The organism is Sphaerisporangium fuscum (assembly GCF_018531465.1).
Lineage (GTDB): Bacteria > Actinomycetota > Actinomycetes > Streptosporangiales > Streptosporangiaceae > Sphaerisporangium > Sphaerisporangium fuscum.
Map to the genome: position 1 here is coordinate 1 of NZ_JAHDTF010000025.1, position 107,520 is coordinate 107,520.

The window sequence follows — 107,520 nt, forward strand, 5'->3', positions numbered from 1 at the left end:
GACGATAGACCTTCAGAATCCCCGAAGTCTCATCAACGTTCGCAGAAGCCGGAGCGCCAGCAGATACGCCCAGGTCCTGGGGCTAGAGAGACCAAGAAGCTCAGTTGAACTCAAGGGTTATTAGTTAGAGGGCTCAACCTGCCACGGCTGAATCGGGCCGAAGGCCGGCCACTCACCCAGCATCGGCGGCTCGAACTCCTGCACCGGACTCTGGACGACACGGCAGGCCCCGTCCGGTCACGAGCCGCGGCCTGCCTCATGCTGCTCTATGCCCAGCCCGCCAGCCGCATCGTCCGACTCACCCTTGATGACATCGTCCACGACTCCGACGGCCAGGTCCTCATTCGTCTGGGCGATCCACCGACACCGGTCCCCGGCCCCTTTGCCGAGCTTCTACTCCGAGCCAAAGCCGAGCGCACCAACATGAACACAGCTGCCAACGTCGATGCCCGCTGGCTCTTCCCCGGACGCCGAGCCGGCCAGCCCCTCCATCACCGCAGCCTTGCCGACCTGGTCCGCGACCTCGGCATCTCTGGCCAAGCCGCCCGCACCGCCGCCCTCCGGCAATTGGCCCTTCAAGCCCCTGCTCCCGTCATCGCGCGGGCCCTGGGCTTCCACGACAAGACCACCACTCGGCTCGCATCCGAAGCGGGCGGGATCTGGAGCCGCTACGCCCCAAACGATCACGCTCAGTGAATAGAAGCCAGAGACAGAAACACGAACTCAGATCACTCGATCAACGACTTTTACCAGTCTCGAAGGCCGCTACGTCGCCCGCTGACCCCGCCCAGGGTCCTGCTGTGACCGGGAACCTTCACCGGGTTGGTCGCGCCTAGCGGCTGCGGTTGGCGGGGACTTCGAAGATGAGTCCGAGGCCTTCCTCTTCGTCCCAATCTTCGCCGACCTGGACGAAGCCGAAGCCGGCGATCGTGGCCAGGGACGCCACATTATCGGGACTGATCGTCGCCCGTACGGTTTTGACCTCCGGTTCGGCCGCGGCCCGACGCAACAACTCGATCAGGATGGCTCGGCCATAGCCCTGGCGGCGGAAGTCAGGAGCGACGGCGTAGCCGATCTCCACCATGCCCGCCTCATCGGGCGGTCCGTGAAACCCGGCATGACCGATGACGACACCTTCAGGCCCGGTCACCGCCTGCCGCGCCATCCACCGCGCGTGACGGGGATCGGCGGCCATCTGGTCGATGCGAACCTGCCACAGCCACCGCGCTTTATCTGTCACGAAGTACTCAGTCAGCGCGACCCCAGCCGTGTCGCTGGCTGCGGGCAGATCCCCATCGATCAGAGCGGACATCGCAGCGCTCGACAACTCGACAAAGCGCACATGCTTCGAACTGGTGGGGAACGACGTCTGGCGATCGGCTTCATCTGTCACGTGCGGATGATCGCAAAAAGTCCGACAGACGCCCAGCGAATTTCGGAGAGTTCCTGCCAGAACTGCTCCGGCGCCGCCGGGGACGGCTCTTCGGGGAGGCGTCCGTAGCGGGCGACCTGCTCACCGGAGAGGAATTCGAAAGGCATGGCCGCGGACCGTAGGGCCTGCGAAGGAACAGCGACCGTCATCGAACCTATCTACCGCTGCTTTCTGCACTCAGACTCCTCGAAGGCCAGTACGGCCCGCCGAGCTCGCGGGAGAGCTACCGGAGGCACTGGCCCAGCTGCGTGCCGGCCCTGGTCTGGTACCCCGTGCCATCGAGGAGGTGCTGCGGTTCCTCCCCCCGATCGGTGGCACCGACCGGTTCAAATCGACGTGCTCGATCTGGCACTGGTCGGCTCGTAGCCGGGGGACGTTCAGCGTGCCGGGGAACCTATGCAGGCTCGGGTCGTTCCGGGTTCGGGACGAAGGCGGGTAGCGCGGCGAGGCTCTGGCGCACGGCCTCGCCCCCGTACTCGAACATCTGCCGCTCGTAGTCGCCGACCGCGCCGAGGAGGTCTTGGCGGCCCTCGGCGGCCTCGATCAGGCGGCGGCGCAGCAGGTCGGCATCGCGCAGGGCGGTGTTCGCGCCGTTGCCGCCGGTCGGGGATGTGGCGTGGATGGCGTCTCCGAGCAGCGTGACCGGACCGGGCGCCCAGCGCTCGCGGGGCTCGACCACCCGGATGGACAGCAGGGTGCTGTTGTCCGGGTCGGCCTGTTCGACGAGCGCCCGCAGGTCCGGATGCCAGCCCTCCATCCTGGACAGCACGGCCTCCTTCGCGGTCGGGCCGCCGAGCGAGCCGTTCGGTGGCAGGAGCATTGCCCAGCGCACGTAGTCGCGGACATCGGGGAGGGTCACCTCGGGTGCCAGCTCCTCGGCCGCCTGCTTCGGCGGGGTACGGAAACGCATAGCTCCGAGCATCAGGCTCACCCCCTCCCCGGCGATCTTCGAGCCGAAGGCCGGCGCCAGGCCGGCGAAGCGCTCGTTCAGCGGCGTACGGCCGATGGTTCACCCTCGGACTGATAATGGACAACCTCCCGCAGCCCCAGCCGACACCGGCATCCGACACCGCCGGATGAACGCCGTAGCCGGAGGCGCGTCTGTACTGGTGTGACTCGCGGTCGTGCACGAGTGACGTGCCTGCCTCGGTTGCGGCGGGTTCCTGGTGATACCTTCAGTGACGCCGTGCACCACTGCGAACCGAGGAGGTGAGACCGATCAACACTGTGACAGCTCGGGCCTCCCTCCCCCGCATGGCATAGGGAGTGCCCGCAAGGTACCCCGAAAGGCTTGAAACGCTATGCGCTTCGTCTCTGAGACGTCCTCCGACGGCGTCTGCGAACAACTTTTCTTCCTCGATGAGATTCCCGGCGTTCTGTGGACGCCGGAAGGTGCTGCCGGTACTCGTCCTCTCATCGTGATGGGACATGGCGGCGGTCAGCACAAGAAGGCCCCCGACATCCTGGGCCTTGCGCGCCGTTTCGTCACCGAGTGCGACTTTGCCGTGGTGGCGGTCGACGTGCCGGGCCATGGCGACCGACCTGTGGTCGAGGAGTACAACCGCATCGCGACCGAGAACCAGGCACGCGTGGAGGCCGGGCAAGAGCCGGCACCGCTCATCGCCGGATTCCAGGCGCTCGTGGCCCGCCAGACCGTTCCGGAATGGCAGGCGGTACTGAACGCGGTCCAGCAGCTCGAGCACGTCGGCGCCGGTCCGGTGGGCTACTGGGGAGTGTCGCTGGGATGCGGTCTCGGCGTTCCCTTCGTCGCCGCCGAACCCAGGGTCCGCGCCGCCGTGTTGGGCCTTGGCGGGGCCTTGGCGTCGGGCGCATACGCCGCGCTGATCACCGTCCCGGTGGAGTTCCTGGTGCAGTGGGACGATGAGCGCGTGCCGCGCGACCAGAGCCTGGCGCTGTTCGACGCCTTCGCCTCGGCCGACAAGACGCTCCACGCGAACCCTGGCAAACATGGTGACCTGCCCGTGTTCGAGCTGGACAGCACGCTCAGGTTCTTCCGCCGGCACCTCGCCTGACAGCGCCGTCTGCGGTCACCGACACGTCGATCGGCATCTCCTCCCTGGCGGGAAGCGACGCCCCTACCTGGGCCGCAGCGGTGCGCCTTGGTGGTGGGCTCCGTAGACGACGCCGACCAGGACGGCCGGTTCGTCGCGGTCGTTGCGCCAGCTGTGCATGACGCCGTTGACGATGAGCCAGTCGCCGGGGGTGAGCCGGACCTCGGCGTCCTCCAGGACGAACACCGACTCGCCGCTCAGTTGCATCAGGCAGTCGACGGAGGCGGTGGCGTGCATCGTCGAGGAGCCGGGGACGGTGCCGTAGATGCCGGGCGGGTTGGGGTCGTGGACGACGGGGTGGGTCGCAGCGGTGTGCTCGCGGGCGATTTCGGCCATGCGTACTCGGTCGGTGGTGTCGAACAGGTCGTCGGGGTTGAAGGCGGGGGGCAAGGTGAACACGGTGACATGGAAGCCACCGGGCAGGGGCAGCAGCGGCCCGGTGAACGGCGGGCGTTCCCCGTTGTCAGGAAAGGTCATGGGGCCGTCCGCGCCCCAGATGGACCACTTCTGCCCGAGGTCCGGGCTGGTGGGCTCGACGTGCTCGTCGCTGACGACGATCGCCTTGCCGGTGTGATCGTGTCCGGTGACCACGCGGCGGATCTGCTGGTGCACGGTCATTCCTCCTCGTCAATTGGGTTCGGGGGGGTCGCGCCGGTGGTGACGATGGCCAGCGCGCGGGCCATGAGCTCGGCGGGATCCGGTTCACCGTCCTGGTCCGCCCAGCGGACGAGAGCGGTGGTCACGGCGGCCAGGCAGGCGCCCGCGGCCACGTTCAGCCGGAACTCTTCCTCGGGGTCGGCCGGGTCGTCGCGCAGCGCTTGGACGAGCGCCTGCTGGGTGAGGAACTGGTTGTCCAGGTACCGGGCACGCAGCGCGGGTGTCGCCATGCCGAGTCGCAGCCGCGTCAGCAGCATGCGCCGGTCCTGCTCGGAGGTCTCGGCCATGCTCTCGACCAACGTGGCGGCGATGCGTCGCATGGGCCCTTCACTGGCCGGCCGCGCCCTGACCCGTTCGGTCAGGACCGGGTCGAACTCGTCGGTGAGGACGAGGTCCTCCTTGGTGGGGAAGTAGCGGAAGACGGTCATGGACGACACCTCTGCCGCCTGTGCCACGTCCGCGACGGTGGTGGCGTCGTAGCCGCGCTCGACGAACAGCGCCAGCGCGTGCTCCTGGATCGAGCGCCGCACGCCCGCCTTGCGCCGTTCACGGAGCCCGGGTTCTCGTTCGCTCACGATGTTAGAGGCTAACAGAAGTTAGTCTCTAACATCATGAATCGGCACTCCTTGTAGAGGTCGATCGCGACCGTGGACTCGGTTGGCGTGGAAGATGGTGCGGCGCCGGCGAGCTGCACGACCACGTCAAGCCTTTTCTGGAGAATCCCGCCCACATCGGGGACGAGGAGCAGGAGTCGACCTCAGCGGTCGGCCCTCTTCAGCTCAGCAGGAGATCGACGGCCACCCCCAGTCGTTCGCGGTATACCTCCCGTGATGCGACCTGATGCTTGAGGCCGATCGATGCGCTGATCATCGTCTGGGCGACAGGGGGAGCCGCCTCTCGTCCCGACTTGATGGCGATCGCGTCTGTGATCAGTTCCTCGAAACGTCGCCGCGGGGTCTCGATGATCTCGCCGAGGAGGTCGGGATTGTCCTCGATGACCACCGCGACATCGCTCGTCAGTGGGCCGATGTAGCGGCCCGCCCACTGATCGAACGCTTCGACGAGACGCTCCCGAAGGGGGCGGCAGGTGTCGGCCAGGATGTGTTCGACTGCTGTGATGTCGCGATTCAGGGCCTGGGTAACCGCGGCACGGAACAGAGTCTCCTTCGAGGAGAAGAGGAAGTAGAGCCCGGGCCGGGAGATGCGCGCCGCCCGCGCCACCTCCTCCATCGAGGTTTTCCTGTAACCGAATCGCGCGAACGTGACCATGGCGGAGTCCAGAACCATGGTCCGACGGTCGGTATCGGTGGCTGTCGAGGGCGGGTGACCAACCTCGGGGCTGCTCATGAAACGAGCATACGAGCGAGCGGCGCACTATACAAATCAAGTCTAGTATGTATAGTCGCCGCCATGGTCACTCGCAGACTCATCTCCACGCCCTTCACCTCCTCCAGCACTGCCGACGAGGTGCTGCGGGGCGTCGACCTCACCGGCGTCCGCGCGATCGTGACCGGAGCCTCCTCCGGAATCGGCACCGAGACCGCTCGGGCGTTGACCTGTGCCGGAGCGGAAGTGACGCTCGCTGTCCGGAACACGACCGCGGGTGACGCAGTGGCGGAGACGATCGCGAAGTCGGCCGGAGGGATCCGGCCTCGAGTCGTCCGGCTCGACCTCGCCGACCTGGCCACCGTCACGCGATTCGTCGACGCGTGGAACGGCCCGCTTCACCTGCTGATCAACAACGCGGGCGTGGTCACCGGCGGCCTCGAACGCACGCGTGAGGGCTGGGAGCTGCAATTCGCGACGAACCACCTCGGCCACTTTGCCCTGGCCACCGGCCTTCACGACGCCCTGGCCCTGGGAGCGATCGACCGCGACGGAGCACGGATAGTCTCGGTCAGTTCGACAGCGCACATGCGTTCCGGCATCGACTTCGACGACCTCCACTTCGAGCGTCGCAGCTACGACCCGCAGATCGCCTACGCCCAATCGAAGACGGCCAACTCTCTCTTCGCCGTCGAGGCGACCCGCCTCTGGGCCTCCGACGGCATCATCGCCAACGCGGTGAACCCCGGTGGTGTCGCGACGGGACTGCAGCGGAACTTCACAGCGCGGCAGAAGGCGTCGCTCGATGCGGCCGAAGCCGCCGGAATCTTCACCTACAAAACGGTCGAGCAGGGAGCCGCCACCGGCATCGTCGCGGCCGTCGCCCCGGAGTTCGCTCACTCCGGAGGCCACTACCTCGACGATTCACAAGAGGCTTACACCGTGCCGGACGACGCCGACCTCGCGCAGCACCCGCACGGCGTCAAGGAATGGGCCCTCGATCCCACTTCCGCCAAGCGCCTCTGGACGGCCTCGACCAACCTGCTCCGCCTCTGACCTCCCCCGCCTCCCACTGCGCGACGGCGGCCACGACGAGGCAGGGATGTGAAGCCGCGGGGCGGGGCTAGTTGGTTCCGGCGGTGAGTTCGCCGAAAAGCCTCATCCGCCGACGCACACCGGCTGACCGAGCGATGAGCGGCGCACACTGCACACTCAGCTGGCGGTCGCGCGCCCGTCCACCGACCGCGGCCGTCCAGTCGTAGACCTTGCAGGGGACGGCCGGAATTCGGCGCTACCGCAGTTGGTCGCGGCGGCGGGTCAGGTAGGCGGTCTCGGCGGTGTTGCCCGCCAGGTCGATGGCCTTGTCGTAGGCCGCGCGCGATTCCCGGCCGCGACCCAGCCGGCGCAGCAGGTCGGCGCGGGTGGCGTGGTAGGCGTGATAGCCGGCCAACCTGTCCTCGAGACGGTCGACGGCCGCCAGTGCCACCTCCGGGCCGTCGAGCTCGGCGAGCGCGATGGCCCGGTTGAGGGCGATGATCGGCGAGGGGTCGAGGCGGACCAGCTGGTCGTAGAGGGCGAGGACCTGTGACCAGTCGGTGTCGCGGATGTCGCGGGCGGAGGTGTGCACCGCGTTGACCGCGGCGAGGATCTGATAGCGCCCCGGAGCCACCCCGACCGCGGCAGCGGCCAGGCGTTCGCGTACCAGCCGATGGCCTTCGGCGATCAGTTCCGCGTCCCAGGCGCCGCGGTCCTGCTCGGCCAGGGGGACCAGTTCGCCGCCGGCCGAGATACGGGCGGGGCGGCGGGCCTCGATGAGCAGCATCAGCGCCAGCAGGCCGGCCACTTCTCCGTCCTGCGGCAGGAGCGCGCGGATCAGGCGGGTGAGCCGGATCGCCTCGGTGGTCAGGTCGTGTCGTACGGGATCGGTGTCGGGGCCGCTGGCCAGGTAGCCCTCGTTGAAGATGAGGAACAGGACGGCCAGGACGCCGGAGACGCGTGCCGGGAGGGCCTCGGCGGACGGCATCCGATAGGGAATGCCGGCCGCCTTGATCTTTGCCTTCGCGCGGGTGATGCGCTGCTCCATGGTGGTCCTCTGCACCAGGAAGGCACGGGCGATCTCGGGCACGGTCAGACCGCCGACCATGCGCAGAGTCAACGCCACGCGCGCTTCCACCGCCAGCGCCGGGTGACAGCAGGTGAAGATCAGCCGGAGTCGGTCGTCGTCGACGGCGCCCAGCGGCTCCGATGGGGTGTTGTCGTGCAGCATCTGAGCCTCCTTGTGCTTGTCGTCGCGCTTGTTCTCGCGCCGGATCCGGTCGATGGCCTTGCGGTTGGCGGTGGTGGTCAGCCACGCGCCCGGATTGGGCGGTACGCCGTCGGCCGGCCACCGCTCGACGGCGGTCGCGAACGCCTCGGCCGCTGCCTCCTCGGCGATGTCGAGGTCACCGAAGCGCCTGGTCAGGGAGGCGACCACCCGGGCCCACTCCTCATGGTGGGCCCGGGTGATCGCCTTGTCGATGTCGCTCACAGGAACGGCCGCACCTCGATCTTCCGATCGCAGACCTTCGACGCCTCGGCGGCGAGCTTGAGCGCCACATCCAGATCGGGGGCCTCCCACACCCAGACGCCGGCCAGGTACTCCTTCGACTCCACGAAAGGCCCGTCGCTGAACACCACCTGCTCGCCCCGGTTGTCGATGACCGTGGCCGCGTCGGTGTCCGCGAGTCCGCCCGAGAAAACCCAGTAGCCCTCGGCGATCAGTCGTTCGTTGAACGCGCTGATGGCAGGCCGCCTGTCCGTGCTGCCGGGATTGCTCTTGTCATCGATCACGGAAACCAGGTATCGCATTTGACGATCATCTCCTGTGGTGTCAAGACAGCGGGGTCGGTGGCAGGGACCTCAGGCCGTCACATACCGCGGGCGCCCGGCCGGCCGGTAGACCTGGGTCGTCACGCCCTTCGAGTCGACCCTCGACTCGACCAGGTCGAGCGCAAGATCCGGACCGGTCTCCGGGAACAGTCTCGCGCCCTGGCCGACGATCACCGGGAACACGAGCAGAATCATCTCGTCGACCAGGTCGTTCTCCAGCAGCCACCGGGTCAGGATGCCACTGCCGTGCACCTGCAGCTCACCCCCGGGCTTGGCCTTCAGCTCACTGATGGCCGCCGCGAGGTCACCGCGCAGAGCGGTCGTGTTCTTCCAGCGCGGCGCGGTGAGCGTGGTCGAGGCAACGTACTTGGGGGCCTCGTTGAAGGCCACGCCGATGGGATGCGTGGACATCTTCCAGGCGTCGGCGAAGAACTCGTAGGTGCGCCGGCCGAACAAGAACGCCTCGGCGCGCTGGACGGTCTGCGTGATGAACGCCCTGGTCTCGTCGTCGCCCTTCCCCCGGGCCCATCCGCCGCGCTCGAATCCGTTCTTGCGGTCCTCCTCTGACGCACCGCCGTTTCCCTGCATCACCCCATCGACGGTGACCTGAGTCATGGTCGTCAGCTTCATGATCGCGGTTCCTCCACCTCGGCGCCGCCCCTCGCGGGCGGCCTCACCCCTGCTACGAACACCACCGCCCCGATCCGACACCGCAGGCCGGATTTCTTCGAGAAACTTTCCGGGACGCCATCCGCCGGCGGCCAAGGGTGAGGCGCCGTCCGCTCCGTCGGTGCCGGCGGAGCGGACGGCCTGTTACTGCTGCTACTTCATCGGCAGGCAGGGCGGTGTCTGGAACGTCACGCCGTCCAGGAAGTTGCCGGCCGTAGGGCTGCCGCCGGCGGCCGAGACGGACTCGAAGGCGAATCGTGTGACGGTCTGGCCCGGCGGGACGACGTACACGCCGGTGTAGTGGCCCCAGGCGGTGTTGCCGTCGGTGATGTCCGGTGAGGAGGCTCCGGCAGGAGTTTGGGCCACGGTCGCGCCTGGTGCGCCGATGAGCACCCTCATCGTGTCGGTACCGAGGCGGCCTCGGTGGTACAGCGACCAGGTCATTGGGGTTCCCGGGACGGTGGGCAGGTCCTGGTAGAGCGTGGAGACCTGGTTGGCGTTGAGTTCGGCGAACTGCCGGCCGTCGGCGGACGGGCCCTCGCCCGCTCCGCTGCGCCAGAACTCCAGCTTGCGGTCGGTGGCGGTGGTGTGCCAGCCGACGCTCGGGTTGGTGGAGGCGTCGGGGATGTTCCAGTCGGCCGTGGCCACCGGAGGCGCCTCGAAGCTGCCGTTGATCAGGCTGACCGGTTTGTAGGCGCAGGTCACGGTGACGGTGACCGTGGCGGTGCTGGTCCCGCAGGCGGTGGTGACGGTGTAGGTGAAGGTGTCGGTGCCGCTGAGGCCCTTGGCGGGCGTGTAGATCACGTTGTCGCCGGAGATCGTCGCGGTGCCGTTGGCGGGCTGGGTGAGGTTGCTGATCACCGGTGCGGTCGCGGTGTCGTTGGCCAGGACGGGGATGGTGACGGCCGTGTCCTGCTGGGTGGTGGCGGTGTCGTCGACGGCCTTGGTGGGCGAGATGGACTGTCCGCTCACGATCTGGATCGGTGGGGCGGGGGTGTTGTTCCCGAGCTGGCCCGGCGCGGCGATGACGCTGCTGATCCCGGTCGGCCGGATGGTCATGCTGCGCCCGATGGTGCCTTGCCGGACCCGGAAGGTGATGACCTTCGCGGGCGGGTCGGTCTTGGTACCCGGTGAGGTGATCGTCAAGGTGGTGCCGTTGATGGTGCCGGCTCCCGACTGGCCGACGACATCGGCACCGGCCAGTAGCGACGCCAGATCCCACGTGGTGGTGTAGGTCCTGACCAGCAGCGGCCACTGGGCGGTGCGGTGCGTCAGCGTGAGGGTGAAGGTGCCACCCGGAGCGATCTGCCCGCCCCACAGCGACGGCGAGGTGACGACCGAGACCGACCCGCTGCCCAGCTGCATGCCAAGCGCGTTCTTCCAGTAGTAGCTGACCGGGTAGTTCGCCTGCCCCTGCCGGACACACGGCGTATAGGCGGCTTGGGCGGCGGCCGGCCGCACGCGGGTGGGGTGGGCCTCGGCGGCCCGCGCCGGCTGCGCCCCTGAGATGGTCAGCAGCGCCGGCAAGGCGCAGGTCAGCGCGGTGAGCACGGATCTGGGTGATAGCAAGACTGAACTCCACTCTGTCGTGAGGAGTGCCCTCGTAGATCGACTTCATGGCGACGCTACTCATCGCGATGTATCAACTTCGATCAGTGACTGATCACGTGATCTTCGTGTCGCGCTCCCGGCCCCGACGTGCGCGCCGCCGCGAGGCCTCCCCCGCCACGGACTTCACGGCACATATCCGTGCGCCCCAAGGCGATGCCACCAAGGGTCAGCTGTCACGGCTCCAGGTGGGCGAGGTCGAACCTGAGCCGCGGCCGCTCCATGTCTTTCGGTACGGCGACCTCCCACGCGCACGACACGCTCCTGCCGTGGCGTACGGCCCGCGCCGCCGCCAGCCGGACGTCGTCGGTGATGTGGTTCAGCGTGCCGAGCTCGTCGTCGCCCCACCGTCCCCAGTTCGACGGCGTGTCGAAGTACCCGAGCACGTCGTCCTGTGTGGGTATCGGTCGCCCTGCCGTCATCCTTTCTCGGCGGCGACGGCGGAGGCGGAGAGGAGCGTCGCAGCGCCGAGGCCGCCCCAGAGGGCGGCCGAGCCGTGGGAGGCGAGAGCGGTGATGACCGCCGGGGAGACGGCGAGGCCGAAGCCCGTGGAGAGCTGGAAGCGGGCGAGGGCGCGTCCCAGGAGATGGGCGGGGGCGAGGGCGGTGACGAGCGCGGTGGCGCTGCCGGCATAGATGATCTCGCCGATGGTGCAGACCACGGACACCGTGGCGACCGCCGGCGCACCCCAGCCGTGTCCCAGTGAGGTGGCCGCGAGGAAGCCGAGGTAGGAGGCGGCGAGTACCACGCCGGCGAGAGCCAGCACCGTCCGCCGGGAGAAGCGGGACATCAGGACGGTGACCGGAACCTGCAGGGTGACCACCAGCACAGTGTTCGCCACGAAGATGGCCGCCGGCCACACCGGGGATGCGTGCAACTGTGTCACCAGGACCAGCGGGAGCGCGATCTCGGGGACGTTGAGGCAGAAGACGTAGACCACGTTGGCAGCCAGCAGCGTGCGCATCCGAGGTGCGGGCCCGCCGGCCCTGTCCTTGGCCGGAGTGGCGGCCGGATGCGTGTGCAGGTGGACCGACCACGCCAAGGCCGCCGCAGCGAGATAGGCGAGCCCGGTGACGGCTGCCAGCGCCTGCAATGCCGTGGTGCCGCCTGCCAGGCATGCGGTGGCGAGGAGGGCGCCCGCGCCCAGGCCGGCGTTGCGCAGGGCGCGGCCTCCCGCGAGAGCGGCGTCACGTTCGCGGCCCTGGGCGACCGTGGCCACGAGGGCGGCATGGGCGGCCGGCCATGCCTGGTTGCCGATGCCGAGGAAGAGTGCCGCCGTCGCGAACAGCCAGACGTGCCCCGCCGGGGCGGCCAGCAGCAGCGCCACGCCCAGCACCCGCACCAGCATCGACGCCGCCACGACCGTGCTGCGTGCGCCCCGGTCCAGCCATCGGCCGACCGCGGGCATGCACACCAGACCCACGACGACGCCGACCGTCATGGCGACGCCGGTGACCGACGCGGACAGCCTCAGCACCGTCACCCCGTAGAGCAACAGAAAGGGCCGCAGCAGGCCGGTGCCGAGCGCGTCCACGGCCAGGGCGACGGCATAGCGGGGGCCTCCGGAGGCACGGACGAGGGCGCGCGGCTGGATCTTGGTGGTGGTCGCCATGGCGTCAACGATGCGTTCGGCCGCCGGGGCGGGCTGTGTCGGTTGACGGACACCGTCAACCGACGCGGTCGTCGGCCATCCGACCAGCGATGATGAGGGGATGACGTTGAGGATCGACATCGACGGCCTGCCGTCCGGGCGACTGCGGTTCGCCGCCTCCCCGCTGGCCGAGCTGACCGCGATGCTGCACGTGCTGGCCGAACCCGGGCACCACCCGCAGCTCGCCGGGTGGGCCGGGGACGTCTGGGCCGGGCTGCGGCCGGAGCTGGCCGAGCGGTTGCGGGAGGCGGAGTTCCTCTGGCGTTCCTCGCGAGCCGACTTCCTGGTCCCCGCTCGTCCTCGGCCGACCCTCGCCGAGGAGCTGGACGATGTAGACCGGATCGACGATGAAACCTATGTGACCGCCGCGCTCATCACCACGTGCGGCAGCAACCGGGTCCACTTCGCCGCGCCGTCGCCGCTCGCCGACGCGGCGGCGCGCGAGCGGGCCCTGGACCTGGCCCAGGCCCGCGGCGCGCTCCAAGAGGCCTTCGCGGAACGGCTGCTCGCGGACCCGGCCGCCGTGCGGGCGCGGGTGCGTCACACCCTCGAACAGTGCGCCGAGGCCTTCTTCGACGCCGCCTGGACGGGCGTCGCCGTGCGAATCGCCACCGACCTGCGCCTGAAGAACGATCTGCTGAAGCACCAGGGCATCGGGGCGGCGCTCGCGTCGGTCTCCGGCGCCGTCACCCTGGCGCCGGACGGCAACTGCATCATCGTGGACAAGCTGCAGGACAACGCGACCACCGCCCATGGCTCCGGGGTGACCTTCCTCCCCAGCGTCTTCGGCCGCCCGCACCTGGTGGTGGTCCACGCGCCGGGGTGGCAGCCGGTGGTGCAGTACCCGGTGGCCGAGGCGAGTCCATCGGAGCCGGTGTCGCTGGAAACGGTCACGCTACGGCTGGAGGCACTCGCGCATCCGGTACGACTGCGGCTGCTGCGCACCCTCGCCCGCGGCGCGCACACCACCGGTGAGCTGGCCCACGCCTGGGAACTTTCACCCCCGGAGGTTTCCCGCCACCTCGCTGTCCTGCGCCGCGCGGGCCTGCTCACGGCCCGGCGGCACGGTCGTTACGTCCGTCACACCCTCAATCTCCCCGATCTGACGGCGCTGGGCGCCGACCTGCTGACGGCCGTACTGCGCTGAGTAGCTTCGGTCCGCCGGAACGCGAGCGGCCGCCGCCTTCGCAACATCGTCCGACCGGGCAGGCCGCGCGAGCAGTACCGGCGCGACCGCCTGCTGCCCGCGGGCAGCCGGTCCGTCCCTGGCTGAGGGACGACCCCACGCGCCTGGGCGGCCGGAGTGGATGTCACCCTGGACATCACCGCCGATGTGCCGCACGTGGTCGTTCGCCGGCGTCCTGCGTCCTGCACGAGGCGGACGATGCGCTGGACCGCGTCCTCCCCGAGCCGGGCCCGTGATCTGGGACACTGCCTCCAGCGCCGCAGGACGCTACCGTGACCGCTTCGAGCGCCGTGACGGGCTCTGGCGGTTCGTGGAGCGCCACGTCCGAATCCACCTGGTCGGCGACGTCAGCCGCCACTTGCGCGCATAGCCTCCTCCCATCAGGCGTCGCGCGACGAACTCGACCGCTCGCGCCGGCGACACACAGGCCGAAAGCCATGACGGTGACGACACCGCTGAGTAAGACACCTGCGGCTACTGGCATTCTTGAGCACATGAGAAAGGCGCTGGCAGCGGAAGTGGCTGCCATCGAGAAACTGGTCCACGACGCCTACCGGCCGTGGGTGGAGATCACGGGCACGCGGCCGTTGCCGATGGAAGCCGACTACGATGCCCTGGTCGCCGCGGGGCACGTGCACGTCACCGATGGGCTTGACGGGATCATCGTGCTGATCCCGGAGGACGGCGCGCTGCTGGTCGACAACGTCGCCGTCCGCCCCGACCGGCATGGCCGGGGTATCGGGCGGAGCTTGATGGCCTTCGCCGAGCAGGAGGCCTCGCGGCTCGGGCTACCGGCTCTGCGCCTCTACACCAACGTCAAGATGGCCTCGAACATCGCCCTGTACGAGTCACTGGGCTACGTGGAGACCGGCCGCCAGGAACTGGAGGGCCGGTCCGCGGTGCTCATGCGCAAGGAACTGTCGCCCCAGAAACCTGATCCTCTCCTGTAGGTGGCCCGGAGACGGTTGTTCCTCACCGAATCTGGTCCGGCCTGCAAGAGGGATGTCCGGCGGCCGCCGCAGCCTGGCGAGGCGGCGGCCGTCTTACGCTCATCGGTGACCCACCGTCCTGAACCATCGAGCGGCACCGTGCACTGATCGGCGCGGTTTGATCGTCGCCGCGACGGCCACGGAGTGCTGTGGGCAGGGACGCTCACGGTGGTCCGAGTACATCGGGGCTGACCAGGGCGCGGGCGGCGGCGGCGAAATACTGCTCAGGGGCCGCGTCGGCGAGGCCGAGGAGGATGCCCTGGCTCAGGCCGATCATGAGCGCGCGCAGCGCTGTGGCCAGGCGTTGCGCCTGCCGTGGAGTGACGGCGGCCCCATCGTGGGATCTGCCGGACAGCAGCGCGATCAGGCGTTCCTCATGGGCCCGGACGGAGGCGGCGAATTTGGGCGCCAGTTCGGGGTCGCGTAGGGCCAGGTCCTGCAGGCTGATCTCGAACGACAGGCGGCGCAGCGCGTCGGGGTCGTCACACAGGCGATGGTAGTGGCGGGCGAAGACCTCCACCGCCTCGACGAGGCCCATGCCGGCGGGCACGGCCTGCTCGATGCCGTCGTAGTGCGGGCCGAGGTACTCCGAGACCAGGGCGATGAGCAGGCCGTTCTTGCTGCCGAACAGCGAATAGACGGCGCCGGTGGTCAGGTCGGCCTGCTCGGCGATCTCCTCCAACCTGGCCCGGTGACCGTCGCGGGCGACGATCCGGCGCGCGGCCTCCAGCAGTGCCCGCCGGTTCCGCTCCTTGCCCTCGGCCCTTGTCATTCTCATAGTTCTATTATTACAGTAATCTCGTTATGAACGTTGCGGAGTTCATGAGCGAGATGGCCGGCCACACGGCGTCCTATCGGTCGATGCGCTGCAGGCCGAGCTCGACGAGCTCGCCGAACGCTTCGACCTCTGGTACGGCCAGGCCGCGACCGACTCCCCCGGCCCGCCGATCGAGCTGCGCGAGCTGGTCGCCGTCCTGACGGCCGCCACGCACGCGGCCCCGAGCATCGTCACATGAAAGAAGAGCACATCATGGACATCAAGGCCCTGATCGCGGCCGAACGCCGGGACCTGGCGGAAATGCTGGAGGACCTGCCGCCCGCCGCCTGGGACGCGCCGACCTTGTGCGCCGGCTGGCGCGTCCGCGAAGTCGCCGCGCACATGTCCCTGGGATTCCGTTACCCGCTGCCCAAGATCCTGCTGGAGCTGGTGAAGGCACGGGGTGACGTCAACCGGATGGCCGACCGGCGTGCCCGCCAGGACGCAGCCACCATGCCCACAGCCGAACTGGTCAGCGCGATCCGGGACAACGCCCATCACCCCTGGAAGCCACCGGTCGGCGGCATCACCGCGGCGCTGGGCCACGACGTCGTCCACGGCCGGACATCACCGTCGCCCTCGGCATCCACCGCCGCGTCCCCGAAGATCGCCTCCGTCCCCTCCTGCAGCACATCGCTCCCCGGACGGCGAAGTTCTTCGGCGCGGACCTCGACGGCGTCCAGCTACGCGCCGACGACCTGGACTGGACCTTCGGCACCGGCGCCCCGCTGAGCGGGGCCGCTCAGGACCTACTCCTGGTCGCCTTCGGCCGCAAGCTGCCGCCGGGGCACCTGCGCGGGCAGGCGAGCGACCGGTACGTCGCCGCATGAACAATTCAGCCGATCAAAGCACGGCAGGCAAGCCCGCTCTAGGACTGGGTGGGCAGTGGCAGGCGAGCACGCAGTTCGGTCATGCCGGGGCCCGACAGACGTGTCAGGGCGGCACTTCGCCCATTCAGCAACAGGAGGATCGCCGCGATGGACCCTTCGACCCGCTGTCCTTGTCCCACGGACCAGGCACAGTCGGTGGCCGCGAACTCGAGTCCCTTCAACTCCTGACGGGCCTGAAAGGACCACCCCATGGTGAAGGGCCATTTCATGGTCCAGATCCGGGTTGCGGAGAAGGCCGCGGCCCGCACCGGCATCGGGCGGTCTCGTCCGAGGGGGATGGCGATGTCCTGCCCGTGGACGAGGATGTCCAAGAGCGGCTGCCCGCCGGGCGCCTTCCTGCGGGAGCCCACCATGCCCCGCAACAGGGCGCTGATCTGGCGCACGGGCAACTCGGCTTGCCGTACGGCGGTGTCGTGAAGCATGCGGTTGATGTCTCCCCGGGCCTTCAGCAGCTCACGCGCCGCCTGCGCGACACCCATATGGGCAAGGGTCAGGTGGGCGGCGACGTCGCGCACCCGCCAGCCCGAGCACAGGGATGCGGCCTCCCATTCCTGGTCGGAGAGGTCGTCAAGAAGGTCCGCGAGAGTGGACCGCTCGTGATCGATCGCCGGCCATATCTCATCCCGGTCCATCCCAGCCTCCTGCCGGCGCACCCGAAAACCAGTGTGGTCATTCAACTCTCCTGGTACGCCGGTCCTGCCTTCGGGGTTCCCGTCGCGATCGCGGAAGCCCGGCCCTGAACAGCGAGGTCCGCGCCATCGTGGCGGACAGGGCGGGATGCGCCGCGGATCCGGAACGCGGTCGGCGCCGCCTTCGGCGTGGTGGCGAAGGGCTGGGTGCAGGGGGCACAGGATTCCGGCCTGGACGGCCCGGCCGAGGTCGACAAGGCGCCGGCACATCTGGAGTCGGGCCTGGGCTTGTGAAGGGGTCTTCAACCGGAACCCGGGTCTGACGTGGTCGCGGCCCGGTCGAGGCGGTCGCGGACCTCGCGCAGCACCGGGACCAGCTCCGGCGGATCCAGCACCTCGAAGTCGAACCCTTTCACCGCCACGTGCACCGCCAGCTCACGCAGGGAGTTGGAGCCGGCCGTGAACAGGCAGGTGCGCGCGTCCACGGCCTCCAGCCGTCCAGCGCCGGGCGAGGTGCGCGGGGCCACCGCCTCCAGCGGGGCGTGGAAGAGGACGCGGGCCTGGTAGGTGTACGGCGCCGAGGTGATGGCGTGCGAGACGTAGGCGGCCGCGTCCTCCTCGGGCGGCATGCGCGGCGTGAAGCGCGCTCCCGGTGGCCCGAGCGGCTCCTCGATCCGGTCGACCCGGAAGGTACGCCAGTCGTCCTTGGCCACGTCCCACGCCACCAGGTACCACCGCCGCGGGGTGTGCACCAGCCGGTGCGGTTCGACCTCGCGCGCGGTGACGTCGTCGCGCCCCCGGTAGCGCAGCCGCAGCCGGCGCCGGTCGCGGCAGGCGGCGGCGATCGAGGCCAGCAGATCGGCGCTGACCTCCGGATCGGCCGCCCCGGGCAGCGCCACGGTCGCCGCGCGGAACGCCTCCACCCGGTGCCGCAGCCGGGATGGCAGGAGCTGCTGGAGCTTGGCCAGCGCCCGCACCGCCCCCTCCTCCAGTCCGGCGACGCTGCCCGTCGCGGCCGTACGCAGGCTGATCGCCACCGCCACGGCCTCCTCGTCGTCGAGCAGCAGCGGCGGCAACGCGGCCCCCACCCCGAGCCGGTACCCGCCGGTCACACCCGGAGTGGCGTCCACCGGATACCCCAGCTCGCGCAGCCGTTCGACGTCGCGCCGCACGGTGCGCAGGCCGACCTTCAGCCGGTCGGCGAGTTCGGCACCGGTCCAGTCCGTACGCGCCTCCAGGAGCGACAGCAGGCGCAGCAGCCGCGCGGAAGTTTCCAACATGGGCACCATTGTGGCCACGATTGGTGCCTGAACCTGACACCAATGGCCCATACCGTGATGGACATGACGAACGAGATCCAGCCCTACCGCGTCGATGTCCCGCAAGCCGACCTCGACGACCTGCACGAGCGGCTGCGCCGCACCCGCTGGGCCCCCGAGCTGCCCGGCACCGGATGGGAGCGCGGCGTGCCGACCGGCTACCTGCGGGAGCTCGCCACCTACTGGGCCGACGGCTTCGACTGGCAGGCCCAGGAGGCGGCGCTCAACGCGTACCCGCAGTTCACCACCACCGTGGACGGCACGCAGGTGCACTTCCTGCACGTGCGCTCCTCCGAGCCCGACGCCACGCCGCTCCTGCTGCTGCACGGCTGGCCCGGCTCGGTCGTCGAGTTCCTCGACCTCATCGGCCCGCTCACCGACCCCGTGGCCCACGGCGGCGAGGCCGCCGACGCCTTCCACCTGGTGATCCCGTCGCTGCCGGGGTACGGCTTCTCCGGCCCGCTGCCCGGCCCCGGCTGGACGGACGGCCGCACCGCCGCGGCGCTGGCGGAGCTGATGTCCAGACTCGGCTACGACCGGTACGGCGTGCAGGGTGGCGACGTCGGCGCGTTCATCGCTCCGCTGGTGGGACGCGCCGCGCCGGACAGTGTCATCGGCGTGCATGTCAACGGCCTGCTCACGTTCCCCAACGGCGATCCGGCGATCATGGGTTCGCTGAACGAGGCCGAGCGTGGGCGGCTGGCCGGGATGAAGGAATGGCAGGAGAAGCTGGGCGCGTACATGCAGGTCCAGGGCACGCGCCCGCAAACGGTCGCCGCCGCGCTGCACGACTCCCCCGCCGGCCAGCTCGCCTGGATCGTGGAGAAGTTCAAGGACTGGACGGACCCGTCCGCCAAGCTCCCCGAGGACGCGGTGGACCGGGACCGGATCCTGGCGGACGTGAGCATCTACTGGTTCACCGGCACCGCGGGCTCGGCGGCGCACACCTACTACGAGCGGTTCAACGACTTCAGCATGTGGGCGCCGAAGGAGCGCGGGACGGTGCCGACCGCGGTCGCGGTGTTCCCCACGGACTTCTCGATCCGCCCCCTGGCCGACCAGGCGCACAACGTGGTGCGCTGGTCGGAGTTCGAGCGGGGCGGTCACTTCGCGGCCCTGGAGACCCCCGACCTGATGATCGCCGACCTCCGGGTGTTCTTCCGGACCGTGGGCTGACCGAACGGCAGGGGCTGGGGTCACAGAGAGGGAAGGGACAGGCGGATGTCACCGTGCCGGTAGTGACATCCGCCTGTCGAGTCTGATTACTTAGAGTCGCTCTTTGCGACTTTCTGTAATCGATGTTTCGGGTTGGAGGACCATGACCGTCCCAATGCGGCGCATCCTGGCCGCCATCGCCCGCACCCGCCCCGAGCAGCCGCTGCCCAATTCGGCTGCCCCCCTCGCGCCCCGCACCTGCCAACCGACCGGTCACCCGCAACGAAAGGGACTCCCCGTGCGCATCAGGACCGCCGCCACCGCCGCACTCGCGCTCACCACCTGCCTGACCGGCACCCTCACGCTTGGACCGGCGGCCTCGGCCGCGCCTGCCCGCGACCAAGACGTCATCAACAAGACCAGCGGAGGCCGGCTGGCCCTGTACGGCGACAGCACCGCCGAGGGGGCGACCGCCATCACCCTGCGCGACCCCGCATGGAACTACCGCACCGAGGTGTGGGAGAGCGACTCCACCTGGCAGGCCGACGAGACCGGCACCTGGACCACCGTGCTGAAGAACCAGGCCGCCAACAAGTGCCTGCAGCCCGCGGCCGCCGCCCCCCAGCGCGGCACCACCATCATCGTCAAGACCTGCGACGGATCCGACCTGCAAAAGTGGATCCTGCAGGGCGAGAGGGTCGACGGGAAGTACACCGGCTGGTGGATCTGGCGACCGAAGGTCAACAAGAACCTGGCCATGAAGCTGAACAGGTACAACGACGGCAGCTGGGACACCCTGCACCTGGACACCGCCTACCCCAGCTCCGACCGCCTGTGGCGCATCGCCCCCAACGACGCGCCCTGGCACCTCTGAGACTCCCGCCCCCTTGGCGTGTGCGCACCGCCGTCCTCGTCGGCGAGATGCGCCCGGGCGAAGGCCAGCAGGTCGAGTGGGGTCATGCGTTCGGCCCTGGTGTGGGGAAGGATCGCCCCATGCGCCTGACTCGCACCCCCCTCGCCCTGCTCTTCACCCCGGCCATCGGGCTCGCCTCGCTCCTGACGCTCTTGGAGGTGAGCACTCCCGGCCTGTCCTACTGGGCACTGGCATTGGCGCTGTACTGGCTGGCCCTCGCCATCACCTGGGCGTGGATGCTGGGCCCGGGACCGGGCCGGCGGGGGTGGGCCCCCTGGATGTTCATCCCGCTCGCACTCGTGCTGGGCACCGTTGTGCTGGTCGAGACCGACGTCCCCTTTCACGCGCGCTTCGCTCTGTCGGAGCCGACACTGGAGCGCTACGCCCGGTCGGTGCGCGGTGACTATGTCAGCGATCGATGGTGGGGCCTCTACTGGGTGAACGACGTGGAGAAGATCCCAGGTGGCGCGAGGTTCATGGTCACCTCGACCACGATGAATTGGAAGAGGTACGGCTTCGCCTACATCCCTGATCGGGCACTGAGGCCAGAAGAGGGGAGGTACGACCACTTCACGGGCCCGTGGTACATCTGGAGCGAAGGACCCTGAACGAAACGGCCGCCAGGAACGGATGGAACCGCCATGGCCGGGGCGGATCACTCGCATCGCACGTTCGGCTGGGCTTCTGCTAGGCCTTTCGCACGTGTGCGTCCCTGGCCGGCGTCGTCACGGGGCTGCCGGGTCTCGCCATCCTCACTGATCGGAGTTCCCTGGTATCCGGCCAGTGGTCTTTGCCCTGCCCAGGCAATGACCACTGGCCGCGACCGAGCCGGCCGCCGAGGTCGTCGAGGAATCGTCCGCCTGCTGAGGTGCGGCGGGGGGCCGTCATTCGCCGGGGAAGACGACGTCCAGGCTGCGGCGGATCTCATCCAGGGAGCGCATGATCCGTAGTGTCTCGGCGAGCGGCATCAGGTCCGACTCCGAACGTCCGGCGGCGACGCACCGTGCCGCTTCGGCGGCCTCGTAACACAGTCCGCCCTCGCGCCGTTCGGGGACGAAGGTGTCCAGCAGTTCACCCTCGCGGCTGATCAGCCGGACCGTCGCGGGCGCGTAGAACTCGCCCTCGATCTCCAGGCGGGCCAGCGTTCCCGACACCGACGCCGTCGTCGGCGTGCGTGCGAACAGCGTGGTGTTCAGGACGCCGTGCGCCCCGGCCTCATTGGTGACGAGGATCGAGGCTTGTCCGTCGACGCCGGTGAACGCCTTGGTGCCGACGGCGGTCATCGACGCGAAGGGGCCGAGCACCATCGATGCGAACGACACCGGGTAGACGCCGAGGTCCAGAAGCGCACCGCCCGCCAGCTCGGGCGCGTACAGGCGGTGGGTCGCGTCCGGCACCATGAACTGACCGTGGTCGGCGGTGACCACTCGTACCTCACCGAGCAGGCGGGAGGCGAGCACCTGCCGGACGACGTCAACGTGGGGCAGGAACCGCGTCCACATCGCCTCCATGAGGAACACGCCCCGTTTGCCCGCGGCCTCGATCAGTTGCTCGGCCTCGTGGGCGTTGCGGGTGAAGGCCTTTTCGACGAGGACGTGCCGTCCGGCCTCGATCGCCTGCATCGCATGGGTGAAGTGGGCAGAGTGCGGTGATGCCACGTAGACGATGTCCACGCGGCTGTCGGCGAGAAGTTCGGCATAGCTGCCGTATGCCGCAGATATCCCGAACCGGTCGGCGAAGGCACGGGCCCGCTGCGCGTCGCGTGACCCTACGGCCACCACGCGCTGCCTGGTGTGCGTGTGCAGCGCGTCGGCGAAGGACGCGGCGATTCCGCCCGGCGCGATCACGCCCCAGTTCAAGCCGGGCGCGGCCTCGGGCGATGGCGTGCGCGGCGCGGGCAGCACCCCTGCGCGTGATCCGTCATGCTCGTGCCCGCCGGTCGGCAGGGGCTGCGACATAAGACTCCTATCGGGAACGAGATGGGCGCAGAACGCTCTTGCGGGCAGGCGCGGTCAGCGCCGGCTTTCGCCGTTCGCGTTTCGGAGTGCGGGCCGTGGGGGTGACGCTGCCCGGCCAGAATTCCTCACGCCACCTAAAGCGGACATAAGGGGCGCTTCGGGAGTCGCCACCTACCCACGGCCGCTTGTCAGCCCTACCAGAGCCTCAAGGGGAAGCTGCCAGGTCCGACGTTGCCGAGCGTGACGGTGTTCGCCGAGAGGTACTGGTCCAAGTACGGCGAGCGGTCACCTTGCGTCGGCACGTCCGACCTCGGCGCCTGCACGTCCAGGCCCAGCCGTGCGCCGGAGACCGTGATCGCGTGGCCGGAGGGCACGGCCAGCCAGCGGCCGGAGTCGATGGTCCCGATCTGGACCCCCAGCCGGTGCCCCCGTGCGAAGGTCCAGTCGGTCGACTTCAGGTCGAACGAGATCGGCCCTCCGCGCTCCAGCAGGGCGACGTTCTCGTCGAACATCGTCGCCGTGCCGTCCGGAGCGACGTCCCACAGGCGAACCATCACATTCCCGCTCGTACTCGCGTTGAGCCTGATCCTCGGCGTACCGGTGAGGCGGAGGTCCTGGGCCGCGGGCGTCGACCAGGTCCAGAAGCCGGTGTCGGCGGCGTCACCCCGCTTGGCCGCGTTCTTCTCGGTGCCGGACAGCGGTTCGAGCCGCGGCGCTCGCTCCATGTCCCAACCGCCACGACCGGCCGGGGAAGCGGCCGTCGGGGCACCGCCGTCGTCGACGTACCGCCCCGAGGAGAGCCGGGCGTCGTACGACGTCGTGGTCACCGGCCAGGTCCTCTGGGCGCGCCAGTGGCCGAGGCTGTCCTCGATGGCGTACGCCGGGTCGGTCACCGACGGTGCGATGCCGCGCAGGTACTGGTCGTAGAACCGCATCACCTCGTCGAACCAGCCGGCGCGACCCTGCAGCAGCCGGCCGTCGGCGTTGGTGTCGTTGCCCCGCACGTGCTCCCACTGGCCGAGCCAACCGCGTTCCCGGCCCCGATGGTTGCCGAGATACACCTCCATGTCCTCAGGCTTGGTGTTGGGCTCGATGAACCCCTGGGTCACCAGCAACGGAGTGCTGGTGCCGGCCGCGTGGGCGGCCAGGTCGCGGGCCCTCCAGTACGCGGAGTGCGGGTCGGGGTCGTTGTTGTTGCTGAGGTTGTCGCTCAGGCACTTCGGATGGCTCGTCTCGTACTCCGCGTTCGCCTTGTACCGGTCGCTGTCGTCAGCCATGGGAGGGATCGTCGCGATCGAGTTGTACGCCATCGGCGTGCCCGTGACATTGGGGCGCGGAACCTTGTTGCTGAACAAGTAGTTGTACATGTCCCAGACAGGCTCCTGCGCGACCACCGCCTTGAGGCTTGGCAGCTTGAGGTTGTTGCCCACCAACCCGGTGACGGCGTCGTAGGACTTGCCGTACATGCCGACCTTGCCGGTCGACCAGGGCTGGACCGCCGCCCACTCGATGGCGGCCCGGACGTCCGCCTGCTCGCCCGGGCCGACCCAGTCCAGGCATCCGGTGCTGCCGCCGAAGCCGCGCAGGTCGACCATTACGAACGTGTAGCCGCGCGCCATCAGGCCGGCGCCCTTGACGAAGTCCTGGAAGCGCGCCGACGGTCCGACCCGGTCCCACCCCTCGGAGCCGGTTTGCCCGGCGTGCGCGAAGTAGGGGCCCACCGAGACGATCACCGGTGTCCTGGCTTCGGGTGGCAGGTGAGCCGGGCGCAGGACGTCGGCGTGCAGCTCGACGCCGCTGCCGTCCGAGGACGGGAAGTACGCCTCCGTCCACGCGGCGCCCTCAGGTACCCGCGGGTTCTCCTCGTGCGTGACCGGGGCCCCGGACGCCGCTCCGGACCGGGCGGCCGCGGGCGATCCGCCGGCGGCGAGGGTGGTGATGGTGACCAGTAAACCGGCCGCCGCGGCGGCCGACGCCTTCCCGCGAATGTTCATGGACACTCCCGTGATCATTGGCTGCCATGGGAGAGTAACGATTTTCGCGAGAATTGTCGCTACTTGACCTTTTGCCGAAAATCGACCGAGGAAGAGATCGATCGACGATGAGAACCATGCACGCGATTGAGGATTTCCGTAAATCGGGATGACTCCGCCGCGCTATGAGCCTCCTCGGCTGCTCCGTCACCCTGCGGCATTCAAGCTGCCGGACAGCGGCGGCAGGAGTAGGACGGGTTCAGAGCCAGCCGGCGTCGCGGGAGATGCGGATGGCGTCGATGCGGTTGCGGGCGCCGACCTTGCTGATCGCGTTCGAAAGGTAGTTGCGTACGGTGGCCTGTGACAGCGAGAGATCGGTGGCGATCTGGGCGACGCGGATGCCGGTGGCGGCGGCGCGCAGGACCTCGGTCTCGCGAGGGGTGAGCGGGCTGCTGCCGGTTTCCAGGGCGGCGGCGACGAGTTCGGGGTCGATGACGCGTTCGCCGCGGGCTATGCGGCGGATGCCGTCGGTGAGGGTGTGGGCGGGGGCGTCCTTGACGATGAAGCCTCTGACGTGGACTTTCAGGGCGCGGAGGAGGTTGCCGGGCTGGCTGAGGCCGGTGAGGACGAGGGTGCGGCAGGCGGGGAGGTGGGCGGACAGTTGTCCGGCGGCGGAGAGGCCGTCCAGGCCGGGCATGTCGATGTCGAGGACGGCTACGTCGGGGTGGACGCGGAGGGCGGTGGCGAGGACCTCGTCGCCGCGTCCGATCTCGGCGACGACCTCCATGTCGTCCTCCAGCGACAGCAGGGCGACCAGGGCTGACCGGATCATGTGCATGTCCTCGGCGATCAGCACGCGGATCATGCGACCTCCTCGGGGACTTCCACCGACAGCGTGAACAGGCCGTCGTGGGCGGTGGTGACCCACGTGCCGGAGGCGGCACGGGTGCGCTCGGCCAGCCCGGAGAGCCCTGTGCCCGGCCGGATGAGGTGGGGTGGGTCGGCTGCTCCGGTGCGTCCGGGTGGTCCTGTGAATCTGGACGCCGAAGGAAGCCGGGCGCCGTCGTTGACGATCTCCAGTCGTACCGTGCCCTGCCGGCGGGTGACGGTGATGGTACAGGCGCGGGCGTCGCTGTGACGTAGCAGGTTGGTGGTGCCTTCGCGGATCGCCCAGGCCAGGGCGTTCCGGGCAGGTCCGGACAGGGCCGGCAGGTCGGCCACGTCCAGACGGGTGTCGACACCGGCGGCGCCGAGCAGGGCCGCGGCGCCGTCGATCTCGGTGCGCAGCGATACGAAGTGCTCATCGCGGGTGATCGCGCGGACGTCCCGCAGCGCGTCCCTGGCGACGCCGGTCAGGCTCTCGATCTCGGCGCGGGCGGCGGCGGTGTCTTTCGCGAGCAGGCGGAGGGCCAGGTCGCCCTTGAGGGAGATGGCCGACAGGCTCTGGCCGAGCAGGTCGTGCAGGTCGCGGGAGACGCGGATGCGTTCCTCGCCGACAGCGGTGACGGCCGGCTCGGTGCGGGTGGCCTCCAACTCGTTCAGCAGCCGGACCAGGCGGGCGCCGCCGACCAGCGTGCCGGCGTACAGGATGAGGACGAAGAGAGCGTACGCACCCAGAAGGAGGGCCTGGGGGATGGTGTGGGCGCCGTCGCGCACCATGGCGATCACCTCCTTCACCGGGTTGTGCAGGAGCTGCACGGTCGCCGCGATCAGCATCAGACGGCCGCGTAGCAGCATCACGATCGAGGCGAGGGCGAAGGCGGTGAAGGCTTGCCAGTTCGAGCCGAGCCACCACAGCGGGACGTTGGCGAGGATGGCGAGCGCCGCCAGGGTCCAGGGCCAGCCCGACGGGCGCTCGCCCCTGGCGGCGGCCAGGCCGTGTCGCAGGCTCAGGCACAGGACCAAGGCGAAGGCGACGGTGGCGGCGACCGGGTCGCCGACCGGGCCGTCCATGCCGAGGGTCGTGTAGACGGGGACCTGTACGGCCAGCAGGACGTGCAGGGCGATCAGCGGCCAGAGGGGGTGGCGCACGACCCACCGCGGCGCGATCGGCGGGGTCATGGGCGGAGCTCGGACGTGTGGATGTGGGGCTGCACGTCGATGGTTTCGGTCGTGTCGTCGGCGCGCACGTCCAGGCGCACGCCGCTGGTCAGGACGGTCGCCGTGATCGTGCAGGCGCTCACCCCGTCGGTGCGCAGCAGGCGGGTGACCGTCGCGCGCAGGGCCGCCCGAGGCTGCGGTGCGATCGTGTCCGGGATGCCCGTGCGGGGCAGCCGCAGGCGGGTCTCGATGCCGGCCGCGGAGAGCAGGGTGGCGGCCGTGTCGAGTTCGGCCCGAAGGGACGGCTGGCGGTAGCCGCGTACCCGCTGCCTGGCCTCGGCGAGTGCACGCCGGGAATCGTCGGCGAGCCCGGCCAGCTCCGCCACCAGATCATCCTGCTTGCCGAGCGGGCTCCTCAGCAGGTCGGCGGCGCGTGCGCCGCGGGCCGCGAGGGACTCCAGGGCAGTGCCGAGCGTACGGTGGAGGTCGTCGTCCATGCGGCGCCGCTCCTGCGCGACCGCCCGCTGGGCGAGCACCTCTCTGGTCGACTGCAGGCGGACGAGGGCGGCGGAGAGCCAGACGAGCAGGAGTACGGCCCCGCTGCCGCAGAGCGCCGAGAGGGTGAGCCACGGCGCGGCGTTCCATGGCAGGCCCAGCAGCAGGGAGGCGGGCGCCGCCGTGATCACCAGCGACAGATACGCGACGAATGCCCACGGGCCGGGAAGGACCAGGACGGCCGAAACGGCGAGGCTCGCGTAGGCGCGGGGCCACATGTTCCCGGCCAGTGGAGTGACGGCGAGGATGACGACGGCCATCGCCGCGAATGTCCAGTGGCCGAACAGGGGGCGGGTGGCGTGTCCCGCGTACCAGACGTGGCGCAGGTGCAGAGGCAGGTACACCACGGTCGCCGCGAGGCTCCACAGTCCGGTGCGGATGTCGTTGCCCAGATAGCTGAACGCCAGCGCGACCTGCAGCAAGGGCAGCAGGCCGCTGCAGGCGACCGCGCCGACCGGAGCCAGCCGGACGACGTGGCCGGATCGCCAGAATGCCGCCAGCCGAACCGCCCCCCGTCCCCGTGCCCTGGCTGACCAGGTTAGGCGACCCGCTCGAGCGGCGACCACCAGCGGCGGCCTGGCCGGGGAGAGTGGGAGGGTCATGGTCGGTTCAGCCGGTCAGCGTGTACGGCGGGAGCAGGTCGCGTGACCTGATGCTCCTTGGCCATGGCCTAGGAGTTCACCTCGCCGGTGCCGATCACGCGGCCGAGGTTGTCGAGCTCGTTGGCGCGGCCGGCGGCCAGCCGCTGGGTCCACTCCTCATCGTGCATCGCGTCCGCCGTCATCGTGACACGGACGCCGTCCTCGACGGTCTCGAGCTCGACCACGGTCAGGAAGTCGTACGGGGCCACGCCGGGGATGAAGTCGGCGAGCGAGGTGTAGGAGAGCCTGCCCGGCTCCGACACCTCGACGAACTTCTTGCGGGATTCCGTGCTCAGCGGCAGCCCGTGGCTCTCCATGAACGCGATCTGTTCCGGGGCCGTGGCGGTCATCGTGTAGATGAGGTCGCCGCCGGGCCGCAGGTCGAGCGTGCCGACCTCGACGGTGAAGCCGTCCGGCGACCACCAGGAGGCGATGCCCTCGGGCGTGGTCCACAACCGCCAGACGTGCTCGGCGGTGGTCGGGTAGGTACGCGTGATCCGCACGCCCTCGTGGGCCAGTGTCATGGTCTGCTCCTGTCAAGTGGGTGATGACCCCCTACCCTGCACCCCGGACCGCCCGGACAAACAGATACAGATGTCACTTAGCGCCCCGTGTATTTTGCACGGACGGGCAAGGAGAACGGCAGCGGTAGTCGGGAGGAAAGGGGCCGTAGGCGTTGGCCTTGGCGGCGCGGGCCCGGATGCCCGGTATGGCGGTGATCCAGCGCAGCAGCGGTGGTGGAGCGACGGGACGGCCGGTGTCGGGCGCGGCGGCCACGCGCCGTTCCGTGCGGACCTGCTGCGCCTGCACCCGGCGGATCGCCGGCTCACGCTCTCGGCGTCCGGCGGGTCGGAGTCGCGCCGGGGCAGGCGAAACGGGGTACGCCATCGGCGCCGTGGCTCGCCGGTATCGTCACGCGCTCGGGCGGCCCGGGAGTGACGCGGCGGTTCGTCGCAGGCGACCGCGCGATCAACGGACGCAGGCGAACCCCAGAAAGACGAACCCCCCGGACCCGTGGGTTCGAGGGGTTCGGACGTCCTGCAGAGCCTTCTCGGGGGTTGATGCTCCCAGCAGAGAGCGGCTGTCACACGGGAGTCCGTGTCACAGCCGCTCTGCCGCGCGTAGCGTGCCAGGAAGACGGGCGGAGCGCCGTATGTTCTTCAGGTCTTCTGCGTGAGCTTCGCGGGACGGATCGCCACATCATCGATCTGGAACGCGGGTCCGGCGGTGCTCGCGTTCCAGACGAAGGTCCAGTCGACGCGGGTCGTGCCCGCGGGCGCGGTGAACGTGCCGGCTGCTTCGGTCCAGGCGGTCTTCTGGGCCAGGGAGACGGCGTCGGTACGCAGCACCGTGCCGGACTCGTCACGCCACCGCACGTTCCACGTCACGGCGGGCATGGGCGCCACGGCCTCCCGGTACCACAGCGACACGTGGTAGCTCGTACCGGCGACCACACCGCTGTATCCGGGGAAGTTGTCAAGCGCCACCGCGCTGCCGAACGCCTGGGTGCTGGTCATCTGCAGCGAGCCTGTGCCACCGTGCGCGCCGCCGGTCTGGTGCGCCAGACCGGCCCCGTACCACGGGGCGTAGGGCGAGACCGACGAACCGGACTCGAAGTCCTGCTCGACGATCGCCGGCGGGACGGGCGTGCCGCCGTCGAACGTGCTGCCGGCGTCCTGGCCGTACTGGGGGCCGACCCACTGCCCGGGCAGGATGCGATTGCCCATGTCGGTGACCCTGAACTGCCACGGTCCTGTGTAGGTGTTGTCGTGCCAGGAGTTGTTCGACCCGTGGACGATCGACTGCTGGATCACGGCGCCCTTGTACGGGGACCAGTCCGGGTAGGTACCCCAGTTGGACAGCAGGGCCATGTGCCCGCAGTACTGCGTCGGGCAGCCCCCGTTGACGGCACTGGGGTCGAAGGCGAACGTGTTGTGGTGGATGTCGACGTTCTTCGTCCACCAGCGGCAGTTGGTGTAGAGCGGCTCGCTTGCGATGGCGGGAGCCGAGCACTGTGAGGTGTTGGTCGGTCCGACGATCAGCGTGCAGTCGCCGGTCGTCGAGGCCGGGCTGTTGCAGAACCGGTCGGCGTTCGCCCACGCGGTGATCCCGCCCCAGTTGTTCTCGAGCAGGTTGCCGGTGATCTCGATCTTGCTGGTCCGCGCTTTCAGGCGGGGCTCGCCATCCGCCTCGGACAGGTAGATCGCCGCTTCGGGGAACGGATCGCCCTTCGCCGCCCGCTCGGCACCGGAGGCCCAGGCGTTGCCGCGGATGGTGTTGTTCCGGATCACGGCGTTGTAGCTGATCTCGTAGAAGATCGCGAGCGAGTCGTTGCCCTCGATGAGGTTGTCCTCGATGAGGAAGTCGTTGTTGTTGGTGTCCGCCCAGACGCCCGGCCCGTGGTTGCCGTGGACCCAGTTGCCGGTCACGTCGGCACCGTTCACCGCCCAGAACTTCATGCCACCCGTACATCCGCACCCAGGGATCTGGTGCTCCCAGTCCTCGGTGTTGTTGCCGGTGAACTCGTTGTCCGCCACGACCAGGCCGGTGATGGTGTTGCCGGACTTGTACGCGTTCAGGCCGTACTGACCGTTGTCCTTGAAGCAGTTGCCGCGGATCTTGTTCGAGGCCCCGGCCATCAGCCCCGCGCCGGCGTTGTCGCGGATCGTGTTGTGCTCCACGACCCAGCCGTCGCCGGAGTCGTGGTTGACCACACCCTGATCGTGCGGCGCGACGAATCCGGTGATGGTCAGGTACCGGATCGTGACGCCGGTCGCCTGCTGGGTGAACGCGAACCGGTTCAGCCGCTGCCCGTCCAGTACCGCGCCGGGCGCGCCGATGAACGTCGCGCCGTTGCCGGGCATGATCTGGGCGTACTGGTCGGTGCCCAGCGTGTGTGTGCCGGTCTCGAAGTAGTACGTGGTGTTCGCCTGACGTAAGTTCACACCGCTGTTGTCGCCCGCGGGGACCACGACCGCGCCGGAGGGCGGTGTGGTCGGGCCGTTCAGCGACGAGCTGCCGCAGACCGCTGCCGTTGCCGCTGCCGTTGCCGTTGCCGTTGCCGTCGTCGAATCGGTTGCCCGATCGACCGCGTCGCCACTCGCAGGCGTCGCGCCGCCCATGACAACCGTGGCGAGGGCCACCAGCGCCACCGGCCAGGTTCTTCGCATTCCTGTTCTCCTTCAGGTTTTGACCAGCCTTGGGCGCACTCGACCGCCGACCCTCGCCGATGTAGCCAGGGGTCGCGCCTACCCTCAAGATCAAATGCTGAGAGAGTACTTCAGGGCCGATGCCGGCGTCCTGCTGATCAGGAACAGCGACAGACATCACGTCGTCGCGGGGTTCCGGCCACGGGGTGGCGATCGCGGCCTCGGCCGCCAGCCTCAGGACCTCGGCGGCGCTCGCGGGCGTGGCGGGCTTGAACGTCTGAACGGCGATCGCTCCTGCGGTCATCGCCGCGACCAGGCCGCTCGCCAGCATCACACGCCGCAGGCCCGCCCTTCGGGCCCGGGACCGCCGCTTCGTGCGGGCTTCGGCCAGGAGGGCGGTACGGGCGGGGGCGAGGCGGTCCACCGTGGGGTGCGCTTGTCGCGCAGTTCGGTCAGGTCGGTCAGCTCGTTCATGAGGTCTGCTCCGTCGTGGGATCGGTGCTGCCGAGGGCGTCGCGGACGATGGCCCGCGCGGTTGAGGCGGGAACGGACCGTTCCGATCGGGATGGGCAGGGCTGCACTGTCCGCGCTCGACCTCTGCGGGAGTGAGCGGCGACCTGACCAGGGCTGCGCTGCTACCGGGATAATATGGCCGGTATAGTTATTGGATGCGCGAGAAGGGCACCGCATGATCGAGATCCTGAGCCCCACCGAACTGGCCCGAGCAAGGGGCACAGGCGCCGTGGTCGCTGACATCTTGCAGACACTGAAGAGCCGTAGCACCGTCGGCACGAACCTCCTGGACATCGACCGGTGGGCCGAGGAGATGATCGTCGAGGCTGGAGCACAGTCCTGCTACTTCGACTACGAGCCGTCCTTCGGACGCGGGCCGTTCGGCCACTACATCTGCACGGCCGTCAACGACGCCGTGCTCCACGGACTGCCGTACGACTACACGCTTGCCGACGGCGATCTGCTGACACTCGACCTCGCCGTCTCCAAAGGCGGAGTCGCCGCGGACTCCGCCATCAGCTTCATCGTGGGCGAATCAAGGCCCCCGGAGAGCGTCGCGATGATCAGCGCAACCGAACGCGCGTTGAGCGCAGGGATAGCCGCTGCCGGACCCGGGGCTCGCGTCGGTGACATCTCCCATGCCATCGGCTCGGTCCTCACCGAGGCGGGGTACCCGATCAACATCGAGTTCGGAGGCCACGGCATCGGATCGACGATGCACCAGGACCCGCACGTGTCGAACACCGGACGGCCCGGCCGTGGGTACAAACTGCGCCCTGGGCTGCTGCTCGCGCTGGAGCCGTGGGTGATGGCGGACACCGACGAGCTCGTCACCGATGCCGACGGGTGGACGCTCCGAAGCGCGACAGGCTGCAGGACAGCGCACAGCGAGCACACGATCGCCATCACCCACGACGGCGCCGAAATCCTCACCTTGCCGAGCTCGGAGCGAGGATGAGCGCGTAGTCGGTGACGTCGAGAGGCTGCCCGCTCCGTTGGGGCCGCCGGTCCGGACGGACTGCGTCCAGGAGCCGGTGGGCGGCCGGTCATCGGTCGCGCCCCCTCTGCTTGGCCTTCTTGCCGCCCCAGCCGGCCAGCAGTGCTCCGGCGATGGCGGCCGCCGCGTGACATGCCAGCCACACCGCGAATCCGCCGGGCAACCATGCGAACAGCCCGGCGTTGCCGTGGTCGACCAGCAGCCGGATGGCACCTTGTGCTCCCAGCACCAGTAACACCAAGCCGATGATCTCCACGGTGACGTGCTTCATGTGCACTTCGTCTCCCATCGCCCCGTAGGGCCGTGACGGCAGGCGTGGCCACGCCCTCCACAGTTTGTGGTGCGATCGAACCATAACATCGACATTGGTACGATCGCACCACAAACGAGCCGCGAGGACGGATGGCATGCCGAGACAGGTGGACCACGACCAGCGCCGTCGCCAGATCGCAGAAGCCGTCTGGCGCCTGGCCACCCGTGGCGGGCTGGAAGACGTCACGTTGCGACAGGTCGCCGCCGAGGCCGAGGTCTCCGCCCGGCTGCTGCAGTACTACTTCGGCACCCGCGACCAGCTGCTGCTCGGCGCGCTGGAAATCCTCAACGACGACGCCGAGCGACGAGCCCGTGAACGCCTCACGACGCTCGGCGAAGCGCCGGGCACGCACGCACTCGTACGGGGAGTGTTGCTCGAACTGCTCCCGCTGGACGAGGAACGGCGTAACCGGCATCTGGTGTACGCCGCCTACTTCGTCCCCTTCCTGATCGACCCCGCCCTGGCCGAGGTCGCCCGGGACGCGCCGCATGCGCTGGAGAACCTCGTCGCGGATCTGATCACACAAGGCCAGGAGCTCGGCCAGGTGCCCCGCCACCTCGACGCCGCGGCCGAGGCCGCGTTCCTGGTCGCAGGCGCCGACGGGATCCAGACCACCGTCCTGCTCGGACAGCGGACCCCCGAAGAAGCCGTGGCCTTGATCGATCATCAACTGGCCCGCATCTTCCCGGCGACGGACCACGGCTGACACATGCCTTCAAGCCGAGCGTCGAGCAGGGTGTCATGAGAAGTGACGTGATCCCTGGCCGGTCCGGAGGTACGTGAGATATGGAGACGCCCGACTGTTGGAGCGTTCTGAGGCTCGTAAGCTATCGATCATGAGTGTTACCCTCAGCGACTCCGCACGGGAGATCCTCGACGCCCCCAACATCGGCATCCTCGCCACGCTCAACCCCGATGGCAGTCCTCAGACCTCGGTCGTCTGGGTCGGCACCGACGGTGACGACGTGGTCATCTCCTCCCAGGCCGGAAGGCGCAAGGTCCTGAACCTGCAGCGGGATCCGCGCGCCAGTCTCAGCGTGTTCGACCTTTCGGATCCCGAGCGATATGTCGAGGTCCGCGGGTTGGCGACGGTCACCGAGGACGAGGGAAGGCGACTGGCGGTGGAGCTGGCGGAGAAGTACGAAGGCGCCGGCGGCGGAGAAGAGTACCTCCGGCTCCCCCCGGAAAACGTGCGCGTGGAGATCCGGATCACGCCGCAACGCGTGCTGGGCTACTCGGCCTGACGGACCGAAGTCGAGTGACACTCCCTGTGCCCGGGCCTGGATGGGCACGAAAGGAACGCCGGCCCGCAGCCGCTCGCAAGCGGGCCGCTGAATGCTCCTCGGGCAGAGTTCGGGCCGTCATCGCGGCTTGGCCCGGAACGCCCGGCGGTAGGCGCCTGGCGTCGTGCCCACGGTGCTGAGGAAGCGCCTGCGCAGATTGGTGGCCGAGGACAGACCGACGCGGCGGGCGACGGCGTCCAATGAGAGGTCGGAGGACTCCAGCAGGTCCCGGGCCGTGGCGATCCGCTGGGCGAGCAGCCACTGCCCTGGGCTGGTGCCGAGCTGATCGGCGAACCGGCGGGCGAGGGTACGCGTCGAGAGGCCCGCGTGCGCGGCCATGCTCTCGATGGTCACCGGTTCGCCGAGTCTTTCGGTGATCCATTCCAGTAACGGCGCGAGCGTGTCGTCGATCTGTGCCGGATGCGGCGGCGTCGAGTACTGCAACTGCCCGCCTTCGCGGTGGGGCGGCATGACCATGGTCCGCGCGACATGCGCGGCGTACCGGGCGCCCTGGTCCTTGCGGACCAGGTGCATGCACAGGTCGAAACCGGCCCCGGCGCCGGCGCTGGTGGCCACGTCACCGTGATCCACGTACAGCACATCCGGGTCGACCTGGATGGCCGGGAAGCGCGCGGCGAGCTCGTCCGCCAGTGCCCAGTGGGTGGTCGCCCGCCGTCCGTCCAGCAGACCGGCGTGCGCCAGCGCGAAGGCGCCGGAGCAGATGCTGACCATCCGCGTTCCGCGGGAGTGCGCGCGGCGCAGCGCCTGGACGACCGCGGGTGAGGGTGGCCTCCCGGCCGGCAGCCAGCCCGGGATGATCAAGGTGTCCGCCCGGTCGAGTGCGTCCAGCCCATCGGGCACGAGCATGTCGTACCCGGCGTGGGTCGCGACCGGGCCAGGACATTCGGTGCACACGCTGAAGGCGTACCGCGTCGGGAGCTCTCGCCGCTCGATCCCGAACACCTGGGCCGCGCAGGCGAGCTCGAAGGTCGACTGCGGTGGGCGTACGAGTGCCACTACGCGGTGCATGGCAGGAAAGTACCGCATGATGTCATTCCTGACACTCGGCCGGATGGCGGCCGGCACGCCAGGCTGGCCTCATGACGACAGAACAGAACACGCCCGCCCAGGTGTGGCCCGTCGTCCAGGGAGGCCTGAGCGTGCCGCCGACCGGCTTGGGGGCCCTCTAGATGACCGAGAACGAAAAGACCTCCGGCGAGTACCCCTGGCGTGCACGGACTGCCGTTCTGGCGCTAGGAACCTTCGTGGTCGGAACCGACGGATTCATCATCGTCGGCCTCCTGCCCGAGATCCACGAGACGCTGAACGTCAGTACCGCTGCGGCCGGTCAGATGGTGAGCGTATTCGCCGTCGCCTACGCGCTCCTGGGCCCTGTCCTCGCCGCACTCACCGGCAGGTGGCCCAGGCGCCGAGTCCTCGTGACCGGAGTCACGCTGCTCGCGGCGGGAAACGCCGTGACCGCGTCGGCACACGCTTACGGGCTGGTCCTCGCCTCCCGCGTGCTGGCGGGTTCCGGCGCGGCGCTGTTCGTCGCCGGCGCCGTGGCCACGGCCGCGCACCTCGCCGGTGAACGACGCCGGGGCGGCTCCATCGCCATGGTGACCGCAGGGGCGACACTGTCGCTGGTGCTGGGTGCTCCGCTGGGCACGCTCATCGGCGGAGCGTGGGGGTGGCAGAAGGCGATATGGTTCGTCGCCGCGGTCGCCGGTGCCGTCGCGGTCGTCATCGCCGTCCTGCTGCCACCCATCACACTCGACCAAGGTGCGACATTGCGGCGGCGCGTCGCGCCGCTGACCGACCGACGGGTCCTGCGGATCCTGGTCGTCACCCTGCTGGCGTTCATCGGCATCTTTCTTCCCTTCACGTACATGAGCGTGGTCTTCGCGCCGGCCATCGGCGGTGGGCAAGCCCGGCTCGCGCTCCTGCTGCTGGTGTTCGGAGTCGCCGCCACGGCGGGAAACCTGACGGCCGGCTCACTGGCCGATCGGTACGGCCCGCGGCGCATCGTCATCGGCGCCACCATGGCCGTCGCCGCGGTGTTCGTGGTCATGGTCCCGATCCGGGAGAACTTCATTCTCGTGGTGATCGCCGAGGCGTTCAGCGGCGTGGCGTCGTACTCGGTCATCGGACCGCAGCAGCATCGGATCATGGCCTACGCGTCTCCCGAAGGCACATCGCTCGTCACATCGCTGAACACCTCTACCGGCTACCTCGGCAACTTCCTGGCCAGCGGCATCGGAGCGGTCATTCTCACCACCACCGGCTCCACGGTCCTCCTGCTGCCCGTCGCCGCGGCCTTCGCCGCGTTCGCGGCGTTCCTCGCCTGGTGGCTGTCACGGCCTGCCCGGGACCCCGGCCGCAAGGCGGCTCGGCTGCCAGGCGCAAGGCGGGCTGGGCGCGAACCGGCCCGACCAGGTGGGCGGGTCAGTCGGTGATCGCCTGGTAGAGCGTGGTCCAGAAGTCGTTGATGAGACGCATCGAATCCGGGGTGGACATCCCGACCTGGGTGAGCAGGATTCCGGTGAGCCGCTTGTCCGGGTCGGCGTAGACGGTGGTGCCGGTTCCGCCGTCCCAGCCGAACTGGCCGACGGAGGCGTAGTCGCCGCGGTGGGTGCGCACCGCCATCCCGAAGCCCCAGCCGCCCTGTAGCCCCTGGCCGGACGACATGTGGACGATGTTCCTGTACATGGCGTCCCGGGCGGCTTGCTGCTCCGGCGTGAGGCGGTTGGTCGTCATCAGCTCGACGGCGGGCCGGGACAGGATCCGCTCGCTGCCGTGCGTACCGCCGTTCAGCAGCATCCGGAAGTAGGCGTGGTAGTCGTCGACGGTGGAGACCAGCCCGCCGCCGCCGCCCTGGAAGGCCGGAGGCCGGCCGGCCCTTCCGCCTTCCGCCTCGTCCCACACGAGGAACTCTCCGGTCTGCGGGTCGGGCCCGTACAGGGGCGGCAGCCGGTCGATCTCGCCGGCGGGCACGTGGAAGCCGGTGTCCTTCATCCCCAGCGGATCGAGGACGCGTTCGCGCAGGAACGTCTCCAGCGGCCGGCCCGTGACCCTGGCGACGAGCACGCCCACCACCTCGTTGCTGAGGTCGTACTGCCACCGCTCTCCGGGCTGGTACGACAGCGGCAGCTCCCCGAGGCGGCGCATCCACTCGTCCGGGTCGGGCGCCGGTCCGGACGCCACGCTGTAGTCGGTCCGCTCGAAGGTCGCGGCCCTGATCGGGGAGTCCAGCAACGCGAAGTCCACTCCGAGCCCGAACGTGGAGGTCAGCAGGTCCCGTACGGTGATCGGCCGTCGTGCCGGCACGGTGTCCTCCAGCGGTCCGTCGGGCCGCTTCAGTACCCGGCGGCCGGCGAGTTCGGGCAGCCACGGATCCACCGGATCGTCCAGCCGCAGCCGGCACTCGTCGAGCAGGACCATCGCCGCCGCCATCGTGACCGGCTTGGACGTGGACGCCATCCGGAAGATCGTGTCCCGGCCCATCGGCGCGCCACCGTCATGACGCATCGTCCCGAGCGCCTCGACGTGCGTCTCCTCGTCCCGGCTGAACAGGGCGACGAGCCCGGGGATCTTCCCCGACTCGACATGCCGCGCCAGCACCTCACGCAACCTGCGCAGCCCTGCTTCGGAGAAGCCGCTGTTGCTGTTACCCACCATGAATGGTCATCCCTTTGAACGCGAGAGCAGGTGTTCGGCACAGCTCGAAAGCGCCACGGTGGCCCTGGTGGCCACCGGGCCCCTTCGAGGCGGCCATGCGGTGAGCCTGCACCCTGACCTAAGGTCAAGGTCAACTTCTGCCGCGACGAATGCGCGCTACCCTCGCCTCTGTGATTGCCCGCACCTCAGACCTCCCGGTGAGCGCGAAGGTCACCGGCGACCACGGCTCGAACCCGCGCGAGGGCTTCCGCGCCGTGAACGGCCCGGTCCGCGGGGCCGCGGCCGCCCACGGTCCGGAGGTGCGCTGAGCGATGGCAGACGGGCTCACGATCGGTCAGGCGGCGTCGTTCGTCGGCGTCACGATCAAGACCGTGCGGCACTATCACCGGCTCGGCCTGGTCGCCGAGCCGGAACGTGACGGTTCCGGCTACCGGCGTTACCGATCGGCCGACCTGCTCCGGCTGGTCCAGATCCGGACCCTGGCCGGGGCCGGCGTGCCGCTGGCCGAGATCGGTGACCTGCTCGACGCCGATCCCGAGCGGTTCGCCGCCGCCCTTGACGACGTCCATCGCCGGCTCACCGAACGCATCGAGGATTTGATCGCGCGCCGCGACACGCTGCAGCGGCTCGCCCACGGCGACCGGGTCCTGCTGTCCGACCGGGCCTGTGCGGTCTTGGACCGACTCGTCGACCTCGGTTTCGGCCCCGACTACGTGGCCGCTCAACGGGAGGCTCTGGTACTGACCCGGGCGCTGATTCCGGCGATCTTCGACAGCTTCCTGGCGCAGCTCGAACGTTCGCTCGACGACCCCGAGCTGGTCGAGCTGACCAGGCGCGGCCTGGATGCGAGGTCCTGGGATCCGGACGACCCGCGCATCGAGGAGCTGGCCTCCGCGCTGGCCGGCAAACTGCTGGCCGACCGTGCGGTGCTGGCGATGCCCGCCGGGTTCGGGAACCAGTCCGACGCCGCCGCCCGGTACGGACTGGTCAATCACCACCGAGAAGAGGAGCCGTCCATCGGCCGGCTGAACGCGCTGGTCGAGGCGAACCTGCGCGCGGCCGGCGTCCACGTCCCTCATCAGTGACGGCCGCCCACCAGGCGCCGACCTGGGGCAAGATCATGCACGGGTGCCGAGGACGTCCTCCTGGTTCAGGAGACGGAGCAGGCGGCGCATGCTCAGCGGAACGCCGGCCAGCCGGGCCGAGCGGTCGCGGCACAGGCCGATCAGCATGCGCAGGCCGGCGAGGTCGACGAACTCCAGCTGGGCGACGTCGACGGTCAGGACCCCCTCCCCCGCCCTGACCTGCGTCAGCGTCCGAGCGACCGGCGGGGTGTTGCCGGCGTCGAGCTCGCCGACCAGCCGGACCACGCCTCCCCGAGGGAGCGGGCTGTAGGTGATGCGGAGCGTGCGATCGAGATGGAGCACCGCCTCGATGAGACCGGCGTCCGGTGCGGGCTTGTCGTTGATCGTCACGGAGGCGCCCTCGGTTGTGGCCGGCTTCCGGCCGGCGTTGCCGACGGCCGGCGTGCCCAGGGATGATGAAGCGGCCCCGGAGGGGCGGTGCTGTGTGAGAGCCATGCGGTCCCCCTGGCTGTGTGGGCATCTAGGCACAAACCTGGGCATTTCAACCATACGCTGGAACAACGATACACGAAAGACCGTTCCTGTATAGTACTTCGTGTAGCGACGTCCGGCCATGTCCGTTTCTGGGGCATGTGTCTACTGATGCCGGGATCACGGGATAACGCGACGTGGCCGCTAAAAGCATCGACGAGCGTTCGTCCTCCTGGACGTTCCTGACCCACCACGCCCGCGTCCTGCTGGAGATCGCCCGCAACCCGCAGACGCGGCTGCGCGACATCGCCGCCGTCATCGGCATCACCGAGCGCGCGGTGCAGGGCATCGTGAGCGACCTGCACCAGGAGGGCTACCTTTCCCGATCCAAGATCGGCCGCCGCAACCGCTATACGATCAATCCTGATCGGGGCTTCCGCTACCCGACGGAGTCGAACGTGCCCATCGGCGTACTGCTGGACATCTTCACGCGCCACCAGCGAGCACGCGACACCGATCAGACGCCGGGATCGTAGACCGTGCTTCACCAGGAGCGAAGGACACGAATGCGAGGCGATCCGGTGCCGGGGCAGGCGGGAGCGCCGCGCGGCCGCTCTGCGGCGATTCCAGCGGCGGGGCTACCCCGGATGACCGGCGGCCGCCCGGACCGCCCCCGTGCGCGTCAGGCCGTGAGCACCCGCCACGGCCGGTCTCGTGCCTCCAGCGGGGATCCGTCGGCGACGCGAGCCGTCCGGCCCGCGGGTTCGAGCACGATCGTGGACAGCGTGGCCCAGCGCTCCCCGAACGGCAGGGTCATGTCCGGCACGCAGCACAGCGGCGGCTGGCCCGGGCCGGAGCAGAGGAAGCCGAGCAGTCCGGCCGCGTCCCGCGGTCGCGGGCCGCGTGCGAGGCGGGCGGCGATGAGGTCGTAACGCTCGCCGGAATCCGGCTGGTAGAGCTCGTTCTTCTCGCCCGCCCGGGGTTCCGGGGAGAGGAAGTGGTTGGTGCGGATGACGGTCCCGCCGACCGGCTCGACGACGAACACCCCGATCGGGGTGATGTCGGCGGTGACGGCCGTCTCCCGATCGAAAAGGGTGAACGAGCTCGACGCGCTGACGGACGCCGATCGCACGAGGTCGAGCGCCTCCCCCACCGACCCCGCCTCCTCCAGCACGGTGGCGGCGAGGAGGTGTACCGGAACCCCGCCGACGCCGTCCGCGCGGTGACCGAGGATGTTGAAGTGCAGCGCGAGCCCGGCGCTGTTGACGCCGACCTTGCCGAGGATGCCGTGCTCGGTGAGCCCGACCACGTCGTGCCGGCCACCGCGCACCTCGTGCGTGTGCCAGTACGGTGCGAGCTCGACGTGCCAGTCCCAGGTCTGCGCTCCGAAGGTACGCGGGCCGCTCCCGCCGGGTTCGAGGCGCCGGACGATGGTCGAGCACTCGCCGGGACGGCCCTGCCCGCTCTGCGCCAGGAGTTCGGTGCGCGCGTTGAGCGCGTAGACCTGCCAGGGGTCGATCCCGGCGCCCGCGGCGACGCCGTCCATCTCCTTCCGCAGGCGCGGGCGGAACGCGTCGATCACCTCCGCCGTACGGAGCGCGTCCTCGCGGACGCGCTCCTCGCTCAGCCCGGCCAGGCGGAAGAGCTCGATGTAGAGGCCGAGCCCGCCGGGGAGGGCGTCGCGGAGCCGTTCGCCGCGTTCCTCGCCACGGCCGAAGGGGTCGGACGCGCTGACGACGATGTGTGGCCTTTCGGGGTTCATCTCTTCCTTCGTTCGGGTTCAGCCGTGCCGCGGGGCGGTGAGCATCTGCTCCGGCCGCACCGGTGTGGTCCCGCGCTCCTCCACGGGACGGCGCAACTGCGCGCGCCGGGTCCGGTGCGGGCTCAGGCGAGTTCGCGGCGCATGGACGCGAGCACGGTCTCCTTCGCCCAGGACGCGTCGTGGCCCGGTATGCCGAGCAGGACGTCGTTGCTCAGGCCGTCCATGAGTCGGCAGTGCCTGGCCGCGAAGTCCTCGGCCGCCTCCGCGTCGAGGTCCGACAGCCCGCGCACGATGGCGGCCAGTTCGGCGGCCCAGGAGCGGAAGAAGCCGTCGAGCCGGAGCAGCGTCTCCTCGTCCTCGGGCGGCCGGGCGACGACCTGCGCCCACAGCCGCCAGCGCACGTCCTGTGGTCCTTGTGGCAGGTAGAGCTCGACCAGGCGGTCCAGCGCCGCGTGGGGGTCCAGGCGAGCCAGCTCGGCCCGGCGGCGCTCGTCGAGGTCGGCCTCGCTCATGAGCAGTGTGGAGACGAGGATGCGATCGCGGCTGCCGAAGTAGTAGAGCACGTGGCTCGTGCTCATCCCGGCCCGGTCGGCGATGTCCTTGATCCGTAACCGGGTGAAGCCGACCTCCTCGATCGCCAGCAGGACGGCCTTGAGCACGTGCGCCCGCATGTCGGGGCGCTCCAGGGTGATCTTCGACTCCCGCACCATGCGCCTCACCGTAGTGCCTTTCGTCCTGATTCGCGGTCAAATATAGACCTGTGCTCAAACTTTGAGTACGGTTCAAACCCTGTCGGCTCCGATGCCCGGCGGGCCCGTGGTCCCGTGTCTTCGTGATGCCGCGCCGCTCCCCGACCCGATCCGGAGGAAGAGTGAGACTGACGCCCACTGAGCGGGATCGGCTGCTGTTGTTCACGGCGGCCGAGCTGGCCCGTTCCCGGCGGGCCAGGGGCCTGCGGCTCAACGTGCCCGAAGCCACGGCACTGATCGCGGACACCGTCTGCGAGGCCGCCCGCGGAGGCGCCCGGCTCGCCGAGGCGATCGAGGCGGGCCGCGGCGTGCTGGGCCCGGACGACGTGCTGCCCGGCGTGCCGGACGTCCTGACCGAGATCCAGGTCGAGGCGGTGTACGACGACGGCTCCCGGCTGGCGGTGGTCACCGACCCGTTCGGCGGCGGCTCCCTGGGCCCCGACGCCCCGGGCGCCCTCCTCGCGGCCGACCACCCGGAGGAGGCACCCGAGACCGTCCAGGTCGAGGTCGTCAACACCGCGTCCGTGCCGATCAGCGTGACCTCGCACTTCCACTTCTTCGAGGTCAACCCGCGGCTGCGCTTCGACCGCGCCCTCGCCTACGGCCGCCGCCTGGCCGTACCCGCGGGCTCGACGATCCGGTTCGAGCCCGGCGTCACCCGTGAGGTGCCGCTCGTCGCGATCGGGGGCGGGCGGGTGGCCATCGGATTCGCCGGGCTGGTGGACGGGCCGCTGGACGCGCCCGGCGCGTTCGAGACGGCGATCGAGCGGGCCCGCGAGTGCGGATATCTGGGGGCGTGATGAGTACGTACGGCTACCGCGAGGGCGACCGGCTACGGCTCGGCGACTCGGGCCTGGTGGTGGAGGTCGAGCACGACTCGCAGAAGCGGGGCGAGGAGTTCCTGGCCGGGTTCGGCAAGACCGCCAGGGACGGCCTGCACCTGAAGGCCGCCTCGGTACGGGAGACCTGCGACCTGGTGATCAGCAACGTCCTGATCCTGGACCCGGTCCTGGGGGTGCGCAGCGCCTCGATCGGCGTCCGCGAGGGACGGATCCACGCGATCGGCCGCGCCGGCAACCCCGACACGCTGGACGGCGTCGAGGTCGTGGTGGGCACCGGGACCACGATCGTGTCCGGCGAGGGCCTCATCGCGACCGCCGGGGCGATCGACACGCACGTGCACCTGCTGTCGCCGCGGATCATGGAGGCGTCGCTGGCCTCCGGCGTGACGACGATCATCGGGCAGGAGTTCGGCCCCGTTTGGGGGGTCGGGGTGAACTCGCCGTGGGCGCTGCGGCACGCGTTCAACGCCTTCGACGCCTGGCCGGTCAACATCGGCTTCCTGGCCCGCGGCTCCTCCTCCCACCCCGCGCCCCTGGTCGAGGCGCTGGTCGAGGGCGGCGCCTCGGGTTTCAAGGTGCACGAGGACATGGGCGCCCACACCCGCGCCCTGGACACCGCCCTGTCCGTCGCCGAGGAGTACGACGTGCAGGTGGCCCTGCACACCGACGGGCTCAACGAGTGCCTGTCGGTGGAGGACACCCTGGCCGTGCTGTCCGGCAGGACGATCCACGCCTTCCACATCGAAGGCTGCGGAGGAGGGCACGTGCCGAACGTCCTCAAGCTGGCCGGAGTGCCCAACGTGATCGGCTCGTCCACCAACCCGACGCTGCCGTTCGGCCGGGACGCCATCGCCGAGCACCACGGGATGATCGTCTCGGTGCACGGCCTCAAGCCCGGCCTGCCCGGCGACGCCGCGCTCGCCCGCGACCGGATCAGGGCGGGGACCATGGGCGCCGAGGACGTGCTGCACGACCTGGGCGTCATCGGCATCACCTCCTCCGACGCGCAGGGCATGGGCCGGGCCGGCGAGACCGTCAGGCGCACCTTCGCCATGGCCGGGAAGATGAAGGCCGAACGGGGCGCCCCCGGACGGCACGACAACGAGCGAGTCCTGCGCTACCTGGCCAAGCTCACCGTCAACCCCGCCATCGCGCACGGCCTGTCCCACGAGGTCGGCACGCTGGAGGTGGGCAAGCTCGCCGACATCGTCCTGTGGCAACCGGCCTATTTCGGCGCCAAGCCACAACTCGTGCTGAAGGCGGGCTTCCCCGCCTACGGCGTGACCGGCGACCCGAACGCCTCCACCGACACCTGCGAGCCGCTCGTGCTCGGCCCGCAGTTCGGCGCGCACGGCGCGACCGCCGCCGACCTGTCGGTCGCCTTCGTGGCGCAGGCCGCCGCGTCCGGCGACCACCTGCCCACCCGCAGGCGCCGGGTCGGCGTACGCGGCACCCGCGGCATCGGTCCCGCCTCCATGGTCCGCAACAGCCGCCTCGGGCACGTGGACGTCGACCGGCAGGGCCGCGTCTCGCTCGACGGCGAGCGGGTCGAGTCCGGACCGTCCGACTTCGTCTCGCTGAACCGTCTCTACTTCCTCTGAGGAGCGATCCCCTTGTTCATGCCGCCGGAGTGGCACCCGCACAGCCGCACCTGGATGTCGTGGCCGATCGGCTATGCGCTGCAGCGGGCGGAGGCGTCGTACCGGGCCTGGTCGTCGGTCGCCAACACCATCGTCCGGTACGAGCCCGTCACGATGCTGGTCGACCCCTCGGAGCGGGAGTCGGCGGCCAGATGGCTCGACCCGCGCGTCGAGGTGGCCGAGCAGCCGCTCGACGACTGCTGGATGCGCGACAACGGGCCCACCTTCGTGTTCGACGGCGGGCGGCTCACCGGGGTCGACTGGACCTTCAACGGCTGGGGGTGGGCCCCGCACGAGAAGGACGACCTGGTCGCCTCATCCGTCCTCGACCGGGTGGGCGTTCCCGGCCATCGCACCGCGATGGTCGGTGAGGGCGGCGGCGTCCACGTGGACGGCGAAGGCACGGTCATCCTCACCGAGACCGTCCAGCTCGACCCGCGGCGCAACCCCGGCTGGACGAAGGCCGAGGTCGAGGCCGAGCTCCACGCCCTGCTGGGAGTGGAGAAGGCGATCTGGCTCCCCCGCGGACTGAGCGCCGACTACGGAGGGTACGGGACGAACGGGCACGTCGACCTGCTGGCCTCGTTCGTACGGCCCGGCCTGGTGCTGTGCCATGTGCAGCCGGACCCGGCGCATCCCGACCACGAGATCACCCGGGAGAACCTCGCGATACTGCGCGCCGCCACGGACGCCAAGGGGCGTCCCCTGGAGGTGGTCGAGCTGCCCGCCCCGACCGTTCAGGAGGCGGACGGCAAGCCGGTCGACTACTCCTACATCAACCACTACCTCGCCAACGGCCTGGCTCTGCTCTGCTCCTTCGACGACCCGCGGGACGGCGAGACCGCCGAGCTGTTCGCGAAGCTCTTCCCCGGCAGGGCGATCGAGGCGGTCGACGCCCGCGACATCTTCGCGCTCGGAGGCGGCATCCACTGCATCACCCAGCAACAGCCCCGCGCGGCGGCCTCACGGTAGATGACGACGAAGTCGATCAAGGCCGGCGATGTCCCGGAAACTGTCGCACCGGCCGCGTACGGTCCATGAAGGTGTACCCACCTCGCCGATTGCAGCGGACTCGACGTTGCGAAGGGACTCTTCATGTCGGAACTGCATACGTGGCTGACCGGTCTCGGGCTGGTCGAGTCGCCACGCTGGCACGACGGCCGCCTGTACTTTTCCGACTGGACAGCGCATGAGGTGATCGCGCTCGACCTGGACGGTAGGTCCGAGGTGGTGGCCCGGGTGGACTCGCTTCCGCTCTGCACGGCTTGGCAGGCCGACGGGCGGCTGTTGATCGTCGACTCCGCACGGGGGCTACTGCTGCGATCGGAACCCGATGGCTCGCTGGTGACCCGGGCCGACCTCACCGGTCTCGGGCGCGGCTGGAACGACATCGCCATCGACGGCCGCGGCAACATCTACGTCAACCGCATCGGGTTCGACATGCTCACCGGTGGGCCGTTCGCGCCCGGAAGCGTCGTGCACGTCGGCCCCGACGGTTCGGCACGCCAGGTGGCCGACGACATCGCCTTCCCCAACGGCATGGCCGTGACGCAGGACGACTCGACGCTGATCGTCGCCGACTCGTACGGCAACAGGCTCACCGCCTTCGACATCGGGGCCGACGGCGGCCTGTCCAATCGCCGGGTCTGGGCCGAAACCGGCGAGGACCACCCCGACGGCATCTGTATCGACGCCGAAGGCGCCGTCTGGTACGCCGACGTCGGCAACAAGCACTGCGTCCGCATCCGGGAGGGCGGTGAGGTCCTGCAAACCGTCGAAGTCGACCGGGGATGCTTCGCCTGCGCTCTCGGAGGCCAGGACGGAAGGACGCTGTTCATCGTGGCGGCCGAGTGGCGCATGCCCGAGATGGTGCCACCCGGAACCGGTCAAGTGCTCTCGACCCAGGTCACGGTACCCGGCGCAGGCTGGTCGCACTGTCACGTCGAGCCTCACTGCCCGAAGGAAAACCGGAGCTGAGCATTGATCAGGAAGTTGAGCCGGTAACGCAGACGGCCGATCACAGCCTGTTCCGGAGCTTCCCCAGGTGTCAGCAGTGTCCAGCGCAGTGAGCACCCGCCATCCTCGGCCGGCCGGATGTCGAACCGGATCTCGTCATCGGGCCTTTCCGGCCACAACGACGACCAGACCACGAGTTCCGGCTCCACCGCCCGAAGGACGCGCGGCTTGACTTCATCGGCCCTCAGGTCGAGCCACCGCCGTCCGCCAGGCCGCCAAGGGTCGGTCAGGCTCTCCCACACGATGCGAGGGGGCGGCGGCTGCTTGCGCTCTCGCGAACCCAATTCGATCATTTCCGCAGTCTAGAAGGACGGCCCGGAGGCGGCCCGCCGCCGTCCGGTGGTCGACGACGACAAGCGGGCCGCGATCCCGGCCCGGTCGCGTGCGGAGTGCGAGGGTTCGGATTCGCACGCCGCGTCCAGCGGCCTTCGGCTCAGGCGATGTCGAGGACCGCTTTACCGTGCAGGCGGCCGTCAAGCAGGGTTTGTGCCGCCTCGGCGTAACGGGTCCACGAACCGCGCCAGGTGATCCCCGGGTCGAGGCGGCCGGCGGCGACCTCGGCGGCCAGCCATCTCAGGTCTGCGGAGAAGTCCGCGGCCGGCTCGCCGTACAGGAAGAAGGTTCGGATGGAGCGGTCGTGCCGTCCACCGGTGGCCAGCAGGGCCTCTGGGGGAAAGACGGAGTCGGCACCCGACGACCGCCCCACGTTCACCAGCGTGCCGTGGGCCTCCAGGGCGGCGAAGGCGTCCACCAGTTGCCGGCCACCGACGTTGTCCAGCACGCCGAACACCGGTTGCTCGACCGCGGCGGGATCGGTGTGGACTTCGTGCGCCCCCAGGGCACGCAGTTCGTCCGCCCGGGACGGGTTCCGGCTGATCGCCACCACCTCGGCCCCCGCGCGGGCGGCGAGCTGGACGGCGTAGCGGCCGACCCCGCCGGACGCACCTGTGACCATGACCCGGCGGCCCGTCAGCTGGCCCATGCGGCGCAGGACATGAAGCGCGGTCAGCCCGGCGACCGGGACCGTGCTGACGGCGCCGAGATCCGCATCGTCGGGAACGACGCCGAGGCGGGTGGCCGACACGGCGCGCAGTTGCGCCCAGCCGGTCACACCCACGGTGACGACACGGGTTCCGGCTGCGGGGCTCGTTCCGTCGGCCGCGGCCCGGACCACGGTTCCGGCCGCGTCCCAGCCGATCACAGTGCCCTCCGGGGTCGTGGGGTCGGCGGCGTCGTTCACCTCTCCGTAGTTGAGCGAGACCGCTTCGACCCGCACCAGCGCCTCGCCGGGCGCGGGTATCGGGTCGGGGACGTCGGTCAGGGTGAGATGCGCCGGGGCGCTGTGATCGACAACAAGGGCACGCACAGGTCTGTCTCCTTCATTCAAAAACGCCACAGTGTGGCATTCGCGTCAATGTAGCACATGCCTTGTTGGGGCGGCCCGGCTATGCTGGCACGGTGACGACCGCCCACCAGCCATCTCCCGACCAGCCCGCCTCCCTGCGGGAGCGCAAGAAGCTGCGCATCCGTCAGGCGCTGGCCGACACCGCTGTGGCGCTCTTCTCGGAGCAGGGATTCGACAGCACGCCGCTGGACGCACTGCTGGAACGGGTGGAGGTGTCGCGTCGGACCTTCTTCCGCAACTACCGCTCGAAGGAGGACGTGGCCCTCACCGCCGTCAAGGAGTTGTGGACCACGTTCCTGGTGGTCCTGGGCGAGCGCGAGCAGTCGGGGCGCCTGGCCGACGTGTTCCGCGACACGATGCTGGTCGCCCTCGACCGCATGGGAGGCACCTGGCACCCGCGCTTCGCGGCCACCTTGAAACTGATCGAGGAGTCACCATCGCTGAACGGATACTCGCTGCGGTACTGCGACGAGATCCAGAGTGAGATCAAGCAGCGGCTCGCCATCCCGGACACCCTCGAACAGCGGCTGGCGCTGGAGTTCTGCGTCGCCGCATGGCGCTGTGCGTACGATCAGTGGCTTCCCGACTGCGATCCGGCACAGCTGCCCCGATGCGTCCGCGGCGCCTACGACTCCATGAACGACGGCCTGAACGCGGAGATCTGACCGGCGGACTCGACTCCCCTTGATCACGCTTGGTCGAGTACGCGCACGCAGGCACCGGCTGTCCGTCCGCGGCGCCGCTCGATAGGCAAGTGAGGACTTGCATATTGTGCGGCCATGGCGGACGATGCCTGCAAGGCACTCGCCGATCCCCAGCCGCAGAACGATTTTGACGAGCCGACCGAGAGGGACGGGCAGACCCTCGCCACGTCGTTCGCGGTGGACGACGCCCACGCGGAGTTCAAGCGGCTGCGTGAGCTCGGTGTGCGGTTCACCCAGGAGCCCGTCAAGATGGGGACGGTCACGACGGCCGTGCTGGACGACACCTGCGGCAACCTGATCCAGATCCACCAGCAGTAGGCCCACCCGCAGCGGCCGCGCCAGGGCTCATCTTGCCCCGGCGCGGCCGAAGAACGGCGTGTACTCAAGCCCTCGTCGCTATGGCTGTCGCCATCGCACCGCGAAGGCGCGGGCCGGATTCTCGGTGAACATCGCGGACGCGAAATCCGGGCCGAGTTCCCGCTCGATCCGCGGGCGCAGGCCGCTGAGCAGGAACGGCATGCCTGGCCCGTCGGCGCTGGATCGGGCGCTGCGGGTGACCGTGTCGGCTCCCAGCAGGACCTGATGGGCGTGGCCGGCGTCGGCGAGGGCCGCGAGGCTGTCCAGCAGGCGCCAGTCGGTGGCGTGATGCGCCCGTGACGGACCGTCGAAGGCCAGGAACACGCCGGCCTCGGCGGCCCGCCGGTGGATTCCGGTGTCCGGGAATCGGCTCAGGTGCCCGAGGATCACGCGGTGCGGGGGGACCCCGTGAGTCCCGCACAGCAGGTCGATCACGTCCAGGGCGGCGCTTCCGGCCTCCAGGTGGACGCCGATGGGGGCGCCGGTGGCGTGGTGGGCTTCGGCGGCCGCCGCCATGACATGTCGGGCGTGGGCGTCGAGGTGGTGATGGGCTCCGGCGACTTTGATCATCCCCGCCTTGACGGGAGCGCTGGTCAGCTCGCGGATGAACAGGTCGGCCAGCGTGCCGCGGACGCGTTCCAGCTCACCCGGGTCATAGTGCCTGCCCTGGTGCATTCCGGTGGCGGAGATGACGTGCACACCGGACTGCCGGGACAGAGCGGGCAGCTCTTCGGTTCGTGGCCCCATCCCCCACGGTGTCCACTGCACCACGGCCCGGCCGCCGAGAGCGGCGAAGGCGTTCAGTTCGGTGAGCGCGGCCGCCGCGTCGTCCAGTTCCTGGCCCGGCAGTGCCGGCGAACTGATGAACAAATGATCGTGGGCGTCGCAGACCCCCAGCTCCTCGGGCGGGATGTCCCCGAGCACGGTCCGGATCGCCGCCGTCATCGTCCGGCCTCCTGCTCCGCATCGGTGAGGGCGGCCGCGGCGACCCTGAGGCCGGCCAGCGCCTTGGGGACGCCGATGTAGGGCGCCAGGTGTACGAAGACCTCGACGATTTCCTGGCGGGTCATGCCGACCCGTAGCGCGGTCCTGACGTGACCGGACAGCTGCGGGTCCACGCCGCCGACCGCGGTGAGCGCGGCCAGGTTGACGAGTTGCCGGTCGCGCAGCGACAACCCGTCGCGCAGGTAGGTGCCGCCGAACAAGGCGGTGACGATCCAGTCGGCGTACCCGGGGCGATCCGCTCGAGACCGGGCAGCGTCGCCTGCCGGGTCGCCTCGTCCTGGAGAAGATCCAGCATCCGGTAACCCTCGTCGCGATCCAGCCGCGCCGGGGTCAGTTGCTCTGCCATTTCCTGGCTCGTCGTCATGGTGACACCCTCACTTCTCGTTCTGTAACGCATCAGACGTTACAACAACCTGGGTAACGGTTGAAGCGTTACTCTTGTCTCATGGCCAAAGAGGACAAGCTCGCCTTCCGCTTCGACTGCGGTGCCGTCTGGTTGAACCTCCTCGCCACCAGGGGGCGCACGTTCAGCCCGAACCCGGTGGAGCGGCTGGCCACGCCCGGCCGCCTCACCGAATGGCTGGAGCGGTGTGAGCTGTCGCCGACGCGGCCACCCGATCAGCACGACCTGGAGCGGGCGTGGAAGCTGCGCGAGACGCTGCGGGCACTGGCCCTGGCCACCGTCGACGAGCAGCCCCCGCCCGCGGACGCCGTGGCGGACCTGGCCGCGTTCCTGGCCCAGTACGACGACCCGGTACGACTCGCCGCCGACGACCGGCTGCGACGCGAGCCCCCGGCGACGACGGTGCACGCCCTGGCCCGGATCGCCCGCCAGGCCGTGGACCAGATGACCGGCTCTGATCGCCTGGCTCTCAAGAGCTGCCCGGAAGATGACTGCAGAGGCGTCTTCACCGACCCGCCGGGGCGCCGACGCTGGTGCCCGTCCCCGGCGTGCGCCAGCCGGGGACGGGTCCGCGCGCTCCGTGCCCGCCGCAACGCCGCCGCCGCGCAGTCGAATGACGATCAGACGCCGGCGCGGTGAGGAGAAGGCCGCCGTCGGCGATCTCCAGATCGATCGAGATGAGGCGGGAACCCTCCGGGCGGCGTCCCCAGGACGGCCGCCCGGACGTGCTCCCCGAGGACCGTCAGAACGGCTCCACTGTGATGGCAGAGCCGCCGAAAACGGCCTCCAGTTCAGGCATGATCTTCTCGGCGTCCCCCACGAACGCCGCGGACAGCGCGGACGGCGCGACGAGCCCGGCGAACACCGCGGAGGCGCTGGAGGCGGAGACCTGCTTGAGCGCGGCGCGGTGCTCGTTGAACCACCCGGCGGGCAAACGCTGGGCGATGTCCATGGCGCGCTGGTTGACCACGGCGGCCGCGGTCTGGAGCTCCAGCGGCGCGCCGAGCAGCAGTTCGCCGACCGCCCCCGAGCACTCCGCCTCGGTGATGCCGTCGGCCCGCATCGTCTCGATGATGGAGACGAGGTCGGCGACGGCCGGGCCGGTGGACGGCGTGTCGACCGGAGTGGCGATCATGAACTGTCCCCTGCTCGACAGGCTGCGGAGCCAGCCGTGCACGCCGTAGGTGTATCCCTTCTCCTCGCGCAGCACCGCTGACAGCCGGGAGTTCATCGACCCGCCCAGCACGTGGGTGGCCACCCGAAGCGCCGGGTAGCGGGAATCGGAGGGGCCGGGCCCGACGAGGCCGAGCCGGATCTCGGTCTGCACCGATCCGGGCCGGTCCACGACGATGACGCGGGGCGAGGCCGGGTCGGCGGTGCGCGTGGTGACAGCTCGCCGGTCCTTGCCACGCCAGTCGGAGAACGTCTCGTCGAGTAGGTCATCCAGCGCCGAGGGCGCCACGTTGCCGCCGACGAGCAGCGTCGCCTGCTCGGGCAGCAGGTTGGCACGGTCGAAGGCGGCGACGTCGTCCCTGGTCAGGCGCTTCAAAGAGGTCGCGACGCCGGATTCGGGGAGACTGGCGCGGTCCTCGGGCCGGAAGCACGCGGCGTGCAGCACCTGGTTGGCGCGCATGCCGGGGTTGAGTCGCGCGGAGTTCGCCCGGTCGGTGACGATGGCCCGGACCCGCTCGAATTCGTCCTCCGGGTAGGTGGCGTGCATCGCGGTCTCGGCGAGCAGGCCCAGGGCGGGCGCGAGTCCGGCCACCGGCACCTGCAGGATCGCCAGCGTCGCGCCGTCGGTGACCCGCGTCTCGTAGGAGGCGCCGATCCGGTCCAGTGCCGCGGCGAACTGCTCGCCCGTGTGACGCGCGGTGCCTTCGTCCCGCAGGGTGGCGGCCACGATGGCGATGCCCTCCGATCCGGCGGGCTCGGCGAGGGTCCCGGCGGGCGTGACCAGGGTCAGCGTGATCAGCCGGCTGCGGGAGGGGTAGTGCTCGACGGTCAGGCCGTTGCCCAGCACTCGCGTGCGGGGGGTGGGGAAGGTGTAGGCGGGCGGCGGGGCGACCGTGGGGCGGGGAGCGAGCTGGGTGGTCATCGGGCGGCGTCCTCTCGGGGGCGGTAGGTCAGCACGGTCGCTTCTGCGGGGTCGAGCCAGTCGCTCACGGTGCGGCGCACGTCGTCGGCGTCGCACGCGCGGATCGCCTCCAGCGTCGTCTCGTCGTATCCGGGGTCGCCGAACAGGCACGCTCCGTGCGAGAGCGAGTCGGCTCGCCCCGCCAGGTCCTGCGTGGCCTGCAGGTAGCCCGCTTCGCAGTTGGCGCGGGCCGACTCGAGCTCCTGCTCACCCGGCGTCTCCTGGCCGAGCCGCTGAACGGTCTCGTTCACCAGGTCCAGCAGGTGCTGGGGTTCGACGCCATCGGCGCCCATCGCCATGACGGTGAAGACCGAGCGTCCGCCGACCATGCGGTTGAGACCGCCGTACACGGAGGTCGCGGCCCGCTGCCGCCGTACCAGCTCCTGCTTGAGCCTGCTGCTGTTCGCTTCGGTCAGGATCTGCGCGGCCAGGTCGAGGTGGTCGCAGGATTCGGAGCCGTCGGCGGGAACCGGCCACATGAGGAAGACCGCCGAGTTGGGGACGTCCTCGTCGGTGACGTCGATCCTCTGGGGAGTACGGCGGTGCGCCGGCTGCGGAGGCTTGATCGGCGGCAGCACTCCGGCGTCGATGCCGCCGAAGTAGCGCTCCACCTTGGCCAGCGCCTCCTCGGTGTCCACGTCGCCCACCAGGGAGAGCACGGCGTTGCCGGGCACGTAGTGACCGCGGAAGAAGTCGCGGACGTCGTCCAGGGTGGCGTCGGCCAGGTCCTGCATGGAGCCGATCGGCATGTGGTGGTACTGGTGACCGGGGTCGAAGGTGGCGGAGAACAGCCGCTCCCAGGCGGTGCCGTACGGCTGGTTGTCCATCCGCTGGCGGCGCTCGTTGCGCACGACGTCGCGCTGGTTGTCCAGCCCGGTCTGGTCGAGCGCGGCGAGCAGCCCGCCGAGCCGGTCGGCCTCCAGCCACAGCGCCAGGTCCAGGCCCTGGGTCGGCACGGTCTCGAAGTAGTTCGTGCGGTCATGGGAGGTCGTGGCGTTCAGCTGGGCGCCGATCGCGTCGAGGAGGGCGAAGTGCTCGCCTGCCGCGACGTTCGCCGAGCCCTGGAACATCAGGTGCTCGAACAGGTGCGCCAATCCGGTACGCCCCGGCCTCTCGTGGCGAGAGCCGACGCCGTACCAGAGGTTGACTGCCACCGCGGGCGTGTCGTGGTCTTCTTCGATCACCACACGCAGGCCGTTGGCCAACGTGTGCCGGTGCCGCAGGGCAGGTGTCGTCATCAACTGATTGTCCCTTCAAGGTGAGACTGGTCACTGCGGTGCAGGACGTCGGGGGATCCGCCGAGGCAGGCGTCGATGACGCGGCCGCCGGCGCGGACCTCGGCCGGGGCGCCCACGGCCGGCCGGCGGCCTTGACCACGGTGAAGGCCCGCGCGGTCGCAGGGAGGGCTGGCGATCATGTCCTGGAGGCGCACTCGCGTATCGGCCTAGTGTCCGACCGTCATGGTCACGGCCGCCCGTCCGGAGTACTTCATGATCTCCTGGTTCCTCGCTGTGCCCCGGGTACCGCCGCGGTGGCGAGTTCTCGGACGACCCGGGCGAAGCCCTGGACGAGGGGACTCTGGGGGCCTTCGGGCCAGGCCAGGGCCACGCGCAGGGGTTCGACGTCCGTCAGGGGGATCCAGGAGAGGTCGGGGCGGGCGTAGTACAGGGACATGCTGGCCGGGGCGAAGCAGATGGCGGCGCCCTCGGCGACCTGTTCCAGCATCTCCTCGACGTTGTCGTTCGTGGGGCCCCAGCAGGGGGCCGACCCGTCCGGGCGGGGGTTGACCGCCCACCAGTCGACCCACTCGCGCGGCGCCCGTTCGGTCCACATCAGGGGCTCGTCGTTCACCTCCAGCACCGACACGCCGTCCCGGGACGCCAGCGGGTGACCGGCGGGCAGGCCCACCACCCTCGGCTCGGTGTGCACGACCTCCGCGTGCAGGCCGGTGAGGTCGGCGGGCAGCCAGACGAACGCGATGTCCACCCGCCCGTCGCGCAGAGCCCTGACCTCCTGTCCCCAGTCGAACCGCTTGGGCTCGACCCGCACGCCAGGGTGGCGGCGGGAGAACTCCGCGCGGGCCCGGGTGGTGAGCTCACCGGCGCCGCTGGCCTCGAACCCCACCCGCAGCACGCCGGTCTCCCCGCGACGGTGCCGCTCGGCGGTGGCCGTCACGCGTTCGGCCTGCTCCAGCGTGCGGCGGGCTTCGGTCACCACGTCCCGCCCGGCTGCCGTGGCGGTCACCCCTCCCGCGTGCCGGTCGAACAACCGGACTCCGAGCTCGGACTCGAGGTTCTTCAGCGCGTACGACAGCGCGGGCTGGCTGACGTACAGCGCCTCCGCGGCCCGCCCCAGGTTGCCCACCTCGTCGATCGTCACGAGATACCGCAACTGTCGCAGCTCCATCCAGGCATCATAAACGCCCTTTATGGCTCCAGCGATCTTCTGTCTTGGACGCCCGGCACCACTCACCGGCATAAATGATGTCGTTCGTCCCCGACCGTAGGAGAAGATCGAAATGAGCGACGAGAGCACCCCCACGCGTGAGGCGGCGGGCAAGGTCTGGCTGGTCACCGGCGCGTCGTCCGGGTTCGGCAGGGCCATCGTCGAGGCGGCCGTCACCGCGGGCGACACCGTGGTGGCCGCCGCCCGCAGGCCGGAGGCGCTGGACGAGCTGGTCGCCGCGCATCCGGGCCGCGTCGTCGCCGTCGAGCTGGACGTCACCGACACCGCCCGCGTCGCCGCCGTGGTCGCCGAGGTGGTCCTGTGGTACGGCCGCGTCGACGTCCTGGTGAACAACGCCGGGCGCGGTCTGATCGGCGCGGTCGAGGAGACGACCGACCGCGAGCTGCGCGACCTGATGGATCTGCACTTCTTCGGTCCGGCAGCGCTGACCCGGGCGGTGCTGCCGCACATGCGCCGTCAGGGTTCGGGGGCGATCGTCCAGTTGTCGAGCATGGGCGGCCGGTTCTCCTTCCCCGGGGTCTCCGCCTACTCGGCGACCAAGTTCGCGCTGGAGGGCCTGTCGTCGTCGCTCGCGGCCGAGGTCGCGCCGTTCGGGATCAAGGTGCTGATCGTCGAGCCCGGCGCCTTCCGTACCGGCTTCGCCGGGAATGGCGCGCTGCTGCAGTCGGCCCCGATCGCGGCGTACGACGACGTCGTCGGCCCCCTCCGCACCGGTCTGCCGGGCACGGACGGCCGTCAGCCGGGCGATCCGGCGAAGGCGGCCTCGGCGATCCTGGCCGCGCTCGACGCGGAGCGGACCCCGCTGCGCCTCGCTCTGGGCAACGACGCCGCGGACGGGATCTCGGCGGCACTCGACAGCGAGCGAGCCGAGTTCCTGGCCTGGGAGTCCGTCAGCCGGGGGACGGACTTCGACGAGGAGTCGTCCCTTCCCCGGCCGGCTTGACGATCGGCCACGCTCCTTCGCACACGGCTCAGCAGGCGGCGCTCACCGCCCGCTCCGCCGCCCCGCCGCACGCCATCACGATCGGCTACGTCGAGGACGGGTTTGCCGGCCATGGTCATCCGCCTCCTTTGCGGAGCTGTTCGAGCCGTTCTGCGAGGAAGCTCCAGGTCTTCCAGAACTCTTCGAGGTATTGCCGTCCCTGAGCGTTGAGGGAGTACACCTTGCGCGGTGGCCCCTTCTCGGACGGGACCTTCTCCACGTCGACCAGGCCGCGCTGCTCGATCCTGACCAGCAGCGCGTAGATGGTGCCCTCGGCGATGTCGGAGAAGCCCTGATCCCGCAGCCATGCCGTGATCTCGTAGCCGTAGGCGGGCCGGCCGGAAAGGATCGCCAGGACGATGCCCTCCAGCGTTCCCTTGAGCATCTCGGTCATCTGCTTGCCCATGGAACACCCCCTTCCAGCTACTCGGTGCTGCTTACTACTGGTATACAGTAACGCTGACTACCGAGTCCGGCGACCCGTTCGCCACGTCGCTACCGGCCTTCGGCTGACAGCGCCTCGGCCGCCAGCGGGCCCGTCCGGTGCGGTACGACCGTGGAGAGCGTGACCACCGTGGTGCTGCGCCGTACTCCGGGTATGGCCAGCATCCGGTCGATGACCTGCTGGAGGTGTTCGTGGTCGCGGCCGGCGACCCGGCACCACACGTCGCCGGGGCCCGTGACGATGTAGGCCTCCAGCAGCTCGGGGATGGCCTCCAGCGTCACCGAGATCCGCTCGCGGACGCTCTGGTCGACCTCCAGCGTGGTGAACGCCTGCACCGGGTGGCCGAGCGCCGGGGGTGACAGGTTGGGGCCGAAGTCGATGATCACACCGTCGGCGATCATGCGGTCGAGCCGGGCCTGCACGGTGCCGCGTGCCACCCCCAGCAGCCGGGCGATCTCCAGCAGGCCGCTGCGCGGCCGTTCGGCGAGCAGCTGGAGGACCCGCACGTCGAGTTCGTCGAGACTGCGGCGGCGCGTCGGCATATTCGTCACCTGAATCCCCTTTGAGCTGTCAGATCGACAGCATAAAGGGACCTCTGTTGTCAGATCCGCTCCAGTCGCCGAGACTTCGGATCTCATGGAGCATCGGCATCCCTTCATCCCCTATCGGCCACAGCGTCACGAGCCCGGTGAGATGGTCCGGCGCGGCGAGGAGTTCTATCGCATCGTGGATCGGCGGCGCAGCGTGCGCGCGTTCAGCCCCGACCCCGTGCCGTACGAGTGCGTCGCGTGGGCCGTGCGCGCCGCCAACACCGCGCCGTCGGGCGCCCACCAGCAGCCGTGGAGGTTCGTGGTGATCGGCGACCCCGCGATCAAGCGGCGGGTGCGCGAGGCGGCCGAGGTGGAGGAGCGCCAGAACTACGAGGGCGGCCGGCTGCCGCAGGAGTGGCGCACGGCCTTGGCGCCGCTGGAGACGACCTCGGACAAGGGCTACCTCGAAGTGGCGCCCTGGCTGGTGGTGTGCTTCGCCGAGAAGTTCGGGCTGCACGGCGACGGCGGAAGGAGCAGGCACTACTACGTCAACGAGAGCGTCGGCATCGCCTGCGGGCTCTTCGTCACCGCCCTCCATGTCATGGGGCTGTGCACGCTCACCCACACCCCCAACCCGATGGCCTTCCTCAGTGAGATCTGCGAGCGCCCCGCCAACGAGCGGCCGTACATCCTCTTCCCGGTGGGGTACGCCGCCCCGGACGCCGAGGTGCCCGACCTGTCCAGGAAACCGCTGACCGAAGCCCTGGTCCGCCTGCCCTGAGAACGGGTCCGAACTCTGGCGGAGGACGGGCGCGGGAACCGCAGGCGCGGCGCCTACCTCACGCGCGAGGCCGGGCGTCGGCGCCGGACGGCTCAAGGTCGAGGCCGGGATCGTCGAGCGGAGGCCGCGTTCGGGCGGGTGAGCGGCGGGACAGCAGGCATCCGGTCAGCGCGGTGGCGAGGCCGGCCAGCCCGGCCGTCACGAAGCCGCTCCCTGGCACGGAGACATCGATCGCCACCCCGACGATCGGGGTTCCGAGCGCGAAACCCACGCTCCCCGCCGAAGATTGCAGACCTGTCGCCTCGCCGCGGACGCCGGCCGGCGCCAGCCGGCTCACCGTGTCGGCCACCGTGGAAAGAGTCGGCGCGGCGAGCAGCCCGGCACCGGCACAGGCCACGCACAACCAGGGCCAATCGTGGGCCAGTCCGGCGGGAACGGTCGCCAGCCCGAGCAGACCGAGCAGCAGCCACGTGGGCAGCGGCCGCGGGATCGCGCCGTACACCAGGCCGCCGACGATGGAGGCCACGCCGTACACCGCCACGACCACGGCGGCCCAGGACACCTCGCCGGCTTCCTGGAGGGTGGCGACGATGGCCAGGTCGGTACCGCCGAGCAGCATCGTGGTGCCGAACGCCATCACCAGAACGGCGATCATGCCCCGGCCCAGCCACTCCCGGCGAGGGGGACGGGGGACCGTGTCGGCATCCGCCTCGCCCTCGGCACGCACCGGCGGGTTGAGCAAGGCGATCCCCGCTCCACCCGCCACGATCGCCGCGCCGACGCCCCATGCCACCACGCCCGGGGACGACTTCGCCGCGCAGAGGATCACGATCGGCGGGCCCACCATGTACGACAGCTCGCCCTGCACCGATTCCAGCGCGAACGCGGCCCGGCGCTGTCCCGCCGCCGTCATCGCGGCGATCGCCTGCCTGGTCACCAGCGGGGCCGGCACCATCAGCAGACCCGCCACGAAGGCGGCGCCCAGCAGGATCGTGTACGGCAGGATCGGCACGCTCAGCCAGAACACGAGCTGTAGTGCGACGGTCAGCAGCAGCACGGCACGCAGGCCCCGCCGGTCCATCATGCGGCCGAGCAGCGGCCCGCCCAGCGCCGTCCCCGCGGTCAGAGCCGCCGCGACACCGCCCGCTGCCGCGTAGCTCATGTCCAGGCCCAGCACGACATACATCGTCAGCGCCGTCATGTCGGCCGTGATCGCGACACGGGCCAGCAGCGAGACGCCCAGCAGCGACGCCATCCCTGGCAAGGCGAGCACCTGTCGGTATCCGGTCACCTGCGCGACGCTAGATCATCCGTCGCGTCATAGGAAGCGGTTGATTTATTGGGGGTGACATAATGAATGCTTATGGCCCGAGATCTTGAGATCGCGTTGCTGCGGTCGTTCGTCACGGCCGTGCGGGCGGGCAGCATCAGCCGCGCCGCGACCGCGCTCGGACACACCCAGCCGGCGCTCAGCCAGCAGCTGCGCAAGCTCGAGAGCACCGTCGGCCGCCCGCTGCTGCACCGGTCGCCGTCCGGCGTCTCGCTGACCCGGGCGGGTGAGGAGCTCCTGCCGTACGCCGAACGCATTCTCTCGCTCTCCGCGCAGGCCCTCACCGAAACCGGGGGCGCGCTGACCGGCCACTGCGGCGTCGGGTTGCTCGAAGACCTCGCCGCGTCCCGGCTTCCGCAGGCCCTCGCCGACCTCGCCCGGCTGCACCCCGGCGCGACGCTGGAGGTGCTCAGCCTTTCCAACGCCGCGATGCGGGAGGCCTACGACGCGGGCCGGGTCCAACTCGTGCTCGACGCGGTGCCGGACCTGCCCAGGCCGCCGCGCTGGACGGCACGCCGCCCGCTGGTCTGGGCGATCGGCCAAGGCATGGACGTGGCCGCCGATCCGCTGCCGGTGGTGCTGTTCTCGAACCCGTGCTCCTGGCGGACGGCAGTGCTGGAAACGCTGGAACGGACCGATCGGTGCTGGCGGGTGGCGTTCGAGAGCAACAGCCTGGTCGGTGTGCTCGCCGCGGTACGGGCCGGGCTCGGCGCCGCGGCGCTCATGCCCGCCAACCTCGAACCGGTCATGGCCTGCCACGACGCGGACGCCCTGCCCGCCCTGCCGGACGTCGAACTCGGTCTCTCACGGCACCCGCGAACCGAAGGTGATCCGCTGATCGATGCCGTGGAGACCGCGCTACGACGCATGATCTGAGACCACCGCATCGACTGACACCCGCCGCCGCGCCGCACCGGCTTCACCTGCCGGTGCGGCCCCGTGCCGTCCCGAAGCCGTCCGCACCGTCCATCCGGGCCGTCCAGAGCACCTCCCACACCCAGCGTCGGTCACGCGTGCCGAGTAGAACTCGGTGTCGTAGAACCGCGACCGGACGCCCTGGACCTTGCTCGTGATCGCCGGGACGATCTCGGTTCTGAAGACGTCCATTCGTTGCTCGACCGACAGAGCTCGTTCCCGAGCGCCGCACATTAAGCTACAGTTGTAAGAAAACTTACACCTGTAGCCGTTCGATATGCTGGAAGACGTGGCCACCACCAGACACAGCACCACCCCACCGAGTGACCGGCGCGTACGCCGCACCCGATCCGCCCTGGCACGCGCACTGATCCAACTCGTGGAAGAACAGGACCTGCCCCGCATCAGCGTCTCCGACGTCGCCGAAAGCGCCGGAGTCAGCCGCTCGGCCTTCTACGACCACTACCGCGACGTCCACGAACTGGCCGAAGACGCCTGCACCGCCATGATCGACCACCTGATCGAATCCCTGCCCGCCCCCACCTACGGCTCCCCCGACCTGGCCCGGCAGGCGACCGAGTCACTCACGGCCTTCTTCGCCAGCCTCGCCGAACACGCAGGCCTGTACCGCGCACTCCTGGGCCCCCAAGGCAGCGCACGCGTCACCGACCACATCCGCGGTCGCTTCACCGACGTCATCCTCAACCATCTCGACCACGCCGACACCGACGGTCCCTCCCGGCCCGTCCCCCACGACATCACCGCCGCCTTCACCGCCGGCGCCCTCATCGGCGTGGCCACCCACTGGCTGCACCACCAAGGCCGGCGAACCGCCGCCCAAATGGCCGCGCAGACCTGGCCCCTCCTCAGCGCCTACTACCACCTCGACACCCACGACGACGCGGGATTGTTCACCGGGGGCGTTCCTCGAAGGCCTCGATGACAAAGGCCGCAAAACGCCGGGAAGCCGCAACCCGGGCGTCGCTGGAGGCGGCGTGGATCCCCTTGTTGGCCATGAGCATCAGGATGAGATCGTCCAGCACGAAGTCGGCACGCAACCGTCCCGCCGCTTTGGCCCGCCGGGCCAGCTCGGCGACCGCCCTGACCGTGTGCTCACGGTCGGCGGGGACCTCGGCGGCCTGCGGGTAGGCCGACAGGTACGCCTCGGTCAAGCCCCTGTCCCGTGCGTGCAACTCGCAGATCTTCTCGATCACCAGGCACAGGCCGTGCCACGGGTCAGGTGCGGCGCATCCCTCGTCGACGATGGCGCGGCACGCGCGCAGCCGGTCGGTGAAGGCAGCGGTGACAAGGTCCTGCCTGGTGGGGAAGCGGCGGTACAACGTGGCGACCCCCACCCCGGCGCGCCGGGCGATCTTCCGTGTGGGCACGTTCAGGCCCTCGGCGGAGAACAACGCCCTGGCCGCGCTGAGGATGCGCTCGCGGTTGTCCAGCGCGTCGGCGCGCAGAGCCTGAGGCATTCCGGTGGTCATCACTCTCACTTCGCCCGATCGGCCACTCGTGTCCGTTTACCGTTACGAGCCTAGAGCCCCGCGGGGCCGCGGGCGTGTGCCGCAGCACGAGCCCCGGCCGGCGGAACGCGGCTGTGGCGCGGCGCCGGCCGATGGCCGGGAAGAGGAACGCGCCGTTCGATCACTCTGAGGACGTGGAGGCGACGTGAAGGCAATCATGATCAAGGCGTACGGGGGGCCTGAAGGTTTGGCGCTCGTCGATCTGCCCGCACCGGCACCCGCCGCGGGACAGGTGCTGATCTCCACCGAGGCCGTGGGTGTGGGTGGCGTGGACACCATGATCCGCAGTGGTGCGTTGGCCGCCTACGGCTATACGGAAGGACATGTCCCGGGCGGCGAAGTGGCCGGTGTCGTCACCGCGGTCGGCGAGGACGTCGAGGCCTCCTGGGTCGGCCGGCGGGTTTGGGGAGCCACTGGCACGGGCGGCGGATACGCGGAACAAGCCGTCGTCCCAGTCCAGGAGATCGTCGCTCTGCCCGCCGATCTGTCCGCCGTCGAGGCGGTCACGCTCGGCAGCGCGGGCGTCGTGGCGCACTTCGGGCTCGCGCACGCCCGGTTCGCGCCCGGCGAATCGGTCCTGGCACGCGGCGCGGCCGGAAGCCTCGGCATCATGACGGTCCAGCTGGCGGCCCGCGGCGGCGCCGCAGCGGTCGCCGTCACCACGTCCTCGCCCGAGCGCGGTGAGCGGCTGCGGCGCCTGGGTGCGACGCACGTGCTGGACCGCCTGGGCGACGGCCCAGCGGACGCCCCCTCGGGCTACGACGTCATCATCGACGTCGCGGCCGGCCCGGACATGCCGGCGTTCTTCGACCGGCTGGAGCCGAACGGGCGCCTGGTCGCTGTCGGCGCCGTCGCCGGCCGGCCGCCGGCCACCTTCGGCGCCGAGCTGATGGCCGCGTTCCAGCGATCACTGTCCTTCGCCACCTTCAGCGCGGCCACCGTCCCCCAGGCCGAACGGCGTGCCGTACGCGGTGAGCACTTCGCGGCCGCCGTCCGCGGCGACCTGAAGGCAGTGGTCCACGAGGTCCTCCCTCTGGACCGAGCCGCGCTGGCGCACCACAAGATGGAGGCCGGTGAAGTCTTCGGAAGGATCGTGCTGACCCCGTAGTCCAGGGCCGGCAGAACCGGCCGCCACTACCGTCCGACTACGTCGGCACGCCGGCCGAGACCGAGACCGGCCGGGCTCCGGCAGGCTGACGGCCCAGTTCCCGTACCGGTCTGATCAGCAGCAGCGCGGCCACCACGCCGACGGTCACCGTCGCTGAGCCCAGCAGGAAGGTCCGCGGCTCGACCAGCAGGGCGGCCGGTCCGGCCAGCGCCTGGCCGACCGCCATGCCCGCGACCGAGCCGGCCACCTGGTAGGCCGAGACCCGGTTGAGGACGTCCGATGCGACCTGCGTCTGGACGCTGGTCGACCACATCACCGACCAGAACGCCCACGCGCACCCCCCGAGCATGTGCCCGGCCATCAGCACCGGCAGCGGCGACCCGAGGGCGACCGTCAGCGGCACCGCCACGTACCCGGACAATGCCACCGCTCCCGCCGCCAGCGGCCGGCGCGGCCGGAGCCGGATCGCGACCAGCCCGCCGACCACCGTGCCCAGGCCGAGCGCCGCCATCACCCAGCCGTAGTCGGCCCCGATGACCTGCGACGACAGCGGCACGTACGGCCCGACCACCAGAACCCCCCAGAACACCCAGACCAGGATGACCGACCACATCCAGCTCCTGGCCTTGAACTCGTGCCACCCTCGGCGCAGATCGCTCAGCACGTTCGACGGCTCCGGCTTGGGTACGGCGACGCGGACCAGCAGCAGGCACACCGCGCTGACCAGGAACGTTCCCGCGTCCGACGCGTAGACGATGACCGGACCGGCCGCCAGCACCAGGATCCCGGCCAGCGCCGGCCCGGCCAGCTGGGTGATCGCTTCGGCGATCTTCAGGGTGGCGTTGGCCCGCTGCGGGTCCCGGGCGACGAGCGGTACCATCCCGTTCACCCCGGGCTCGAACATCCCGGCCGCCGCGCCGGACAAGAACGCCGTCACCAGCAACAGGGCGTACGGCGGAGCGCCGTCGAGGAAGGCGAACGCCACCGCGCCCTGGGTGAAGATCCGCACCACATCGGCGCCGATCATCACGGTCCGGGCGCCCAAACGGTCGGCGAAGACCCCGCCGAAGAGGATGAACAGGACAGCGGAAGCGGTCCAGACGGCCAGCGCGTAGCCGACTCCCGCGATGCCGTACACCCGGCCGATCGCGAGTGCGGTGGCGACGGGCATCATGGCGTCGCCGAGCAGCGAGATCGTCCGGGCGCTGAAGTAGAGGGTGAAGTTCCTCGTCCACATGAGCAACAATTCTGGGTATTGCGAGATCAGAGCACTGGTGTCCCAGATGACATCATTAGGTACATTTGCGCCATGCGCTCAGCTCCACCCCTGGCCAAGCTCCCGGTGTGCCCCCCACCGCCTCCCCCGCCCAACCCGCACCGCGTGGTCGCCCTGGTCGGCGCGAACCAGGAGCTCTACCCGGTCACCGCGGCGTCGGCGGTCTTCGGCTACCAGGGTCACGAGATCCCGCAGCACTACAGCTTCCGCCTCTGCGCCGAACGCCCCGGCCCGCTCGCCACCACCCTCGGCGCCCCCATCCACGTCGAACACGGTCTCGACGCCCTCGACACCGCCGACACCGTCGTCATCGCCAGCTGGACGGTCGCCCCCACGCCCGCCGTCCTCGACGCCGTCGCCGGAGTCCACGCCAGAGGCGGCCGGATCGTCGCCGTCTGCGCCGGGATCTACATCCCCGCCGCCCTCGGCCTGCTCGACGGCCGCCGCGCCTCGGTCCACTGGGAACTCATCGCCGACCTGGCCGCGCGCCACCCCCGCATCCTCCCCGACGACACCGTCATCTACGTGGACCACGGCGACGTCGCCACCGCCGGAGCCTCGGCCGCCACCCTCGACCTCTGCCTCCACCAGGTCCTCCAGGAGCACGGCGCGTCCCACGCCATGCGCATCGGCCGCCAGCTCGCCGCCGGACCGTACCGCGAAGGCTGCCAGCGTCAGTACCCTCCTCTCCCGACGACCGGCCCCATGCCGGACTCATTGGCCGGCTTGCTGGAATGGCTGCTCGCCAACCTGGCCGAGCCCATCACCGTCGAGGACATGGCCGCCTTCTCCGGCGTCTCCCGCCGCACCCTCACCCGCCAGTTCGCCGACCAGCTCGGCGTCCCCCCAGCCCGCTGGCTGCTGGAACGCCGCCTGGCCGCCACCCGCGCGCTGCTGGAGGACACCGACCTGCCGGTCGAGACCATCGCCACCCGCGTCGGTCTCTCCTCGGCGGTCAATCTGCGCCGCCGCTTCCACACCGCCCTCAACACCACCCCGGCCGCCTACCGCCGCGCCTTCCGCTGATATCGGCTCCAACGTGGCCGGTACGGCGCCGGCGATGGCTCCTATGGCCGGGCGCGCCGATCACTCTCCCGGCTCCGTGAAATCGCGGATCAGCTTGACGAGCTCCTCAGGCCGCTCGGCACGCGCAACGTGCCCGCTGTCCAGCTCGGCATAGGAGATGCCCGGGATGGCCGCGTGGATCTCGTGCGAGTGGTGGACGGGGATCAGCGCGTCCCTGGCACAGCCGATCACCAGCGTAGGCGCCTGGATCTTGGGCAGCAGGTGCCGGATCTCCGCCGGCCCGTCGACCGACGGAGTAGATTGCCCCATTGTTTGGTGCGCCACCCCTGGTGAAGACAATTTGGGTGAGGAGATCGACATGACGCTTGATGGCCGGCGAGTACTGGTGATGGGCGGCAGCTCGGGCATCGGCGAGGCGAGCGCAGCGCTGTTCGCGCAGCAGGGAGCCGAGGTCGTGATCACCGGCCGGGACGAGGGGCGTCTGGCCGAGACCGCCGCCCGGATCGGCGGCAAGGTCGCCTTCCGGCAGGTGGACGGCACCTCCGACGAGGCGGTCAGGGACTTCTTCGCCCAGGAGGGCGCCTACGACCACCTGGTGCTGGCGTTGAGCGGCGGCTCGGGCGCGGGCCCGTTCGCCACCTTGGACCTGGAGCAGTTGCGCGGCGGGTTCGAGGGCAAGTTCTGGGTCCACGTGCGCATCCTGCAGGCCGCCCTGCCCCGGCTGCGCGAGCACGGCTCGGCCACCCTGATCACCGCCAGCTCCGCGCGGGCGGCCCTGCCCGGCACGGCGGGCCTGGCCGCGATCAACGGGGCACTGGAGGCGATGATCCGGCCGCTGGCCACCGAACTGGCGCCCCTGCGGGTCAACGCCGTCTCCCCCGGCATCATCGCCACGCCCTGGTGGGACAAGGTGCCCGCGCAGCAGCGGGAGGCGATGTTCGCCGAACACGCCGCCGCGCTGCCGGTCGGCCGGGTCGGCCAGGCCGAGGACGTGGCCCAGGCCGTGCTGCTCGCCGCCACCAACGCGTTCATGACCGGCCAGGTGATCGAGGTCAACGGTGGCCTGAGCCTGGCCACCGGACGCTGATCCATGCCGGAAGAAGAAGGGCCGGACGGGTACATCAGCCCGGCCCGGCTGCAGGCCTTCAGCGACGGCGTCATCGCGATCGCCACCACGTTGCTGATCATCGAGGTCAAGGCCCCGTCCGCCGGGGAACCGGTGTGGCAGGCGCTGCGCGACGAGTGGCCCGCCCTGGCGGCGTACCTGGTGACCTTCCTGATCATCGGCACCGCGTGGATCCACCACCACAACCTCTTCCACCAGGTACGGCGGGTGGACCGCACGCTCCTGTTCCTCAACCTCGGCATGCTGGCCACGATCAGCTTCCTGCCGCTGCCGACGGCCACCTTGGGCAACCACCTGCTCGGACAGGACGCGGGCGCGGCGGCCCTGTTCTACGCGGTGTCGATGGCGCTGACCTCGGCGTGGTTCACGCTGCTGTGGCACCATCTGTGCCGCCGCCCGGCCCTGCTGCACCCGAGAGCACAGGCGATCGCGGCCGGACGGCGCAGGCAGTCCCTGGTGGGGCCGGTCGGGTACGCGGTGGCCGCGCTGGTCGCCCCGGTCAGCGCCATCGGCTCGCTGGCGGTCGCGGCGGCGCTGGTGGTGTATTTCATCGCCGGACGCCGCGCTCCCACGGCCCGGACCCAGTTGGAAGGACAGGAGCAGGTCACCGACTAGGTCACCGGCCCGGCCCTGGGGAACGACACGTGCTCCTGGACGGGCGCGGGCGGGAGCCTCCGACGGAGGTCACCCCGCCCGCGGCCGACCACGGGCAGGACCCGGGACGACCGTCCCGCTGGTCAGTTGGCCATGCCGGCGAACTGGCCGGGCTGGTAGGAGCCGCCCGGGTTGCGCACGATCACGTTGAGCCTGTTGTTGGCGTTGATGACGGCGATCAGGGAGACCAGCGCGGCGATCTGGTCGTCGTCGTAGTGCTCGCGCACCTTCGCCCACGTCTCGTCCGACACGCCGGGGTGGGCGTCGGCGATCCGGGTGCCCTCCTCGGTGAGCGCCAGCGCCGCGCGCTCGGCGTCGGTGAACACCGTCGACTCGCGCCAGGCGGCGACCAGGTTCAGCCGGGTGGAGTCCTCTCCGGCGGCGGTGGCGTCCTTGGTGTGGTAGTCGACGCAGAAGCCGCAGCCGTTGATCTGGCTGGCGCGCAGCATCACCAGGTTCTGGGTGGCCTCGGGCAGCGACGACTGGACGATCGCCAGGGCGACGTTGTACATGCGCTTGGCGATCTTGGCGCCGAGCTGGTTGGCCATCAGGTCGAAACGGGGTTCCATGACGTGCTCCTCAGTGTACGAAGGGAGATGTCGGCCGTTGGGGAGTCATCCGAGGTGACCGGGCCGGCAGTCACCGCCGCGCCGGCCGACGATGACGCCCCTCCGGTTGGTGGCATTGCTGTCGTGGCCGGTCGTACAAGAGATGCCGGCGCCCCGATCCCTGTGACAGCCGAGGTGGGTGACGCGCGTCACATGGCGGGGCGAGGGCTCGGCGCCAGGGCTCGCACTCGGAACGTATGGTGTTCTGACCAGCTGTTTTGGGCGCCCACCTGACGGGGGCGGGGCGTCGGTCGCGGGCATCGGGGTACGGGCGGCTCGGCGGCACCGAGCATGGCGGTGTGGGTGATGGTGACGAGGGACACCGGCACGCGGAGGCGGATACACGGCCTCCCAGCGGAAAGAACGAGTTTCGTCGGGCGCCGACGGGAGATCGCCCAGATCAAGCGGATGCTGTCGGCCTCACCCATGCTGACGCTGACCGGTCCGGGTGGCGTGGGCAAGACGAGACTGGCCTCACGAGCCGCGGCGACTCTGGGAGGCGCGTTCCCGGACGGAGTGTGGATGGTCGACCTCGCCGCGCTGCGCAGCCGGGAACTCCTGGCACCGGCGATGGTCGAGGCGCTCGGCGTCCACGACCACACTGCCCGGCCACCGCTGGAAGTGCTCACCGGCCACCTGAAGGACAAGCGGGTGCTGGTGATCCTCGACAACTGCGAGCACATGGTGGACGAGTGCGCCGTCGTCGCGGGGGCGGCCCTGCGGTCGGCGCCGGATCTGCGGATCATCGCGACCAGCCGCCAGTCGCTACGGGTCCCCGGTGAGCAACTGCTGGAAGTGCCGCCCCTCGCATTGCCGGATCGCGCGCGGCCGGCTGGACTGCTCGCCCGGTCCGACGCGTTGCGGCTGTTCGCGGAGCGGGCCGAAGCCGCCGCGCCCGGTTTCGCCGTCACGGAGGCCAACGGCGACGCGGTGGTCGAGATCTGCCGCCGACTCGACGGGATCCCGCTTGCCATCGAACTGGCGGCAGCACAGCTACGGACACTTTCGCTCGATCGGCTGCTCGCTCAGTCGGAGGACCGGTTCGGGCTGCTCCCCGGTCCGGGAGCCCTGCCGCCTCATCATCGGACGCTGCGCGCGCTGATCGACTGGAGCCACGGGCTGTGCACGGACGAGGAGCGGCTGCTGTGGGCCCGTTTGTCGATCTTCGCGGGAGACCTTGACCTGGAGGCGGCGGAGACCGTGTGCGCCGGTGACGGGCTCGCCCGCGAGGACATCGTCGACCTGCTGAGCAGCCTGGTCGACAAATCGATCCTGATCCCCAAGCACGATCGCGCTGTCGTCCGGTATCGCCTCCTCGAGACGATCCGCGACCATGGGCGGGAGAAGCTGGAGGAGTCCGGGCAGGCGGCGATGCTGCGCCGGCGACATCGAGATCACTACCGCCGGTTGGCGAGCGAGACCCGGGCGCGGATCTCGAGCCCGGAACAGATGTCCTGGCTCGCACTCCTGGACGCCGACCACACGAACCTGCGGCTCGCCCTGGAGTACTGCTACACCGAGCCGGGGCAGACGCGGATCGGCCTGGCCATGGCCGCCGACCTGATGTACCACTGGATCAATGGCGTCTACCTGGGGGAAGGCCGCGCCTGGCTCGAACGGGGACTGGCGATCGAGACCGAGCCCAGCGACGTGCGAGCCCACGCGTTGTGGACCGACGGCATCCTGGCCATCATCCAGGCCGACATCCCCTCCGCCGAGGCGACGCTGCGGGAATGCCGGGCTCTGGCGAACGGACATCAGGACTCGATGGCCCTCGCCTATGTCACCTTGGGCGAGGGGCTGCTGGCGTTGGGACGAGGGGATGCGGTCTCCGCGATCGCCCTCCTTGAGGACACGGTGAGCCGTTTCCGCGCCTTGGACGACCCGCTGGGGGTCGTCGAGGCGCTCATCCGTCTCTGCGTCGCCTATTGCTCCACGGGAGAACACGCGCTCGCCATCTCCATCGGGCAGGAGGCGCTGGCGATATGCGACCGGCATGGCCAGCGCTGGCACAAGGCGTACATGTCGGCCGTACTCGGCATCGCGGTCTGCCAGCAGGGGGACATGCGGCACGCGGCCGCACTCGTGTCGGAGGCTCTGCGGTTCAACCGCTCATTGCACGATCAGCGGGGCGTGGGCCTCGACCTGGAGATACTCGCCTGGATCGCCACGGCGCAAGGCCGGTTCCAGCGCGCGGCCCGGCTGTACGGGATCCTCGATACGCTCTGGGCAAGGATCGGCGGGCCTCCGTTGTCCGGGTACCTTCATTTCGCCGCGTACGGTGAAGAGTCGAAATCCCGGGCACGGCATGCCCTCGGCGAGTCGGCGTTCCACGCGGAGTTCGTCATGGGCACCGAACTGGATTACGACGAGGCACTCGCGTACGCCCTGGACGAGCGATCGGCCGGCACCGGTTCATCGGCCGGGCACGACCGGCTACCACCGCTCACGGCGCGGGAGACGCAGATCGCCCGGCTGATCGCCCAGGGACTGAGCAACAAGGAGATCGCGATGTCCCTGGTGATCGCCCAGCGCACCGCCGAAGGCCACGTCGAGCACATCCTCGACAAGCTCGGGTTCGACTCTCGTACCCGGATCGCGGTCTGGGTCAGCGAACATGATCCGGCACGAGCCTAGCCGCGAACGCCTGACCTGCGGAACAGGTGTCCGGTGGCACGCGCGGCGCCGAGCCGGGCCGTTCCGGGATGTGCGGCGGTGGCGATCACAGCTTCACCGTGTCCTCCTCCAACGGAATGTTTTCCTTCGGCTCACGTGGTGAGGCGGTCGCGGAGGAAGTCGAGGATCTCCGTCCGCGCGGCCTCGGCCTGCGGCGCCACGCCCGGCAAGGTGAGGAACGCGTGCGGCGCCTCGGGGTACTCGGTGAGCCGCGCGGGCGTACCGGCTGCCTGCAGCGCTGCGGCGTAGCGGCGGCCGTGGTCGGCCACCGGGTCGTGGGTCGGCACCACCACCAGCGCCGGGGCCAGCCCGTTCAGGTCATCGGCGTACAGCGGCGAGAGCGCGCGAGGATCGGTACCCGGTGGAACGGCGAGCCGCTGGACCAGCCGCAACTGTGGCACGGCAAGGGTCGGGGTGCTGGCGTGCCGCGTTACCGAGGCGTGGTCGAGCATCGTCTCGGTCACATCGGCGACGGGGTTGACCAGCACCTGCGCCCGCAGGCGCAGGCCGGCCCCTCTGGCCCGGATCGCCGCCAGAGCGCTGATCAACGCGCCACAGCTCTCGCCGAAGACGGCCGTGCGAGCCGGGTCGATGCCCCACTGCGCGGCGTGCCGCACCACGTGGTGGAGCACGTCCCAGCCGTCGTCGGCGGCCGCCGACAGCGGAGTCTCCTGGTCGAGGAGGCGGTGCTCGACCGAGACGACGACCGCCGGCAGCCGGGCGGCGAGGTGGCTGTTGGCCCAGTCGCACTGCACCGCCGTGCCCACGAAGCCGCCTCCGTGCACGTGGAGCACGAGTGGCAGGCCGGAGCCCGTGTCGCCGGGCCCGGGCTCCGGCCGGTACACCCGGACCGGCAGCTCGCGGCCTGGCAGCGCCACCTGCTGCCAGGCGGTGGCGGCGCCGGGATCGGGATCCCCGAGGATCGCCCGCGCCGCGCCGGACGCCCGCCAGTGGTTCTCCGCCTCGCGGTAGGCGACCAATTCCTCGTGCGTGATCGCCGACCAGTCCGGCTGCGGCGGCCGCTTCGTAGCAGTGGCCTCGCTCATGTCGCCTTGCTCCCTCCCCCGGCCGGATGCCGGGTGTGTCGTCGTGGTCGTGCGCGCCAAACGTCGCGCAGGTCGTCCGGTGAGGGCGAGAGCCCTGGGGTCCGGCCCTCGGCCAGCACACGTCCTTATTATGCACGCGGTGCGTGCAACAGCAAGTGCATGGTCTATGCTGGGCCCGGAGGAGAGGGGCGAGATGGCAGGCCGAAGGCGCTGGTCGACCGAGGAGATCCTGGATGCGGCGGCGGAGCTGCTGCGCACGGGCGACGCCGAGTCGTTCAGCGTGCGCAAGCTCGCCGCGACGCTGGGGACCGACTCCTCCAGCCTCTACCGGCACTTCCGCAACAAGACCGAACTGTTGCGCGCGGTCGCCGACCGGATCCTCATGGCCGCCATGGACGATTACCGGCCCGAGGGCGACTGGAAGCAGCGCATCACCGCCACGGCTCTGCGCCTGAGAGAGGCCTTCGGTCAGCAACCCCAGCTCGCCCTGATCTGGGGACGCTACGCGTCAGGCGGCACCGGTTCCCGGCTGGTCATGGAAGAGCTGCTGCAGGCCCTGCAGGCATCGGGCCTGCCCGACGAGGAGATCCCGGCGCGCTACCACCGGGTCGTGATCCTCCTCGCCGCGTTGATCGCCTCCGAGGCCGGGATCAGCACCCTCACCCCCGAAGAGTACGAACAGGGCGTGGAGCTGTTCCGCGTCGCGGTCCTGGGCGCCGACCCCGAACGCTTCCCCGCCCTGGCCCACTTCGCCCGCGACGTCCGCCCTCTCGGGGCGGACCGCCGCGCCGCGTTCGAGGACATCCTCGCCGCCCAACTCACCCAGATCGAGGCCGGAATCTCCTGACACGCCCTCCCGGCCGCGCCGTGCCCGGTCGACTGCACCGCGACCGGGCGTCCCGCCTCCGCCGCGAACCGTACGGCGGCGGCCACGTCATCGGCGTCGGCGGCGACCACGATCACCGCGGGCCGATGCTCGACCGTCAGCAGCCAGCCGGAGCAGGCCTCCTCGAAGCCCTCGTCACCGGGGTGAAGCGTGCGCCCCCGGATCTACGTTCCCAGGCCCGCCTCGGTCCCGTCTCCCGTGGGGGTCTGGAGCGCGTCCACCGTGAAGTTCGTATCCGGCATGTCAGTTGTCCGCCTCGCCGAACGGCGACTCCTCGAGCGCGCACCCGATCCGGAAGACCGCCGGCGCAACATCGTCACCATCACCGCGGCGGGCCGGACGCGACTCACCCACCTCGACCGGCTCATCGCCGCCGCCCAGGACGAGTTCCTCGCCCCGCTGCCCGCCGCCGACCGGCGGAACCTGATCGATCTGCTCACCCGCCTCGCCGATCACCACGGCGACAAGCACAACTGACGGCGCCGTTCGGCGACCGGGAGCACGCCGACCCCTCAGGGCCACCACGCGGCGGCGACGTCCGGCCGGGCAGGTGCCATCAAGACCGCCCGGCGTGAAATCGAACCCGCATGCGTCCGCACTAGCGGACCACCTGAGGGCGAAACGGCATCTCAGTAACACGTACCGCCCAGGTTTACCGGCCGCTACCGCACCAGGTGGACATGGATCCCACTCGGGGTTGATTACACGTGACCACCCACCCCCCTATTTTTTTATGACGGAGCCGGATCGCACGTCAGCCGCTCAGAGGGGGTGATCCGGCACGTGCGCCAACGTCCGTGAAATCGATCTGTCTTCTCATTCGAAAACGAACCGGCCACGTCACTGAAGCAGAACAGCGCCGGCGATCGGCGTTCTGTATTCCTGGACCGTGAACCCACCGGTCCGGGCCAATGGGAATCGCCGCGGCCAGGTCACCCGTGGCCCCCGACTCATCGCGAAAGGCAGGTATCCATGCGTCTCGCAAGCGTCTCTCTCACCCTCGCCCTCGCCGCAACCGCCTCCGGTTCGGCCCTGGCGACGGCCGCACCGGCCCTCGCGGCGGCACGGACGACGGTCTCCGCCCAACCGGCATCGGCCGCGCACAGCGAGGTCTCGACCCACGCGAGCACAGCGGCAAGGGCCAGCTGGCACACCCAACGGCACGAGGTGTTGGGCCCGGGCAAGCTTCTGGACACCTCGACCTGGTCGCGGCCCTCGGGCGTCCGGGTGATGCAGGTCAAGGCCCGCTGCTGGGGCAATAACTCGCAGATCAAGGTCGACCTCTGGTTCCTGCGCCGCTGGGGCGCCGGCGAGAAGATCGCCAAGTCCGGCAAGTGGGCCTGCAACGGCAATTACGGCATCGTCCGCATCCGCAACGCCGGGCACTCGACGTACTGGGCGGACTTCTCCCTTAGCAAGAAACACACCGTCGAGTACTGGGTGCAGTACTACAAGTAATCCGCTACCGATATTCCAGGCGAGGTCGGGGCCTGATCGGAAACGAATTCACGACACAGCCGGGATGATCAGGATTTCGCTGATCTCCTCGCCGGGTTCGGCCGCGTGGGCCTCGGCCATGGCCTGACCATGAGCCGAAAGGCGTCGAAGCGCTCAACAGATCCTCAACACCGTCTCAACACTCCCCTCTCTACGTTGACCCTGCCATCTCCATTCCGACAGGGGAGAACAAGATGAGCACAGTACGGTCCGAGCTGAAGGTCGCCGCCGTCGCAGCCGCCGCGGCGGCCTGTCTGCTCACCGGGAGCACCCAGGCGAGCGCCGACTCGGCGCACGCCCACCAGGGCCCGGCGGTCGCGCATTCCTACACCCTCAAGGGGGGAGACGCCGGCGTGCGTCAGGCGACCGCGACCTTCGAAGCCGCCGCGTCCGCGTGCCAGGTCCGCCTGTACCGGCCGGAGGTACGGCCCCGGCAGATCGCGGCGACCGTCTGGGCGCCCGGCTGCAAGCAGTGGATCCGCGTCGAACTCCAGCGCAAGCGCTGGAACGGCTGGGAGACCCTCAAGAAGATCGAGTTCTATGGTGCCGGACCCAAGACCCTGTACAAAGGCTGCAAGAAGGGCTCTACCTTCACCTACCGGCTCATCGGGGGCACCTTTGCGGCCGGTTCCACGGCAGGCCCCTCACGGCGAGGCACCTGCTAGCACCGGCCGCGTGCGCCGGATCGGCGCAGTGATCGACCCGTCGCGATTCCACTGACGCGCAGCCGCCGCGCCTGCCGGCCTGGGCCCGGTCCCCCTCCGGCAGTTCCGCGACGAACTCGTGCGCCGATCACCCGTGCCGCCCCCTCGATCTCCACGGGGGGGCGGCACGGGCGTGATGATCCTCCCCGGCGGAATCTCCGGGTACAGCCGGGGCAGGACCGCCACGCCGTCGACGTAGGAGAACTCGGCCCCCTGCGCGATGTCCTGACCGGAGGTGTTCCGGTCACCATGGCACTCTCGCTCCCCCACGGTCGGCGGCCGTCACCCGCCGCGGGCACGGATGTCCGCGGTCGCGTGTCCGTGCTCGATCATGTCGAGGAGATCGGCTGTCGAGCGGACGTCCCCGAAGGACCGGTAGATGGTGTGCAGTGTGGCATTGTGCTCCTGGTCGCCTCGCGCCGCGTTGGCGTCCGCCACCATGATCACCCTGAATCCGAGCGTGGCGGCATCGCGAGCCGAGGACTCACAGCACACGTTGCTGACGGTTCCGGTGATCAGGACGGTGTCGACCTCCCGCTCGTCCAGCACCGCCGGAAGGTGGCAGCGGCCGGGGAAGAAGGCGCTGGGCGCGAGCTTCTCCACCAGTACGTCATCAGGGTGCACCGCCAACTCGGGCCAGAGGCGCTGGGGCAGCGGGCCCGTCCCGCCGGAGCGGCGGTAGATCTCGGCCGTTTCCGGGCCGAAGAACTCATCGAGTACCGGCGTGCGTTCCCCTGCGCCGGGCAGGACCCAGGCGACCGTCCCGCCCGCCGCGCGCAAAGCTCCGGCGATGCTGTTGATGTTGGGCACGATGCCCCTGCAATAGGGGTTGGCGGACACGAAGAACGGCACCATGTCCACGACCACCAGCGCCACGCGGGCCGGGACCACTTCCTCGAACGCGAACCGGCGGCCGCGGCGCGCCTCGTGCCGGGCGTACTCCCGGGGGTCGATCGCCACTGGTGCCGCCGCACCTCGATATCCGGCCGCAAGGCTCCCTCCATCCGTCGTCCACCACGGGCGGCCTGCGCCTGCCGGTCCAGAGCCGCGTCCGCGCAGGTGGCGCCGGCACCGGTGCCGTTACGCACCCACCCGACCGGCGGTGAATCGGGGGGCGCGGACCGCTGCCTGTGCACCGTCGGCTCCAGCACTCCCGCTCACTCTGACCACGCCCATCCTGTCGACCGTTTAGCACACGACGGGCGGCGAGGGAAGGGACTTGATCTCCTTTGTCGGCTCATGATAGGTATCTGATCATGCTTATTTGCGGCAAAGGTGACTGAAAGTCAAATTCGCCGTTCTCTCGATGCTTGATACACGTAGTGGGCTTCCGAAAGGACGTACGGACTCCATCCCGATCGACGCGCGATATGAGCCCGACCCATCAAAAGGCCGGGGTGGAGAAGCGAAGCCCTCCGTATCCAGGCATGAACGCGGACGTCGTCATGCCGCCGTTTCAGGAGCACTCAGGTTGGAGATCGCCCCGATGCCGGTCGCGGCCGCCCCCCGTCGGGCCGAGATCGTTCCCATCCGCAGACTGCTGGCCCCCGTTCTGCGCGATCCGGTGAACATGCTGGCCGACCTCGGAAGACAAGCCTCCGGGAGGATCCTCCGCATCCGATTCAGCCCCTCGCCTCTCTACCTGTTCAGCCATCCGGACGACGTCCAGCACGTGCTGCGCGGCAACTGGACGAACTACCGGCGCACCGGCATGTTCTGGCGTCCCCTCCACCGCCTGCTCGGCGCGAGCGTCCTCAGCGACGGCCCGGCGTGGCAGGCCAGCCGGGACATCCTGCAGCCGCTGTTCACCGCCCGGCACATCGCCTCCCTGACTGAGCAGACGGCGGCGGCGATCGACGAGCGCGTCGCCGAGCTGGACGAATACGCCGCGTCGGGGCGTTCGTTCGACGCCGGCGAGGAAATGGCCGACGTCGTCAACGAGACCGTCATCAAAGTGCTGTTCGGCGGCAGGCTCTCCCGGGAGGACGGACGGCGCCTGTCCCCGGCGTACGACCGCGCCGCCCGGTCGATCGCCTTCCGGTTGCTCCTGCCGTTCGTCCCGTACTCGGTCAACCTGCCCGGCGACCGGACGTTCATGAACTCCGTCGAGGTGATCGACGAGGTGTTCCTTCCGATCGTCCGGCAGGCGCGGGCCGTTCCCGGCTCCGGCACCGACGTGGTGTCCGCGCTGTGCCGGGCCCGGAGGGACGACGGGCCGGCGGCGGAACGGCAGCTGCGGGACGACCTGGTCAGCATCTACGGCGCCGCGTCGGAGTCGACGGCCACGACCCTCACGTGGCTGTGGCCGGTGCTGGACGCCCACCCGCAGGTGGCGGCCCGGCTGCGGGCCGAAGTGGACGAGGTGGTCGGGACGGGACCGGTCCGCGCCGCCCACCTCCCGCGGCTGACGTACACCAAGATGGTCCTGCAGGAACTGCTGCGGGTGTATCCCGTCGGCTGGCTCTTCCCCCGCACGGCGGTGGAACACGACGTGGTCGGCGGAGTGCCCATCGAGGCGGGCGCCCAAGTGCTGATCACCCCGTACGCGACGCACCGGTTGGACGAATTCTGGGATCGCCCGCTGGAGTTCGACCCCGAGAGGTTCTCCACCGGCCGTCCGGAGCGCCACCACCGCTATGCCTACTTCCCCTTCGGGGGCGGACCGCACCAGTGCCTGGGCCAGCACCTGTTCTACATGGCCGCGCCGCTGGTGGTGGCCGCCATCCTGAGCCGGTACCGTCCGATGCTCGACGGGGGGCCCTGCACCCCTGCCCCGGCGGGCTCGCTCCGGCCGAAGGAGAAGGCCGAGCTGCGGCTCGTCCCGGTCCGGCGTGAGGAGGCCGGGGCGCGATGACGGCCGCCGTCCCGCAGTCGCCGCCGTCCGCCGCCGAGTGCGGCGCCATCAGCGCCCTCGCCGGGCGCTCCCAGCGTCAGATGCGCCAGTGGACGGCCGCCCATCCCGGGCTCTTCTCGGCCAAGCCGTTCGACGACGCCCTGTACAGCACCGTCTCCATGGCGATGGCCTTCAGCGGCCCGTGGTACACCGCCGAGCAGCTGAGCATGGCCAACAAGGCGTGCCTGTGGACGTTCGCGCTGGACTGGCTGGTCGACTACGTCTGCGCCTCGCCGGCCGAGGTGAACGCCCTGCTCCCCCGCTGCCTGGCCGTGGGCGACGGGGCCGAACCGGGCGCCGGTGACGACCTGGCCCGCATGCTCGCCGAGATCCGCCAGGAGTTGGCCCGGGCCGAGGGCTTCCCCGCCCTCGGCCCGGTCTGGCGCGAGGAGCTCCAGCGGATGCTGGAAGCGATGACCAGGGAGTGGGAGTGGAAGAACTCCCAGGTCACGCCGTCTCTCGAGGAGTACCTCGCCAACGCCGACAACCATGCCTTCGTCTTCGTCCTCACCTGCCACTGGATCCACACCGGCGGCCCTGACGCCGGCACGGCCGTCGGGCAGGTGCGCCGGGCGGCGCGTGCCGTCCAGCGCGTGATGCGCCTGCTGAACGACCTGAGCTCCTACAACCGGGACCGGCGCTGGGGCGACGTTAACGCGCTGCTGCTCGGGGTGCCGCTGGACGATGTGACCCAGACGGTCGCGGCCCTGACGGCGGAGGCGCGAAAGCTCCTCGGCGAGCTGCGAGTCCACCAGGCGCCGCTGGCCGACTACATGGAACGGCAAATGGACTTCTGCGCGGGTTTCTACCAGATCGGCGAGTTCTGGGGCCGGCTGTGAGCGCCCTGGCGGCCGAGGCGGGCGCGCTCGTGGCCGGCCTCCTCGCGCGGCCCTGGGGGCAGGCCTCGCCGTCGGTCTACGAGACCGCACGGCTGGTCGGCCTGGCCCCATGGCTCACCGGGCACGCCGAACGCCTCCGCTTCCTCGCGGCGTCCCAGGGCCCGGACGGCCGTTGGGGACCGCACCGCGACTACAGCCTGGTACCTACGCTCAGCGCCACCGAGGCCATGCTCGGCGAACTCGGACGCGGAACCGCCGACGCGCGGGTGACGGCGGCCGCCGACCGAGGCCTGGAGGCGCTGTACCGGTGGGCCGGCGAGGCGTTCGCCGGGCCCCGGCCCGACATGCCCGCCGTCGAGCTGATCGTCCCGTATCTGATCGGCGCGATCAACGAGCACCTGCGGCACATGGCCGGCTCGTCGGCGCGCCGCCTGCCGCGGTGGGAGGCCGCCGCACCGCTCCCTCTGCCGGACGGCATGGACCACGTCCGGCTGGAGGCCGTTCGCCACCGGCTGCGCGAGGGTGCCCCCGTCCCACCGAAACTGCTGCACGCGCTGGAAGTGGGCGGCGAGGCCGCCCGAGGCGCGTCAGGGGTGAGGCCGGCCTCCATCGGGACGGTCGGAGCCTCACCCGCGGCCACGGCCGCCTGGCTGGGCTCCCCGGCGTGCGCGGCGCCGGGGAGCCCGGAACTCCGGCACCTGGAGGCCGTCGCCCGAGCGGTCGGCGGCCCGGTGCCGTGCGGTGTGCCGATCACGGTGTTCGAGCGCGGATGGGTGCTGAGCTGGCTGCTCCGCGCGGGGATCACGGTGGACGTTCCCGGCGAGGTCGTCACGAGCCTGGCCGGCGCCCACGCCCCCGGAGGCGTGCCGGCCGGGGCCGGGCTGCCGGCCGACGCCGACACCACCTCGGTCGCGCTGTACGCGCTGGCGCTGCTCGGCGACCGCCGGGAGCCCGAGAGCCTGTGGGCGTACCACTCGGGGCCGCACTTCCACACCTGGCAGGGCGAGCAGGGTGTCTCCACCAGCGTGAACGCGCACGTCCTCGACGCCTTCCAGGGGCACCTCGCGCGCCGCCCGGGCGCCGCGTCCCGGTACGGGCATGCGATCCGGGAGACGGCCTGCTGGCTGGTGGATCGGCAGCGTGAGGACGGCAGCTGGTCCGACCGCTGGCACGCCTCCCCCTACTACGCCACGATGTGCTGCGCTCTGGCGCTGGACGGTCACGAGGAGGGCGACGCCGCGCGCGCGGTCCGCCGGGCCGTCCGGTGGGTGCTCGCCGGCCAGCGTGGGGACGGCGGCTGGGGGCTGTGGCGGAGCACCGCGGAGGAGACGGCGTACGCCCTGCAGATCCTCCTGCTGCCCGGTGCCTCGCGTGAGGTGCCCGGCAGGCTGACCGCGGCCGCGCGGGGGCGTTCCTTCCTGCTGCAGGCGGCCGGGCAGGGCGACGATCCGCCGATGTGGCACGACAAGGACCTGTACGCGCCGACCGCGATCATCAGGGCGGCGGTCCTGGCGGCTCTGCACCTCACCGAGCGGGAGCCCGGCCTGGCGGACGATCAGGACGGCGTACGGCGGGCTCACGGGGGACGGCCGGTAGCGGACGTGCGGGTCGCGCGCGACCGACCGGTGGGCCAGGAACTTATAGAAGCGTCATAACGGACATATCTGACTGACACCTTTACGGAAACGACGGCATGCCGCGCTGGCCGCTTTTCCTTCCGTGCTAGGGTTTCCCGGGTGTGATGAGAGGTTTTGTCCTCTCTCGTGGGAATACACGCACTTGACAGGCCACAGCGTGTTTACGCATATGTCGTCAGCTGTGAACCGTGCTGTCGGCTTCCCGACTTTCGCCACGGATGGAGTTATGCGCAACCGCAATTCGCGGGTCCGGACCAAGGTCACGGCTCTCATCATGTCGCTCGTCGCGCTCTGGGGTTTCGCGGCATGGGTCACGTTACGTGAGGGCCTGAACCTTCTGTGGATCTCCACCCTGGACTCCGGCGTCTCCCAGCCCGCGGAGAAGCTGATCAGCGAACTGCAGCGCGAGCGCAGACTGACCTCGGTGCTGCTGGGCGCGCCCGGCCCGTCCCCCCAGCAACGGGACCTCCTGGCGGCCCAGCGGACCCAGACCCTGGCGGCGGGGGCGGTCTTCCATCGGGTCCTCGGCGACGGCGAGGTGCGCAGGGCGGCCACCGACGTGGTCATGCGGCGCATTGTCGCCGCCGACCAGGCGCTGCAGGACCTGGCGTCCCTGCGCCGCAAGGTCGACGCCGGTCAAATCGACAGATACACCGCCGAAGGCACGTTCACCGACGTCATCGAGTCGTTCTACCGCATCTACGACGTGCTGGCGATCTTGGATGACCAGGATTTCGCCAAGGACACCCGCACCCTCCTGGCGATGGCCCGCGCCAAGGAACTCCTGTCGCGCGAGGACTCCCTCGTGGCAGGAGCCCTGGAGAGCGGGAGGTTCGGCAGGACCGACCGGGTCAAGTTCACCCAGATCGTGGGCGCTCAGCGGCTCTTCCTCGGCAGGGCCTCGGCCGAGCTGCCGGAGCGGGACCGCGCCGCCTACGACCGGCTGACCGCGAGCGACCCCTTCAAGCGCTTCCACTACATGGAGGACCAGCTCATCCAGGGCGACCAGGCGAACGCCCAGGCGTCCATCGGCAAGAACTCCTGGCGGATCGCCGCCGAGACCGTGATCGCCCAGCTCGACAAGCTCATCGAGGACAGCGGCGACGCGCTGGTCCAGCGCGCCACTCCCCTCGCCGTCGGGGTCGTCGTGCGGCTGGCGCTCGCGGGCGGCCTCGGACTGCTCGCGGTCATCGCCTCGATCGTCCTGTCGATCACCACGGCACGCTCCCTGGTACGGCGCCTGGAAGAGCTCAAGAACGCCGCCCTGGAACTCGCCGCACGCCGCCTGCCCGGCGTCGTCGAACGGCTCGGGCGTGGCGACGAGGTCGACGTCGCCGCCGAGGCACCGCCCCTCGCGGTCGGCGACGACGCGATCGGCCAGGTCGGCCGGGCGTTCAACACCGTCCAGGAGACCGCCATCCGTGTCGCGGTCGAGCAGGCCGAGCTGCGGCGCAGCCACCGCCTCATCCTGCTGAACCTCGCCCGGCGCACCCAGTCACTCGTCCACCGGCAGCTGACCGTCCTGGACGCCATGGAACGGCGTGAGACCGAACCGGCCGAGCTGGCCGACCTGTTCCGGATCGACCACCTGGCCACCCGGATGCGGCGCAACGCCGAGAACCTCATTATCCTCTCGGGAGCCTCCCCCGGCCGCTCCTGGCGGCGGTCGGTGCCGATGGTCGACGTCGTGCGCGGCGCGCTCGCCGAGATCGAGGACTACACCCAGGTCACGCTGATGCCCATGGGCGAGGCCGAACTGGCCGGTCGCGCCGTGGGCGACGTGATCCACCTGCTCGCCGAGCTCATCGAGAACGCCGTGTCGTTCTCGCCGCCCTACGCGTCGGTGCAGGTGAGCGGGCAGGAGGTCGCCAAGGGCTACGTCATCGAGATCGAGGACCGGGGTCTCGGCATGAGCCCGGAAGACCTCGCCGCCGCCAACGAACGGATCGTCGACCCGCCCGAGTTCAAGCCGACCGACACTCCGCGACTCGGCCTGTACGTGGTCAGCCGCCTCACTTCACGGCACCACATCCAGGTCACGCTGAAGGCCTCCGCATACGGCGGCACGACCGTCGTCGTCCTGATTCCGCGTGAGTTGATCAGCGGCGATCTCGAACCCGAAGCCGATGTGGACCCGGCGAACGACCACGACGCGGAGCGGAGACCGCCGTCCGGCACCACGGAGCCGGCGCAGGGCGGTCACGCCGCCGCCGTTCTCGCGGCGCCGACGGCACCCGAAGCGGAAAGGCCCGCGGGCGGGGCGCCCTCCTCGTCCGCCGCCGCGGAAGCGGACCCGACCCATCGCAACGGCACGGACGCGGAGTCGGCTCCGCCGAGGCGCGACGGCACCATCGTCGAAACGGACCTGCCGCGCCGCAATGGCTCGCCTTCGGAAAGCGACATTTCACGTCGAAAAGGGTCGTCATTGATGAGCGACTTGCCGCGCCGCACCCCCGCGCCGACGGAGACCGACCTGCCCCGGCGCAGCACATCCCTCGCGGAGACGGACCTGCCGAAGCGTGAGCGTGGAACCGCCGCCGGTGACCTCCCGGCTCCGGACGCCGCGCCCGAGCCCAGGCTCACGCCCTCCGGGCTGCCGCGCCGGGTGGCGCAGGCCAATCTCGCGCCCGAACTGCGCGGGGAGCCCGCCGCCCCCGGCGACGACCCATCGGACGACGGGCCCTCGCCGGAGGAGATGCGCAGGCTCATGGGGTCCTTCCAGAGCGGCACCGAGCGTGGCCGTTCCGAGGCCGCCAGGATGCCGCGCCGGCTGGACGCCGAGCGGCCGCCGGAGGACCCCCCACCCGCTCGGCCGCAGTGAGCGCGCCCGCGCGGATGATCGTCCGGCGGGCGTGTCGGAGATCATGTAGAAGACGGAATGACAGCATGAGCCGATAAAGAGGACAGCGAGTGATGCAACGGACGAGCTCCCCAGCCGATCTGGCCTGGCTGCTGGACGACCTGGTCGGACGGGTGAGGGAAGCCGAGCACGGAATCGTTCTCTCCACCGACGGCCTGCTCCTCGCCGCGTCGAAAGGGCTCGGCCAGGCCGACGCCGACCACCTGTCCGCCGTGGCGGCGGGCATCCAGAGCCTCGCGCGGGGAGCCAGCGAGCGGTTCGACGGCGGAGCGGTGCGGCAGACCATCGTCGCGCTGAAGTCGGCGTACCTCGTGGTGACCACGGCCGGGCACGGCGCGTGCCTGGCGGTGCTGTGCGCGCACGACGCCGACGTGGGCCTGGTCGCCTACGAGATGAACATGCTCGTCTCCCGCGTCGGCCAGTACCTCACGTCTCCCGCACGCTCGGAGAACCCTTCCCCGAGGAATGAGGGCGCCACATGACGAACCTCTCCGACGACCCCGCCGACGAGAAGTGGGTCGACGACGAGGCGGGCCGCATCGTCCGCCCCTACGTCATGACCCGCGGCCGAACGCAGCCGAGCCGGGGCAAGATCGACCTCATCACCCTCGTGGTGACCATGAACCCGGTCATCTCGGCCGAACCGGGCCTCGGCCCGGAGCACCACGTCATCGTCAAGATCTGCGAACGACCGATGTCCGTCGCGGAGATCGCCGCCCACCTCGACCTTCCCGCGGGCACCGTCCGCGTCCTGCTGGGAGACCTGGTCGACCGTGGGCTCGTGGCGATCCAGGAACCCGCGCGCGAGGCCGACGTCCTCGACCTGGAAACCTACAAGGCGGTGCTCAATGGACTCCGGACGCTCTGACCGCGACTCCGGACGGGTCAAGCTTCCCACCGCGATCAAGATTCTGATCGCGGGCGGGTTCGGGGCGGGCAAGACCACGATGGTGGGCTCGGTTTCCGAAACCAGGCCGCTGCGCACCGAGGAGATGCTGACCGACCGCGGCGTCGGCGTCGACGACCTGTCCGGAGTGGAGGCGAAGACGACCACCACCGTCGCCATGGACTTCGGCCGCATCTCCATCGGCGCCGACCACGTGCTGTACCTGTTCGGCACCCCCGGGCAGCAACGGTTCTGGTTCGTGTGGGACGAGCTGGCGCTCGGCGCCATGGGCGCCGTCGTGATCGCCGACACGCGGCGCCTGGCCGACTGCTTCCCGTCGGTCGACTACTTCGAGCGCCGCGGCACCCCGTTCGTCGTCGCGGTGAACTGCTTCGAGGGCGCCAAGCGCTACGACGTCGAGGAGATCCGGATGGCCCTGGATCTGGGCGGCGGGATCCCGGTGATCCTCTGCGACGCGCGCGAGAAGGAGTCGAGCAAGAACGTGCTCATCACCCTGGTCGAGCACGCCATGGAGATCCGGGCCTCCCGCCTGGCCGCCACCGGACGGACAGCGCTGCGATGAGCGGGCAGGGAACGCCATGCGGACATCCTCGGTCGAGGCGTGCGCGCCGCGGATGACCGCGGCGCACTCGAACGCGAGCGAGAGCCCGATCAGCGCGGTCCTCGCCCCCGCCGCACGCACCGTCTGCCGCGCCCGGCCCGGGCCGCCCGGCTGGGACCGGTGGTAGGGAGACGCGCCTCAGCCGGCCGTCCAGCGACGGAGTTTCTCGGGGTTGCGTACCACCCAGATGTGCTTGATCCGGTCGTCCTCGACCTCGAACGCGAACACCGTCACGGTGACGCCGTCCTGCTGAGCCACCAGGCCGGGCTGGCCGTTGACCGTGCACTCCAGGTACGTCATGTCGCCGGGCCTCCGCTCGGCGATCTCGATCCAGGCGCGCGCGATCTGCTCGCCGCCTTCGATGGGGTGCAGGAAGGTGACGGCGAGGCCGCCGCCGTCGGCGATCGCCGTGGCGTCGGGGTCGAGCAGGCCGATCAGGGCCTCGATGTCCTTGGCCTCCCATGCCTGCTTGAAGTCCCTGATGATGCCGGCGCGCTGGGTCGCCGGAGTCGCAGAGGGCTGCGAGGCCCGGATGCGGCAGGTCTCCTGGACGGCGTCCTCGGCCTCGGCCAGGGAGCCCAGGAGCCGGTAGGCGATATTGATCAGCTGGCGCCGCTCGCTCATGATCGCGTCCAGGCCGGGATCGGGCCGGCCGTGCCCCGGCCGGGATGGGGTGGTCATGGTGCCGACTGCTCCCTCGGTCGTATCTGTCCTCCCAAGTTCGACAAGGCAGCGCACCGGAATGTGAGGCCGGTACGTCACCTCACATCAGCTTGCGCGATGTGCAAGGCGTGGGTGAACCCTGCGGCCGGCACGGCGGGGGCGTCGCCGGTGAGATCTCCCGCGGCGACCTCGTTGACGAAACTGGTCGACGAGACCTTCGCCGCGATCCGCGCCGCGCTCACCCACCGCCTAGCGATCATTCGATCGAACCGATGACCTCCCCGCCCAGCCGCAGGGACTCCACAGCCCACCGGAGCCCCCCGCCCTGCGCGGAGGCGACGTTCCGCCGGCCGCCGTGGATGGACGGCCGCGAGCGCGGGTGACCTCGGCGTGTTCGCCCGGGCGTCAGCCGGTCGATGTGAGGTGGTCGACGAGCGCGGCGCGGAACGCGGCCGGCTGGTCCAGGTGCGGTCCGTGGCCCGAGTCCGGGATCACCACCTCGCGGTAGCGACCGTAGGTGTCGAGCACCGCGCGGGTCTGCGCGACCATCGGCTGCGCCGGGAACGTCCCCGCGCCCGGCCAGCCCGGCACCGCGCCGAGCGCCCCCAGGTGCGCCAGGTCGTACAGCGAGGTGTCGGAGACGATCACATCGTCGGCGCCGCGCAGCCAGAGCACCGGCGGCTTGGGGTCCACGGTGGACAGATCGGCGATCCGGAAGTGGGTGGGCGCCATGGTGTTCAGCACGCCGCGCTCCCCCGGCGCGATCCCGGGCCAGTCGCTCGTCGTGGCGGCGTTGCCCGGGTAGTGGTCGTCGCCGGTGCGGGTGGACAGCATCGACTCGACCAGCATGTCCAGGTGCTCGGGTACGCACGGCGGCTTGACGTAGTGCGCGAGCAGCACGTTGCGCGGCGACAGCGGGGACTCCTCGCCGGTGTCGCCGCTCGCCAGCCGCCGCACGAACTCCGCGTTCGCGCCGCCGGCGCCGGACCCGGCGCCGCTCGGGTGGCACAGCTCCCCGTCGGTGCCGCGGGTACCGCCGAAGCCGTACGGCGACACCGGGTTCACCAGCGTGAGCGACGCGATCGCCGCCGGGTCGTCGAGCAGGTACCGCAGCAGCACCCCGCCGCCCATGCTCCAGCCGACCAGGTGCACCGGCGCGAGGTCCATCGCGGACACCAGCGCGGCCAGGTCGTCGGCGTAGTCGGAGAGCCCGCGGGTGGCGTCCACCGGTTCGGGGTCGGTATCGCCGAAGCCGCGCAGGTCCAGCGCCAGCGGCCGGAAGCCGTCGGGAAGCGCGAGCATCGTCGTCTGCCAGAACAGGCTCGACGACACGTTGCCGTGGACGAACAGCACCGGCGCGCCGGTACGGTTCTCGACCTCCAGCACGTTGACGGTCAGCCGCTTGGTGTCGATCCGGCGGGCGATCACGCCGGGAAGCAGGGGGGTCATGTCTTTCCTCTCAGCCGAGCCAGTTCGCGACCTGTGACTCGACCGCCGGGTACCAGCCGAGTTGAAGATGGTTGGCGCCGGTCACCAGAGCGGTGCCGGCCACGGTGCCGATGCCCACCTTGGACAGCGCGCTGCTCTGGAACACCACGCCGTCGCTGGGCCCGCGGTTCTCGTTGTAGATCCCGACGACGGTGGGCGATCCGCCGGCCAGCAGGTACGTCGCCACCGACGCCGGCACGCCCGCCTGCTGGATCCGGGAGATCAACGAGCCCGCGTCGATGGCGGCCTGGATGCCCGGTCCGGAGGTGTAGAAGCCCTGTCCGCCGTAGTAGGTGGTGTACCAGTCCTGCTGCGTCTGGTCGATGCCGTAGGTGCCGTCGAAGCGCGCCAGCATCTGCCGCTGCCCGGGATAGCAGTCGAACCCGCCGGCCGGCACGAACGAGAACTCCGGGTGGCCGGCGTAGACGCCGTAGCAGGTCATGTACGTGTGCGGCGCGGGCGAGTTGACGCTGCCGCCGCATTCCGGCCAGATCGAGAAGTCGTGCGCCCAGCCGTGCGCGAACGGATAGTCGTAGCCGGCGTTCGGGCCGCCGAGCGTGATCAGCTTGCGTACGTCGCCGGCGTACGAACGGCCCCAGCTCGGCTTGACCGACGACACGTACATCCGCGCCGACATCTCACCCTTGCTCCAGCCCACCAGGTCCACAGCGGACACGCCGAGCTTGGCCTTGATGATCGCGACCGCGTCGCCGACCTCCTGGGCCTGCATCAGGTTGTCGCCCTCCTTGTGGGCGAACCCGATCGCGAACACCCGGTACCCGGCCTTCGACAGGTACTGCATCATGCCGGTGCTCGGGCAGCTCACGGCGCCGCAGCCGAAGCCGCCGGACTCGCCGGGGTTGGCCCACGCCCGGTCCGGGTTGTCGTTGGCGCCGTGCACGAGCAGTACCGGAGTGGACTTGGGGTTGGTGTTCCAACCGGGCGCGTGGTACAGCAGGAACCGGCCCGAGAACGGCCGCTTGACGCCGCCGAAGAAGGTCAGGCGCTGGCCGTCCTGGTCGCCGCGGCCGTCCGGCGGGTAGCTCTCCTGCGTGAAGCCGGAGGTGGTGTCCAGGTACCGCTCCACAGCGGACCAACCGTTCGCGACGCTGGTGTAGGTGGCTTCCAGCGTCAGGTGCGAGGGCGCCTCGGCATGGGCCTCGGCCGGTACCAGCAACGCGGCCAGCACTACCGCGACAGTCCATAAGCGACGCATCGGGTCTCCTGTCTACAGGGTTTCGGCCACCGCGGCGGCGCCGCGCGCGGCGAGCAGGATCGTGTAGTGGTTGGTGTCGCCGATGGTGCGCACCGGCATCCGGGCGGCGATCGGCGCCGGGTCCGGGTACAGGGCCGGCGGCGCGCCGAGAAGCCCGTACTCGGCGCGCAGGAACAGCGCTTCGTGCCGCAGCCGCGACCACGCGCCGGCCAGCGCGTCGCCGGTGTAGATGTCGATCGAGTCGTCCCCGACCGCGTCGGCCGACACCTTGCTGCGCAGGCATCCCTCCTCGCCGGTCAGGTCGTGGTCCACGTAGGACTCGATGGCCGGCGTCCAGTCGGCGAACGCCGGATGCGCCCGCCAGTAGGCCCGGTAGGCGTCGCGGTCGCGGAAGCGCATGGTGAGCCGGTCGGCGGCCGGGCCGATCACCGCGGCGAGCCGCGCCTCGGGCGTGTCGCCCGGCGGCAGCGGCAGCGGCGGGCCACCGTCCACGAGCACCAGCCGCCGCACCCGCTCCGGGTGCCGGTCGGCCAGGACCAGCGTCACGAAGCCCCCCATCGAATGCCCGGCCACGACCGCGTCGGCGCATCCCAGCGCGTCCAAGGCCGCCACGCAGTCGTCGGCGTGCCGCGCCATCCCGTACGGACCGGGCAGCGCGCCGCTGTCGCCGCGCCCGCGCAGGTCAGGCGCGACCAGCATGGTGTCCTCCGGCAACCGCTCCGCGACGAGCTGCCAGGCCCTGTGCGAGGACGTCACGCCGTGCACGGCCAGCACCACCCGGGTACCGGTGCCCCACACGCCGACGGCCAGCTCGCCACCCGGAACCGGTACGCCCACCCGGCGGTACGCGGTCATCGCCCGCTCCGGCCGCCGTCGACCGTCTTCCGCACCGAACTCACTCCTGCACCCCCAGGATCCGTGCCACGACCGAGGAGGTACCGGTGAGCACGTCCTCGGGTACCGGCTTGTTGTCGTGCCAGAGCACCCATCGCATGCCGACCATCTCGCCGAGACCCATCAGGGCCCAGGCCATCAGTTCCGGTTCGCCCGGCGGGATCTCACCGGCGTCCATCGCGGCGCGCAGCCGCTCGGTGTACCCCGAGACGATCCGGTCGTAGTGCTGGCGGAGCTGCTGCGGCGCCACGAACTCGGCCTGCCGCATGATCCGGTAGAGCCCCGGATGTTCGGCCACGAACGCGAAGTACGCGGCGAAGCCTGCGCGCTCGGCGGCGAGCCTGGAGTCGCCGGGCTCGGCCGCCTCGGTCATCGCCCGCCGTACCCGATGGTTCAGGTCGGCGACCAGCTCCTCGAACAGCTCCCGCTTGCCGGCGAAATAGATGTAGAACGTTCCCTGCGCGACGCCGGCGGCTTCGGTGATCTTCACGATCGAGGCGTCGTGGTATCCCAGCTCCGCGAACACGTTCTCGGCGGCGTTGAGGATGCGCTGCCGGGTGCGATTACCCTTCGCGCCCAGCCGGCGGCCCCCGTCGGCGATGCCCGTCATCCCAGCTCCTTGGCCATGTCGCGTAGCATGTCCCGCCGCACCTTGCCGAGCCCGGTGGTCGGCAGGCTGTCCACGAAGGTCACTCGGGCCGGCACCTTGAAGCCGGCGAGACGTTCCCGGCACCAGGCCCGCAGCGCCTCGCCGTCCACGGTGGCCCGCGCGACCACGAACGCGACGCCGACCGCGCCCCACCGCTCGTCCGGTACGCCGACCACCGTGGCGTCGGCCACGGCCGGGTTCGCCCGGAGCACCCGCTCCACTTCGGCGGGCGCGACGTTCTCTCCGCCGGAGACGTACCTGTCGTCGAGCCGGCCGACGATCCTGTACCAGCCGCGCTCGTCGCGCTCGGCCAGGTCGCCGGTGTGCAGCCAGCCGCGGTGCGGCGGACCGCCCCAGTACCCGCCGAACACGGCCGGCCCGCGCACCAGCAGCTCGCCGGTGCCCGGCCCGGCGGGCGCTCCGGCCAGTGCGACCTCGACGCCGGGGTACGGCACGCCTGCCCAGCCCGCCGAGGCATGCACGTCGGAGGGGGGTACGCAGAGCACGTTCGGCCCGGCCTCGGTCAGCCCGTAGCCCTGGCACAGCGGCACGCCTCGCGCCCACCAGGCGCGGGCCGGCTCCCCCGGCAACGCCGCGCCGCCGGCGATCGCCAGCCGTACCGAGGACAGGTCGGCGGCGCCGAACGAGGCGCTGTCGGCCATCATCCGGTACATCGTGGGCACCGCCATCGTGACGGTCGCCTCCGCCAGGCGGCGCAGCGCCCGGTCGGCGTCGAACTCGGGCTCCACGACCAGCGTCGCCCCGCGCGCCAGCGCCAGCAGCGGCAGCACCGTCCAGCCGCCCACGTGGTACTGCGGCAGCAGTTGCAGCACCACGTCGTCCGGTTCGAGCCGGGCCACGCCGTCGAGCGCCTCGCCGGTGGCGACGCACATCCGATGGCTGAGTGGCACACCACGGGGCCGGCCGCTGGATCCGGAGGTGTAGATCAGTAGTACCGGCGCCTCGGGATCGACGTCGGCGGGTTCCGGGGCGGCGGCGCCGGGCCGGACGAGCGGCAGCCGGATCGGCTGGTGCGTGGCGTGACGCAGGGTGTCGGTCGCCAGGCCGGCGCACCCCGGCTCGTGCAGCAGCAGCGCGGGGGTCGCGTCGTCGACCAGCGTGGCCAGCTCGGGCGGACGCAGCCGGTACGGCAGCGGCGTGAGGACCGCACCGGCACGGGCGCACCCGTACAGCAGCGCGATCTGCTCGATGGACGAGCGGCACAGCGTCGCGACGCGGTCGCCGGGCCGGACCCGGCCGCGCAGCCAGGCCGCCCACGCGTCGGCCCGCGCGTCCAGCTCGCCGTAGCCGACCGCGTCGTCGCCGCAGCGCAACGCGGTACGGCCGGAGCCGGCGTGGCGCCGCAACTGGGCCGAGAGGTCGGTTGGATCAGACATTCACGCCCCTGAACCTGAGAAGTGAATCGCCTGTCATATTTGACCCATCGGCGCGGTACGTCAAGACCGAGGGGTGAGGTACACGCGGGCTCAGCCCTTCACGGCGCCCGACAGCATGCCGCGAATGAAACTGCGCTGGAAGAACAGGTAGAGCCCGACGATGGGCAGCGACATGAGCACCGCCGCGGCGGCCAGCAGGTTGACCTGCACGAGGTAGCGGCCCGAGAACATGCCGAGTCCCAGCGTCAGCGGCTCCTGGTAGCCCTCGGTGAGGTCGTAGGACAGGAAGTCGTAGTACAGCGGGACGATGATCGACTCCATCGGGATCATGATCCAGACCTCGACGAGACCACCACGGCGCCCGCCGAAGACCTGACCCCCCACAACGCCGGCCGGTCATCGGCGTCCCCTTACGCCTGCCAGAAGGGCCTTTTCGAGGTAAAAAAGATGGTGCGCCTTCCTTGGGACCCGCAGGCGCGAAGGAGCCGACGCATCATGACCACCCCAGAGAATCCGCCGTTGCTTTCCGTTACGCTCGGCACGCACGGAAACGTCGTGGTCGCCCATGTGCGCGGCGAGATGGACTACCACTCCGCGCCGCTGGTGCGGCAGGGCCTGTCGCAGGCGTGGGCCCTGCCGGACGTCGCCACCGTGATCGTGGATCTGTCAGCCGTGAGCTTCTGCGACTCCATGGGGCTCAGCGAGCTGATCGCCGCTCTGCGGCGCAGTCAGGACACCGGTGTCCCGCTCAGGATCACGGCAGTGCAGCCGCAGGTGGCGCGCCTGTTGCGGTTGACGGGGCTGTGGCGCGTATTCGACATCCGTTCTTCCCTCGCCGAGGCGTTGCCCTCCGAACTCACCGATCAGCCCGAGGAGGCCGGCGACCGGCGGCCACCGGACTGCGACCAGTCGACGGCGCTGACCTCGTCCTGAACCGGCCGGGGTCCGCGCGGCCATTAGAGGGCCGCAACCGCGACAGCCCGCTGGAGACCGCCGGGTACGCCGGGCTGAGTCCGGAACGCGAGGACTACCCGCGGACGCAGATCGCGCACCGATTCCCTCCCGGGACTCACATGATCCCCATCATATAGACTATTCCTACAGGAATAGGGGGATAATCGCCGCGGCGTAGCGGGCTCAGGGCCTCGGAGGCGGATCTCAGCAGATGTACTGGGGCTGCTTCCAGAGCCGGAGGAGTTTCTTCGGCACCTGCGGGCAGCCGCCGCTGTCGCCCATGTGCCGCCACCCGCCGTTGCCGAGCTTGCGCCAGACGTGCGGGCCGTCCTGGTAACTGATCGGGTCACCCTTCACGCCGATGTCGCCGATGGCCCAGTAGACGTCCTTGGCCCGCGTCGTCCCGGTGATCTTCCCGTAGTAGACGTGCTTGGGCCCGTCGACCTTGCCGCGCGAGTAATCCTTCGAGTGGTTCCAGTACGCGTCGGCGAGCGCGGCGCGGGTCTTGGCGGTGAGGTGGAGGTTGACGGCCTTGCCCGACGTCTGGGCGGCGTCGGCGGCGAGCGCGGCGCTCCCGCTGCTCACAAGAATCGGGAGGGCGGTGAGGGCGGCGACAGCGGCAACGGTTCTTGGGCGCATACCCATGTGATGCTCGCCGCCGGGGAAAGGTTCACATGGGCGCCCGACCGTACGGCGGCGCCGGAATTCCACTATCGGATTGAGACCCATGTTCCGGTGCGTACCCACACATACTCTCCTCAGCCCGCCCATCGGGTAGCGGCATGCCCCCGGTGCTGGTCGGGAGGATGGACCGGCGGCTCCTGCTGGTCGGCCTGATGGGACTCATGACGCTCGCCAACCTGGCCTCCGCCCTGGCCCCGGACCATCCGTCGCTGGTCGCCGCCCGCGTGCTGGTCGGGGTGGCGATCGGAGGATTCTGGGCCATCGCGGGAGGCCTGGCCGTCCGGCTCGTCCCCGCCCCGTACGTGCCGCGGGCCACCGCGATCGTCTTCGGCGGCGTCGGGGCCGCGAACGTCTTCGGCGTCCCCCTCGGCACGACGATCGGCGAACTGGTGGGCTGGCGGGTCGCGTTCGGCATGCTGAGCGCCCTCGCGCTCGTCGTGCTGGTCGCCCTGCTGGCGGTGCTGCCGCCACTGACCGCGTCCCGGCCTGTCGGTCTGCGGCGGCTGGGCGGCCGGCTCCGCGACCGGGGTGTCCGGGCCGGCATCCTGGCGACCTTCCTGATCGTGACCGGCCACTTCTCGGCCTACACGTTCGTCAGCCCGGTCCTGCAGGGCCTGTCCGGCATCGACGAGCACCTCATCGGGCCGCTGCTGTTCGGGTTCGGCGTGGCGGGCATGGCGGGGAACTTCATCGCGGGTGCGGCCGTGGCCAGGAGGCTCCATCGGACGGTGACGGCCATCGCCGTGCTCCTGGGGGCGGCCGTGCTGCTCTATCCCGTGGCCGGTCTCACCGCTGTGGGCGGGGTGACGCTGCTCGTCGTGTGGGGCCTGGTGTACGGCGGGGTCTCCGTGAGCCTCCAGACCTGGATGATCAAGGCTGCGCCACAGGCGGTCGAGGAGGCCTCCGCCCTATGGGTCGCCGTGTTCAACTTCTCGATCGGTCTCGGCGCGCTCGCCGGCGGCACCATCGTCGACGCCTTGCCGCTCCAGGGCATCCTGTGGCTCGCCGGTGTTCTCATCCTGCTGGCCGGCGTGGCGGTGTGGACCGTACGCGGGAACGCGAGCCTCCGCTGACTCGACGGGCGGCCGCCGACGCTCCCGCCGGAGCCGCCCCGGGCATCAGGTGAAGAATCTCGTCAGCTCCTGGACGACCTTCTCCGGTTGCTCCTCGGGGAGGTAGTGGCCGCTGTCCGGCACCTCGACGACCTGGATGTCGGTCCCCTTGCCGTCCAGCGCCCTCTTCAGGAGCAGGTAGCCGCCCTCCCCTCCACCGAGGGCCAGGACCGGCGCCGTCACCGGGCCGTAGGTCTTCTCGTCGGCGATGTCGCGGCCGAAGGCCCGGTACCAGGAGTTGGCGGCGCGGATCGCGTCCGCGGTGGAGTAGGCATGGGCGTAGACGTCCCGGTCGTGGTCGCCGACGGCGGCCGGATCCTTGATCAGGTAGTCGCACATCCAGTCGATCAGGTACCGCTCCCGCCCGGCCAGCAGCCGTTCGGGCAGGCCGGGGACCTGGTTGAACGCGAACCACCACAGGTAGCGTCCGGGGCCGGCGTGGATGTCGCCGTCGACCTCCTGGCGTCCCGGCAGGGGAAGCAGGGGGTAGTCGTAGAACCGCTGGTCGGGGTGGGCGATGTCCAGCAGCGCGATCCGCCGGGTGCTCCCGGGATGGTTGGCGGCGAACGCCCAGGCGACCATGCCGCCGATGTCGTGCCCGGCGATGTCCACGGCGTCGTGGCCGAGGTGACGTACCAACTGGTGGATGTCGTCGGCCATGGTCCTCTTGTCGTATCCGGTCGCGGGCTTGTCCGAACCGCCCATCCCCCGCAGGTCGACGGCGATCACCCGGTGGCGTTCGGCCAGCGACGGCATGATCTTGCGGAACTCCCACCACGTCTGCGGCCACCCGCCGAGCAGGACCAGCGGTTCCCCCTGGCCACCCGCCACGTAGTGCAGCCGGATCCCGTTGACCTCGGCATGGGCGCTGACGAAGTCCCCCTCCAGCGAACCCGCCAGCTCCGCGTCCGTCACTGCCACTGCCATGCGACTCCTCAGCACAAAGGTACGTATGTACGGAAATCTCGTACCGAATATTGCCCGCCCGAATCGGCGCCCGTCAATCGCCCGGAACGAACAGTCCGGAGATGTCGTACGATCGCGGCATGGCCGCCCTTCTGCACCCGGATCGCGAGCAGTTGCGACTGGAGGACGTCCTCGCCGCACTGGGTCACCCGGTCCGCATGAAGATCGTCCGGGCGATCGCCTCGGGTGAGGAGACCTACTGCGGGGCCATCGAGACCGGAGCGCCGAAGTCCACGCTCACCCACCACTGGCGGGTGCTGCGCGAGAGCGGCGTGATCCACCTGCGCCACTCGGGGCGCAGGAACTACCTCACTCTGCGCAGGGAAGACCTCGACGCGCGCTTCCCCGGACTCCTCACCGTCGTGTTCAGCGACGACGCCGACGGCCACGCCGCCCCCGCCCCGCCACCGGCCCCGCACTGAAGCGACGGGCGCCCCCGGCGCCCGGAAACCGGTTGAGGCTTCCTTCCGCGTTCCTGTACGGTGCCTGCTGCCCATCGCAGTGAGGACAGAGGACGAGACCGCGTGACCCCGCCTGCTCTTCGGATCTGACACTTTCTTCCGCTCACCTGTAGCCGACCCGCGCGTCGGTTCTGCCGGGCTGCCCGCGTGCGCCCGGTCATACAGCGTTTGAGGCCGCGCGTAATCGGCCTCGTGTCAGATCCAGAGAGATCATGTCTTCACAACCTCATACTGCGCTGCCCTGGGTCGTTCGCCGGACCAGGCTGCCTCTGCTGTCGTCGCGGTGCGTGGACTGCCGGTCGGAGTCGGCCACCACCGGCGAGGGCAGGTTCCGCGTCAACGCCAACGGCAAGCTGCTGGACGTGTGGCTGCTGGTCCGCTGCGTGTCCTGCGGCCGGACGAGCAAGCTCACTGTGCACGAGCGAGCGCCGGTCAGATCCTTCGACCCGGCCGAGCTCGACGGCTACCACGCCAACGACCCGGAGCTGGTGGCGTCCACGCTGCTGGATCCGTTGCTCGCCCGGCGCAACCGCTTCACCCTGGACTGGAGGGGGGCCTGGCGGCTGGACACCCCGTCGCCATGGGTCGACGAGGCGTGGCCGGTCCAGGTCGAGGTCGTCTTCGAGGATCCGGTGCCGGTGCGCCCGGAGCGGCTCATCGCGCAGGGGCTCGGCCTCAGCAGGAACGAGGTCCTGCGCCGGATCAAGTGCGACATTCCGCTGCACCGTCCGACGAGCGCCGGGTTCGCTTTCACCGTGATGGCCGGGGACTAGCGGGGATGTAGCGACAAGGCACCACGTGCTGACTCGCCACCGTCACCGGCCGAGTGGTCGCCGCTCAAGGGCCGGCGCGGGCGTCCGGGCTTTCGTCCTCGACGAAGGCGGAAGCTCGGACGCGCTGCCGGCGGCCTGCGGCGGCCCTCCCCGCGTGCACGCGCATCGGCTCAGGCGGGCTGGTCCTTCTCGGAAGCGAGCCAGGCCTGGAGGTTCTCCGGGTTGATCGGCACCGAGATGTGCTCCTGCGTGATCAGCCACTTGTCACCTGACCGTCGGCAGCAAACGGTCGCCCGTACCCAGATCGCGGTCTGGAGCCCGTTCGGTCGCGTTCCCGTGTCCAGGTGCAGCATGTTCGCGACCGCGACGTCTCCACTCGTCGCGATGGTCAGGTCGTGCGTCTCCAGGCCGATGGGGCCGTCGTAGCCGTCGAACCACCGCACGAAGTTGCGGCGGACCTCTTCGGTTCCCACGTACTGCAGAGGGGGGACGACATCGTAATAGACGATGTCGGAAGAATAGAGCGACATGAGTCGGTCGATGTCCTTCGTCTGACAGGCGGCGACTCGGTTGTCGAGGAGCGCCCTGACCTCGGACTCGTTCGAAGTCATCGTGTTCTCCGTTCAAGAATTCCGACCGTGACCGGCTTCGCCGGCGATGGCCTTTGTGGTCTCACTGGTTCGACACCGCAGCCCTTGGAAATGTGAGGTGCCACGGCGGCCACGCCGGGATTCTCCGGGACGGGCTCGCGGGGTTCAGGCGACGGTGGCCGGGGAGGCGGCGCGCAGCGGCGCGAGGGCGGTGCTCCAGGCGACGACCATGTCTCGCTTGAGATTCCTGGTGGGCCGAACGCAACCCCCAGAAGCTCCGGCCGTGGACGACAGGCTGACAGAGGTCCATCATGACGCCCGAGGCATAACACCATAGCAATATTAATCTTAGACAAGATAACTCTACGGCCATAGTGTCGGGGCCGTTCGCGAATCGAGAACGGAGTAGGGAGGGATCCACATGCTCACCGTGGCCGCGCCCCGGACGACACCCACGGGATGGACACTGCGGGCCTTCGTCAGCGCGCACGCGGTGGCGATCGCCGGCCAGCCCGTGTTCGCCGGGGTGTACCTGACCGGTGACTACGTCGGTTTGAGCTTGCACACGGCCGGTGCCGACATCGTCACCTCCATCGGGTACCTGCAGGCGATCGTCGCGATCGTCGTCTGGGTCCGGCTGCGCCTGGTCTGGCCGTTCCTCATCACGTTGGCGGTGGTGGCGGCCGAGACCGTGCAGTACTTCGCCGGGTTGGACGGCGCGCTGTGGTTGCACCTCCCGCTGGGGGTGATGACGATCGTCGCGGTCGTGATGCAGTTCATCGACGTGTGGCGGCGGCCTCTCCTGCGCGAGGGGGCCGAGAATGCGTGACAGCCGTGGCATGACCAGGCGGCAGGCGCTCGGCATCGGCGGGGCGCTCGGGCTGGTGGCCGCCACCGGGCTGACGAGCGCGGCCGCGCTGGCCCGGCGGCCGTCCGCCACCGGTGCCGAGCTGCGCAGCGCCGTGCCGCTCCCGCCGCCCTTCCAGGTGCCGCTGCCGATCCCCGCCGCGCTGAAGCCGGTCGGCACCTCCGGCGGCGCCGACCGGTACGAGGTGACCCAGCGCGAGGCGACCGCGGAGATCCTGCCCGGCCTGAAGACGCCTCTGTGGACGTACAACGGGACCTTCCCGGGCCCGACGATCGAGTCGCGCCGCGGCCGGCCGATCACCGTGACGCACCGCAACGAACTGCCCGTGCCGACCGTCGTACATCTGCACGGCGGAAGGACCCCGGCGGCCTCCGACGGGTACCCGACCGACCTCGTCCTGCCCGAAGGCTGGCGCGAGGCCCCCATGCGGATGGGGAGCGGCTCCGAGCAGAGCACGCACGGCTCGGACATGAGCATGCAGATGGGGCACGACTCCGGGCACGGCACACAGGACGCGAACGCCGCCATGCGGATGGGGGACGACTCCGGGCAGGGCATGAACGACCCGAGGGCCGTGGTGACCAAGCTGACGCGGGACTACACCTTCCCGCTGGACCAGCGGCCCACGCTGCTGTGGTACCACGACCACCGGATGGACTTCACCGCCCCCGCGATCTGGCGGGGCCTGGCCGGGCTGCACATTGTGCGCGACGACGCCGAGGACGCCCTCGGCCTGCCCGCCGGGCCGCGCGAGCTCCCCCTCATGATCACCGACCGGGCGTTCGCCGCGGACGGCGGCCTCGCCTACCCCTCCCTCGACCCCACGCTGCGAGAGCGACCTGGGGTGCGCGAGCCGTACCTCGCCGGGGTCCTCGGTGACGTGATCCTGGTCAACGGCGCACCGTGGCCCGTGCACGAGGTCGACGCGGCCCGCTACCGGCTGCGCATCCTCAACGCCTCCAACGCCCGCCACTACGAACTCGAAGCGGTCACCGACGACGGGCGCAGCCTCGACCTCGTCCAGATCGGCGCCGACCAGGGACTCCTCGCCGCCCCGGTCACCCACAAGGTGCTGCCGATCGCACCCGCCGAACGCTACGACGTGGTCGTCGACTTCGCCGGCGTCCCGATCGGCGGCCGCGTCAGGGTGGTCAACCGGCTCGGCTCCGGCCGTACCCGGGACGTGATGGCCTTCCGCGTCGCCCGCAAGGCCACCGACGACAGCCGCGTCCCCGGCACCCTGTCCACCGACCTGCCGGCCTGGCGGCGCTCGGACGCCGTCAGGGTGCGCGAGTTCGCCTTCCGCGCCGGGCAGATGAACTCGGGCCACGGCTGGGTCATCGGGGGCCTGCCGTTCGACCCCGCCCGGGCCGACGTCACCACCCGGCTCGGCGACGTCGAGGTCTGGCGGCTCATCGCCGACGTCCACCATCCGGTCCACCTGCACCTGGTCGGCTTCCGGGTGCTCTCGCGGCGCGGCAGGGCGCCACTGGCCCACGACGCGGGACTCAAGGACACCGTCTCACTACGACCCGGTGAAGCCGTGGAGATCATCACCCGGTTCGACGGCTACCGCGGCCGCTACCTCTTCCACTGCCACAACGCCGAACACGAGGACATGGGCATGATGGCCAACCTCGAGATCGTCTAGGCCCCGTGGGGAACAGCGGAACGAGAACGTACGCCAAGCCGTGATCTCGGGGGCCTGACCCGCGATTCTGAAGCGGCGGTGAGGGGGGCTGGGCGTACGCTCCGGTTCCGATCAGTTCTCACGTGTCCAGGCGGGCGTGATCCGCACCTCGCGGAGTCGCCAGCCCGCCGGCGTCCGTACCACGGTGGCGGCCAGTCGCAGGCCGCCTGTGAAGTAGGGCGCCTGGCCGTCGCGGTAGTAGTACACGAGCGAGTTCGCCGAGGCGGCCGCCCGGTCGCCGTCGACGTTCACCAGCAGGTCAGTGGTCATGTGCTGTGCGTGCTGCCCCTCGACCTCACCCTGTCGCATGAAGCCGACGACCTTGTCGATGCCCTGGAGTTCGCCCCCGCGCGGCGAGTGCGCCGCCACATCGTCGGCGAAGACGGTGTCCGCGTCCTCCCACCGCTTCTCGTCGAGCAGGAGCGCGAAGCGGGTGAACAGGTCGGCGATCTCGATACGGTCGGCGATCAAAGTATCCGTGGACACGGCGTCCTCTTTCGTTCGCTGTATTAACGTTCGTCCTTCTAACGTTTCTGACGCGAACGAACCTACATCGTTAGTTGCACTAACGCAACAGGGTAGGATCGGCATCATGACCAGCAGAGCCGAAGCCGCGGACATGCCGCACGACGGCGAGACGAAGACGCCGGACAGACTGCGCCGACGGGCCAGTCGCCTGCTGTCAGGCATGACCACGCAGTCGGACCGGCTGATCAACGAGGGACTGGCCCGGGTCGACGCCCGCAAGTGGCACTACGCCGTGCTGGCCTCGTTGCAGGAACACGGCCCGGGCAGCCAGGCGACGCTGAGCCGACGCACCGGCATCTACCGCAGCGACATGGTCGGCGTCCTCAACGAACTGGCCGAGCGCGGCCTCGTCGCGCGGGCACCGGATCCCGACGACCGCCGCCGCAACGTCATCACGATCACCGCCCAAGGCCGCCGGCACCTGCGCCGCCTCGACAAGGTCCTGGACGACCTCCACGACGAGCTGCTCGCCCCGCTGACCCCTGCCGAACGCGACCAGTTCGTGCAGCTGCTCATCCGCTTGCTGGACCACCACACCCAGCAGGCACCGAATGGCGAGTGAGCCCCTGCATCAGGGGGCCCACTCGCAGTGAGGGCCGGTTCGGCTACATGTCCCCCTGCTTGAGGCCGGTCAGGAACGCCGACCATTCGGCAGGAGTGACGGCCAGGGCGGGGATGGCGGGGTTCTTGCTGTCCCGGACCGCACGAAGGCCGGGCAGATTGGAGGCCACCTCGACACATTCGCCCTGGGCTGCGCTGTAGCTGCTCTTACGCCAACGTGGACTGTGAAGACTTCGCGGCAAGTTGCTTCACCGCTTCCTCTATGAGTAGGAGTGACTGGCTGAATGGCACAGATTCCGCCCGGAGTGCGTCGTACAGGCGGACCAGTTCGGCAATCAATCGACGATCGCTGAAGGTGCGTCCGAAGGGTTGGGCGTCGGTGTAGGCCGCATAAGGAGCCCCATTCCGTTCGGCGATGATGAAGCCGCCAGCCATCCCGCAGTGCGCCCTTACCGTGCGGGGCACGATCTGGATCGCCACGCGGGGATGCCGGGCGACCTCGAGCAGGTGCCGGAGTTGCTCCTGCATGACCTCTATATCACCGATCACGCGGTAGAGCACGGCCTCGTCCATGACCACGTTGAGCACGGGCGGCTCGTCCCGGTAGAGAATGGCCTGCCGCTGCATGCGGTTCGCCAGCCGCTTCTCCAGTTCCTCCTCGATGATCCCCGGTGTGGCGGCGAGGATCTCGCGGGCGTACGCCTCCGTCTGGAGCAGGCCGGGAACGATGGCGGGCTGCCACGCCCTCAGGCAGTCGGCGTCCTGCTCCTCCTCCAGCCATGACCGCAGGTATTCGGGGGCCTTTTTCCAGCCGGTGTCCGCCTGGAGCTTCGTCATCGTGCCGTCGAGGCCGAAGACCTGGTCGCATTTCTCCGCGAAAGGCTTGGAAGGGGAACGCTTGGCCTTCTCGACCATGTTCACCATCGAGTCGGAGTACCGGATGCGCTGGGCCAGTTGCCGCTGGGTGAGCCTGGCGGCCTCACGGCGGCGGCGCAGTTCCATGGCGAAACGAGCGCGCGGGGAGTCATGAGGGTCCGCGTCGCGGTCGGGGGGCATATTGTCACCTGCCTGTCCAAATCGGAATCTTTCGGCGGTTCACCGATGCTTACTCGGACTGTGGCCACAAGTCGAGGAATTCCGCTACCCACCGTAGTCGTTCATTGACAGTCTGATACCTGTTGGCGGCTGGGACAAGCGGAATTCCCCGAGAAAGCGAAAAGGCGGGCCGATGGCGGAGGGAATGCTTCTGGGTGTCACCGAGTTGGCCGGTTCTCCCGAGTCGGCCTCACGTGCCCGGGAGTTCGTCAGAGAGAAACTCGGCGACGACCATCCCGTTCTGGACGATGTGACCCTGCTGGTTTCCGAGGTGGTGACGAACGCCGTCATCCACTCCGCGTCGAAGAACGGCGGAAAGGTCACTCTCGCGCTCGCCGACTGCCACGACCGCATACACGTCGACGTCGTCGACGCGGGAGGAGAGACGGTGCCGCAGGTCCGCCACGAGGATTTCGCCGAGGGAGGGCGAGGCCTTCAATTGGTCGAACTCCTCTCGGACCACTGGAACGTCTGCGAGCACGACGACGGTCGTACGGTCTGGTTCGAGGTGAAGTATTAAGAATTCAAACACGGCGGCACGGGTGAGCGGCCGGTCATTCACCGTCCCGGTGTACGCGTAATTCACCCGCCGCCATCGTTCGTATGTCCCGCCACCTTTCCGGCAACCGCCGGAAACGGGGTCAGGCCATCAGAGCGGGCGGAAGTTCGTGCAGGGAGAGGATGACGTTGACGCCGGCCTCGATCGGCGAGCCCGTGCCCCTGCCCGCCCGGTCGAGCCAGTACGCCCGCAGGCCCGCGTCGCGGGCGCCGACGCCGTCGAGCGCGTACTTGTCCCCCACGTACGCCACCTCCTCCGGCGGCAGCCCCAGAGCCGCGCAGCCCGCCAGGAAGATGCTCGGGGACGGCTTGGCGGCTCCGTGCTCCTCCGAGCAGGTGAGCGCGTCGCCGAAGTACTCCAGCAGCCCGAGGGTGTCGAGCTTGCGGCGCTGGTGGTCGAACGACGAGTTGGTGACGACGCCGAGACGGTAGTCGGGGGCGAGCTTCTGCAGCACGGGCTCGGCGTCCGAGAACGCCTGCCACGCGGCGTCCCGATGCACCCCGTAGCCCGCGAACCAGACGGTCGCCTCGTCGTCGGACAACCCGCCTTCGGGGAGGCGCCCGATGTGCGAGAGGAAGCGCCGCGTCCGTATGCGCTGCTGCTCGGTGAAGGTCAGCTCCCCGGCCAGGTACCGGTCGTACTCCTCGTCCATGATCTGCCGCCAGATCGCCACCGCCTCCCTGTGGGAGGAGAACAAGCCGAGCAACCCTTCGGCCTCGAGATGGCCGAGCAACCCGACCCGCTCGGAGGTCGAGTAGTCGGAAAGCGTGTCGTCCACATCGAAAAGCACGCCCCGGACCACCATCTGGCCTCCACCCCATCCCTTGCCGTGACCGTGAATGTACAGACCGTTCTCTGAGCATCGCACAGCTCCGCCCGCGCGAAACCTCCGGCATTGCGCAGCCTGTCGAGCGGGCACCGAACCGCCTCAGGACACGACGAACCGCCCGCCGCAGGTCAGAGGGTCCGGACGCGACAGAAGTAGCGTTCCACCCGCTGGATATGTCAATATTATTGACGTGTTTCTGGATGAGCGCGACATCGCGCTGTTCTTCCTCGGCTGGCGCAGCTTCGTGGACGACGCGGACACGGTGCTGGCCGAGCACGGGCTCGGCCGGGTGCACCACCGGGTGCTGTACGTGGTGGCCCGCCGCCCCGGCATCGGCGTCGCCGAGCTGAGCGGAGCGCTCGGCATCTCCCGTCAGGCGCTGCACCGGCCGCTGTCGGAGCTGCAGCGCCGCGACCTGGTGACCAGCGAGGTGGCCGCCCACAGCGCCCGCGAGCGCGCGCTGTCGCTCACTCCCGCGGGACAAGCCCTGGAGGAGGCCGCCACGGGCCCTCAGCTCGCGCACCTCGGGAAGGTCTTCGCGGCCGCCGGCCCCGAAGCGGTCCAGGGGTGGCGCGCCGTCATGCGGAGCCTCGCCGAGGACGTCCTCGCCACAGCTCCCCCGACCACCCGCCATCTCGTCGACGGAGGTCCTACCGATGCCTAGCCTCACCGACCAGTTCCTCGGCCTGCCCTCCGGGCGCACGCATCACCGTCTCGACGGGCCGACCGACGCCCCTCTCGTGGTGTTCGTACCGGGCGCCACGCTGCCGATGTTCGTCTGGGACGGCCTCGCCGACGCCGTGGCGGAGGCCGGGTACCGCGTCCTGCGCTACGACCTCCTAGGCCGCGGCGCGTCGGCCGCCCCTCGCATCACCTACGACGCCGAGGCCTACGACCGTCAGCTCACCGAACTGCTCGACGGCGTCCAGGCGACCGGTCCGGTCCATCTGGTGGCGCTCGCGTTCGGCGCGCTCATCGCGGCCCGGTTCGCCGACCGGCACCCGGAACGGGTCGCCAGCCTGACCTACGTCGCGCCGGACGGCTTCGGTGTACGCGAGTCCCCGGCGGTGCGGCTCCTGCACCGTCCGGTGATCGGGGAGGCGCTGCTGAAGGTGGCCGGTACCGCGATGCTGCTGTCCCGCCTGCCCGACTACTCTCCGCGGGCCGACGTCGTGGAGGCGGTGCGCGCCAAGTTCCGGCCGTACGTCTCCGCGCCGGGATTCCAGCGCGCCGTACTGTCCTCGATCCGCGAGATGCCCATCCACGACGCGGCCGCCTGGTACCGCCCGAACAGCGACCGGGGCGTCCCCACGCTCGTGCTCTGGGGCAGCGCCGACCGCGTCACCCCGCTGCCGGACGAGGCACGCCTGTCGGCCGCCCTGCCACACGCCCAGGTACACGTCTTCGACGGCGTCGGCCACCTCCCCCACGCCGAACGCCCAGCCGACACCACAACCGTACTGACCCGCTTCCTCGCCTCGGTCCCCATCTCATGACCCGGCGTGCAGACTGACCACCGTTCACCGGCTGCACGTCAGCCCGGCCGTCATACGGGGCACGGCCCTCCCAGGCGGGCCGTGCCCCGTACGTTCAGTGGGCCGCCTGGGCCTGGGCCCGGACAGAGGTGGCGGCGGGCCGGGAGCCGAAAGTGCTCAGGAAGCGGTCGCGGAAGGTGTCCATCCGCCAGACAGGGGCCTTCGGGCCGGGCCTCAGGCCGTCCTGCCAGCCCCATCCGGAGATCCGGTCCAGGACGGCGTGGTCGTGGGCGACGATCGTGATCGGCACGTCCCGGCTCGCGCCCACGCCGGTGATCAGCGGGGCGGGCTGGTGGTCGCCGAGGAAGACCAGCACCAGGTCGTCTTCGCCGTAGGTCTCCACGTAGGAGATGAGGCTGTTCAGCGAGTACGCGATGGAGCCCCGGTAGGCGGCGCGCACCTTGTCGACGTGCTTCCACACCGCGTCCGGCGACTCGCCGCCCACCTTGTACGCCGACCCGTCCCCGATGGTCTTCCAGTCGGTGAGCTGTGGGGTGGGCACCCAGGGCGCGTGGCTGGTGACCAGGGGGATCTCGGCCATGATCGGGGTGTGCCCGCGCCTGGCACGCTCGTCCCGCTGGAAGGCCGACAGGGTGTACTGGTCGGGCATGGTGCCCCAGTTGAACCGCGGGCCGCGGTAACCGAGGTCCTGCGCGCCGTAGACCTTGTCGTACCCGTAGAACGCCCCCTCCGGCCAGGCCTGCGTGAGGCCGGGCATCACGGCCAGCGTGCGCCAGCCCGCGCGCCGGAAGGCGGTGTTGAGGGTCAGCCGGTTGCTCTTGACCAGGCTGGTGTACCGCTGCTGGTTGTCGATCCACAGGCCCGAGAGCAGGGTGCTGTGGGCCAGCCAGCTACCACCACCCGCCGTCGGCGAGCTGAGGAAGGCGCTGCGCGAGCCGAACCCGGCGGCGCGCAGCCGCCGCGTCCCGGAGTCGAGCGCCGCGTCCACCTGCGGTGCGAGCGCCGGGTCCTCCACCGCGTCCCGCCCGTAGCTCTCGACGAACACCAGCATGACGTCCTTGCCGCGCAGCCCGGTCAGCAGCTCGTCGCCCGGCGTCCGGCGGAAGGCGTCGACGGCGGCCTCGGCGGCGAACGCCTTCTGGTCCTGCAGGCTCACCCGCACCTCCAGCAGCCGGTCGTATGACAGGGCCGCCACCGGCACCCCCGGGACGATCTGCGTGCCGAGCAGGGAGCAGACGACCCAGACGACGCCGAGCACCGGGACGGCGCCGGTGACCGCGGCGTTGCGCCGGACCAGCAGTCGGGTCAGGCGCAGGACCGAAAGGGTCATCAGGACGAGGACCGCGACGGCCAGCAGCGCCACCGCGGCCACGGCGCCGACGGCGCCCACCGACCCCGCCGACACCTGGAGGAACTCCTCGCCGTTCCCCAGTAGCGACCAGTCGAAGACCGGGTTGAACGGCCGGTCGAGGACGGCGTAGAAGCCCATGTCGACCAGCTTCCAGATCGCCAGCACACCGAGGACGACCCCGATGAGCCCCGCCGCCACCCTGCGCGCCGTGCCCGGCAGGACGAGGACGATCGCGGCGCAGAGCAGCCCTTCCACCGGGATCCGCAGGAAGGCCGCGGGCGTGACGCGGCTGACGTCACTCGGCACGATCAGGACGGAAAGAACGAACAGCCACGCCAAGGTCGTGGCCACGGCCGCCCTGATCCGGCGGCCCCTCCCGCGTTCCGCGGCGACGGCTCCTCCCGGGGCGTCGACCGCATGGGCCAGGGGATTTAGGGCGTCGTCCGATAGGTGGTCGTCCTGCGCGGGCGTCCGTTCCTGGGTGGGCAGGCGGTGGGAGCGCGTGGAGAACGACAAGGCGAAGGCCCTTCCGTGCGAAGCCCGGTGATGCTGGTCACTTCCGCGTAGCCGGCTTCTGCGGTGCAGAGGTGCCGGCGGCGCCGACTCTATGTACGCGGGGAAGCGGGCGACGGTTCAGGCGACGAAGCGGATATGGGCGAGCTTTGCGAGGGCGGCCGTCTCACCCACCTCGCGACGCGGTCGTGGTGACCGTCAGCCGCGATCAACGGTCACGGTCGGTGTCACGGTGATGCTCAGGTGGGATCAACGGTCACGGTGAAGGTCAGCCGGAATCAACGGTCACGGTAGGTGTCACGGTCGCGGTAGGCGATGTCGTCCACGGTGCGCGCGAAGTCGTCGTTGATGGCGTCGAACTGCCGCCGGAGGCCGTCCAGGTCCAGCCGCGGGGACTCGCCCTCCGTGGCCGCCAGCAGCAGTTGCTCGTTCTGCCGCCGGGCGTCCTCCTGGGCCTCGCGCACCGCCTCGGTCACCGCCTCCGCGATCGTCTGGCTGTCCAGGCGCATCGCGCGGGGGCCGATCTCGACCTGCTCGATCTTGCCGCTGCCGTCCACGACCGCGCGGATCAACCCGTCGGCGGCCGTGCCCTCCCCCTTGATCTGCCGTAGCTCGTCGAAGGCGCCGGTCATTCTCCGGACGGCCTCATTGCTCTGCCGTACGACCCGATCCAGGTCCTCCACCCGGAAATTGACCGGATCGAAGTCGAACATACGGAAAACCTCCTGCGAGTTGCTGTGTTTCGGCCGCCGCCGGGATCCGCTGCGAGAGCGGCGGGCCTATTCCGGGATGGCGGGAATGGCCAGGATCTCGCCGATGGACAGCCCATTCGGATTGGCGATCTTGCCCCGGTTGGCCTGGTAGATCCGCGGCCATTCCGAGGGATCCCCATACGCGTTGGCGGCGATGTCTGAAAGAGACTGCCCCGAGGACACCCTTACGTTTCCGCCCCCAAGGGTGTGCGGCTGCCCAGTGGGACTCTTCGGCTTCTGACCAAGCTTGTCCGATGTGCCGTACTTCTCGGGGAGGTTCTTCTTGGGCTCCACCCACTGGAAGCCGTGCTGCGGGCCGGGCTTCTTCTGGAACGAGGGCAGATCCGACATGTCGATCTTCGCCTTGGTGAAGTCCACCTTCGCGCCGCCGGTGGGCTCGAGGACCATGCCCTGCAGCAGGCCCTTCCAGGCGACGGACGCCTCGAAGGCCGCCGCCACACCGAAGATCGCCTTCGCCAGCCGGCTCGTGGCCAGCGCGATGGCCTCGGTGGCGAGGACCCCCAGCGTCCTGAGCCACGCGGCCCCGTTGGCCGCCATGGGCGTCAGCAGCATGGCGCACGCGACGGCGCTCGCGACGGCGAACGCCATGACTATCCTGCTGATCGCGATCCAGTAGGCGCGGTAGAGGGCGCCCACGTCGTCGGTGAACTTGGCGACGCTCTGCACGTATCCGCGAAAGGCCTCCAGCTCACCCTGGAACCTCATGACGGCCTGGGTGAACGCCTCGTGGTCCTCCGCGATCCATCCGTCGTTCTTCCCCGAGAGCTCCTTCAACACCGCCTTGTTCAGCGTGTCCAGACGCGAATAGATGGACATCCAGTTGTTGTAGGCCTCGGCGATCCCCCAGATGTTCACGACGGCGGTCGAGGCGATGATGATCCCGTACTTCAGGTAGGAGGACTTCATCGCCTCCCGCTTCAGACTACTCATCACCTCTTTCGCGTCGACCTGCGCCTGGGCGAAAGTGGGGCGAAGGGGCGAACGATGCGCGCCTGCCACGAGTCGAAACTCCTGTGTTAGGTGTAGACGACGGTGCTGGCGTCCTCCGCCGCCCGCCAGTTCTTCTTCGCCGTTCCGAGGTTCTCGGTCCACCCGTGCGCGACGGTCATGGCCTCCTTGAACTCGCCGCGCACGTCATTCTGCTTTGCGCGGTAAAGGAACCCGAAGACGACTTCACCGACGAGACCGAATCCAGGGAATCCCACAGTGGTGGCATCCACCATGTCATGCAATTCCTGTAGCCACGGGAGGAGGGTGTCGTCGATCTGATGAATAACGCCGTCGATGGCTTTGGACGTGACGTACCGATCCTGGATGGCCATAATCCCCCCCGCACACATGCACCTGCGGTATTTCTACCATCTCCCCGGCCGAATTCACGGCGGCCATGGACCTTGTTCGTTGTGTTCTCAGGAATGTGACGCGCCGAGGTCAGCTGATGTTCATGTGCTGTTACCCCCTCGCGGCGGTCCGTGCGCGGCCCCTCACCGAGCGAGATCACGGACGCCGGATGCGCACGCGCCCGCCGTGGCGTTAGGGTTTCGGTATTCCGTCCTACGAGGTGACACGGGGAAACCTGGAGGCAAGCGTGGAGTTCGACGACTTCGCGAACATCAACCTTGAGAAGCTGCTCGGCGAGACCCAGGAGCAGTTCGCGAAGCTGGAGGAACTGCAGCAGCGGACGAACGACGCGGTCGGCCGCGCGCAGGACAAGAACGGCCTGGTGACCGTCGAGTACGGCCAGGACGGCCTCCGCGAGCTCGAACTCAACCCGCGTGCCATGCGCCTGGCCTCGGCCGACCTGGCCGAACTCATCAAGACCACGATCGGTGAGGCCGCGCAGGACCTCAACGCGCAGACGAACGAGTTGTTCGAGGAGGTCTTCGGCGCGGAGGGGAACCCCATGCGGCTCATGAAGGATCCCGAAGGGGCGATGGCGAAGGTGAAGGAGGCGGAAGCCGCCTACAACCGCACCGTGGAGAACGTGATGGGCGAGTTCGAGCAGATCCGCCGCCGCCTCCAGGGCTGACCGGCGTCTCGGGGGCCGCCTCTCTCCAGGGCAGCCCCCTTCACGCCGTCTCCGGTCGGCTCCTTCGCCCGGTCAGACCGAGGCGTTGGCCCCGCTGTGCGATGAATCCGAGTTCGTCGCGCTGGACTGGGAGCCCGTACCAGCGCCGGACTGGGAGCCGTTCCCGTACTGGGAGCCATTGCCGTTCCCGTACTGCGAACCGGCC

General features: G+C 70.1%; 121 protein-coding genes and 2 pseudogenes (1 of these 123 only partly in view). 55 read left to right on the forward strand and 68 right to left on the reverse strand.

Annotated elements, in window-relative coordinates:
• Window positions 1-258 precede the first annotated feature (258 nt).
• Entirely contained in the window at window positions 259-696 is a 438-nt protein-coding gene (locus tag KIK05_RS29645) for a site-specific integrase (RefSeq protein ID WP_214414175.1), read from the forward strand.
• A gap of 136 nt (window positions 697-832) precedes the next feature.
• Here KIK05_RS29645 and KIK05_RS29650 read toward each other — a convergent pair whose 3' ends face one another.
• The 3 genes from KIK05_RS29650 to KIK05_RS29660 all read right to left on the reverse strand — a co-directional run bounded on the left by KIK05_RS29650 (window position 833) and on the right by KIK05_RS29660 (window position 2,342).
• Window positions 833-1,393 (reverse strand): GNAT family N-acetyltransferase, encoded by a 561-nt coding sequence (locus tag KIK05_RS29650; RefSeq protein WP_214414176.1) that lies wholly within the window; start codon window positions 1,391-1,393, stop codon window positions 833-835.
• Window positions 1,390-1,539, reverse strand: coding sequence for a hypothetical protein (locus KIK05_RS29655; protein ID WP_214414177.1), 150 nt, complete (start codon window positions 1,537-1,539; stop codon window positions 1,390-1,392). The genes KIK05_RS29650 and KIK05_RS29655 overlap by 4 nt, the downstream gene beginning before the upstream one ends.
• Window positions 1,540-1,826: 287 nt before the next feature.
• Window positions 1,827-2,342 (reverse strand): FAD-dependent oxidoreductase, encoded by a 516-nt coding sequence (locus KIK05_RS29660; RefSeq protein WP_214414178.1) that lies wholly within the window; start codon window positions 2,340-2,342, stop codon window positions 1,827-1,829.
• A gap of 391 nt (window positions 2,343-2,733) precedes the next feature.
• Between KIK05_RS29660 and KIK05_RS29665 the strand changes: the two genes are divergently transcribed.
• Complete coding sequence (locus KIK05_RS29665; protein WP_214414179.1) at window positions 2,734-3,465, forward strand: dienelactone hydrolase family protein; 732 nt, start codon at window positions 2,734-2,736, stop codon at window positions 3,463-3,465.
• Between the two features lie 63 nt (window positions 3,466-3,528).
• On the opposite strand, the gene KIK05_RS29670 is transcribed toward KIK05_RS29665, so the two are convergent.
• The 3 genes from KIK05_RS29670 to KIK05_RS29680 form a co-directional block, all read right to left on the reverse strand.
• Window positions 3,529-4,122, reverse strand: a complete 594-nt coding sequence (locus tag KIK05_RS29670; protein ID WP_214414180.1) for a cupin domain-containing protein — start codon at window positions 4,120-4,122, stop codon at window positions 3,529-3,531.
• Window positions 4,119-4,736: a TetR/AcrR family transcriptional regulator gene (locus KIK05_RS29675; RefSeq protein ID WP_214414181.1), complete on the reverse strand. Its 618-nt coding sequence runs from the start codon at window positions 4,734-4,736 to the stop codon at window positions 4,119-4,121. The genes KIK05_RS29670 and KIK05_RS29675 overlap by 4 nt, the downstream gene beginning before the upstream one ends.
• A gap of 199 nt (window positions 4,737-4,935) precedes the next feature.
• On the reverse strand, window positions 4,936-5,508 hold the full coding sequence (locus KIK05_RS29680; protein WP_214414182.1) for a TetR/AcrR family transcriptional regulator: 573 nt from the start codon (window positions 5,506-5,508) through the stop codon (window positions 4,936-4,938).
• Here KIK05_RS29680 and KIK05_RS29685 point away from each other — a divergent pair.
• On the forward strand, window positions 5,485-6,543 hold the full coding sequence (locus KIK05_RS29685) for an SDR family NAD(P)-dependent oxidoreductase (RefSeq protein WP_214414183.1): 1,059 nt from the start codon (window positions 5,485-5,487) through the stop codon (window positions 6,541-6,543). The two genes, KIK05_RS29680 and KIK05_RS29685, sit on opposite strands and share 24 nt — an antisense overlap.
• A gap of 235 nt (window positions 6,544-6,778) precedes the next feature.
• Here KIK05_RS29685 and KIK05_RS29690 read toward each other — a convergent pair whose 3' ends face one another.
• The 6 genes from KIK05_RS29690 to KIK05_RS29715 form a co-directional block, all read right to left on the reverse strand.
• Window positions 6,779-8,014, reverse strand: a complete 1,236-nt coding sequence (locus KIK05_RS29690; protein WP_214414184.1) for an RNA polymerase sigma factor — start codon at window positions 8,012-8,014, stop codon at window positions 6,779-6,781.
• The gene (locus KIK05_RS29695) at window positions 8,011-8,334 is read right to left on the reverse strand and encodes a YciI family protein (RefSeq protein WP_214414185.1); all 324 of its coding nucleotides are present in this window, start codon (window positions 8,332-8,334) and stop codon (window positions 8,011-8,013) included. The genes KIK05_RS29690 and KIK05_RS29695 overlap by 4 nt, the downstream gene beginning before the upstream one ends.
• A 51-nt stretch (window positions 8,335-8,385) precedes the next feature.
• On the reverse strand, window positions 8,386-8,985 hold the full coding sequence (locus KIK05_RS29700; RefSeq protein ID WP_214414186.1) for a dihydrofolate reductase family protein: 600 nt from the start codon (window positions 8,983-8,985) through the stop codon (window positions 8,386-8,388).
• Window positions 8,986-9,177: 192 nt separating this feature from the next.
• Window positions 9,178-10,593: an Ig-like domain-containing protein gene (locus tag KIK05_RS29705; RefSeq protein WP_214414187.1), complete on the reverse strand. Its 1,416-nt coding sequence runs from the start codon at window positions 10,591-10,593 to the stop codon at window positions 9,178-9,180.
• A gap of 215 nt (window positions 10,594-10,808) precedes the next feature.
• Window positions 10,809-11,054, reverse strand: a complete 246-nt coding sequence (locus KIK05_RS29710; RefSeq protein ID WP_250563692.1) for a hypothetical protein — start codon at window positions 11,052-11,054, stop codon at window positions 10,809-10,811.
• Window positions 11,051-12,244, reverse strand: coding sequence for an MFS transporter (locus KIK05_RS29715; RefSeq protein ID WP_214414188.1), 1,194 nt, complete (start codon window positions 12,242-12,244; stop codon window positions 11,051-11,053). Before KIK05_RS29715 ends, KIK05_RS29710 begins: the two co-directional genes overlap by 4 nt.
• Before the next feature lie 100 nt (window positions 12,245-12,344).
• Here KIK05_RS29715 and KIK05_RS29720 point away from each other — a divergent pair, with 100 nt between their 5' ends.
• Window positions 12,345-13,430: a helix-turn-helix domain-containing protein gene (locus KIK05_RS29720; RefSeq protein ID WP_250563693.1), complete on the forward strand. Its 1,086-nt coding sequence runs from the start codon at window positions 12,345-12,347 to the stop codon at window positions 13,428-13,430.
• 533 nt (window positions 13,431-13,963) lie between these two features.
• On the forward strand, window positions 13,964-14,419 hold the full coding sequence (locus KIK05_RS29725; RefSeq protein ID WP_214414189.1) for a GNAT family N-acetyltransferase: 456 nt from the start codon (window positions 13,964-13,966) through the stop codon (window positions 14,417-14,419).
• A gap of 202 nt (window positions 14,420-14,621) precedes the next feature.
• On the opposite strand, the gene KIK05_RS29730 is transcribed toward KIK05_RS29725, so the two are convergent.
• On the reverse strand, window positions 14,622-15,236 hold the full coding sequence (locus KIK05_RS29730) for a TetR/AcrR family transcriptional regulator (RefSeq protein ID WP_250563694.1): 615 nt from the start codon (window positions 15,234-15,236) through the stop codon (window positions 14,622-14,624).
• A 73-nt stretch (window positions 15,237-15,309) separates the two neighbouring features.
• Window positions 15,310-15,450, reverse strand: a complete 141-nt coding sequence (locus tag KIK05_RS29735; protein ID WP_214414190.1) for a hypothetical protein — start codon at window positions 15,448-15,450, stop codon at window positions 15,310-15,312.
• Between the two features lie 20 nt (window positions 15,451-15,470).
• Between KIK05_RS29735 and KIK05_RS29740 the strand changes: the two genes are divergently transcribed.
• A complete protein-coding gene (locus KIK05_RS29740) occupies window positions 15,471-16,007 on the forward strand; it encodes a maleylpyruvate isomerase family mycothiol-dependent enzyme (RefSeq protein WP_214414191.1) in 537 nt (178 codons plus the stop codon).
• A 136-nt stretch (window positions 16,008-16,143) separates the two neighbouring features.
• Here KIK05_RS29740 and KIK05_RS29745 read toward each other — a convergent pair whose 3' ends face one another.
• Both KIK05_RS29745 and KIK05_RS29750 read right to left on the reverse strand, forming a co-directional pair.
• Window positions 16,144-16,797: a maleylpyruvate isomerase family mycothiol-dependent enzyme gene (locus KIK05_RS29745; RefSeq protein ID WP_214414192.1), complete on the reverse strand. Its 654-nt coding sequence runs from the start codon at window positions 16,795-16,797 to the stop codon at window positions 16,144-16,146.
• Window positions 16,798-17,096: 299 nt separating this feature from the next.
• A complete protein-coding gene (locus KIK05_RS29750) occupies window positions 17,097-18,074 on the reverse strand; it encodes a helix-turn-helix transcriptional regulator (protein ID WP_214414193.1) in 978 nt (325 codons plus the stop codon).
• Window positions 18,075-18,137: 63 nt separating this feature from the next.
• Between KIK05_RS29750 and KIK05_RS29755 the strand changes: the two genes are divergently transcribed.
• The 3 genes from KIK05_RS29755 (at window position 18,138) to KIK05_RS29765 (ending at window position 20,789) form a co-directional block, all read left to right on the forward strand.
• Window positions 18,138-19,289, forward strand: coding sequence for an epoxide hydrolase family protein (locus KIK05_RS29755; RefSeq protein WP_214414194.1), 1,152 nt, complete (start codon window positions 18,138-18,140; stop codon window positions 19,287-19,289).
• A gap of 142 nt (window positions 19,290-19,431) precedes the next feature.
• A complete protein-coding gene (locus tag KIK05_RS29760; protein WP_214414195.1) occupies window positions 19,432-20,142 on the forward strand; it encodes an RICIN domain-containing protein in 711 nt (236 codons plus the stop codon).
• A gap of 119 nt (window positions 20,143-20,261) precedes the next feature.
• A complete protein-coding gene (locus KIK05_RS29765; protein ID WP_214414196.1) occupies window positions 20,262-20,789 on the forward strand; it encodes a hypothetical protein in 528 nt (175 codons plus the stop codon).
• A gap of 276 nt (window positions 20,790-21,065) precedes the next feature.
• Here the strand turns inward: KIK05_RS29765 and KIK05_RS29770 are convergent, their stop codons facing one another.
• The 8 genes from KIK05_RS29770 to KIK05_RS29805 form a co-directional block, all read right to left on the reverse strand.
• A complete protein-coding gene (locus KIK05_RS29770) occupies window positions 21,066-22,139 on the reverse strand; it encodes a Gfo/Idh/MocA family protein (RefSeq protein ID WP_214414197.1) in 1,074 nt (357 codons plus the stop codon).
• A gap of 194 nt (window positions 22,140-22,333) precedes the next feature.
• Complete coding sequence (locus KIK05_RS29775) at window positions 22,334-24,133, reverse strand: CocE/NonD family hydrolase (protein WP_214414198.1); 1,800 nt, start codon at window positions 24,131-24,133, stop codon at window positions 22,334-22,336.
• 238 nt (window positions 24,134-24,371) lie between these two features.
• Window positions 24,372-24,977 carry a response regulator transcription factor gene (locus KIK05_RS29780; protein WP_214414199.1) on the reverse strand — a complete coding sequence of 202 codons (606 nt, stop codon included), beginning with the start codon at window positions 24,975-24,977 and terminating at the stop codon, window positions 24,372-24,374.
• On the reverse strand, window positions 24,974-26,173 hold the full coding sequence (locus KIK05_RS29785; RefSeq protein WP_214414200.1) for a sensor histidine kinase: 1,200 nt from the start codon (window positions 26,171-26,173) through the stop codon (window positions 24,974-24,976). The genes KIK05_RS29780 and KIK05_RS29785 overlap by 4 nt, the downstream gene beginning before the upstream one ends.
• The gene (locus KIK05_RS29790) at window positions 26,170-27,129 is read right to left on the reverse strand and encodes a sensor histidine kinase (RefSeq protein WP_214414201.1); all 960 of its coding nucleotides are present in this window, start codon (window positions 27,127-27,129) and stop codon (window positions 26,170-26,172) included. The genes KIK05_RS29785 and KIK05_RS29790 overlap by 4 nt, the downstream gene beginning before the upstream one ends.
• Before the next feature lie 248 nt (window positions 27,130-27,377).
• The gene (locus KIK05_RS29795; protein WP_214414202.1) at window positions 27,378-27,872 is read right to left on the reverse strand and encodes an SRPBCC family protein; all 495 of its coding nucleotides are present in this window, start codon (window positions 27,870-27,872) and stop codon (window positions 27,378-27,380) included.
• A gap of 636 nt (window positions 27,873-28,508) precedes the next feature.
• The gene (locus tag KIK05_RS29800) at window positions 28,509-30,293 is read right to left on the reverse strand and encodes a right-handed parallel beta-helix repeat-containing protein (protein WP_214414203.1); all 1,785 of its coding nucleotides are present in this window, start codon (window positions 30,291-30,293) and stop codon (window positions 28,509-28,511) included.
• Between the two features lie 534 nt (window positions 30,294-30,827).
• A complete protein-coding gene (locus tag KIK05_RS29805) occupies window positions 30,828-30,971 on the reverse strand; it encodes a hypothetical protein (RefSeq protein ID WP_214414204.1) in 144 nt (47 codons plus the stop codon).
• Between the two features lie 214 nt (window positions 30,972-31,185).
• Here KIK05_RS29805 and map point away from each other — a divergent pair, with 214 nt between their 5' ends.
• Complete coding sequence (gene map / locus KIK05_RS29810) at window positions 31,186-31,968, forward strand: type I methionyl aminopeptidase (RefSeq protein WP_214414205.1); 783 nt, start codon at window positions 31,186-31,188, stop codon at window positions 31,966-31,968.
• 88 nt (window positions 31,969-32,056) lie between these two features.
• Here the strand turns inward: map and KIK05_RS29815 are convergent, their stop codons facing one another.
• The gene (locus KIK05_RS29815) at window positions 32,057-32,278 is read right to left on the reverse strand and encodes a hypothetical protein (RefSeq protein WP_214414206.1); all 222 of its coding nucleotides are present in this window, start codon (window positions 32,276-32,278) and stop codon (window positions 32,057-32,059) included.
• 136 nt (window positions 32,279-32,414) lie between these two features.
• Between KIK05_RS29815 and KIK05_RS29820 the strand changes: the two genes are divergently transcribed.
• The gene (locus tag KIK05_RS29820; protein WP_214414207.1) at window positions 32,415-33,026 is read left to right on the forward strand and encodes a TetR/AcrR family transcriptional regulator; all 612 of its coding nucleotides are present in this window, start codon (window positions 32,415-32,417) and stop codon (window positions 33,024-33,026) included.
• A gap of 130 nt (window positions 33,027-33,156) precedes the next feature.
• Window positions 33,157-33,564, forward strand: coding sequence for a PPOX class F420-dependent oxidoreductase (locus tag KIK05_RS29825; RefSeq protein WP_214414208.1), 408 nt, complete (start codon window positions 33,157-33,159; stop codon window positions 33,562-33,564).
• Between the two features lie 117 nt (window positions 33,565-33,681).
• Here KIK05_RS29825 and KIK05_RS29830 read toward each other — a convergent pair whose 3' ends face one another.
• On the reverse strand, window positions 33,682-34,632 hold the full coding sequence (locus KIK05_RS29830; protein WP_250563695.1) for a GlxA family transcriptional regulator: 951 nt from the start codon (window positions 34,630-34,632) through the stop codon (window positions 33,682-33,684).
• A 161-nt stretch (window positions 34,633-34,793) separates the two neighbouring features.
• Between KIK05_RS29830 and KIK05_RS29835 the strand changes: the two genes are divergently transcribed.
• Window positions 34,794-36,059 (forward strand): MFS transporter, encoded by a 1,266-nt coding sequence (locus KIK05_RS29835; protein WP_250563696.1) that lies wholly within the window; start codon window positions 34,794-34,796, stop codon window positions 36,057-36,059.
• Here the strand turns inward: KIK05_RS29835 and KIK05_RS29840 are convergent.
• Window positions 36,049-37,281, reverse strand: coding sequence for a serine hydrolase domain-containing protein (locus KIK05_RS29840; protein WP_214414211.1), 1,233 nt, complete (start codon window positions 37,279-37,281; stop codon window positions 36,049-36,051). The genes KIK05_RS29835 and KIK05_RS29840 overlap by 11 nt on opposite strands.
• Before the next feature lie 170 nt (window positions 37,282-37,451).
• Here KIK05_RS29840 and KIK05_RS29845 point away from each other — a divergent pair, with 170 nt between their 5' ends.
• Complete coding sequence (locus KIK05_RS29845) at window positions 37,452-37,589, forward strand: hypothetical protein (protein ID WP_214414212.1); 138 nt, start codon at window positions 37,452-37,454, stop codon at window positions 37,587-37,589.
• A gap of 3 nt (window positions 37,590-37,592) precedes the next feature.
• Window positions 37,593-38,366 carry a MerR family transcriptional regulator gene (locus KIK05_RS29850; protein WP_214414213.1) on the forward strand — a complete coding sequence of 258 codons (774 nt, stop codon included), beginning with the start codon at window positions 37,593-37,595 and terminating at the stop codon, window positions 38,364-38,366.
• A gap of 33 nt (window positions 38,367-38,399) precedes the next feature.
• Here the strand turns inward: KIK05_RS29850 and KIK05_RS29855 are convergent, their stop codons facing one another.
• Window positions 38,400-38,861, reverse strand: coding sequence for an STAS domain-containing protein (locus tag KIK05_RS29855; RefSeq protein WP_214414214.1), 462 nt, complete (start codon window positions 38,859-38,861; stop codon window positions 38,400-38,402).
• 173 nt (window positions 38,862-39,034) lie between these two features.
• Here KIK05_RS29855 and KIK05_RS29860 point away from each other — a divergent pair, with 173 nt between their 5' ends.
• Window positions 39,035-39,373, forward strand: coding sequence for a helix-turn-helix transcriptional regulator (locus tag KIK05_RS29860; RefSeq protein WP_308250174.1), 339 nt, complete (start codon window positions 39,035-39,037; stop codon window positions 39,371-39,373).
• 146 nt (window positions 39,374-39,519) lie between these two features.
• Here KIK05_RS29860 and KIK05_RS29865 read toward each other — a convergent pair whose 3' ends face one another.
• Complete coding sequence (locus tag KIK05_RS29865) at window positions 39,520-40,599, reverse strand: C45 family autoproteolytic acyltransferase/hydrolase (RefSeq protein ID WP_214414215.1); 1,080 nt, start codon at window positions 40,597-40,599, stop codon at window positions 39,520-39,522.
• 122 nt (window positions 40,600-40,721) lie between these two features.
• On the reverse strand, window positions 40,722-41,309 hold the full coding sequence (locus tag KIK05_RS29870; protein WP_214414216.1) for a TetR/AcrR family transcriptional regulator: 588 nt from the start codon (window positions 41,307-41,309) through the stop codon (window positions 40,722-40,724).
• A 161-nt stretch (window positions 41,310-41,470) separates the two neighbouring features.
• Between KIK05_RS29870 and ureA the strand changes: the two genes are divergently transcribed.
• The 4 genes from ureA to KIK05_RS29890 all read left to right on the forward strand — a co-directional run bounded on the left by ureA (window position 41,471) and on the right by KIK05_RS29890 (window position 45,807).
• Window positions 41,471-42,148, forward strand: coding sequence for an urease subunit gamma (gene ureA / locus KIK05_RS29875; protein WP_214414217.1), 678 nt, complete (start codon window positions 41,471-41,473; stop codon window positions 42,146-42,148).
• Window positions 42,148-43,791, forward strand: a complete 1,644-nt coding sequence (locus KIK05_RS29880) for an urease subunit alpha (RefSeq protein ID WP_214414218.1) — start codon at window positions 42,148-42,150, stop codon at window positions 43,789-43,791. Before ureA ends, KIK05_RS29880 begins: the two co-directional genes overlap by 1 nt.
• Window positions 43,792-43,809: 18 nt before the next feature.
• Window positions 43,810-44,802 (forward strand): agmatine deiminase family protein, encoded by a 993-nt coding sequence (locus KIK05_RS29885; protein WP_214414346.1) that lies wholly within the window; start codon window positions 43,810-43,812, stop codon window positions 44,800-44,802.
• 123 nt (window positions 44,803-44,925) lie between these two features.
• Window positions 44,926-45,807 carry an SMP-30/gluconolactonase/LRE family protein gene (locus KIK05_RS29890; RefSeq protein ID WP_214414219.1) on the forward strand — a complete coding sequence of 294 codons (882 nt, stop codon included), beginning with the start codon at window positions 44,926-44,928 and terminating at the stop codon, window positions 45,805-45,807.
• Here the strand turns inward: KIK05_RS29890 and KIK05_RS29895 are convergent.
• On the reverse strand, window positions 45,780-46,139 hold the full coding sequence (locus tag KIK05_RS29895; protein ID WP_214414220.1) for an SRPBCC family protein: 360 nt from the start codon (window positions 46,137-46,139) through the stop codon (window positions 45,780-45,782). The two genes, KIK05_RS29890 and KIK05_RS29895, sit on opposite strands and share 28 nt — an antisense overlap.
• Before the next feature lie 140 nt (window positions 46,140-46,279).
• Window positions 46,280-47,212, reverse strand: coding sequence for a zinc-binding dehydrogenase (locus tag KIK05_RS29900; RefSeq protein ID WP_214414221.1), 933 nt, complete (start codon window positions 47,210-47,212; stop codon window positions 46,280-46,282).
• Between the two features lie 92 nt (window positions 47,213-47,304).
• On the opposite strand from KIK05_RS29900, the gene KIK05_RS29905 reads away from it, so the two are divergent.
• A complete protein-coding gene (locus KIK05_RS29905) occupies window positions 47,305-47,916 on the forward strand; it encodes a TetR/AcrR family transcriptional regulator (RefSeq protein ID WP_214414222.1) in 612 nt (203 codons plus the stop codon).
• A 114-nt stretch (window positions 47,917-48,030) separates the two neighbouring features.
• Window positions 48,031-48,273, forward strand: coding sequence for a VOC family protein (locus KIK05_RS49465; RefSeq protein ID WP_372455619.1), 243 nt, complete (start codon window positions 48,031-48,033; stop codon window positions 48,271-48,273).
• Window positions 48,274-48,351: 78 nt separating this feature from the next.
• On the opposite strand, the gene KIK05_RS29915 is transcribed toward KIK05_RS49465, so the two are convergent.
• Both KIK05_RS29915 and KIK05_RS29920 read right to left on the reverse strand, forming a co-directional pair.
• Complete coding sequence (locus tag KIK05_RS29915; protein WP_214414223.1) at window positions 48,352-49,257, reverse strand: phosphotriesterase family protein; 906 nt, start codon at window positions 49,255-49,257, stop codon at window positions 48,352-48,354.
• Window positions 49,254-49,532: pseudogene (locus tag KIK05_RS29920) on the reverse strand (carboxymuconolactone decarboxylase family protein); the annotation flags it as partial. The gene KIK05_RS29915 and the pseudogene KIK05_RS29920, both read right to left, overlap by 4 nt.
• Before the next feature lie 230 nt (window positions 49,533-49,762).
• Here KIK05_RS29920 and KIK05_RS29925 point away from each other — a divergent pair.
• Window positions 49,763-50,359, forward strand: a complete 597-nt coding sequence (locus KIK05_RS29925) for a CGNR zinc finger domain-containing protein (RefSeq protein ID WP_214414225.1) — start codon at window positions 49,763-49,765, stop codon at window positions 50,357-50,359.
• Between the two features lie 103 nt (window positions 50,360-50,462).
• Here KIK05_RS29925 and KIK05_RS29930 read toward each other — a convergent pair whose 3' ends face one another.
• The 3 genes from KIK05_RS29930 to KIK05_RS29940 form a co-directional block, all read right to left on the reverse strand.
• On the reverse strand, window positions 50,463-51,815 hold the full coding sequence (locus tag KIK05_RS29930) for a M16 family metallopeptidase (protein ID WP_214414226.1): 1,353 nt from the start codon (window positions 51,813-51,815) through the stop codon (window positions 50,463-50,465).
• Complete coding sequence (locus KIK05_RS29935; RefSeq protein ID WP_214414227.1) at window positions 51,812-53,092, reverse strand: M16 family metallopeptidase; 1,281 nt, start codon at window positions 53,090-53,092, stop codon at window positions 51,812-51,814. Before KIK05_RS29935 ends, KIK05_RS29930 begins: the two co-directional genes overlap by 4 nt.
• A 250-nt stretch (window positions 53,093-53,342) precedes the next feature.
• Window positions 53,343-54,260: a LysR family transcriptional regulator gene (locus tag KIK05_RS29940; protein WP_214414228.1), complete on the reverse strand. Its 918-nt coding sequence runs from the start codon at window positions 54,258-54,260 to the stop codon at window positions 53,343-53,345.
• Window positions 54,261-54,372: 112 nt separating this feature from the next.
• Here KIK05_RS29940 and KIK05_RS29945 point away from each other — a divergent pair, with 112 nt between their 5' ends.
• A complete protein-coding gene (locus KIK05_RS29945; protein WP_250563698.1) occupies window positions 54,373-55,263 on the forward strand; it encodes an oxidoreductase in 891 nt (296 codons plus the stop codon).
• A gap of 115 nt (window positions 55,264-55,378) precedes the next feature.
• Here the strand turns inward: KIK05_RS29945 and KIK05_RS29950 are convergent, their stop codons facing one another.
• Both KIK05_RS29950 and KIK05_RS29955 read right to left on the reverse strand, forming a co-directional pair.
• On the reverse strand, window positions 55,379-55,708 hold the full coding sequence (locus tag KIK05_RS29950; RefSeq protein ID WP_214414229.1) for a PadR family transcriptional regulator: 330 nt from the start codon (window positions 55,706-55,708) through the stop codon (window positions 55,379-55,381).
• 89 nt (window positions 55,709-55,797) lie between these two features.
• Complete coding sequence (locus KIK05_RS29955) at window positions 55,798-56,289, reverse strand: Lrp/AsnC family transcriptional regulator (protein WP_214414230.1); 492 nt, start codon at window positions 56,287-56,289, stop codon at window positions 55,798-55,800.
• A 94-nt stretch (window positions 56,290-56,383) separates the two neighbouring features.
• Here KIK05_RS29955 and KIK05_RS29960 point away from each other — a divergent pair, with 94 nt between their 5' ends.
• Window positions 56,384-57,058: a nitroreductase family protein gene (locus tag KIK05_RS29960; protein ID WP_214414231.1), complete on the forward strand. Its 675-nt coding sequence runs from the start codon at window positions 56,384-56,386 to the stop codon at window positions 57,056-57,058.
• A 58-nt stretch (window positions 57,059-57,116) separates the two neighbouring features.
• On the opposite strand, the gene KIK05_RS29965 is transcribed toward KIK05_RS29960, so the two are convergent.
• A complete protein-coding gene (locus KIK05_RS29965; protein ID WP_214414232.1) occupies window positions 57,117-58,349 on the reverse strand; it encodes an MFS transporter in 1,233 nt (410 codons plus the stop codon).
• 72 nt (window positions 58,350-58,421) lie between these two features.
• Between KIK05_RS29965 and KIK05_RS29970 the strand changes: the two genes are divergently transcribed.
• Window positions 58,422-59,264 (forward strand): LysR family transcriptional regulator, encoded by an 843-nt coding sequence (locus tag KIK05_RS29970; protein ID WP_250563699.1) that lies wholly within the window; start codon window positions 58,422-58,424, stop codon window positions 59,262-59,264.
• Here the strand turns inward: KIK05_RS29970 and KIK05_RS49470 are convergent.
• The gene (locus tag KIK05_RS49470) at window positions 59,247-59,708 is read right to left on the reverse strand and encodes a darcynin family protein (RefSeq protein ID WP_372455620.1); all 462 of its coding nucleotides are present in this window, start codon (window positions 59,706-59,708) and stop codon (window positions 59,247-59,249) included. The two genes, KIK05_RS29970 and KIK05_RS49470, sit on opposite strands and share 18 nt — an antisense overlap.
• On the opposite strand from KIK05_RS49470, the gene KIK05_RS29980 reads away from it, so the two are divergent.
• On the forward strand, window positions 59,593-60,246 hold the full coding sequence (locus KIK05_RS29980; RefSeq protein ID WP_214414235.1) for a TetR/AcrR family transcriptional regulator: 654 nt from the start codon (window positions 59,593-59,595) through the stop codon (window positions 60,244-60,246). The genes KIK05_RS49470 and KIK05_RS29980 overlap by 116 nt on opposite strands.
• On the opposite strand, the gene KIK05_RS29985 is transcribed toward KIK05_RS29980, so the two are convergent.
• Window positions 60,215-60,793 carry a TetR/AcrR family transcriptional regulator gene (locus KIK05_RS29985; RefSeq protein WP_250563700.1) on the reverse strand — a complete coding sequence of 193 codons (579 nt, stop codon included), beginning with the start codon at window positions 60,791-60,793 and terminating at the stop codon, window positions 60,215-60,217. The two genes, KIK05_RS29980 and KIK05_RS29985, sit on opposite strands and share 32 nt — an antisense overlap.
• A 184-nt stretch (window positions 60,794-60,977) precedes the next feature.
• On the opposite strand from KIK05_RS29985, the gene KIK05_RS29990 reads away from it, so the two are divergent.
• On the forward strand, window positions 60,978-61,940 hold the full coding sequence (locus KIK05_RS29990; RefSeq protein WP_214414236.1) for a zinc-binding dehydrogenase: 963 nt from the start codon (window positions 60,978-60,980) through the stop codon (window positions 61,938-61,940).
• A 37-nt stretch (window positions 61,941-61,977) separates the two neighbouring features.
• Here KIK05_RS29990 and KIK05_RS29995 read toward each other — a convergent pair whose 3' ends face one another.
• Window positions 61,978-63,177: an MFS transporter gene (locus tag KIK05_RS29995; protein WP_214414237.1), complete on the reverse strand. Its 1,200-nt coding sequence runs from the start codon at window positions 63,175-63,177 to the stop codon at window positions 61,978-61,980.
• Between the two features lie 72 nt (window positions 63,178-63,249).
• Here KIK05_RS29995 and KIK05_RS30000 point away from each other — a divergent pair, with 72 nt between their 5' ends.
• Window positions 63,250-64,242 carry a GlxA family transcriptional regulator gene (locus tag KIK05_RS30000; protein WP_214414238.1) on the forward strand — a complete coding sequence of 331 codons (993 nt, stop codon included), beginning with the start codon at window positions 63,250-63,252 and terminating at the stop codon, window positions 64,240-64,242.
• 60 nt (window positions 64,243-64,302) lie between these two features.
• On the opposite strand, the gene KIK05_RS30005 is transcribed toward KIK05_RS30000, so the two are convergent.
• Window positions 64,303-64,551 carry an alpha/beta fold hydrolase gene (locus KIK05_RS30005; protein WP_214414239.1) on the reverse strand — a complete coding sequence of 83 codons (249 nt, stop codon included), beginning with the start codon at window positions 64,549-64,551 and terminating at the stop codon, window positions 64,303-64,305.
• 49 nt (window positions 64,552-64,600) lie between these two features.
• Here KIK05_RS30005 and KIK05_RS30010 point away from each other — a divergent pair, with 49 nt between their 5' ends.
• Both KIK05_RS30010 and KIK05_RS30015 read left to right on the forward strand, forming a co-directional pair.
• Entirely contained in the window at window positions 64,601-65,329 is a 729-nt protein-coding gene (locus KIK05_RS30010) for an SDR family oxidoreductase (RefSeq protein ID WP_250563701.1), read from the forward strand.
• Between the two features lie 3 nt (window positions 65,330-65,332).
• Window positions 65,333-65,983, forward strand: a complete 651-nt coding sequence (locus tag KIK05_RS30015; RefSeq protein ID WP_214414240.1) for a TMEM175 family protein — start codon at window positions 65,333-65,335, stop codon at window positions 65,981-65,983.
• A 122-nt stretch (window positions 65,984-66,105) separates the two neighbouring features.
• Here the strand turns inward: KIK05_RS30015 and KIK05_RS30020 are convergent, their stop codons facing one another.
• Complete coding sequence (locus KIK05_RS30020) at window positions 66,106-66,591, reverse strand: carboxymuconolactone decarboxylase family protein (protein WP_214414241.1); 486 nt, start codon at window positions 66,589-66,591, stop codon at window positions 66,106-66,108.
• A 345-nt stretch (window positions 66,592-66,936) separates the two neighbouring features.
• Here KIK05_RS30020 and KIK05_RS30025 point away from each other — a divergent pair, with 345 nt between their 5' ends.
• On the forward strand, window positions 66,937-69,267 hold the full coding sequence (locus KIK05_RS30025) for an ATP-binding protein (RefSeq protein WP_214414242.1): 2,331 nt from the start codon (window positions 66,937-66,939) through the stop codon (window positions 69,265-69,267).
• A 131-nt stretch (window positions 69,268-69,398) separates the two neighbouring features.
• Here the strand turns inward: KIK05_RS30025 and KIK05_RS30030 are convergent, their stop codons facing one another.
• The gene (locus tag KIK05_RS30030; RefSeq protein ID WP_214414243.1) at window positions 69,399-70,352 is read right to left on the reverse strand and encodes an alpha/beta hydrolase; all 954 of its coding nucleotides are present in this window, start codon (window positions 70,350-70,352) and stop codon (window positions 69,399-69,401) included.
• Window positions 70,353-70,545: 193 nt separating this feature from the next.
• Here KIK05_RS30030 and KIK05_RS30035 point away from each other — a divergent pair, with 193 nt between their 5' ends.
• Window positions 70,546-71,199 carry a TetR/AcrR family transcriptional regulator gene (locus KIK05_RS30035; RefSeq protein WP_250563702.1) on the forward strand — a complete coding sequence of 218 codons (654 nt, stop codon included), beginning with the start codon at window positions 70,546-70,548 and terminating at the stop codon, window positions 71,197-71,199.
• A gap of 56 nt (window positions 71,200-71,255) precedes the next feature.
• Here KIK05_RS30035 and KIK05_RS49765 read toward each other — a convergent pair.
• Window positions 71,256-71,315: pseudogene (locus tag KIK05_RS49765) on the reverse strand (hypothetical protein); the annotation flags it as partial.
• A gap of 163 nt (window positions 71,316-71,478) precedes the next feature.
• Between KIK05_RS49765 and KIK05_RS30045 the strand changes: the two are divergent.
• The 3 genes from KIK05_RS30045 (at window position 71,479) to KIK05_RS30055 (ending at window position 73,400) form a co-directional block, all read left to right on the forward strand.
• Window positions 71,479-71,715, forward strand: a complete 237-nt coding sequence (locus tag KIK05_RS30045; protein ID WP_250563703.1) for a MarR family winged helix-turn-helix transcriptional regulator — start codon at window positions 71,479-71,481, stop codon at window positions 71,713-71,715.
• A 495-nt stretch (window positions 71,716-72,210) separates the two neighbouring features.
• On the forward strand, window positions 72,211-72,696 hold the full coding sequence (locus KIK05_RS30050; RefSeq protein WP_214414245.1) for a hypothetical protein: 486 nt from the start codon (window positions 72,211-72,213) through the stop codon (window positions 72,694-72,696).
• 233 nt (window positions 72,697-72,929) lie between these two features.
• Window positions 72,930-73,400 carry a hypothetical protein gene (locus KIK05_RS30055; protein WP_214414246.1) on the forward strand — a complete coding sequence of 157 codons (471 nt, stop codon included), beginning with the start codon at window positions 72,930-72,932 and terminating at the stop codon, window positions 73,398-73,400.
• Between the two features lie 321 nt (window positions 73,401-73,721).
• Here KIK05_RS30055 and KIK05_RS30060 read toward each other — a convergent pair whose 3' ends face one another.
• The gene (locus KIK05_RS30060) at window positions 73,722-74,399 is read right to left on the reverse strand and encodes a cysteine hydrolase family protein (protein WP_214414247.1); all 678 of its coding nucleotides are present in this window, start codon (window positions 74,397-74,399) and stop codon (window positions 73,722-73,724) included.
• Window positions 74,400-74,910: 511 nt separating this feature from the next.
• Between KIK05_RS30060 and KIK05_RS30065 the strand changes: the two genes are divergently transcribed.
• The 8 genes from KIK05_RS30065 (at window position 74,911) to KIK05_RS30100 (ending at window position 83,303) form a co-directional block, all read left to right on the forward strand.
• A complete protein-coding gene (locus tag KIK05_RS30065) occupies window positions 74,911-76,293 on the forward strand; it encodes a cytochrome P450 (protein ID WP_214414248.1) in 1,383 nt (460 codons plus the stop codon).
• A complete protein-coding gene (locus tag KIK05_RS30070) occupies window positions 76,290-77,171 on the forward strand; it encodes a terpene synthase family protein (RefSeq protein ID WP_214414249.1) in 882 nt (293 codons plus the stop codon). The genes KIK05_RS30065 and KIK05_RS30070 overlap by 4 nt, the downstream gene beginning before the upstream one ends.
• Window positions 77,168-78,826, forward strand: coding sequence for a terpene cyclase/mutase family protein (locus KIK05_RS30075; protein ID WP_308250175.1), 1,659 nt, complete (start codon window positions 77,168-77,170; stop codon window positions 78,824-78,826). The genes KIK05_RS30070 and KIK05_RS30075 overlap by 4 nt, the downstream gene beginning before the upstream one ends.
• A gap of 208 nt (window positions 78,827-79,034) precedes the next feature.
• Window positions 79,035-81,629 carry a sensor histidine kinase gene (locus tag KIK05_RS30080; protein WP_214414250.1) on the forward strand — a complete coding sequence of 865 codons (2,595 nt, stop codon included), beginning with the start codon at window positions 79,035-79,037 and terminating at the stop codon, window positions 81,627-81,629.
• A 92-nt stretch (window positions 81,630-81,721) separates the two neighbouring features.
• The gene (locus KIK05_RS30085) at window positions 81,722-82,150 is read left to right on the forward strand and encodes a roadblock/LC7 domain-containing protein (protein ID WP_214414251.1); all 429 of its coding nucleotides are present in this window, start codon (window positions 81,722-81,724) and stop codon (window positions 82,148-82,150) included.
• Window positions 82,147-82,536, forward strand: a complete 390-nt coding sequence (locus KIK05_RS30090; protein WP_214414252.1) for a DUF742 domain-containing protein — start codon at window positions 82,147-82,149, stop codon at window positions 82,534-82,536. The genes KIK05_RS30085 and KIK05_RS30090 overlap by 4 nt, the downstream gene beginning before the upstream one ends.
• A complete protein-coding gene (locus tag KIK05_RS30095; protein ID WP_214414253.1) occupies window positions 82,517-83,137 on the forward strand; it encodes a GTP-binding protein in 621 nt (206 codons plus the stop codon). The genes KIK05_RS30090 and KIK05_RS30095 overlap by 20 nt, the downstream gene beginning before the upstream one ends.
• A 16-nt stretch (window positions 83,138-83,153) precedes the next feature.
• On the forward strand, window positions 83,154-83,303 hold the full coding sequence (locus KIK05_RS30100) for a hypothetical protein (RefSeq protein ID WP_214414254.1): 150 nt from the start codon (window positions 83,154-83,156) through the stop codon (window positions 83,301-83,303).
• A gap of 11 nt (window positions 83,304-83,314) precedes the next feature.
• On the opposite strand, the gene KIK05_RS30105 is transcribed toward KIK05_RS30100, so the two are convergent.
• The 8 genes from KIK05_RS30105 to KIK05_RS30140 form a co-directional block, all read right to left on the reverse strand.
• The gene (locus KIK05_RS30105; RefSeq protein WP_214414255.1) at window positions 83,315-83,857 is read right to left on the reverse strand and encodes a sigma factor; all 543 of its coding nucleotides are present in this window, start codon (window positions 83,855-83,857) and stop codon (window positions 83,315-83,317) included.
• 77 nt (window positions 83,858-83,934) lie between these two features.
• On the reverse strand, window positions 83,935-84,099 hold the full coding sequence (locus KIK05_RS30110) for a hypothetical protein (RefSeq protein WP_214414256.1): 165 nt from the start codon (window positions 84,097-84,099) through the stop codon (window positions 83,935-83,937).
• 145 nt (window positions 84,100-84,244) lie between these two features.
• Window positions 84,245-85,288 carry an alpha/beta fold hydrolase gene (locus KIK05_RS30115; RefSeq protein ID WP_214414257.1) on the reverse strand — a complete coding sequence of 348 codons (1,044 nt, stop codon included), beginning with the start codon at window positions 85,286-85,288 and terminating at the stop codon, window positions 84,245-84,247.
• A gap of 10 nt (window positions 85,289-85,298) precedes the next feature.
• Window positions 85,299-86,543, reverse strand: coding sequence for an esterase/lipase family protein (locus KIK05_RS30120; protein WP_214414258.1), 1,245 nt, complete (start codon window positions 86,541-86,543; stop codon window positions 85,299-85,301).
• Window positions 86,544-86,555: 12 nt separating this feature from the next.
• Window positions 86,556-87,398: an alpha/beta fold hydrolase gene (locus KIK05_RS30125; protein WP_214414259.1), complete on the reverse strand. Its 843-nt coding sequence runs from the start codon at window positions 87,396-87,398 to the stop codon at window positions 86,556-86,558.
• Between the two features lie 40 nt (window positions 87,399-87,438).
• Complete coding sequence (locus KIK05_RS30130; RefSeq protein WP_214414260.1) at window positions 87,439-88,047, reverse strand: TetR/AcrR family transcriptional regulator; 609 nt, start codon at window positions 88,045-88,047, stop codon at window positions 87,439-87,441.
• Window positions 88,044-89,483, reverse strand: a complete 1,440-nt coding sequence (locus KIK05_RS30135) for a class I adenylate-forming enzyme family protein (RefSeq protein WP_214414261.1) — start codon at window positions 89,481-89,483, stop codon at window positions 88,044-88,046. Before KIK05_RS30135 ends, KIK05_RS30130 begins: the two co-directional genes overlap by 4 nt.
• 90 nt (window positions 89,484-89,573) lie before the next feature.
• Window positions 89,574-89,804: a hypothetical protein gene (locus KIK05_RS30140; RefSeq protein ID WP_214414262.1), complete on the reverse strand. Its 231-nt coding sequence runs from the start codon at window positions 89,802-89,804 to the stop codon at window positions 89,574-89,576.
• 174 nt (window positions 89,805-89,978) lie between these two features.
• Between KIK05_RS30140 and KIK05_RS30145 the strand changes: the two genes are divergently transcribed.
• Window positions 89,979-90,416, forward strand: a complete 438-nt coding sequence (locus KIK05_RS30145; RefSeq protein ID WP_214414263.1) for an STAS domain-containing protein — start codon at window positions 89,979-89,981, stop codon at window positions 90,414-90,416.
• 225 nt (window positions 90,417-90,641) lie between these two features.
• On the opposite strand, the gene KIK05_RS30150 is transcribed toward KIK05_RS30145, so the two are convergent.
• The gene (locus KIK05_RS30150) at window positions 90,642-91,022 is read right to left on the reverse strand and encodes a hypothetical protein (RefSeq protein ID WP_214414264.1); all 381 of its coding nucleotides are present in this window, start codon (window positions 91,020-91,022) and stop codon (window positions 90,642-90,644) included.
• A gap of 197 nt (window positions 91,023-91,219) precedes the next feature.
• On the opposite strand from KIK05_RS30150, the gene KIK05_RS30155 reads away from it, so the two are divergent.
• Window positions 91,220-92,194: an MFS transporter gene (locus KIK05_RS30155; protein ID WP_214414265.1), complete on the forward strand. Its 975-nt coding sequence runs from the start codon at window positions 91,220-91,222 to the stop codon at window positions 92,192-92,194.
• Between the two features lie 45 nt (window positions 92,195-92,239).
• Here the strand turns inward: KIK05_RS30155 and KIK05_RS30160 are convergent, their stop codons facing one another.
• Window positions 92,240-93,160, reverse strand: coding sequence for an alpha/beta fold hydrolase (locus KIK05_RS30160; RefSeq protein WP_214414266.1), 921 nt, complete (start codon window positions 93,158-93,160; stop codon window positions 92,240-92,242).
• 119 nt (window positions 93,161-93,279) lie between these two features.
• Between KIK05_RS30160 and KIK05_RS30165 the strand changes: the two genes are divergently transcribed.
• Both KIK05_RS30165 and KIK05_RS30170 read left to right on the forward strand, forming a co-directional pair.
• On the forward strand, window positions 93,280-93,621 hold the full coding sequence (locus KIK05_RS30165) for an ArsR/SmtB family transcription factor (protein WP_214414267.1): 342 nt from the start codon (window positions 93,280-93,282) through the stop codon (window positions 93,619-93,621).
• 251 nt (window positions 93,622-93,872) lie between these two features.
• Complete coding sequence (locus KIK05_RS30170) at window positions 93,873-94,433, forward strand: DUF1062 domain-containing protein (protein ID WP_214414268.1); 561 nt, start codon at window positions 93,873-93,875, stop codon at window positions 94,431-94,433.
• A 170-nt stretch (window positions 94,434-94,603) separates the two neighbouring features.
• Here KIK05_RS30170 and KIK05_RS30175 read toward each other — a convergent pair whose 3' ends face one another.
• Window positions 94,604-95,044, reverse strand: a complete 441-nt coding sequence (locus tag KIK05_RS30175) for a YybH family protein (protein ID WP_214414269.1) — start codon at window positions 95,042-95,044, stop codon at window positions 94,604-94,606.
• Window positions 95,045-95,444: 400 nt separating this feature from the next.
• Here KIK05_RS30175 and KIK05_RS30180 point away from each other — a divergent pair, with 400 nt between their 5' ends.
• Window positions 95,445-95,852: a hypothetical protein gene (locus KIK05_RS30180; RefSeq protein WP_214414270.1), complete on the forward strand. Its 408-nt coding sequence runs from the start codon at window positions 95,445-95,447 to the stop codon at window positions 95,850-95,852.
• Window positions 95,845-97,542, forward strand: a complete 1,698-nt coding sequence (locus KIK05_RS30190; protein ID WP_250563704.1) for a multicopper oxidase family protein — start codon at window positions 95,845-95,847, stop codon at window positions 97,540-97,542. The genes KIK05_RS30180 and KIK05_RS30190 overlap by 8 nt, the downstream gene beginning before the upstream one ends.
• Before the next feature lie 111 nt (window positions 97,543-97,653).
• Here the strand turns inward: KIK05_RS30190 and KIK05_RS30195 are convergent, their stop codons facing one another.
• Complete coding sequence (locus KIK05_RS30195; protein ID WP_214414271.1) at window positions 97,654-98,067, reverse strand: nuclear transport factor 2 family protein; 414 nt, start codon at window positions 98,065-98,067, stop codon at window positions 97,654-97,656.
• A 106-nt stretch (window positions 98,068-98,173) separates the two neighbouring features.
• Between KIK05_RS30195 and KIK05_RS30200 the strand changes: the two genes are divergently transcribed.
• Entirely contained in the window at window positions 98,174-98,671 is a 498-nt protein-coding gene (locus tag KIK05_RS30200; protein WP_250563705.1) for a MarR family winged helix-turn-helix transcriptional regulator, read from the forward strand.
• A 43-nt stretch (window positions 98,672-98,714) separates the two neighbouring features.
• Here the strand turns inward: KIK05_RS30200 and KIK05_RS49480 are convergent, their stop codons facing one another.
• A complete protein-coding gene (locus KIK05_RS49480; RefSeq protein WP_372455621.1) occupies window positions 98,715-98,840 on the reverse strand; it encodes a DUF397 domain-containing protein in 126 nt (41 codons plus the stop codon).
• Window positions 98,841-98,877: 37 nt separating this feature from the next.
• Window positions 98,878-99,672 (reverse strand): helix-turn-helix domain-containing protein, encoded by a 795-nt coding sequence (locus KIK05_RS30210; protein ID WP_214414273.1) that lies wholly within the window; start codon window positions 99,670-99,672, stop codon window positions 98,878-98,880.
• Between the two features lie 226 nt (window positions 99,673-99,898).
• Between KIK05_RS30210 and KIK05_RS30215 the strand changes: the two genes are divergently transcribed.
• Window positions 99,899-100,285: an ATP-binding protein gene (locus tag KIK05_RS30215; protein WP_214414274.1), complete on the forward strand. Its 387-nt coding sequence runs from the start codon at window positions 99,899-99,901 to the stop codon at window positions 100,283-100,285.
• Window positions 100,286-100,406: 121 nt separating this feature from the next.
• Here the strand turns inward: KIK05_RS30215 and KIK05_RS30220 are convergent, their stop codons facing one another.
• Window positions 100,407-101,114 carry an HAD family hydrolase gene (locus KIK05_RS30220; protein WP_214414275.1) on the reverse strand — a complete coding sequence of 236 codons (708 nt, stop codon included), beginning with the start codon at window positions 101,112-101,114 and terminating at the stop codon, window positions 100,407-100,409.
• A gap of 229 nt (window positions 101,115-101,343) precedes the next feature.
• Here KIK05_RS30220 and KIK05_RS30225 point away from each other — a divergent pair, with 229 nt between their 5' ends.
• Window positions 101,344-101,817, forward strand: coding sequence for a MarR family winged helix-turn-helix transcriptional regulator (locus KIK05_RS30225; protein ID WP_214414276.1), 474 nt, complete (start codon window positions 101,344-101,346; stop codon window positions 101,815-101,817).
• Window positions 101,810-102,649, forward strand: a complete 840-nt coding sequence (locus KIK05_RS30230; protein WP_214414277.1) for an alpha/beta fold hydrolase — start codon at window positions 101,810-101,812, stop codon at window positions 102,647-102,649. Before KIK05_RS30225 ends, KIK05_RS30230 begins: the two co-directional genes overlap by 8 nt.
• A 94-nt stretch (window positions 102,650-102,743) precedes the next feature.
• Here KIK05_RS30230 and KIK05_RS30235 read toward each other — a convergent pair whose 3' ends face one another.
• The 4 genes from KIK05_RS30235 to KIK05_RS30250 form a co-directional block, all read right to left on the reverse strand.
• A complete protein-coding gene (locus KIK05_RS30235; RefSeq protein WP_214414278.1) occupies window positions 102,744-104,516 on the reverse strand; it encodes an alkaline phosphatase family protein in 1,773 nt (590 codons plus the stop codon).
• A 275-nt stretch (window positions 104,517-104,791) separates the two neighbouring features.
• On the reverse strand, window positions 104,792-105,226 hold the full coding sequence (locus KIK05_RS30240; protein WP_214414279.1) for a YbaB/EbfC family nucleoid-associated protein: 435 nt from the start codon (window positions 105,224-105,226) through the stop codon (window positions 104,792-104,794).
• A gap of 66 nt (window positions 105,227-105,292) precedes the next feature.
• Window positions 105,293-106,216 (reverse strand): LysM peptidoglycan-binding domain-containing protein, encoded by a 924-nt coding sequence (locus KIK05_RS30245; RefSeq protein ID WP_214414280.1) that lies wholly within the window; start codon window positions 106,214-106,216, stop codon window positions 105,293-105,295.
• 86 nt (window positions 106,217-106,302) lie between these two features.
• Window positions 106,303-106,608: a hypothetical protein gene (locus tag KIK05_RS30250; RefSeq protein ID WP_214414281.1), complete on the reverse strand. Its 306-nt coding sequence runs from the start codon at window positions 106,606-106,608 to the stop codon at window positions 106,303-106,305.
• Window positions 106,609-106,874: 266 nt separating this feature from the next.
• Here KIK05_RS30250 and KIK05_RS30255 point away from each other — a divergent pair, with 266 nt between their 5' ends.
• Entirely contained in the window at window positions 106,875-107,315 is a 441-nt protein-coding gene (locus KIK05_RS30255; protein WP_214414282.1) for a YbaB/EbfC family nucleoid-associated protein, read from the forward strand.
• Between the two features lie 72 nt (window positions 107,316-107,387).
• Here the strand turns inward: KIK05_RS30255 and KIK05_RS30260 are convergent, their stop codons facing one another.
• A protein-coding gene (locus KIK05_RS30260; RefSeq protein WP_214414283.1) for a hypothetical protein crosses the window boundary here: on the reverse strand, window positions 107,388-107,520 show its end. 1,043 nt of this gene lie beyond the right edge of the window; only the last 133 of its 1,176 coding nucleotides appear in the window; the start codon falls outside the window, past its right edge; its stop codon occupies window positions 107,388-107,390.

Excerpts from the sequence above, each read along its gene's own strand:
- KIK05_RS29645 (WP_214414175.1), top strand. The coding sequence starts at position 259 with ATGCTGCTCTATGCCCAGCCCGCCAGCCGCATCGTCCGACTCACCCTT.
- KIK05_RS29655 (WP_214414177.1), bottom strand. The coding sequence starts at position 1,539 with ATGCCTTTCGAATTCCTCTCCGGTGAGCAGGTCGCCCGCTACGGACGC.
- KIK05_RS29660 (WP_214414178.1), bottom strand. The coding sequence starts at position 2,342 with ATGCGTTTCCGTACCCCGCCGAAGCAGGCGGCCGAGGAGCTGGCACCC.
- KIK05_RS29665 (WP_214414179.1), top strand. The coding sequence starts at position 2,734 with ATGCGCTTCGTCTCTGAGACGTCCTCCGACGGCGTCTGCGAACAACTT.
- KIK05_RS29670 (WP_214414180.1), bottom strand. The coding sequence starts at position 4,122 with ATGACCGTGCACCAGCAGATCCGCCGCGTGGTCACCGGACACGATCAC.
- KIK05_RS29680 (WP_214414182.1), bottom strand. The coding sequence starts at position 5,508 with ATGAGCAGCCCCGAGGTTGGTCACCCGCCCTCGACAGCCACCGATACC.
- KIK05_RS29695 (WP_214414185.1), bottom strand. The coding sequence starts at position 8,334 with ATGCGATACCTGGTTTCCGTGATCGATGACAAGAGCAATCCCGGCAGC.
- KIK05_RS29700 (WP_214414186.1), bottom strand. The coding sequence starts at position 8,985 with ATGAAGCTGACGACCATGACTCAGGTCACCGTCGATGGGGTGATGCAG.
- KIK05_RS29710 (WP_250563692.1), bottom strand. The coding sequence starts at position 11,054 with ATGACGGCAGGGCGACCGATACCCACACAGGACGACGTGCTCGGGTAC.
- KIK05_RS29715 (WP_214414188.1), bottom strand. The coding sequence starts at position 12,244 with ATGGCGACCACCACCAAGATCCAGCCGCGCGCCCTCGTCCGTGCCTCC.
- KIK05_RS29720 (WP_250563693.1), top strand. The coding sequence starts at position 12,345 with ATGACGTTGAGGATCGACATCGACGGCCTGCCGTCCGGGCGACTGCGG.
- KIK05_RS29725 (WP_214414189.1), top strand. The coding sequence starts at position 13,964 with ATGAGAAAGGCGCTGGCAGCGGAAGTGGCTGCCATCGAGAAACTGGTC.
- KIK05_RS29730 (WP_250563694.1), bottom strand. The coding sequence starts at position 15,236 with ATGAGAATGACAAGGGCCGAGGGCAAGGAGCGGAACCGGCGGGCACTG.
- KIK05_RS29740 (WP_214414191.1), top strand. The coding sequence starts at position 15,471 with ATGAAAGAAGAGCACATCATGGACATCAAGGCCCTGATCGCGGCCGAA.
- KIK05_RS29745 (WP_214414192.1), bottom strand. The coding sequence starts at position 16,797 with ATGGACCGGGATGAGATATGGCCGGCGATCGATCACGAGCGGTCCACT.
- KIK05_RS29750 (WP_214414193.1), bottom strand. The coding sequence starts at position 18,074 with ATGTTGGAAACTTCCGCGCGGCTGCTGCGCCTGCTGTCGCTCCTGGAG.
- KIK05_RS29755 (WP_214414194.1), top strand. The coding sequence starts at position 18,138 with ATGACGAACGAGATCCAGCCCTACCGCGTCGATGTCCCGCAAGCCGAC.
- KIK05_RS29760 (WP_214414195.1), top strand. The coding sequence starts at position 19,432 with ATGACCGTCCCAATGCGGCGCATCCTGGCCGCCATCGCCCGCACCCGC.
- KIK05_RS29765 (WP_214414196.1), top strand. The coding sequence starts at position 20,262 with ATGCGCCTGACTCGCACCCCCCTCGCCCTGCTCTTCACCCCGGCCATC.
- KIK05_RS29770 (WP_214414197.1), bottom strand. The coding sequence starts at position 22,139 with ATGTCGCAGCCCCTGCCGACCGGCGGGCACGAGCATGACGGATCACGC.
- KIK05_RS29775 (WP_214414198.1), bottom strand. The coding sequence starts at position 24,133 with ATGAACATTCGCGGGAAGGCGTCGGCCGCCGCGGCGGCCGGTTTACTG.
- KIK05_RS29780 (WP_214414199.1), bottom strand. The coding sequence starts at position 24,977 with ATGATCCGCGTGCTGATCGCCGAGGACATGCACATGATCCGGTCAGCC.
- KIK05_RS29785 (WP_214414200.1), bottom strand. The coding sequence starts at position 26,173 with ATGACCCCGCCGATCGCGCCGCGGTGGGTCGTGCGCCACCCCCTCTGG.
- KIK05_RS29795 (WP_214414202.1), bottom strand. The coding sequence starts at position 27,872 with ATGACACTGGCCCACGAGGGCGTGCGGATCACGCGTACCTACCCGACC.
- KIK05_RS29805 (WP_214414204.1), bottom strand. The coding sequence starts at position 30,971 with ATGAACGAGCTGACCGACCTGACCGAACTGCGCGACAAGCGCACCCCA.
- map (WP_214414205.1), top strand. The coding sequence starts at position 31,186 with ATGATCGAGATCCTGAGCCCCACCGAACTGGCCCGAGCAAGGGGCACA.
- KIK05_RS29815 (WP_214414206.1), bottom strand. The coding sequence starts at position 32,278 with ATGAAGCACGTCACCGTGGAGATCATCGGCTTGGTGTTACTGGTGCTG.
- KIK05_RS29820 (WP_214414207.1), top strand. The coding sequence starts at position 32,415 with ATGCCGAGACAGGTGGACCACGACCAGCGCCGTCGCCAGATCGCAGAA.
- KIK05_RS29825 (WP_214414208.1), top strand. The coding sequence starts at position 33,157 with ATGAGTGTTACCCTCAGCGACTCCGCACGGGAGATCCTCGACGCCCCC.
- KIK05_RS29830 (WP_250563695.1), bottom strand. The coding sequence starts at position 34,632 with ATGCACCGCGTAGTGGCACTCGTACGCCCACCGCAGTCGACCTTCGAG.
- KIK05_RS29835 (WP_250563696.1), top strand. The coding sequence starts at position 34,794 with ATGACCGAGAACGAAAAGACCTCCGGCGAGTACCCCTGGCGTGCACGG.
- KIK05_RS29840 (WP_214414211.1), bottom strand. The coding sequence starts at position 37,281 with ATGGTGGGTAACAGCAACAGCGGCTTCTCCGAAGCAGGGCTGCGCAGG.
- KIK05_RS29850 (WP_214414213.1), top strand. The coding sequence starts at position 37,593 with ATGGCAGACGGGCTCACGATCGGTCAGGCGGCGTCGTTCGTCGGCGTC.
- KIK05_RS29855 (WP_214414214.1), bottom strand. The coding sequence starts at position 38,861 with ATGGCTCTCACACAGCACCGCCCCTCCGGGGCCGCTTCATCATCCCTG.
- KIK05_RS29865 (WP_214414215.1), bottom strand. The coding sequence starts at position 40,599 with ATGAACCCCGAAAGGCCACACATCGTCGTCAGCGCGTCCGACCCCTTC.
- KIK05_RS29870 (WP_214414216.1), bottom strand. The coding sequence starts at position 41,309 with ATGGTGCGGGAGTCGAAGATCACCCTGGAGCGCCCCGACATGCGGGCG.
- KIK05_RS29880 (WP_214414218.1), top strand. The coding sequence starts at position 42,148 with ATGAGTACGTACGGCTACCGCGAGGGCGACCGGCTACGGCTCGGCGAC.
- KIK05_RS29885 (WP_214414346.1), top strand. The coding sequence starts at position 43,810 with ATGCCGCCGGAGTGGCACCCGCACAGCCGCACCTGGATGTCGTGGCCG.
- KIK05_RS29890 (WP_214414219.1), top strand. The coding sequence starts at position 44,926 with ATGTCGGAACTGCATACGTGGCTGACCGGTCTCGGGCTGGTCGAGTCG.
- KIK05_RS29895 (WP_214414220.1), bottom strand. The coding sequence starts at position 46,139 with ATGATCGAATTGGGTTCGCGAGAGCGCAAGCAGCCGCCGCCCCCTCGC.
- KIK05_RS49465 (WP_372455619.1), top strand. The coding sequence starts at position 48,031 with ATGGCGGACGATGCCTGCAAGGCACTCGCCGATCCCCAGCCGCAGAAC.
- KIK05_RS29915 (WP_214414223.1), bottom strand. The coding sequence starts at position 49,257 with ATGACGGCGGCGATCCGGACCGTGCTCGGGGACATCCCGCCCGAGGAG.
- KIK05_RS29925 (WP_214414225.1), top strand. The coding sequence starts at position 49,763 with ATGGCCAAAGAGGACAAGCTCGCCTTCCGCTTCGACTGCGGTGCCGTC.
- KIK05_RS29930 (WP_214414226.1), bottom strand. The coding sequence starts at position 51,815 with ATGACCACCCAGCTCGCTCCCCGCCCCACGGTCGCCCCGCCGCCCGCC.
- KIK05_RS29935 (WP_214414227.1), bottom strand. The coding sequence starts at position 53,092 with ATGACGACACCTGCCCTGCGGCACCGGCACACGTTGGCCAACGGCCTG.
- KIK05_RS29940 (WP_214414228.1), bottom strand. The coding sequence starts at position 54,260 with ATGGAGCTGCGACAGTTGCGGTATCTCGTGACGATCGACGAGGTGGGC.
- KIK05_RS29945 (WP_250563698.1), top strand. The coding sequence starts at position 54,373 with ATGAGCGACGAGAGCACCCCCACGCGTGAGGCGGCGGGCAAGGTCTGG.
- KIK05_RS29950 (WP_214414229.1), bottom strand. The coding sequence starts at position 55,708 with ATGGGCAAGCAGATGACCGAGATGCTCAAGGGAACGCTGGAGGGCATC.
- KIK05_RS29955 (WP_214414230.1), bottom strand. The coding sequence starts at position 56,289 with ATGCCGACGCGCCGCCGCAGTCTCGACGAACTCGACGTGCGGGTCCTC.
- KIK05_RS29960 (WP_214414231.1), top strand. The coding sequence starts at position 56,384 with ATGGAGCATCGGCATCCCTTCATCCCCTATCGGCCACAGCGTCACGAG.
- KIK05_RS29970 (WP_250563699.1), top strand. The coding sequence starts at position 58,422 with ATGGCCCGAGATCTTGAGATCGCGTTGCTGCGGTCGTTCGTCACGGCC.
- KIK05_RS49470 (WP_372455620.1), bottom strand. The coding sequence starts at position 59,708 with ATGCGGGGCAGGTCCTGTTCTTCCACGAGTTGGATCAGTGCGCGTGCC.
- KIK05_RS29985 (WP_250563700.1), bottom strand. The coding sequence starts at position 60,793 with ATGACCACCGGAATGCCTCAGGCTCTGCGCGCCGACGCGCTGGACAAC.
- KIK05_RS29995 (WP_214414237.1), bottom strand. The coding sequence starts at position 63,177 with ATGTGGACGAGGAACTTCACCCTCTACTTCAGCGCCCGGACGATCTCG.
- KIK05_RS30000 (WP_214414238.1), top strand. The coding sequence starts at position 63,250 with ATGCGCTCAGCTCCACCCCTGGCCAAGCTCCCGGTGTGCCCCCCACCG.
- KIK05_RS30005 (WP_214414239.1), bottom strand. The coding sequence starts at position 64,551 with ATGGGGCAATCTACTCCGTCGGTCGACGGGCCGGCGGAGATCCGGCAC.
- KIK05_RS30010 (WP_250563701.1), top strand. The coding sequence starts at position 64,601 with ATGACGCTTGATGGCCGGCGAGTACTGGTGATGGGCGGCAGCTCGGGC.
- KIK05_RS30015 (WP_214414240.1), top strand. The coding sequence starts at position 65,333 with ATGCCGGAAGAAGAAGGGCCGGACGGGTACATCAGCCCGGCCCGGCTG.
- KIK05_RS30020 (WP_214414241.1), bottom strand. The coding sequence starts at position 66,591 with ATGGAACCCCGTTTCGACCTGATGGCCAACCAGCTCGGCGCCAAGATC.
- KIK05_RS30025 (WP_214414242.1), top strand. The coding sequence starts at position 66,937 with ATGGTGACGAGGGACACCGGCACGCGGAGGCGGATACACGGCCTCCCA.
- KIK05_RS30030 (WP_214414243.1), bottom strand. The coding sequence starts at position 70,352 with ATGAGCGAGGCCACTGCTACGAAGCGGCCGCCGCAGCCGGACTGGTCG.
- KIK05_RS30035 (WP_250563702.1), top strand. The coding sequence starts at position 70,546 with ATGGCAGGCCGAAGGCGCTGGTCGACCGAGGAGATCCTGGATGCGGCG.
- KIK05_RS30045 (WP_250563703.1), top strand. The coding sequence starts at position 71,479 with ATGTCAGTTGTCCGCCTCGCCGAACGGCGACTCCTCGAGCGCGCACCC.
- KIK05_RS30050 (WP_214414245.1), top strand. The coding sequence starts at position 72,211 with ATGCGTCTCGCAAGCGTCTCTCTCACCCTCGCCCTCGCCGCAACCGCC.
- KIK05_RS30055 (WP_214414246.1), top strand. The coding sequence starts at position 72,930 with ATGAGCACAGTACGGTCCGAGCTGAAGGTCGCCGCCGTCGCAGCCGCC.
- KIK05_RS30070 (WP_214414249.1), top strand. The coding sequence starts at position 76,290 with ATGACGGCCGCCGTCCCGCAGTCGCCGCCGTCCGCCGCCGAGTGCGGC.
- KIK05_RS30080 (WP_214414250.1), top strand. The coding sequence starts at position 79,035 with ATGCGCAACCGCAATTCGCGGGTCCGGACCAAGGTCACGGCTCTCATC.
- KIK05_RS30085 (WP_214414251.1), top strand. The coding sequence starts at position 81,722 with ATGCAACGGACGAGCTCCCCAGCCGATCTGGCCTGGCTGCTGGACGAC.
- KIK05_RS30090 (WP_214414252.1), top strand. The coding sequence starts at position 82,147 with ATGACGAACCTCTCCGACGACCCCGCCGACGAGAAGTGGGTCGACGAC.
- KIK05_RS30095 (WP_214414253.1), top strand. The coding sequence starts at position 82,517 with ATGGACTCCGGACGCTCTGACCGCGACTCCGGACGGGTCAAGCTTCCC.
- KIK05_RS30100 (WP_214414254.1), top strand. The coding sequence starts at position 83,154 with ATGCGGACATCCTCGGTCGAGGCGTGCGCGCCGCGGATGACCGCGGCG.
- KIK05_RS30105 (WP_214414255.1), bottom strand. The coding sequence starts at position 83,857 with ATGACCACCCCATCCCGGCCGGGGCACGGCCGGCCCGATCCCGGCCTG.
- KIK05_RS30110 (WP_214414256.1), bottom strand. The coding sequence starts at position 84,099 with ATGATCGCTAGGCGGTGGGTGAGCGCGGCGCGGATCGCGGCGAAGGTC.
- KIK05_RS30115 (WP_214414257.1), bottom strand. The coding sequence starts at position 85,288 with ATGACCCCCCTGCTTCCCGGCGTGATCGCCCGCCGGATCGACACCAAG.
- KIK05_RS30120 (WP_214414258.1), bottom strand. The coding sequence starts at position 86,543 with ATGCGTCGCTTATGGACTGTCGCGGTAGTGCTGGCCGCGTTGCTGGTA.
- KIK05_RS30125 (WP_214414259.1), bottom strand. The coding sequence starts at position 87,398 with ATGACCGCGTACCGCCGGGTGGGCGTACCGGTTCCGGGTGGCGAGCTG.
- KIK05_RS30130 (WP_214414260.1), bottom strand. The coding sequence starts at position 88,047 with ATGACGGGCATCGCCGACGGGGGCCGCCGGCTGGGCGCGAAGGGTAAT.
- KIK05_RS30135 (WP_214414261.1), bottom strand. The coding sequence starts at position 89,483 with ATGTCTGATCCAACCGACCTCTCGGCCCAGTTGCGGCGCCACGCCGGC.
- KIK05_RS30140 (WP_214414262.1), bottom strand. The coding sequence starts at position 89,804 with ATGGAGTCGATCATCGTCCCGCTGTACTACGACTTCCTGTCCTACGAC.
- KIK05_RS30145 (WP_214414263.1), top strand. The coding sequence starts at position 89,979 with ATGACCACCCCAGAGAATCCGCCGTTGCTTTCCGTTACGCTCGGCACG.
- KIK05_RS30155 (WP_214414265.1), top strand. The coding sequence starts at position 91,220 with ATGCCCCCGGTGCTGGTCGGGAGGATGGACCGGCGGCTCCTGCTGGTC.
- KIK05_RS30160 (WP_214414266.1), bottom strand. The coding sequence starts at position 93,160 with ATGGCAGTGGCAGTGACGGACGCGGAGCTGGCGGGTTCGCTGGAGGGG.
- KIK05_RS30165 (WP_214414267.1), top strand. The coding sequence starts at position 93,280 with ATGGCCGCCCTTCTGCACCCGGATCGCGAGCAGTTGCGACTGGAGGAC.
- KIK05_RS30170 (WP_214414268.1), top strand. The coding sequence starts at position 93,873 with ATGTCTTCACAACCTCATACTGCGCTGCCCTGGGTCGTTCGCCGGACC.
- KIK05_RS30175 (WP_214414269.1), bottom strand. The coding sequence starts at position 95,044 with ATGACTTCGAACGAGTCCGAGGTCAGGGCGCTCCTCGACAACCGAGTC.
- KIK05_RS30180 (WP_214414270.1), top strand. The coding sequence starts at position 95,445 with ATGCTCACCGTGGCCGCGCCCCGGACGACACCCACGGGATGGACACTG.
- KIK05_RS30190 (WP_250563704.1), top strand. The coding sequence starts at position 95,845 with ATGCGTGACAGCCGTGGCATGACCAGGCGGCAGGCGCTCGGCATCGGC.
- KIK05_RS30200 (WP_250563705.1), top strand. The coding sequence starts at position 98,174 with ATGACCAGCAGAGCCGAAGCCGCGGACATGCCGCACGACGGCGAGACG.
- KIK05_RS30210 (WP_214414273.1), bottom strand. The coding sequence starts at position 99,672 with ATGGAACTGCGCCGCCGCCGTGAGGCCGCCAGGCTCACCCAGCGGCAA.
- KIK05_RS30215 (WP_214414274.1), top strand. The coding sequence starts at position 99,899 with ATGGCGGAGGGAATGCTTCTGGGTGTCACCGAGTTGGCCGGTTCTCCC.
- KIK05_RS30230 (WP_214414277.1), top strand. The coding sequence starts at position 101,810 with ATGCCTAGCCTCACCGACCAGTTCCTCGGCCTGCCCTCCGGGCGCACG.
- KIK05_RS30240 (WP_214414279.1), bottom strand. The coding sequence starts at position 105,226 with ATGTTCGACTTCGATCCGGTCAATTTCCGGGTGGAGGACCTGGATCGG.
- KIK05_RS30245 (WP_214414280.1), bottom strand. The coding sequence starts at position 106,216 with ATGAGTAGTCTGAAGCGGGAGGCGATGAAGTCCTCCTACCTGAAGTAC.
- KIK05_RS30250 (WP_214414281.1), bottom strand. The coding sequence starts at position 106,608 with ATGGCCATCCAGGATCGGTACGTCACGTCCAAAGCCATCGACGGCGTT.